91 protein-coding genes, 1 pseudogene and 1 riboswitch (2 of these 93 only partly in view) are annotated in these 115,343 nt (G+C 61.9%); of the genes and pseudogenes, 43 read left to right on the top strand and 49 right to left on the bottom strand.

Annotation, left to right across the window (positions count from 1 at the left end; translation table 11 throughout):
* The 5 genes from parE to QF039_RS31880 form a co-directional block, all read right to left on the bottom strand.
* Positions 1-1,581: the 5' portion of a DNA topoisomerase IV subunit B gene (parE, locus tag QF039_RS31900; protein ID WP_003209518.1), read on the bottom strand. It extends 324 nt beyond the left edge of the window; only the first 1,581 of its 1,905 coding nucleotides appear in the window; it begins with the start codon at positions 1,579-1,581; its stop codon lies beyond the left edge, outside the window.
* A gap of 44 nt (positions 1,582-1,625) precedes the next feature.
* Positions 1,626-2,234: a YqiA/YcfP family alpha/beta fold hydrolase gene (locus QF039_RS31895; RefSeq protein WP_003209516.1), complete on the bottom strand. Its 609-nt coding sequence runs from the start codon at positions 2,232-2,234 to the stop codon at positions 1,626-1,628.
* Between the two features lie 49 nt (positions 2,235-2,283).
* The gene (gene cpdA / locus QF039_RS31890) at positions 2,284-3,099 is read right to left on the bottom strand and encodes a 3',5'-cyclic-AMP phosphodiesterase (RefSeq protein ID WP_087692532.1); all 816 of its coding nucleotides are present in this window, start codon (positions 3,097-3,099) and stop codon (positions 2,284-2,286) included.
* Positions 3,100-3,198: 99 nt separating this feature from the next.
* Positions 3,199-3,648, bottom strand: coding sequence for a DUF1249 domain-containing protein (locus QF039_RS31885; protein ID WP_003209507.1), 450 nt, complete (start codon positions 3,646-3,648; stop codon positions 3,199-3,201).
* The gene (locus QF039_RS31880; RefSeq protein ID WP_003209505.1) at positions 3,639-4,256 is read right to left on the bottom strand and encodes an NUDIX domain-containing protein; all 618 of its coding nucleotides are present in this window, start codon (positions 4,254-4,256) and stop codon (positions 3,639-3,641) included. The genes QF039_RS31885 and QF039_RS31880 overlap by 10 nt, the downstream gene beginning before the upstream one ends.
* A gap of 211 nt (positions 4,257-4,467) precedes the next feature.
* On the opposite strand from QF039_RS31880, the gene QF039_RS31875 reads away from it, so the two are divergent.
* Positions 4,468-5,214: an RsiV family protein gene (locus QF039_RS31875; RefSeq protein WP_087692488.1), complete on the top strand. Its 747-nt coding sequence runs from the start codon at positions 4,468-4,470 to the stop codon at positions 5,212-5,214.
* Here the strand turns inward: QF039_RS31875 and cytX are convergent.
* Together cytX and thiC are read right to left on the bottom strand one after the other, a co-directional pair.
* Positions 5,183-6,472 carry a putative hydroxymethylpyrimidine transporter CytX gene (cytX, locus tag QF039_RS31870; RefSeq protein ID WP_177008312.1) on the bottom strand — a complete coding sequence of 430 codons (1,290 nt, stop codon included), beginning with the start codon at positions 6,470-6,472 and terminating at the stop codon, positions 5,183-5,185. The genes QF039_RS31875 and cytX overlap by 32 nt on opposite strands.
* Before the next feature lie 166 nt (positions 6,473-6,638).
* The gene (gene thiC, locus QF039_RS31865; protein WP_008439122.1) at positions 6,639-8,543 is read right to left on the bottom strand and encodes a phosphomethylpyrimidine synthase ThiC; all 1,905 of its coding nucleotides are present in this window, start codon (positions 8,541-8,543) and stop codon (positions 6,639-6,641) included.
* A gap of 145 nt (positions 8,544-8,688) precedes the next feature.
* Positions 8,689-8,794, bottom strand: a riboswitch (TPP riboswitch).
* Between the two features lie 196 nt (positions 8,795-8,990).
* Here thiC and QF039_RS31860 point away from each other — a divergent pair.
* On the top strand, positions 8,991-10,430 hold the full coding sequence (locus tag QF039_RS31860; RefSeq protein WP_008439123.1) for a TolC family outer membrane protein: 1,440 nt from the start codon (positions 8,991-8,993) through the stop codon (positions 10,428-10,430).
* A 118-nt stretch (positions 10,431-10,548) separates the two neighbouring features.
* On the opposite strand, the gene waaA is transcribed toward QF039_RS31860, so the two are convergent.
* Together waaA and QF039_RS31850 are read right to left on the bottom strand one after the other, a co-directional pair.
* Positions 10,549-11,826 carry a lipid IV(A) 3-deoxy-D-manno-octulosonic acid transferase gene (gene waaA, locus QF039_RS31855; protein WP_307522500.1) on the bottom strand — a complete coding sequence of 426 codons (1,278 nt, stop codon included), beginning with the start codon at positions 11,824-11,826 and terminating at the stop codon, positions 10,549-10,551.
* A gap of 23 nt (positions 11,827-11,849) precedes the next feature.
* Positions 11,850-12,740: a LysR family transcriptional regulator gene (locus QF039_RS31850; protein WP_008439125.1), complete on the bottom strand. Its 891-nt coding sequence runs from the start codon at positions 12,738-12,740 to the stop codon at positions 11,850-11,852.
* A gap of 103 nt (positions 12,741-12,843) precedes the next feature.
* Between QF039_RS31850 and QF039_RS31845 the strand changes: the two genes are divergently transcribed.
* From QF039_RS31845 to QF039_RS31830, 4 genes are all read left to right on the top strand, one after another.
* Positions 12,844-13,179, top strand: a complete 336-nt coding sequence (locus QF039_RS31845; RefSeq protein WP_003209492.1) for a multidrug efflux SMR transporter — start codon at positions 12,844-12,846, stop codon at positions 13,177-13,179.
* 153 nt (positions 13,180-13,332) lie between these two features.
* Complete coding sequence (locus QF039_RS31840) at positions 13,333-14,508, top strand: FAD-binding oxidoreductase (RefSeq protein WP_307522496.1); 1,176 nt, start codon at positions 13,333-13,335, stop codon at positions 14,506-14,508.
* Entirely contained in the window at positions 14,505-15,317 is an 813-nt protein-coding gene (locus tag QF039_RS31835; protein WP_003209490.1) for an aldo/keto reductase, read from the top strand. Before QF039_RS31840 ends, QF039_RS31835 begins: the two co-directional genes overlap by 4 nt.
* Positions 15,318-15,358: 41 nt before the next feature.
* A complete protein-coding gene (locus QF039_RS31830) occupies positions 15,359-16,327 on the top strand; it encodes a hypothetical protein (protein ID WP_003209488.1) in 969 nt (322 codons plus the stop codon).
* Between the two features lie 149 nt (positions 16,328-16,476).
* On the opposite strand, the gene hldE is transcribed toward QF039_RS31830, so the two are convergent.
* A complete protein-coding gene (gene hldE / locus QF039_RS31825) occupies positions 16,477-17,898 on the bottom strand; it encodes a bifunctional D-glycero-beta-D-manno-heptose-7-phosphate kinase/D-glycero-beta-D-manno-heptose 1-phosphate adenylyltransferase HldE (protein ID WP_003209486.1) in 1,422 nt (473 codons plus the stop codon).
* 154 nt (positions 17,899-18,052) lie between these two features.
* On the bottom strand, positions 18,053-19,858 hold the full coding sequence (gene msbA, locus QF039_RS31820) for a lipid A export permease/ATP-binding protein MsbA (protein ID WP_003209481.1): 1,806 nt from the start codon (positions 19,856-19,858) through the stop codon (positions 18,053-18,055).
* A gap of 159 nt (positions 19,859-20,017) precedes the next feature.
* Here msbA and QF039_RS31815 point away from each other — a divergent pair, with 159 nt between their 5' ends.
* Positions 20,018-21,895, top strand: a complete 1,878-nt coding sequence (locus QF039_RS31815) for an O-antigen ligase family protein (protein WP_177036436.1) — start codon at positions 20,018-20,020, stop codon at positions 21,893-21,895.
* A 66-nt stretch (positions 21,896-21,961) separates the two neighbouring features.
* Here QF039_RS31815 and QF039_RS31810 read toward each other — a convergent pair whose 3' ends face one another.
* From QF039_RS31810 to QF039_RS31780, 7 genes are all read right to left on the bottom strand, one after another.
* Positions 21,962-22,846, bottom strand: coding sequence for a glycosyltransferase (locus tag QF039_RS31810; protein WP_003209477.1), 885 nt, complete (start codon positions 22,844-22,846; stop codon positions 21,962-21,964).
* Positions 22,843-23,991 (bottom strand): glycosyltransferase family 4 protein, encoded by a 1,149-nt coding sequence (locus QF039_RS31805; protein WP_008439138.1) that lies wholly within the window; start codon positions 23,989-23,991, stop codon positions 22,843-22,845. Before QF039_RS31805 ends, QF039_RS31810 begins: the two co-directional genes overlap by 4 nt.
* 85 nt (positions 23,992-24,076) lie before the next feature.
* Positions 24,077-25,483, bottom strand: a complete 1,407-nt coding sequence (locus QF039_RS31800; RefSeq protein WP_307522487.1) for a PIG-L deacetylase family protein — start codon at positions 25,481-25,483, stop codon at positions 24,077-24,079.
* Positions 25,480-26,376 (bottom strand): GNAT family N-acetyltransferase, encoded by an 897-nt coding sequence (locus QF039_RS31795; protein ID WP_008439141.1) that lies wholly within the window; start codon positions 26,374-26,376, stop codon positions 25,480-25,482. Before QF039_RS31795 ends, QF039_RS31800 begins: the two co-directional genes overlap by 4 nt.
* Positions 26,377-28,134 (bottom strand): carbamoyltransferase, encoded by a 1,758-nt coding sequence (locus QF039_RS31790; RefSeq protein WP_008439143.1) that lies wholly within the window; start codon positions 28,132-28,134, stop codon positions 26,377-26,379. It abuts the gene before it with no gap.
* A 154-nt stretch (positions 28,135-28,288) separates the two neighbouring features.
* Positions 28,289-28,642 carry a YceK/YidQ family lipoprotein gene (locus tag QF039_RS31785; protein ID WP_008439144.1) on the bottom strand — a complete coding sequence of 118 codons (354 nt, stop codon included), beginning with the start codon at positions 28,640-28,642 and terminating at the stop codon, positions 28,289-28,291.
* Between the two features lie 53 nt (positions 28,643-28,695).
* A complete protein-coding gene (locus tag QF039_RS31780) occupies positions 28,696-29,028 on the bottom strand; it encodes a YceK/YidQ family lipoprotein (RefSeq protein WP_010169294.1) in 333 nt (110 codons plus the stop codon).
* A 157-nt stretch (positions 29,029-29,185) separates the two neighbouring features.
* On the opposite strand from QF039_RS31780, the gene QF039_RS31775 reads away from it, so the two are divergent.
* Positions 29,186-31,276, top strand: a complete 2,091-nt coding sequence (locus QF039_RS31775) for a TonB-dependent receptor (protein ID WP_032899860.1) — start codon at positions 29,186-29,188, stop codon at positions 31,274-31,276.
* A 66-nt stretch (positions 31,277-31,342) separates the two neighbouring features.
* Here QF039_RS31775 and QF039_RS31770 read toward each other — a convergent pair whose 3' ends face one another.
* Genes QF039_RS31770 through glnE form a run of 8 tightly spaced genes read right to left on the bottom strand, consistent with a single transcriptional unit; the run spans position 31,343 to position 41,284 of the window.
* Positions 31,343-32,785, bottom strand: a complete 1,443-nt coding sequence (locus tag QF039_RS31770; protein WP_177008306.1) for a lipopolysaccharide kinase InaA family protein — start codon at positions 32,783-32,785, stop codon at positions 31,343-31,345.
* A complete protein-coding gene (locus QF039_RS31765; RefSeq protein ID WP_307522479.1) occupies positions 32,785-33,537 on the bottom strand; it encodes a lipopolysaccharide kinase InaA family protein in 753 nt (250 codons plus the stop codon). Before QF039_RS31765 ends, QF039_RS31770 begins: the two co-directional genes overlap by 1 nt.
* Entirely contained in the window at positions 33,534-34,268 is a 735-nt protein-coding gene (locus QF039_RS31760) for a lipopolysaccharide kinase InaA family protein (RefSeq protein WP_003209451.1), read from the bottom strand. Before QF039_RS31760 ends, QF039_RS31765 begins: the two co-directional genes overlap by 4 nt.
* On the bottom strand, positions 34,268-35,074 hold the full coding sequence (rfaP, locus tag QF039_RS31755; protein ID WP_134325629.1) for a lipopolysaccharide core heptose(I) kinase RfaP: 807 nt from the start codon (positions 35,072-35,074) through the stop codon (positions 34,268-34,270). The genes QF039_RS31760 and rfaP overlap by 1 nt, the downstream gene beginning before the upstream one ends.
* Complete coding sequence (locus QF039_RS31750) at positions 35,071-36,195, bottom strand: glycosyltransferase family 4 protein (protein ID WP_003209448.1); 1,125 nt, start codon at positions 36,193-36,195, stop codon at positions 35,071-35,073. Before QF039_RS31750 ends, rfaP begins: the two co-directional genes overlap by 4 nt.
* On the bottom strand, positions 36,195-37,253 hold the full coding sequence (waaC, locus tag QF039_RS31745; RefSeq protein ID WP_003209442.1) for a lipopolysaccharide heptosyltransferase I: 1,059 nt from the start codon (positions 37,251-37,253) through the stop codon (positions 36,195-36,197). The genes QF039_RS31750 and waaC overlap by 1 nt, the downstream gene beginning before the upstream one ends.
* Position 37,254: 1 nt before the next feature.
* Positions 37,255-38,289, bottom strand: coding sequence for a lipopolysaccharide heptosyltransferase II (waaF, locus tag QF039_RS31740; RefSeq protein ID WP_102604286.1), 1,035 nt, complete (start codon positions 38,287-38,289; stop codon positions 37,255-37,257).
* 55 nt (positions 38,290-38,344) lie between these two features.
* Positions 38,345-41,284 (bottom strand): bifunctional [glutamate--ammonia ligase]-adenylyl-L-tyrosine phosphorylase/[glutamate--ammonia-ligase] adenylyltransferase, encoded by a 2,940-nt coding sequence (gene glnE / locus QF039_RS31735; RefSeq protein ID WP_032899861.1) that lies wholly within the window; start codon positions 41,282-41,284, stop codon positions 38,345-38,347.
* 383 nt (positions 41,285-41,667) lie between these two features.
* On the opposite strand from glnE, the gene aceE reads away from it, so the two are divergent.
* The 4 genes from aceE (at position 41,668) to msrA (ending at position 49,705) form a co-directional block, all read left to right on the top strand.
* Positions 41,668-44,313, top strand: coding sequence for a pyruvate dehydrogenase (acetyl-transferring), homodimeric type (gene aceE, locus QF039_RS31730; RefSeq protein WP_003209439.1), 2,646 nt, complete (start codon positions 41,668-41,670; stop codon positions 44,311-44,313).
* Between the two features lie 11 nt (positions 44,314-44,324).
* Positions 44,325-45,977 carry a dihydrolipoyllysine-residue acetyltransferase gene (gene aceF, locus QF039_RS31725; RefSeq protein ID WP_087692500.1) on the top strand — a complete coding sequence of 551 codons (1,653 nt, stop codon included), beginning with the start codon at positions 44,325-44,327 and terminating at the stop codon, positions 45,975-45,977.
* A gap of 315 nt (positions 45,978-46,292) precedes the next feature.
* Entirely contained in the window at positions 46,293-48,983 is a 2,691-nt protein-coding gene (locus QF039_RS31720) for a bifunctional diguanylate cyclase/phosphodiesterase (RefSeq protein ID WP_003209437.1), read from the top strand.
* A gap of 74 nt (positions 48,984-49,057) precedes the next feature.
* On the top strand, positions 49,058-49,705 hold the full coding sequence (gene msrA / locus QF039_RS31715) for a peptide-methionine (S)-S-oxide reductase MsrA (protein ID WP_003209436.1): 648 nt from the start codon (positions 49,058-49,060) through the stop codon (positions 49,703-49,705).
* Positions 49,706-49,828: 123 nt separating this feature from the next.
* On the opposite strand, the gene QF039_RS31710 is transcribed toward msrA, so the two are convergent.
* Positions 49,829-50,665 (bottom strand): 23S rRNA (adenine(2030)-N(6))-methyltransferase RlmJ, encoded by an 837-nt coding sequence (locus QF039_RS31710; RefSeq protein WP_003209435.1) that lies wholly within the window; start codon positions 50,663-50,665, stop codon positions 49,829-49,831.
* A gap of 174 nt (positions 50,666-50,839) precedes the next feature.
* On the opposite strand from QF039_RS31710, the gene QF039_RS31705 reads away from it, so the two are divergent.
* Positions 50,840-52,117 (top strand): O-acetylhomoserine aminocarboxypropyltransferase/cysteine synthase family protein, encoded by a 1,278-nt coding sequence (locus QF039_RS31705; protein WP_008439168.1) that lies wholly within the window; start codon positions 50,840-50,842, stop codon positions 52,115-52,117.
* On the opposite strand, the gene QF039_RS31700 is transcribed toward QF039_RS31705, so the two are convergent.
* Both QF039_RS31700 and QF039_RS31695 read right to left on the bottom strand, forming a co-directional pair.
* Positions 52,103-52,816, bottom strand: a complete 714-nt coding sequence (locus tag QF039_RS31700) for a DUF4123 domain-containing protein (RefSeq protein WP_307522468.1) — start codon at positions 52,814-52,816, stop codon at positions 52,103-52,105. The two genes, QF039_RS31705 and QF039_RS31700, sit on opposite strands and share 15 nt — an antisense overlap.
* Positions 52,813-54,846 carry a type VI secretion system tip protein VgrG gene (locus tag QF039_RS31695; protein ID WP_307522467.1) on the bottom strand — a complete coding sequence of 678 codons (2,034 nt, stop codon included), beginning with the start codon at positions 54,844-54,846 and terminating at the stop codon, positions 52,813-52,815. The genes QF039_RS31700 and QF039_RS31695 overlap by 4 nt, the downstream gene beginning before the upstream one ends.
* A gap of 188 nt (positions 54,847-55,034) precedes the next feature.
* Between QF039_RS31695 and QF039_RS31690 the strand changes: the two genes are divergently transcribed.
* Positions 55,035-55,529: a DUF2165 family protein gene (locus tag QF039_RS31690; protein ID WP_008439179.1), complete on the top strand. Its 495-nt coding sequence runs from the start codon at positions 55,035-55,037 to the stop codon at positions 55,527-55,529.
* A 269-nt stretch (positions 55,530-55,798) separates the two neighbouring features.
* Here the strand turns inward: QF039_RS31690 and putP are convergent, their stop codons facing one another.
* Together putP and QF039_RS31680 are read right to left on the bottom strand one after the other, a co-directional pair.
* The gene (gene putP, locus QF039_RS31685; protein WP_003209422.1) at positions 55,799-57,283 is read right to left on the bottom strand and encodes a sodium/proline symporter PutP; all 1,485 of its coding nucleotides are present in this window, start codon (positions 57,281-57,283) and stop codon (positions 55,799-55,801) included.
* 138 nt (positions 57,284-57,421) lie between these two features.
* Positions 57,422-57,712: a hypothetical protein gene (locus QF039_RS31680; RefSeq protein WP_157222894.1), complete on the bottom strand. Its 291-nt coding sequence runs from the start codon at positions 57,710-57,712 to the stop codon at positions 57,422-57,424.
* Positions 57,713-57,741: 29 nt separating this feature from the next.
* On the opposite strand from QF039_RS31680, the gene putA reads away from it, so the two are divergent.
* Together putA and QF039_RS31670 are read left to right on the top strand one after the other, a co-directional pair.
* A complete protein-coding gene (gene putA / locus QF039_RS31675) occupies positions 57,742-61,695 on the top strand; it encodes a trifunctional transcriptional regulator/proline dehydrogenase/L-glutamate gamma-semialdehyde dehydrogenase (RefSeq protein WP_177116707.1) in 3,954 nt (1,317 codons plus the stop codon).
* Positions 61,696-61,921: 226 nt separating this feature from the next.
* Positions 61,922-63,724 carry an acyl-CoA dehydrogenase gene (locus tag QF039_RS31670; protein ID WP_178902877.1) on the top strand — a complete coding sequence of 601 codons (1,803 nt, stop codon included), beginning with the start codon at positions 61,922-61,924 and terminating at the stop codon, positions 63,722-63,724.
* Here QF039_RS31670 and QF039_RS31665 read toward each other — a convergent pair.
* Together QF039_RS31665 and QF039_RS31660 are read right to left on the bottom strand one after the other, a co-directional pair.
* A complete protein-coding gene (locus QF039_RS31665; RefSeq protein ID WP_003209415.1) occupies positions 63,721-64,014 on the bottom strand; it encodes a cell division protein ZapA in 294 nt (97 codons plus the stop codon). The genes QF039_RS31670 and QF039_RS31665 overlap by 4 nt on opposite strands.
* Positions 64,011-64,241 (bottom strand): hypothetical protein, encoded by a 231-nt coding sequence (locus tag QF039_RS31660; protein ID WP_010169256.1) that lies wholly within the window; start codon positions 64,239-64,241, stop codon positions 64,011-64,013. Before QF039_RS31660 ends, QF039_RS31665 begins: the two co-directional genes overlap by 4 nt.
* A gap of 277 nt (positions 64,242-64,518) precedes the next feature.
* Here QF039_RS31660 and QF039_RS31655 point away from each other — a divergent pair, with 277 nt between their 5' ends.
* The 6 genes from QF039_RS31655 to trxC all read left to right on the top strand — a co-directional run bounded on the left by QF039_RS31655 (position 64,519) and on the right by trxC (position 74,865).
* Positions 64,519-66,144 carry a methyl-accepting chemotaxis protein gene (locus tag QF039_RS31655; RefSeq protein WP_307522460.1) on the top strand — a complete coding sequence of 542 codons (1,626 nt, stop codon included), beginning with the start codon at positions 64,519-64,521 and terminating at the stop codon, positions 66,142-66,144.
* A 234-nt stretch (positions 66,145-66,378) separates the two neighbouring features.
* Complete coding sequence (locus QF039_RS31650) at positions 66,379-68,121, top strand: potassium/proton antiporter (RefSeq protein ID WP_003209410.1); 1,743 nt, start codon at positions 66,379-66,381, stop codon at positions 68,119-68,121.
* A 70-nt stretch (positions 68,122-68,191) separates the two neighbouring features.
* Complete coding sequence (mscK, locus tag QF039_RS31645; protein WP_008439184.1) at positions 68,192-71,542, top strand: mechanosensitive channel MscK; 3,351 nt, start codon at positions 68,192-68,194, stop codon at positions 71,540-71,542.
* Between the two features lie 50 nt (positions 71,543-71,592).
* Positions 71,593-73,056 carry a protein adenylyltransferase SelO gene (selO, locus tag QF039_RS31640; RefSeq protein WP_307522456.1) on the top strand — a complete coding sequence of 488 codons (1,464 nt, stop codon included), beginning with the start codon at positions 71,593-71,595 and terminating at the stop codon, positions 73,054-73,056.
* A 131-nt stretch (positions 73,057-73,187) separates the two neighbouring features.
* Positions 73,188-74,354: an MFS transporter gene (locus QF039_RS31635; RefSeq protein ID WP_307522454.1), complete on the top strand. Its 1,167-nt coding sequence runs from the start codon at positions 73,188-73,190 to the stop codon at positions 74,352-74,354.
* A 76-nt stretch (positions 74,355-74,430) separates the two neighbouring features.
* Positions 74,431-74,865, top strand: a complete 435-nt coding sequence (trxC, locus tag QF039_RS31630; RefSeq protein ID WP_003209402.1) for a thioredoxin TrxC — start codon at positions 74,431-74,433, stop codon at positions 74,863-74,865.
* On the opposite strand, the gene QF039_RS31625 is transcribed toward trxC, so the two are convergent.
* Complete coding sequence (locus QF039_RS31625; RefSeq protein WP_177020743.1) at positions 74,853-75,101, bottom strand: DUF6124 family protein; 249 nt, start codon at positions 75,099-75,101, stop codon at positions 74,853-74,855. The two genes, trxC and QF039_RS31625, sit on opposite strands and share 13 nt — an antisense overlap.
* A 454-nt stretch (positions 75,102-75,555) precedes the next feature.
* Positions 75,556-76,326: a ParA family protein gene (locus QF039_RS31620; protein ID WP_003209397.1), complete on the bottom strand. Its 771-nt coding sequence runs from the start codon at positions 76,324-76,326 to the stop codon at positions 75,556-75,558.
* A 348-nt stretch (positions 76,327-76,674) separates the two neighbouring features.
* Between QF039_RS31620 and QF039_RS31615 the strand changes: the two genes are divergently transcribed.
* From QF039_RS31615 to QF039_RS31525, 19 genes and pseudogenes are all read left to right on the top strand, one after another.
* A complete protein-coding gene (locus QF039_RS31615; RefSeq protein ID WP_087692510.1) occupies positions 76,675-77,397 on the top strand; it encodes a beta-ketoacyl synthase chain length factor in 723 nt (240 codons plus the stop codon).
* Complete coding sequence (locus QF039_RS31610; protein ID WP_008439194.1) at positions 77,373-78,185, top strand: 1-acyl-sn-glycerol-3-phosphate acyltransferase; 813 nt, start codon at positions 77,373-77,375, stop codon at positions 78,183-78,185. The genes QF039_RS31615 and QF039_RS31610 overlap by 25 nt, the downstream gene beginning before the upstream one ends.
* Positions 78,163-78,432 carry a phosphopantetheine-binding protein gene (locus tag QF039_RS31605; RefSeq protein ID WP_008439197.1) on the top strand — a complete coding sequence of 90 codons (270 nt, stop codon included), beginning with the start codon at positions 78,163-78,165 and terminating at the stop codon, positions 78,430-78,432. Before QF039_RS31610 ends, QF039_RS31605 begins: the two co-directional genes overlap by 23 nt.
* A 9-nt stretch (positions 78,433-78,441) precedes the next feature.
* Positions 78,442-78,696, top strand: a complete 255-nt coding sequence (locus tag QF039_RS31600; RefSeq protein WP_003209389.1) for an acyl carrier protein — start codon at positions 78,442-78,444, stop codon at positions 78,694-78,696.
* A complete protein-coding gene (locus QF039_RS31595) occupies positions 78,693-79,238 on the top strand; it encodes a membrane protein (protein WP_008439202.1) in 546 nt (181 codons plus the stop codon). The genes QF039_RS31600 and QF039_RS31595 overlap by 4 nt, the downstream gene beginning before the upstream one ends.
* A complete protein-coding gene (locus tag QF039_RS31590) occupies positions 79,235-80,905 on the top strand; it encodes an acyl-CoA synthetase family protein (protein ID WP_307522448.1) in 1,671 nt (556 codons plus the stop codon). The genes QF039_RS31595 and QF039_RS31590 overlap by 4 nt, the downstream gene beginning before the upstream one ends.
* Positions 80,906-81,072: 167 nt before the next feature.
* Entirely contained in the window at positions 81,073-81,807 is a 735-nt protein-coding gene (locus QF039_RS31585) for a glycosyltransferase family 2 protein (RefSeq protein ID WP_307522446.1), read from the top strand.
* Positions 81,804-82,740 (top strand): annotated as a pseudogene (locus tag QF039_RS31580) (glycosyl transferase). The gene QF039_RS31585 and the pseudogene QF039_RS31580 overlap by 4 nt, the downstream one beginning before the upstream one ends.
* Positions 82,724-84,265, top strand: a complete 1,542-nt coding sequence (hutH, locus tag QF039_RS31575; protein WP_003209379.1) for a histidine ammonia-lyase — start codon at positions 82,724-82,726, stop codon at positions 84,263-84,265. The pseudogene QF039_RS31580 and the gene hutH overlap by 17 nt, the downstream one beginning before the upstream one ends.
* On the top strand, positions 84,258-84,683 hold the full coding sequence (locus QF039_RS31570) for a thioesterase family protein (RefSeq protein WP_178902871.1): 426 nt from the start codon (positions 84,258-84,260) through the stop codon (positions 84,681-84,683). The genes hutH and QF039_RS31570 overlap by 8 nt, the downstream gene beginning before the upstream one ends.
* Complete coding sequence (locus tag QF039_RS31565; RefSeq protein WP_307522443.1) at positions 84,680-85,378, top strand: outer membrane lipoprotein carrier protein LolA; 699 nt, start codon at positions 84,680-84,682, stop codon at positions 85,376-85,378. Before QF039_RS31570 ends, QF039_RS31565 begins: the two co-directional genes overlap by 4 nt.
* Positions 85,368-87,686 carry an MMPL family transporter gene (locus QF039_RS31560; RefSeq protein ID WP_307522441.1) on the top strand — a complete coding sequence of 773 codons (2,319 nt, stop codon included), beginning with the start codon at positions 85,368-85,370 and terminating at the stop codon, positions 87,684-87,686. Before QF039_RS31565 ends, QF039_RS31560 begins: the two co-directional genes overlap by 11 nt.
* The gene (locus QF039_RS31555) at positions 87,683-88,417 is read left to right on the top strand and encodes a class I SAM-dependent methyltransferase (protein WP_008439235.1); all 735 of its coding nucleotides are present in this window, start codon (positions 87,683-87,685) and stop codon (positions 88,415-88,417) included. The genes QF039_RS31560 and QF039_RS31555 overlap by 4 nt, the downstream gene beginning before the upstream one ends.
* The gene (locus QF039_RS31550; protein ID WP_032899865.1) at positions 88,414-88,896 is read left to right on the top strand and encodes a hypothetical protein; all 483 of its coding nucleotides are present in this window, start codon (positions 88,414-88,416) and stop codon (positions 88,894-88,896) included. Before QF039_RS31555 ends, QF039_RS31550 begins: the two co-directional genes overlap by 4 nt.
* Positions 88,893-90,059, top strand: a complete 1,167-nt coding sequence (locus QF039_RS31545; RefSeq protein WP_307522438.1) for a beta-ketoacyl-[acyl-carrier-protein] synthase family protein — start codon at positions 88,893-88,895, stop codon at positions 90,057-90,059. Before QF039_RS31550 ends, QF039_RS31545 begins: the two co-directional genes overlap by 4 nt.
* Positions 90,056-90,517 carry a hotdog family protein gene (locus tag QF039_RS31540; RefSeq protein ID WP_307522436.1) on the top strand — a complete coding sequence of 154 codons (462 nt, stop codon included), beginning with the start codon at positions 90,056-90,058 and terminating at the stop codon, positions 90,515-90,517. The genes QF039_RS31545 and QF039_RS31540 overlap by 4 nt, the downstream gene beginning before the upstream one ends.
* Complete coding sequence (gene fabG / locus QF039_RS31535) at positions 90,514-91,242, top strand: 3-oxoacyl-ACP reductase FabG (RefSeq protein WP_087692521.1); 729 nt, start codon at positions 90,514-90,516, stop codon at positions 91,240-91,242. Before QF039_RS31540 ends, fabG begins: the two co-directional genes overlap by 4 nt.
* Entirely contained in the window at positions 91,242-92,468 is a 1,227-nt protein-coding gene (locus QF039_RS31530; RefSeq protein WP_307522433.1) for a beta-ketoacyl-ACP synthase, read from the top strand. The genes fabG and QF039_RS31530 overlap by 1 nt, the downstream gene beginning before the upstream one ends.
* 25 nt (positions 92,469-92,493) lie before the next feature.
* A complete protein-coding gene (locus tag QF039_RS31525) occupies positions 92,494-92,934 on the top strand; it encodes a hypothetical protein (RefSeq protein WP_003209360.1) in 441 nt (146 codons plus the stop codon).
* A 161-nt stretch (positions 92,935-93,095) separates the two neighbouring features.
* Here the strand turns inward: QF039_RS31525 and QF039_RS31520 are convergent, their stop codons facing one another.
* Positions 93,096-93,989, bottom strand: coding sequence for a LysR family transcriptional regulator (locus tag QF039_RS31520; protein WP_003209358.1), 894 nt, complete (start codon positions 93,987-93,989; stop codon positions 93,096-93,098).
* Positions 93,990-94,170: 181 nt separating this feature from the next.
* Here QF039_RS31520 and QF039_RS31515 point away from each other — a divergent pair, with 181 nt between their 5' ends.
* Positions 94,171-95,388, top strand: a complete 1,218-nt coding sequence (locus QF039_RS31515) for an MFS transporter (RefSeq protein ID WP_371132458.1) — start codon at positions 94,171-94,173, stop codon at positions 95,386-95,388.
* Positions 95,389-95,441: 53 nt separating this feature from the next.
* On the opposite strand, the gene hemE is transcribed toward QF039_RS31515, so the two are convergent.
* From hemE to pilM, 10 genes are all read right to left on the bottom strand, one after another.
* Positions 95,442-96,509 carry a uroporphyrinogen decarboxylase gene (hemE, locus tag QF039_RS31510; RefSeq protein ID WP_003209355.1) on the bottom strand — a complete coding sequence of 356 codons (1,068 nt, stop codon included), beginning with the start codon at positions 96,507-96,509 and terminating at the stop codon, positions 95,442-95,444.
* A gap of 242 nt (positions 96,510-96,751) precedes the next feature.
* A complete protein-coding gene (locus QF039_RS31505; RefSeq protein WP_003209353.1) occupies positions 96,752-98,170 on the bottom strand; it encodes an FAD-dependent oxidoreductase in 1,419 nt (472 codons plus the stop codon).
* A gap of 32 nt (positions 98,171-98,202) precedes the next feature.
* Positions 98,203-102,648 carry a glutamate synthase large subunit gene (gene gltB / locus QF039_RS31500; protein WP_307522429.1) on the bottom strand — a complete coding sequence of 1,482 codons (4,446 nt, stop codon included), beginning with the start codon at positions 102,646-102,648 and terminating at the stop codon, positions 98,203-98,205.
* Positions 102,649-102,998: 350 nt separating this feature from the next.
* Positions 102,999-104,558 carry an SPOR domain-containing protein gene (locus QF039_RS31495; protein ID WP_003209350.1) on the bottom strand — a complete coding sequence of 520 codons (1,560 nt, stop codon included), beginning with the start codon at positions 104,556-104,558 and terminating at the stop codon, positions 102,999-103,001.
* A gap of 10 nt (positions 104,559-104,568) precedes the next feature.
* Positions 104,569-105,669, bottom strand: a complete 1,101-nt coding sequence (gene aroB / locus QF039_RS31490) for a 3-dehydroquinate synthase (RefSeq protein ID WP_003209346.1) — start codon at positions 105,667-105,669, stop codon at positions 104,569-104,571.
* Between the two features lie 147 nt (positions 105,670-105,816).
* Positions 105,817-106,335 carry a shikimate kinase AroK gene (aroK, locus tag QF039_RS31485; RefSeq protein WP_003209345.1) on the bottom strand — a complete coding sequence of 173 codons (519 nt, stop codon included), beginning with the start codon at positions 106,333-106,335 and terminating at the stop codon, positions 105,817-105,819.
* Between the two features lie 4 nt (positions 106,336-106,339).
* Positions 106,340-107,677 carry a type IV pilus secretin PilQ gene (locus tag QF039_RS31480; protein ID WP_307523063.1) on the bottom strand — a complete coding sequence of 446 codons (1,338 nt, stop codon included), beginning with the start codon at positions 107,675-107,677 and terminating at the stop codon, positions 106,340-106,342.
* A 69-nt stretch (positions 107,678-107,746) separates the two neighbouring features.
* Entirely contained in the window at positions 107,747-108,772 is a 1,026-nt protein-coding gene (locus tag QF039_RS31475; protein WP_307522425.1) for a pilus assembly protein PilP, read from the bottom strand.
* Positions 108,769-109,320 (bottom strand): PilN domain-containing protein, encoded by a 552-nt coding sequence (locus tag QF039_RS31470; protein WP_003209339.1) that lies wholly within the window; start codon positions 109,318-109,320, stop codon positions 108,769-108,771. Before QF039_RS31470 ends, QF039_RS31475 begins: the two co-directional genes overlap by 4 nt.
* Positions 109,320-109,973, bottom strand: coding sequence for a type IV pilus biogenesis protein PilM (pilM, locus tag QF039_RS31465; protein ID WP_023659347.1), 654 nt, complete (start codon positions 109,971-109,973; stop codon positions 109,320-109,322). Before pilM ends, QF039_RS31470 begins: the two co-directional genes overlap by 1 nt.
* A gap of 220 nt (positions 109,974-110,193) precedes the next feature.
* Here pilM and QF039_RS31460 point away from each other — a divergent pair, with 220 nt between their 5' ends.
* Positions 110,194-112,650 carry a penicillin-binding protein 1A gene (locus QF039_RS31460; protein WP_371321561.1) on the top strand — a complete coding sequence of 819 codons (2,457 nt, stop codon included), beginning with the start codon at positions 110,194-110,196 and terminating at the stop codon, positions 112,648-112,650.
* Positions 112,651-112,845: 195 nt separating this feature from the next.
* Here the strand turns inward: QF039_RS31460 and QF039_RS31455 are convergent, their stop codons facing one another.
* The 3 genes from QF039_RS31455 to rpmE all read right to left on the bottom strand — a co-directional run.
* Positions 112,846-114,114, bottom strand: coding sequence for a malic enzyme-like NAD(P)-binding protein (locus QF039_RS31455; RefSeq protein ID WP_003209334.1), 1,269 nt, complete (start codon positions 114,112-114,114; stop codon positions 112,846-112,848).
* Positions 114,115-114,295: 181 nt separating this feature from the next.
* Positions 114,296-115,084 (bottom strand): thermonuclease family protein, encoded by a 789-nt coding sequence (locus QF039_RS31450; RefSeq protein ID WP_307523061.1) that lies wholly within the window; start codon positions 115,082-115,084, stop codon positions 114,296-114,298.
* A gap of 41 nt (positions 115,085-115,125) precedes the next feature.
* A protein-coding gene (gene rpmE, locus QF039_RS31445; protein WP_003209330.1) for a 50S ribosomal protein L31 crosses the window boundary here: on the bottom strand, positions 115,126-115,343 show its 3' portion. It continues 13 nt past the right edge of the window; the window shows 218 of its 231 coding nt (coding positions 14-231); the start codon falls outside the window, past its right edge; its stop codon occupies positions 115,126-115,128.

Genomic DNA, 115,343 nt, shown 5'->3' with positions numbered 1-115,343 from the left:
CATGGCGACATAGACGTGACCGGCATCCACCAATGGGCGGAAGTGCTGGACGAACAATGCACAGAGCAAGGTCGCAATGTGCAAGCCGTCGGAGTCGGCGTCGGCGAGGATGCAGATCTTGCCGTAGCGCAGCTGACTCATGTCCGCCGCGCCCGGGTCGACACCGATGGCCACGGCGATGTTGTGCACTTCCTGGCTGGCCAGCACTTCGCTGCCATCGACTTCCCAGGTGTTGAGAATCTTGCCCCGCAGCGGCAGGATCGCCTGGAATTCCTTGTCCCGCGCTTGCTTGGCGGAACCGCCGGCAGAATCACCTTCCACCAGGAACAGCTCGGAGCGCATCGGGTCTTGCCCGGCGCAGTCCGCCAGCTTGCCAGGCAGTGCCGGGCCCTGGGTAATGCGCTTGCGTTCGACTTTCTTGCTGGCCTTCAGGCGACGGCCGGCGTTGTTGATCGCCAGTTCCGCCAGGGCCAGGCCCAATTCAGGGTGTTCGTTGAGCCACAGGCTGAAGGCATCCTTGACCACCCCGGAGACAAACGCCGCTGCCTCACGGGACGACAGGCGCTCCTTGGTCTGGCCGGAGAATTGCGGCTCCTGCATTTTCATCGACAGGACGAACGCGATCCGCTCCCAGACGTCTTCCGGCGCCAGCTTCACGCCGCGCGGCAGCAGGCTGCGGTATTCGCAGAATTCGCGCATGGCATCCAGCAAGCCCTGGCGCAAACCGTTGACGTGGGTACCGCCCTGGGCTGTCGGGATCAGGTTGACGTAGCTTTCCTGGACGCTGTCGCCACCTTCCGGCAGCCACAACAAGGCCCAGTCCACGGCTTCTTTATTACCCGCCAGGCTGCCGCAGAACGGCTCGTTCGGCAGGCGCTCGAATTCGCTGACAGAGTCTTCCAGGTAGGAACGCAGGCCGTCTTCGTAATGCCACTCGACCTTTTCGCCGGTGCCTTTGTCTTCAAAGCTGACCAGCAGGCCCGGGCACAGAACAGCCTTGGCCTTGAGCACATGCTTGAGGCGGCTGATGGAGAATTTCGGTGAATCGAAGTATTTCGGGTCCGGCGCGAAGTACACGCTGGTGCCGGTGTTGCGCTTGCCGACGGTGCCGATCACTTCCAGGTCGGTGGCCTTGTAGCCATCGGCGAAAGTCATCTGATACTCGTTGCCGTCGCGCTTGACCTTGACCCGTACGTGGTTCGACAGGGCGTTGACCACGGAAATACCCACACCGTGCAAGCCACCGGAGAACTGGTAGTTCTTGTTGGAGAACTTGCCGCCGGCGTGCAGCTTGGTGAGGATCAGCTCGACGCCCGACACACCCTCTTCCGGGTGAATGTCCACCGGCATGCCACGACCGTCGTCGGACACTTCCAGGGAATGGTCGGCGTGAAGGATGACTTGTACCGACTTGGCGTGCCCGGCCAAGGCTTCGTCGACGCTGTTGTCGATGACTTCCTGGGCAAGGTGGTTCGGCCGACTGGTGTCGGTGTACATGCCGGGGCGTTTGCGCACCGGGTCGAGGCCCGAGAGGACTTCGATGGCGTCGGCGTTATAAGAGCTAGCGCTGGGAGTGGCCATGGGGTCTCGTCGTGAGTCGTTCGATTAAAAAGTAACCTGCGGTTTCACAATGCGGTGAAATCGAAGGATTGGTACTGATCGGAGCCTATGCCGGCAAAACTCAACAGCGCCGGTAACTGTTGGGCGAAGCCCTGGTAACCGTGATCGCCACCGGCCTGGATGCGCAAGGCACAGGCCCGGTAATACTGCTGGGCGAGGCGATAATCCAGTGTTTCATCGCCGGTCTGCAACCACACCTGATAACGCTGGGCGTCCTGGGGCGCCGGCACTTCCAGCTCGGCCAGGGCCGCGACGTGGTCGTGGGTCAGCTCCCAGGTCTCATCGGTGTAGAGGTTCTTCTGGGTGCCCAGGTAACCGTCGAACATCCGATGAGGGCTGACTGCCGGGTTGACCAGCAAGGCGTTGAGGCCATGGCGTTCGGCAAGATGGGTTGCATAGTAGCCGCCGAGTGAGCTGCCTACCAGCAGTGGCCTTCCGAGGTCACGGATAGCCGCCTCCAACTGAGGGATCGCCTGGCGGGGGTGGTGATGCAGGGCCGGCACGCGCAGTTGGTCGGCCAGACCGAGGCTGTCCATCACGGTGATCAACTGGCTGGCCTTGTTGGAGGCTGGTGCGCTGTTGAAACCGTGGATATACAAGATCGATGCGGACATTCCGGGTCCTCTGTGGGTCTGCCAAAGAGGCGCAGTTTACAGGGAAATCTCAGTAGCCGTTGCTACCGTAATCCACCTGAAACGCGAAGCCCTGCACCCGCTCCACACCGGTTTCCAACCGCCCGTCGGCATGCAACCGCAGCCAGCGATACCCGGGTGCCTGCTCACTCACGCTGAAATCCTCACTCCCGGGAGCAAACTGAATGCAGGTAGAAGGCGAAGCCAACAAACGCACCCCATTGCGCTCCCGGTCAATTTCCTGATGCACATGCCCCCAAAGCACCGCCCGCACCTGCGGAAACCGATCCAGCACCGCAAACAACGCCTCAGGATTGCGCAAACCGATGGGCTCCATCCAAGCGCACCCAATCGACACCGGATGATGGTGAAAACACACCAGATGATGCCGAGTCGGCGCCTCACTCAACGATTGCGCCAACAGTTGCAGTTGCTGGTCCTGCAAATACCCCGGCACCGAGCCCGGCACCGCCGAGTCCAGCAGGGTAATCCGCCAGTTACCCACATCCACCACCGGTTCCAGCAACGCACTGTTGATCGCCGCTTGCAGCATCACCTGCGGCTCATCGTGATTCCCCGGGATCCAGCGCGCCGGCGCCTGAATCTGCCGCGTCATGTCACGAAACGCCTGATACGACTCCAGCGTACCGTCCTGGGACAAATCCCCGGTGGCCAGCACCAGATCAATCTGCGGCTGCTGCACCAGCACCGTGTCGATCACCCGTTGCAGGCTCTCGCGGGTATTCATGCCCAGCAGGCCGCCGTCCGCCTCGGCAAACAGGTGACTGTCGGACAACTGCACCAGCAACGCCGAAGCGTCAGGGTTCAAGGCGGATACGCTCGGCAAGGCGTTCTCCCAGGGCGTGATCACAGGAATGGACATTTGAGGCGATTATGCTGGGGCAGGACACAAAGAGGAAACCCGTGAAGCGGACGCAGTTCACATCTATCGAACGACTTCGAACTCGTGGCCCAGGGCCAGGCAGTGACTCAACCATTCACCGAGGAACACATTGAGCTGTGCTTTCTCATCGGGTTGGTGCATGAACACGTTGGGGTAAGGATAGATGCTGCGAAAGCGTCGTGCATGTTCGGCGCTGATCACTTCGGCCATGCGTGCGTCGTGGTACACCTGCACTTCCAGCTGCGGCACCGGCAGCCACGGCAGGCTGTGCTCCTGACGCACCCGCAAAGTGGTGGTGTACGGGCAGTTCACGATCACTTCCAGGGTCAGCACGCCGAGCATCTGGTCGCCGTGGGTCACGGCAATGCGCCGCGCCTCGGGGGTGTGGCGCATGTCCGGCAGCAGCCGCATCAGCCGTGCATAGTTGGCCTCGCAGGCTGCTTGCAGCCCGATCAGGTCAACCCGATATCGCTCCCGTGCCTTTACTGCCATAACCCCCTCACTTCCGCGCGATTAAGCGCAAGCCATTGCAGGGCAATAATGCTCGCTGCGTTGGAAATTTTACCGTCACGTACCGCCTGCAGGGCGTCTTCAAAGGCCCAGACGGTGACGCGGATATCTTCGGCTTCCTCTTCCAGTCCATGGACGCCACCGGCCCCGGCGCTTTCGCAACGGCCCAGGAACAAGTGGACAAATTCGGTGCTGCCACCCGGCGACGGAAAGTACTTGGTGATCGGCCAGAGTGCGGAGAATGTAAGGCCAGCTTCCTCCTCGGCTTCGCGGTGTGCAACCTCCTCCGGTTGCTCATCCTTGTCGATCAGGCCGGCGACCATTTCGATCAGCCACGGGTTGTCGGTACGCCCCATGGCGCCGACGCGAAACTGCTCGATCAGCACCACTTCATCGCGCTGCGGGTCGTAGGGCAGTACACACACGGCGTCATGACGCACAAAGACTTCGCGATTGAGCTCACGGCTCATGCCGCCATCAAACTTCTCGTGCCGCAGTTTCAGCCGATCCAGTTTGTAGAAGCCCTTGTAGGCATTGTCGCGCTGAACAATCTCGACCTTGCTCGGCGTCGATTTCGCTGTGTCCGTCATATCAACCCTCGTTTATTGCCTTGCGGTATCGAGGCGGCCTCGACATCGCGCCATCCTAACGCGCTCGTGCCCCTTGATGCAGCCCCTTTCCGGTTGCCGGGATAGACGGCGGGCGTCAAACTCACTCTAATCAGCTTAGTGGCGAACTGACTGCCTTGTCGGGAGTCGAAGCTCCACATTTTCACCTTTCCTCGATTTATGAAGGACACACATGTCGCTTTTAAAAATCGCCTCCGTGGCCTGTATCGCCTTGACCCTGGGTGCTTGCCAGAGCCTGTTCCAACCGGCCTACCTGAAGCCGCTGGACACCACCGCCGACGCCTCCGAGCAGATCAAACCCGGCTGCAGCAGTCCGGATTGCCCGCTGGTAAATATCGATACCGTGCACTTCCCGTCCGAGCCGCAACTGGACCAGATCATCGAACAGCGCCTGCTGCAGATGGCCCGCACTTCACCTGGCCAGGCCATGCCCGCCACCCTGAACGCCTACCGCGACAAGTTCTTGCGTGAGTCCCCGGACCGCAACAGCATGTACTTGCAGGCCAAGGTACGTGAGCAGCATGACGGACTGGTGATCATCGAAGTGTCCAGCTACCTGGACACCGGCACCGCCCACGGCGAGCCGGGCCGCGGCTTCATCAACTATTCACGCCTGCTGCACAAAGAGCTGAGCCTGACCGACATGCTGTTGCCGGGCCAGGAAGATGCATTCTGGAAGACCGCGAAAGTCGCCCACAACAACTGGCTGATCAACTCGCAGATGGACCGTGACCCGGAGTTCGTGAAGAACTGGCCGTTCCAGAAAACCCCGAATGTGGCGCTGACCAGCAATGGCGTGGTGCTCAAGTACAACGTGACCACCATCGCGCCGTACGCATTGGGGCTGATCGAAATGACCATCCCCTATGCGCGCCTCACCGGCGTGATCAAGCCTGAGCTGGTGCCCGCACGCCACTGAAGGCCCGGCCCAGGATAAAGTGCAACAGCCCTGCCAGCACCAGCGCCGGCAGGGTCGCGCCGACATCCGGGTACAGATTCGCCAACAAGTGATAGGTGCTGATCCCTCCAAGCCACGCCAGCAGTGCCGGCCAGCGCAGGTTGGCGGCAACACCATGGCCACGACGGCGCAGGATGAAGTGATCCACCAGCACCACGCCGAACAGCGGCGCGAACACCGAGCCGATCAGCAGCAGGAAGTTCTGGTACTGCGCCAACGGTGCAAAGCAGGCGATCAGCGTGCAGATAACGCCAATGGCCAATGCCAGGTGCTCGACTTTCAAGCGCAACAGAATCCCGCTGGACACCGCCGCCGAGTGAATATCGGCGAACGCGTTTTCTGATTCATCCAACAGGATCAGCAGCAGAGGAATCCCCAGGCCGGCTCCGGCCAATGCCAGCAGCAACGCATTCACTTCACCGCTCGGCGCAAACGCCAGGGTGTAGGCCACGCCAAGGCTCATCAGCCAGAAGTTACCGATGAAGAAACCCAGTGCCGTGCCGCCGAACACGTTTTTCGCGCGTTTGCCGAAACGTGAGTAGTCGGCAATCAGTGGCAGCCAGGACAGCGGCATGGCAATCGCGATATCGAAGCCAACGGCAAACGGCATCGAACCGTCACCAGCCTGGGCCCAGAGAGTGGCCAGGTCGGCCTTGGCAAACAGGTTCCAGGTCAGCCACAGGCAGGCGGCCAGCAGCAGCCAGATGCCCCACTTGCGCAGGATCTGCCGCACGAAGGTCAGCGGACCGCTGACGGCAAGCAAGGTCGCGAGGGCGCCGAATACCAGGGTCCAGAACAATGGGCTGGTCAGCAGGCTGCCTTCGCTGAACGCGCGGGCGCCCAACAGGCTGGCGGCGTCGCGCATCACGATGATTTCGAATGAGCCCCAGCCGATCAGCTGCAGCAGGTTCAGCAGCGCCGGCAGGCTTGCGCCCTTGGTGCCGAGGCTGAGTTTCAGGGCGGCCATGGATGACAGGCCGGTATCGCTGCCGATCACGCCGACGGCGGCCAGCAACAGCACGCCGACCAAAGTGCCGAGGAAAATTGCCAGTAAGGAACCGGAGAGGCCCAGGCCCGGCGCCAACAGTGCACCGGTTTGCAGGACCATCAGGCCGATGCCCAGGGAGAACCACAGTGAAAAGAGATCGCGGGCGCCGAAGACGCGTTTGTCCAAGGGGACTGCGATGTCTGGGGAATAGGTGCTGGGTTGAATGCTCAAGGGTGTTATCTCAGAGGGACATTTGTTGTTTGGGAGATCGCTATCGCGGGCAAGCCCGGCTCCCACAGGGGACCTGCTGTGAATACAAAACTTATGAACAACTCGATCAACTGTGGGAGCCGGGCTTGCCCGCGATGGCGGCAGTGCAAGCACCGCCGCCTTTAGATCAGACCTTTTTGTACAGCTGGCTACCTTCCTGCTTGAACCGCTCCGCCTGCTCTGCCAGTCCCTTGGCCACGTCCACATCCACCGCTTCAATGCGCTGGTTGGCCGCGTACTCACGCACTTCCTGGGTGATCTTCATCGAGCAGAATTTCGGCCCGCACATCGAGCAGAAATGCGCGACCTTGGCCGAGTCCTTCGGCAAGGTTTCGTCGTGGTACGAACGCGCCGTGTCCGGGTCCAGGCCCAGGTTGAACTGGTCTTCCCAGCGGAATTCAAAGCGCGCCTTACTCAACGCGTTGTCACGAATCTGCGCCCCCGGATGCCCCTTGGCCAAGTCCGCCGCATGGGCCGCGATCTTGTAGGTGATGATCCCGGTCTTCACATCGTCCTTGTTCGGCAGGCCCAAATGCTCCTTCGGCGTGACGTAGCAGAGCATCGCGCAACCGAACCAGCCGATCATCGCCGCCCCGATGCCCGAAGTGATGTGGTCATAACCCGGGGCGATGTCGGTGGTCAGCGGACCGAGGGTGTAGAACGGCGCTTCGTCGCAGCACTCCAGCTGCTTGTCCATGTTCTCCTTGATCAACTGCATCGGCACGTGGCCGGGGCCTTCGATCATGGTTTGCACGTCGTGCTTCCAGGCAATCTTGGTCAACTCGCCGAGGGTTTCCAGCTCGCCGAATTGTGCGGCGTCGTTGGCGTCGGCAATCGAGCCCGGGCGCAGGCCGTCTCCCAGGGAGAAGCTGACGTCGTAGGCCTTCATGATTTCGCAGATTTCGTCGAAATGGGTGTAGGTGAAGTTCTCTTTGTGGTGCGCCAGGCACCACTTGGCCATGATCGAACCACCACGGGACACGATGCCGGTGACGCGCTTGGCGGTCAGCGGTACATAGCGCAGCAATACGCCGGCGTGGATGGTGAAGTAGTCGACGCCCTGCTCGGCCTGTTCGATCAGGGTGTCGCGGAACAGCTCCCAGGTCAGGTCTTCAGCGGCGCCGCCGACTTTTTCCAGGGCCTGGTAGATCGGCACGGTACCGATCGGCACCGGCGAGTTGCGGATGATCCACTCGCGGGTTTCATGGATGTGCTTGCCGGTGGACAGGTCCATCACCGTGTCCGAACCCCAGCGAATGCCCCAGGTCAGTTTCGCCACTTCTTCTTCGATGGACGAACCCAGGGCGCTGTTGCCGATGTTGCCGTTGATCTTCACCAGGAAGTTACGGCCGATGATCATCGGTTCCAGTTCGGTGTGGTTGATGTTGGCCGGGATGATCGCGCGGCCACGGGCGATTTCTTCGCGCACAAATTCCGGGGTGATGATTTTCGGCACGCTGGCGCCGAAGCTGTGGCCGGCGTGTTGCTGGTCCAGCAGACCGGCGGCGCGGGCCTCTTCCAGCTTCATGTTTTCGCGGATGGCGACGTATTCCATCTCGGCGGTGATGATGCCTTTGCGGGCGTAGTGCATCTGGGTGACGTTGGCCCCGGCCTTGGCACGGCGCGGGTTTTTCACGTGGGCAAAACGCAGCGCGGTCAGCTCGGCATCGCTCAGGCGCTGTTGGCCGAAGTGCGAGCTCAAGCCCGACAGGCGCTCAGTGTCACCACGGGATTCGATCCACGGCGAGCGCACATCGCCCAGGCCTTTGCGCACGTCGATGATCACGTTCGGGTCGGTGTAGGGGCCTGAGGTGTCGTAGACCACTACGGGCGCATTGATTTCGCCGCCGAAGTCGGTGGGGGTCACGTCGAGACTGACTTCGCGCATCGGCACGCGGATATCCGGACGGGTGCCCTGGACGTAGATTTTTTGCGAGCGGGTAAACGGCTGCACGGAACCGGAGTCGACCTTGGCCGATTCACTCAAGTGCACGGTGTTTTTTGATTTTTGGCTTTTTAATTCGATGCTCATCACGGGCTCTCCAACTATCCAGGCGGTGGATTTTTGTCGGAGTGAACCTGTGACGGATGGACGCACTGTGACAGTGCTGTGCTTGGCGCACGGGCTGTTCGATTGTCGAACAACATCCCGGACGAAGCACAAGAGGACTCGCCGGGTGACGAGAAATCTTGTTCCCTACGCAGGCGCTAACCTGATCAGGTTCAACGGGATCCGGTATTTACCGATCTCAGCCTTCCAACAAGGCACCCCGACAAGAACGCGGCCAGTCTAGACCATGGAGCAGGCAAATTGCCAACGGCGGTGCATTCATCGTGATGAATGGCGTAATTACAGGATTGTTGTGCCGTGATAGCGCCACTACACTCGGTGACTGCCTGAGGTCTTGACGCCAGGAATGGGCCGCCTTAGCCTTGGGCTCCAAATTATCGCTGTAATATTTATTCTAGGGATCGCCTCATGCTGCGCAAACTTTCACTGGCTCTTGCCGTGTCTTGTGCGACCAACGGACTGGTCTGGGCAGCTGAAGCGCCCCTGACGACCAAAACCGACCTGGTCAGCGTCTACCAGGAAGCGGTGGACAACAACGCCGACCTGGCCGCCGCCCGCGCCCAATACGGCGCGCAGAAAGAAGTGGTGCCCCAGGCCCGCGCCGGGTTGCTGCCGAACCTGTCGGCCGGTGCCGACATCAACAATGTGCGCACCCAGCTTGACCAGCCCGCCGCCACGGTCAACCGCGACGCCCATTCCTGGCGCGCGACCTTGAGCCAGCCGCTGTTCCGCGCTGATCGCTGGTTCCAGCTGCAAGCCGCTGAAGCCGTCAACGAGCAGGCCGCGCTGCAACTCTCGGCCACCGAACAGAACCTGATCCTGCAAAGCGCCGAAAACTACTTCGCCGTGCTGCGAGCCCAGGACAACCTGGCGTCCACCAAGGCCGAAGAAGCCGCGTTCAAGCGCCAGCTGGACCAGTCCAACGAACGCTTTGACGTCGGCCTGTCGGACAAGACCGACGTGCTGCAATCCCAGGCCAGCTACGACACCGCACGGGCCAATCGCATCCTGGCCCAGCGCCAGGTGGACGACGCCTTCGAAGCGCTGATCACCCTGACCAACCGCCAGTACAACTCGATCCAGGGCATCGTCCACACGCTGCCGGTGCTGCCGCCGTCGCCGAACGACGCCAAGGCCTGGGTCGAAACCGCCGGCCGCCAGAACCTGAACCTGCTGGCCAGCAACTATGCCGTCACCGCCGCCGAAGAAACCCTCAAGCAACGCAAGGCCGGCCACGCGCCGACGCTGGATGCCGTGGCGCAATATGAAAAAGGTGACAACGACGCCCTGGGCTTCAGCAACCCGAGCGCCTTTGGCCAGCCGTATCACGGTGACGTGTCGCAACGCACCGTAGGCTTGCAGTTGAGCATCCCGCTGTACAGCGGCGGCCTGACCAGCTCGCAAGTGCGCGAATCCTATTCCCGCCTGGGCCAGACCGAGCAGCAACGCGAAGGCCTGCGTCGCCAGGTGGTGGAAAACACCCGCAACCTGCACCGCGCGGTGAACACCGATGTGGAGCAGGTGCAGGCGCGCCGCCAGTCGATCATCTCCAACCAGAGCGCGGTGGAAGCCACGGAAATCGGTTACCAGGTGGGCACGCGCAATATCGTCGATGTGCTGGACGCCCAGCGCCAGCTGTACACCTCGGTGCGCAACTACAACAACAGCCGCTACGACTACATCCTCGACAACCTGCGCTTGAAGCAGGCGGCGGGCACGTTGAACCCGGGGGATTTGCAGGATCTGGCGCGGTACCTGAAGGCCGACTACAACCCGGACAAGGACTTCCTGCCGCCGGACCTGGCCAAGGCCGCCGCGGCGCAGCTGAAGGCTAACCCGGGTTATTAAAGACAACACATAACCCATGTGGGAGCTGGCTTGCCTGCGATTGCATCACCTCGGTCTGATTGATGTACCGAGGTGCCTGTATCGCCGGCAAGCCAGCTCCCACATTTGATTTGTGTTGTTAGACGTTAAGCAGTCTGCCCAACCCGTCCAGCAAACGCTTCAACGCCCCCTGATTGGCGCGCATCACCGCCAGCCCCGCCTGCCCCATCTTCTGCGCGTCCTGCGGCAGCTCGAACAAACGCTGCACCGCCACCGCCAAACCCTCGGCATCGTCCACTTCCTGCAACGCGCCGGCGTCGCGCATCATTGCGCTGATTTCCAGGAAGTTGAACACGTGGGGCCCGCAGATCACCGGCTTGGCCAAGGCCGCCGGCTCCAACGGGTTATGCCCGCCCGTGGCAACCAGGCTACCGCCGACAAAAGCGCTGTCGGCCAGGGCATACAGAAACAGCAACTCGCCCATGGTGTCGCCCAGCAACACCGAGGTTTGCGCCGTCACCGCCTCGCCGCTGGAGCGACGCACCGTGGCGAAACCCTGTTGCTGGCACAGCTCGAACATCGGGTTGAAGCGCTCCTGATGGCGCGGCACCAGGATCAGCAACGCATTGGGATAACTGGCAAGCAACTGGCGATGGGCAGCGAGCACCACTACGTCTTCGCCTTCGTGGGTGCTGGCGGCGATCCACACCGGGCGTTCACTGGCGTGCCACTGTTCACGCAACGCGGCGGCGCGCGCCAGCAGTTGCGGGTCGATGGTCAGGTCGAACTTGATCGAGCCGGTGACTTCGACAGTCTCGGGCCGTGCACCCAGGCTGCGAAAACGCTCGGCCTCGGTTTCGGTCTGGACCGCGAACAGACTCATTTCCGCCAGCATCGGCGCGGTCAGCCTGGCGAAACGCCCGTAGCCCTTGGCCGAGCGAGCCGACAGCCGCGCGTTGGCCAATGCCACGGGAATCCCGCGTTTGGCGCACTGGTGAATATGGTTGGGCCACAGTTCGGTCTCCATGATCACCGCCAGTTTCGGCTGCACGCGATCGAGAAAACGCTTGGCCGCACAGGGCAAATCGTACGGCAGGTAGCAGTGCTGGATGCGCGGCTCGTTGGCGAACAACGCCTGGATGCGCTCGGAACCGGTGGGCGTCATGCAGGTGACGGTGATCGGCAGCTGTGGATAACGTTCCAGCAGCCCGCGAATCATCGGCGCAGCGGCGATGCTTTCGCCCACCGACACCGCATGCACCCAGATCCCGCCGGGTTGCATCACCGGCAAGCCCCAGGAGAAGCGTTCTCCCACGCGCTTCGCGTAAGCAGGCGCTTTGCGGGCTCGCAGCCACAGACGTAAAGCCACCAACGGCAGCGCCAGGTAAAACAGACAGCTGTAGAGAGTTCTATTCATGGCGGCGGAGTTTATCGGCTTTTTCAGTCGATCGCCTGCAAGCACTCGGCAAAACGTTCGGCGAGGAAACGCGCGGCCGGGCCGAGGGGCTCGTCGCGACGCCAGACCAGCTCCACCACCAGCGCCGGCGGGGTCCATTCGCTGTTCAGTTCGACCATCTGGTTCTGATAGGCCGGATACTGCACCACATGCCGCGGCAACCAGGCCCAACCCAGGCCGCGCGCGAGCCACTCGGCCAGCACGTAGAAACTGTCAGCCCGCCACACTTGCGGGCTGGCGGCCTCGCTGCCGGGATACACGCTGGTCTGGGTCGCCATCAGCAATTGGCGAAACTGCGCCAGGCGCTGGCAATCCACGAACTGTTCCTTGGCCATGGGATGCCCGATACCGCACACGGTCACCATCTCCACACTGCCCAGCACGCGGCGCTCCAACGCTTCGGGAATCTGATCGTGATAGAACAGCAGGCCCAGATCCGCCTTGCGCTCCACCAGCTTGCGCGCGACATCGCCTTGGGCGGCGCTGGACAACTGCACTTCCAGGCTGGGAAATTTTCCCGCCAGCGCTTCGAGGCTATCGAGCACCGGCTGATAGAGCATGGCTTCATCCTGGGCCAGGCGCAGGCGCGCCTCTTCACCGCGCATCAATGACAAGGCACGGCCATTCAGGCGCTCGCACTGGCGCAAGACTTCCCGCGCCTCCTCGAGCAGTGCCGTGCCCGCCTCGGTCAAACGGGGCTGGCGGCCGCTGCTGCGATCAAACAGGGATACGCCCAGGTCCGCCTCCAACAGGGCAATCCCATTGCTGACTGCCGATTGCGCCCGACGCTGGTCCCGCGCCACCGCCGAAAATGAACGCTGCTCGGCGACGCTGACAAACAGGCGCATTTGCTCAAGACTCCACTGCACGCTCATGGCTCAACCCATCTTCAATTCGGATAGGTAATGACTTTACCGCATCTGACAAGTCTCTAAAATGCCAACCTTATCAAGCGACCCTGTACCGAGGATTTACCCCATGAACGCCGCCTACTATTACCTGGCCATTGCCATCTGCTCGGAAGTGATCGCCACCGTTTCCATGAAAGCGATCAAGGGTTTCAGCACGCCAATCCCGTTGTTGCTGGTGATCGTCGGCTACGGCGTGGCCTTCTGGATGCTCACGCTGGTGGTGCGCACCGTGCCGGTGGGTGTCGCGTATGCAGTGTGGGCCGGGATGGGCATCGTGATGGTCAGCATCGCCGCGCTGTTTATCTACGGGCAGAAACTGGATATCCCGGCGATGCTGGGCATGGGCCTGATTGTGCTGGGCGTGGTGGTGATTCAGTTGTTCTCGAAAACGGCCGGGCACTGAGCGTTCACGTGAGATTCAATTGAGGCCGAAACTCGCAGCCTCGTTCCACTCGACAGCTCCTGCGGTGCGTCTGTCATCCGGGAGCGTTGGGGCGAAGATTCACTTCATGAGCCTGTATACTGCGCAGCCTGTCTTGAACACTGAGGTCGCTGCATGCCATCCGTTATTTCCACCGACGTTCTGATTGTCGGCGCCGGGGTTGCCGGCCTCTGGCTCAATGCGCGCCTGCGCCGCCAGGGCTTTTCCACGGTATTGGTGGAAAGCGCCACCCTCGGTGGCGGGCAAAGCGTGAAGTCCCAGGGGATCATCCACGGCGGCGCCAAATACGCACTGCACGGCGCCCTGACCGGTGCCTCCGAAGCCATCGCCGACATGCCCCGCCGCTGGCGCGAAGCCCTGGCGGGCAACGGTGAACTGGATCTCTCCAGTGTGCGCCTGCTGTCCGAAGCCCACTATTTGTGGTCGCCGGGCACCATCGCCGGCAACCTCACCAGTTTCTTCGCGAGCAAGGCCGTGCGTGGCCGCGTGGATCAAGTGAAGGGCGATGACCTGCCACCGGCCCTGCAAGATCGCCGCTTCAAGGGCAAGGTCTATCGCCTGGCCGAACTGGTGATCGACGTCCCAAGCCTTATCGAACGCCTGGCCCAACTGGCCGGCGACGGTTTGCTCGCGGGTAAACAGATCGAACCCTTGCTGGAACAAGGCACACTGGTCGGCCTGAAGGTCGATGGCCGTGAGATCCGCGCCCAGCGTATCGTCGTCAGCGCCGGCGGCGGCACCGCTGACCTGCTCGGCGCCCTGGGCCTGAGCCAGCCCGCCATGCAACGCCGACCGCTGCACATGATCATCGCCAAGGGCCCCGGCCTGAAGCCGCTGTACGCCCACTGCCTGGGGGGCGGCACCAAACCGCGCATCACCGTGACCACGCATCCCGCCGCCGACGGCAATTGGGTGTGGTACCTGGGCGGCGATATCGCCGAAGCCGAAGGTGTGGCCCGTACCCCGGAGCAACAGATCGCCACCGCCCAAAAAGAGCTGGGGCAGTTGCTGCCCTGGATCGACATGAGCCAGACCCAATGGGCCACCTTGCGCGTCGACCGCGCCGAACCATTGCAGTCAGGCCTGACCCGCCCGGACAACGCGTTCCTCGCCGAACAGGATCGCCTGTTGGTGGGCTGGCCGACCAAGCTGGCATTGGCACCGGATTTCGCTGATCGGGTGATCAACGCACTGGAACGTGACGGCATCAAGCCCGGAACTACCGAAAAACTGCCCGAGCTGCCGAAACCCGCCATCGCCCAACCCGCCTGGGAGCAACTGCTGCCATGACCCTGCCGACTCTGCACGACCTCCACCGCCCGCTGGGCAGCACCGGCCTGCTGGTCTCGCCGCTGGGCCTGGGCACCGTCAAGCTGGGCCGCGACCAAGGGGTGAAATACCCCAGTGGCTTCCAGATTCCCGATGACGATGCGGCGCGGATGCTGTTACGCCAGGCCCGGCAATTGGGCATCAACCTGATCGACACTGCGCCCGCCTATGGCCGCAGCGAAGAACGCTTGGGCCCGCTGTTGCGCGGCCAGCGCCAGGAGTGGGTAATTGTCAGCAAGGTGGGCGAAGAGTTTGCCGAAGGCGTATCCCATCACGACTTCAGCGCAGCCCACACCCGACTTTCGGTGGAGCGCAGCCTGAAACGACTGGAAACGGATTTTATCGACCTGGTGCTGGTGCACTCCGACGGCAACGACCTGCATATCCTCAATGATTGCGAGGTTTACCAGACCCTGGAAGACCTCAAGCGCGAGGGCAAGATCCGTGGTTTCGGCTTCTCCGGCAAAACCGTCGAGGGCGGTGTAAAGGCTCTGGAACAAGGTGATTGCGCCATGGTCACCTACAATTTGAACGAACAGGCCGAGAAAGCCGTCATTGATTATGCCGCCGCACACGGCAAGGGCATCCTGGTGAAAAAGGCACTAGCCAGTGGCCATGTCTGCCTGGAATCCGGAGTGGATCCAATTCACGCCAGTTTCATGCTGTTGTTTGCGCAAACTGGCGTTGCCAGTGCTATTGTCGGGACCATTAATCCGCTGCACCTCGCCCACAACGTGGCGACCGCTGCCAAGGTCATTCGCCAACTCTGATGCCGCCGACGCGGCCGACCCCGACGCAAGAAGGAGCCGACATGCCGCGAACGCTCATAAGAAAGAACCCCAGCAACTTCAAGACACTGCCGCTGCACGTCGAAGCAACCCCCGAAGGCTTGAGCTACCAGAGCGTCGGCATGCCGCTCAACTTCGCCCAGACCCTGCAACGGCGCAAGCCGGTGGAGGTGAAAGACACCGAGCGTTTCGTGCTGGAGCTGGCCAACCTTGGGGTCTCGGTGCGCCTGACGCTGCACTGGCAGAACCGCGATTACTGGGTGCTGGTGCGCCAGCGCCGACAAGACCGTGGCGACGTCGTGCTCAAGCTGATCTCCGGCTATGTGCCGGCCCACGAACTGAACCTGCCACTGCACACCGCCATCCAGGAAATCGCCGAGGAATGCCTGCTGGAAACCCCGGAAGGCTGGCTGGGCGGTCGTTTCAATGACACCTGGCTGCCGGCGCCCTACTCGTCGGCCCTGCACTACCGCGAAGCGTTGCCGTTCCGTCTCTCACCGCTGTCCGGGGCCGCGCGCCCGGTGCGCTGCGCCACCATGCAATTGATTGAACGGCCACGCGCCTACGTGCACCTGCCCACGGCTTCGCTGCAGTTGATTTATGACTTGCGCCTGGAAGTGCCCAAGGAGGCGAAGTCCCTGAGCCTGTTTCATGTGGACGAGCGCCTGGAGGGCGACCAATTGGTGGCCCGCCTGGACCGCCAGCGCCCGGACCTGTACCTGATGCCGCTGAAGGACGGGCAGCCGTGTGCGGAGCTGTATACCTTGAAGAAGGATCAGCTGTATCCGGCGAGTACGCGAGGGTTGTATCTGGCTGAAAGCTTTGCCCAGCAGGAAGGCTGGATCGTGCGGGATGAGCGGATCCGCTGGAAGGACTGGCTGCGCCAGCAAGGGCTGAGTGCGCCGGAGAAAGAATCGAAATTGAAGCGCTTGACGGGTAAGGCGCGGCAGATCTTGCGCAAGATCGTGCCGAAGAAAAAAGCCAACCCGTAACCGGACATCAGGTCGCGGCGGTCGAATGTGGGAGCGGGCTTGTGTGGGAGCGGGCTTGCTCGCGAATGCGGTGTATCAGTCACTGCATCAGCCAGCTGACCCACCGCTTTCGCGAGCAAGCCCGCTCCCACACGAGCCCGCTCCCACCATCAGTTATTGCGGATCTTCTCGACAATCGCCGTGGTCGAGCTGTTTTCCACCAACCCCAGCACTTTGACCTTGCCACCGTAGGCACTGACGATATCGGCACCCACCACCTGGTCGACGGAATAATCACCGCCCTTGACCAGCACGTCCGGCTTGACCTGGGCCAGCAGGTTTTCCGGGGTCGCCTCGGCAAAGCTGATCACCCAGTCCACCGCCCCCAAACCTGCCAGCACCGCCATGCGACGGTCGACACTGTTGATCGGCCGGCCTGGCCCCTTGAGGCGGCTGACCGACGCATCATCGTTGACTGCCACGATCAAGCGATCGCCCTGGGCCCGCGCCTGCTCCAGGTAGGTCACGTGACCGGCGTGGAGGATGTCGAAGCAACCGTTGGTGAAGACAATGCTCTCGTTATGGGCACGGGCATCGTCAATCGCCAGCAACAGTTGCTCAAGGCTCAACACACCGCGCTCCGAGCCTTCGGATCGCTGGATGGCGCGGCGCAGCTCAGGTGCACTGATGGCCGCCGTACCGAGCTTGCCGACCACGATACCTGCAGCCAGGTTGGCCAGGGCCACCGCATGGGGCAATTCCTCGCCCGCCGCAATTGCCGCGGCCAGGGTGGAAATCACGGTGTCACCGGCACCGGTCACGTCGAACACTTCACGGGCCCGCGCCGGCAGGTGCATGGCCGGGTGATCAGGACGCAGCAAGGTCATGCCGTGTTCGCCACGGGTCACCAGCAAGGCACCCAGGTCGAGGTCGGCCATGAGTTGGGCGCCCTTGGTCACCAGCTCGTGCTCATCGACGCAACCGCCGACGATGGTTTCAAATTCGCTGAGGTTCGGCGTGATCAGGCTGGCGCCCCGATAAATCGAGAAGTCCTTGCCCTTGGGATCTGCCAGCACCGGAATGCCCCGGGCCTTGGCGGCCTGGATCAGTACCTGATGGTTTTTCAAGGCGCCTTTCCCGTAGTCGGACAGCACCAGCACCTTGATGCCTTCGAGCATCTCGTCGACCTGGGCGCTGAGCACCAGGGCGTCGGTGGCGAAGGGTTCTTCAAAATCGATACGCAGCAATTGCTGGTGCCGACTCATGACCCGCAGCTTGACGATGGTCGGCTGGTGGGGAATACGCTGGAACAGCGCACGCACACCCGCACCCTTCAGGCTGTTGGCCAGGCTGTCGGCAGCCTCGTCGTCGCCGGTCACACCCACGAGGGATGCCGGGGCGCCGAGGGCGGCAATATTGAGGGCAACGTTGGCAGCGCCACCTGGACGGTCTTCGATTTGCTCGACCTTGACTACCGGTACCGGTGCCTCAGGGGAAATCCGTGAGGTACCGCCATGCCAGTAACGGTCGAGCATGACATCGCCGACCACCAAGACAGGGGCTTGATCGAATCGCGGCATGGACAACTTCATGGAGCAACCCACATACAAAATGAACAGGGGCGCGATATTACCACAGGGTTGTCAAAGGCTTGTGCAATGTAGGAGCCGGCTTGCCGGCGATGCGGCCACCGCGGTTTTTCAGTGCAACCACGGTGGCCATCGCCGACAAGCCGGCTCCTGCAGATCAGGTGATGTCGGCCGGGATAGGCGCGTCCAGGCCCATGGCATGCAGCCGGGCGTAGTAACCGTTTTGCGCCAGCAATTCGCCGTGGGTACCGCGCTCGACTATCCGGCCATCGTCCATCACCAGGATCAGGTCGGCTTTCTCGATGGTCGACAGGCGGTGAGCGATCACCAGGGTCGTGCGGCCTTGCATGACCTTGTCCAGGGCGGCCTGGATATGGCGCTCCGATTCGGTGTCCAGCGCCGAGGTGGCCTCGTCGAGGATCAGCAATGGCGCGTTCTTGAGCAAGGCCCGGGCGATTGCCAGGCGCTGGCGCTGGCCGCCGGACAGCAGCACGCCGTTTTCGCCGACCTGGGTGTCGAAGCCCTTGGGCAACTGGTCGATGAAGTCCTTGGCATAGGCATCGGCCGCTGCCGCCTCGACATCGGCCCGCGGTGCGCCGGCCAGGTCACCGTAGGCGATGTTGTTGGTCACCGTGTCGCTGAACAGGGTCACGTGCTGGGTCACCTGGGCGATGTGCCGACGCAGGTTGAGCAGGCGATAGTCTTCGATTTCCACGCCGTCGAGCAGGATCTCACCGCTCTCATGGTGGTAGAAACGCGGGATCAGGCTGGCCAGTGTCGACTTGCCGCTACCCGAACGCCCCACCAGGGCAACCATCTGCCCGGGCTCTGCGGTAAAGGTGATGTCCTTGAGCACATGGCGCTCGGTGCCCGGGTAGGTGAAGTTCAGGTTGCGCACTTCCAGGCGGCCGCTGACCTTGTCGCGCTCGATGGTGCCGCGATCGATTTCCACGTCTTCGTCCAACTGCTCGAAAATACTTTCGGCACCGGCCACGCCTTTCTGGATGGTCGAGCTGACTTCGGACAGCTGGCGGATCGGCTTGGGCAACAGGCCGGCCAACGTGATGTAGGCCACCATGTCACCCGCCGACGCATCACCGCGAAGGTACAGGACCAGGAACATCAACACTGCCATGGCGCTGTAGATCACCAGTTGCAGCGCCGGCGTATAGATCGCGCCGGTGCGGGTCATGCGCAGTTGCTTGTTGGTGTTGCTCAGGCTCGCCTTGAGGAAGCGCTTCTGCTCATACACCTCACCGCCGAAGCTGCGCACCACGCGGTAGCCCTGGATGGTTTCCGAGGCAACGTGGGTGACGTCACCCATCGCAACCTGGATCTTCTTGCTCTGCTTGCGGAATTTCTTGCTTGCGGTGCTGACCATCACGGCAATCAACGGCAGGATGGCGATCATCACCAGGGTCAGCCGCCAGTTCATGAACAGCAGCGAGGCGAACAGGAAGATCACCGTCATGCCTTCGCGAATCACCACCTTGATGGCATCGGTCGCAGCACCGGTGACCATGGTCACGTTGAAGGTGATGCGGGAGATCAGGTGCCCGGAGTTGTGATTGTCGAAATAGCGGTTCGGCAGGGTCAGCAGGTTGTTGAACAACTGCACCCGCAGGTCGTGGACCAGGCCCAGGGAAACCTTGGCCAGCAGGTAGTTGCCCAGGAACGAACCGAGGCCCTGCCACGCGGCGATCAGGATGATCAGCAACGGCACGGCCTGCAGCAGTTGCAGGTCACGCAGGAAAGGCACCGTGGGGAACAACACCGCTTCAGGGTTGGACAGGCCATCGACAAAGTACTTGAGGATGTAGCCCAGCATCGGCTGGGTCGAAGCGAAAATCAGAAAGCCGACGATACTCAACGCGAACAAGCCGGCATAGGGCTTAACGTAGCTGAGCAGGCGGAAGTATATTTTCAAGCTCGAAGGGCTTGCGCTCGGACTGGAGTCGGTCATATCACGCGGCGGTTTTGAAAAAGGAGGCTGACTTTAGCACAGCTTCTCTGTTGTACTTGCACGCGGCACAACCGCAGCCCCGTTGGATCCAACGGACGACATTATATAGCCACTACTTTAGTATGGTCGGCTTTCTTTATTCTGGAACGGCTTTTCTGTATGCACTCCAAGCGCCTTACCTATGGCTCAAATCGCGTTTTCGACTTCCTCTGTTTGTGGATTCTGCCCATCGGCTTGTTGTTGCTCCTGAGTTCGCTGTTCTTCGTCACCAATCGAAACGTGCTGCACAGGTTCTACTACCTGCTGTTCGCAGCGCCGACACTGTTGCTGCTGTGCCTGCGCCCGACGGAATTCAAGCAGGTATTGCGCGAGCCCCTGGCGATTGCCTTCCTGGTTTTCTCGGGCTGGGCGCTCACCAGCCTGCTCTGGAGCCCTGAGGCCACGACAGACTCCGACCTGTTCAAGCGGCCACCGAATACCTTCACGTTGTTTGTCGGCTTAGGACTGTTGCTGCATTACCGCAGCGAACTGTTCAAGCCGATCTTCTTCTGTGCCGCGCTGATTGCGCTGATATCGAGCGCCTGCAGCCTGGTGGCTTTTGCTCCCCACCTCTCGGATGGCTCGCGAATGATCGGCGGGCGTGGCGCTCTTGATAATCCGCTGCTGAGCTCTCACGTATTCGGATTCTTCTGCATTTACTGGCTGTACGTATGCATGACCACCAAGCGTGCGCACGTACTCTGGTTCAGCGTTCCGGCACTGGCAATCATGGGCGCTGCAGTGATGGCCACCGGCTCGAGAACGCCGCTGGTTGCCCTGCTCCTTGCCGTGCTCTGGATGAGTTTCATCACTCGCAATCGGCGCTCGGCCCTGCTGATCGCCTGTATGGCGCTGGCGGCCGCGGCGCTGCTGCTGCTCTATCCCGAACTGATCACCAATCGTGGCAGCTCGTCCCGCTTCGAACTCTGGAGCATGTCGCTTGAGCGTATTGCCGAACACCCCTGGATCGGCCACAGCTACGACTCAGAGTTGTACCTGACACTCGCCGACGGCAATCAACTGCGCGAACCCCACAGCTTTGCCCTCGGCGTGCTCTATTACGTCGGCATCATCGGCTTCATCCCGTGGATATTCATGCTCGGCTGGGGCCTGTACAAAAGCCTCAAGGAACGTGCGCAGCCATTGTTCATCCTGGCCTCCTCCCTGCTGGCCTATGGCATCGGTGCCGGCCTGACCGAAGGCGGCGGCATTCTCTCGCGACCAAAAGAGCACTGGTTCCTGCTGTGGATCCCGCTGGCACTGATCGCCGGCCTGAGCATCGCCCAGCGTCGCCGCAGCCTGCTGCGCATGCCGGTTCAACGCCTGAAATCGCAAGACTTCGAACAGCTGTGCGCCAACGCCCACGTGATCGAAGCCGATGGCCTGGGGCCCAAGGTCCTGCGCCTGGAGGATGGCAGCTTCCTCAAGCTGTTCCGCCCTCGTCGCTGGTACACCTCAGGCAGCTTCAATCCCTATTCGGAGCGCTTTGCCAGCAACAGCGAGCAACTGCGTGCATTGGGGATTCCATCACCGGTCATCCTCAATCTCTATCAGTTAAAGGATGCGAGCAGCGCCGTACGTTATCAGCCGCTGCCCGGCCTGACCCTGCGCCAGGCCCTGCAAAGCCTGGACAGCAGCCTGCGGGAATCGCTGATCGAACGTTTCGGCCGGTTCATGGCCCAGCTCCACGAGCGCGGCGTGTACTTCCGCTCCCTGCACCTGGGCAACGTACTTTTGATGGATGATGGCGAGTTCGGCCTGATTGACGTGGCAGACATGCGCATCTACCCATCGCCGCTGCGTAACGCCCTGCGCCAGCGCAACCTGCGGCACATGCAGCGTTATCCCCAGGACCGCAACTGGTTGTTCGAAACCCACTTTGAACAACTCGCCGCTGGCTACGCTTCGGCAGCATCGCCAAGCGCCACGGCGAAGATCCGTGACCAGGTGTCCAGGCTCAATCGTCCGGTTGCGCAGGTAGCGAACCCGGCCAAGTGATGGTTTGAAGCGCCGGGGTTGCAGGCCCCGGGCCATTGCGGTGAACGCAATGGCCCGGCCGAAGCCCTATGAGCTGCGCTGCGGCGCCAGGTACAGCCGCACCAACCCACGCAAGGTCTTGCGACCCCAGAACTTCAACGGAATCTGCTTGAGGATCTCCCGCGCCAGTGGGCGGTCACGGTCGGCGGTCTTGAGGAACATCGAGTTCAGGAAGTTGTAGCGAACCTGATCGTAGGCGGGATGATCGCTGAACAACCCGTAGGTCTTGAGGATGTTCTGGATCATGTAGCGGTGATTCTTGTAGGTATTGGTCGCGTGCTGGCGATAGCGCGCCATCACCACGCTCAACACGTCGATGGTGTACCCGGCGTGGGTGATCTTCAATTCGATCAGCAAGTCTTCCAGCGGAATCAGCGGATCGAACCCTCCGACCTCTTCCAGCGCCTGCCGACGGATCATCAGCGTCGGTGCCGGCGGAAAGGGCTTGCGATCGAGGAACAGGTCATCGAAATCCAGGCTGCGAAACGGCAAGTCGCGGCGCTGCTTCTTCTCCGGGTATGGCTTGCCGTCCCCATCAATCAACTCGATATTGCCGGCGCAAATACCCACCTTCGGCTTGCCTTCCATGTAGGCAACCTGGGTGGCGATGCGCTCGGGCAGCATGATGTCATCGGAGCCGAATGGCGCGATCAGGCTGCCTTTGGCGCGAGCGATGGCACCGTTCAGGGTATTGGTCAGGCCCTGGTTCTGCTGCACCTGGAAATCAAACCCGTGTTCGGCCTGCAAGCGCTGGATGCGCTCCACGCTGTCATCCCTGGAGCCATCGTCTACCACCAGCAACTCGATGTTGGGGTAGGTCTGGCCGAGCACACTGAGAATGCTCTGCTCGATGTACGGCCCGTGGTTGTAGGAGGCGATGATCACAGTGACCAGGGGTTGCTGCAGACTCATGCTTTACCTACTTCACGCAGACCGGTTTCGATCAGGTTCAAATACTTGTGCCGGAACTCGTCCAGGGTGTGGTTTTCTTCCAGGTAGCGGAACACTTGCTCACCCTTGGCACGCAGCTCTTCGTCGCTCAGCGCCAGGTAAGTGTCCAGTGCTGCCGCCAACTGCTCGACATTGCCCGGATCATGGGAGAGGCCGCCGGCACCTTGCACCAACGGCAGCATCGCCGGGCCATTGGAGGCGATGACCGGCAGATGGCCGCTCATGCCTTCCAGCAGCGCCAGGCCCAGGCCTTCGAACAACGACGGCATGGTCCAGATGTCGAAACCGCGCACATACTTCATGCCATCTTCGCGAAAGCCCAGCAGGTGCGCACGGCCGGTCAGGCCCAGGCGCTCGATATCGGCGCGCAGGTCTGCTTCGGCGCGGCCGGAGCCGATGATCCCCACCTGGGCCTCAGGGTATTTGTCCTTGAGGGTGGCGAACGCTTGCAACAAATGGGTGTGGCCCTTGATCGGCACTAGGCGGCCCAGGGCGCCAATCATCCGTGCATCCAGCGGCAGGCCCAGGGCCTTGCGCGCTTCATCCCGTGGCAACTGCAAGGCTTCGGCCTGGGGGATGTCGATGGCATTGGTGACAAAGGTGGTGTTTTCGCGGGTGAACCCGCAGTTGAGGTCCACCAGGTAATCCCTGACCGCTGCCGACACCCCGACGAATCGCCACGCCGGGCTGACCCACTTCTGCGTCTGGCGCCGGCGGTAGCCCCGGGCGTACTCGCCAAAACCGTGGGAAATGCCGATGCACAGGGGGATCTTCAACCAGCGGTTGAGCGACAGCATCATGTTCACCGACTTGAAGCGGTTACAGATGACCACGTCGAATTTCTGCTCGCGGCAATATTTGTAGATCTGCCACATCGCGCCGAAACGAATGCCCTTGAGGGACTTTTCCGGCAACTCGAAATAATGGGAGTGCTCAGCCACGCTCAGGGGCTGGCCGGGCAGCGGGCGGCCGCTGAGGAACCCGGATGTGACCTCGAAACGTTCAGCCGGCAAGGCCTTGACGATCTGCTCGCCGAGGTCGGCGAAGTCGTGGGTCTTGACGTTGTAGTCCGGCTGTAACTGCAAAACCTTGAAACGAGGTTTCATAACTCTCCATGCTGCAATCTGGCTGCGGGCGCGCAGCCCGGCGAAAAGGGGCGGCAGGCGCTGCAAGCCTGCCTTCAATAAGGTCTCAATCCTGCTTCAACACCCAGAGCAACTCATGACGGCGCACCGCCTTGCGGAAGAACTCATTCCCTCCGTAAGGCGATGGACTACGGCCCGCCAATAATTGCTGCAACCACCTGCGCACGCGGCGCTTGAACGGCGCCCGCGGCTGCAAGTCGTGCATCATGCCCAGGGCCATGGCCTTGTCCTGCTGCTGGCTGAGCGTCAGCGGCAAGCTGCAAGGCACAAGTTCACGGGAGGCATCAAAACGCGGCGGCAAGGCCACGCCAGCGCCCGAATCCCCCATGGGCCAACGATCGTTATCATGCAGGTGGTTGGCGTAGCCGAGCAACGTGCCCGGTTGCCACTCCAGGCCTTGCAAGGCTTCGAGAATCGCGGCGTGGGCGCAGATGTGATCCGGGTGCGGATCCAGCAACGGCGTCGGCAACACGATCACCTGCGGGCGCGCCTTGAGCAGCAATGCCCGCAGGTCGGCAATCAGGTTATTCCAGGTCGGGGCGCCGTCCACATCCCCGGGCAAGGCCAGGGCATTGAACTGGCGAAACAGCCGCGTATCGTCCAACTGGGCTTCCCGGGAGGCCTGGGGCTGATCCGGCGCAGCCTGCATCGCCGGCAGTTGCATGCAGAAGTAGCCCAACTGCACGCACTGCGCCTCGGGTACTCCCGCCCAACGCGGCACGGTGACGCTGTCCCAGGCACGCAGGCGGCCTTTGAGTCGTGCGGCATCGGCCTTGGGCATGCCCATCTGCTGATAGTGATCGGCTTCGATTTCGCCCGCTGTAACGGTGACGATCCAGCTCTCATCGGCCTGGCTGTAAAGGCTGAAGGCAGCCAGTTCGGCATCGTCGGCATGGGGAGCAATGACCATCACGCGCTGGCGACGGTAATCCGGCTGGCGGAACAACCAGAGCGTAGGCTGCCCCTTGATGCGGCAGAAGCGCCCGCGCAAGCGCAGCTTACCGCTGGCCAGCGCTTCGCCCATGCCTGTCAGGTTGAGGTAGCGCCGTCCTGCAACCCCCCGCTCGAAGACTTGCCGGTCGGGTGCATCCAGGCCCGATAACTCCACCGCAGGATCGAGAAAACGCCCGAGCCAAGAGCTTTTGAGTTCAACCCCGACGATCAGGGTTTCATCGCCCACCAGAGGCGTGTCCAACAGCAGGCGCCCGGCTTCAAGACGCAGGCCCGCGCACTCGCTCCCTTCAGGAAACGCGTACTCATAATCGTCTTTCGGCGAGTAGAACAGATGATCGGCAAACCAGGCCTCATGTGCGGCCCACAGCACCACGGCCAGCACCAGTGGCAACCACCAGGCCACCAGCACACCGACAGCCACCAACAGCAACAGGCCCACCAACAGCGCAATACGCTTGTTGCGCCGGTGCTGCTTGAGCAATTGCTGTTTGCGACTCATACGCTGAACACCGGCACCGGGTTGCACCAGCGCTCCTTGTATTCACGGTCGGAACGCCCGAAGGAGAAACGCAGCGGCTTGTCGCTCGCCCGCGCTTGCTCCCAGGCACTTTGGGTATTGAGGAAGCTCAGCACGCTGCCGGGGCTGAACGCCTTGGTTTCAGGGTCGACACCGCCGTTGACGTATTCGGCGCTGACCCACTGCGGCGCCTGCACCTGATACACCAGTTGCACGGCAATCGCAGCATCATTGAGAAACAGCACCGAGCCGAACAGGAATTCCTTGAGCAACTCCAGCACCTCGGCCAAGCGCTCGGCTCCCGCCGCAGGGAAACCCCAACGCCGCTGGAACAGGTCGCAATAAATCGCCGCCAGTTCGCTGCTGGAAAACTCGCCGACCGCCCTTACCACGCCGCCCGCCTCTTCCAGCAAACGCAGTTCGCGGCGCTGGTTGTAGCGAAACTTCTTCGACAGCTCTTCCGGTGTGCGCGCCATGGCCAACTGCTCGGCCTGGGGCTTGAGGGTGCTTACGCGCCCCTCATTCAGTGCAGAGAGATAACGCGCGCGATGGCGCAATGGCACCTGCGCATCGGCGGCAATCGGCAGGATGATCTCGGCATTACCCAGATCAAACAGGCCTTTTTTGCCTTTGCGCTTGAGCACGTCCTTGGACAGGGCCAGGTCACGCCCCCAGGTAGCAATTGCGCCCTTCAGCTCACCGTCCTGCTCCCAGCCCAGGTAGCGCACCGGAATCTGCGCCAGGTGCGCCAGCCGCTCGACGATCTGCGGATGAGTCGCCACGCTGCCGCCAAAACGCTGCCAGGCCTGGGCGTAAACCTCGGCCTCGACAGGCGTCCAGCCACGTTCACGCCAGCCCTGGAAGCGGTTCAGCATTTAGACCACGGCGTCATAAGGGTCCACGCCGTCCTTGACCACGAGGATGTCTTCCATGATCAGGTACTGCAGGTCGGAACCGAAGAACATGTTCAGCGCGTCGGTCGGCGAGCAGATCATCGCTTCGCCACGACGGTTGAGCGAGGTGTTCAGCGACACACCATTGCCGGTCAGTACTTCCAGTTCTTTCATCATGTCGTAGTAGCGCGGGTTGTATTCGCGCTTGAGCACCTGGGCACGGGAGGTACCATCTTCATGGACCACTTCCGGCACGCGGGTTTTCCACTCTTCCGACACTTCAAAGGTGAAGGTCATGAACGGCGCCGGGTGATCGACCTTGATCATCTGTGGCGCAACGGTGTCCAGCATCGACGGGCAGAAAGGCCTCCAGCGCTCGCGGAACTTGATCTGGTGGTTGATCCGGTCAGCCACGCCGGTGGCGCTTGGGCAACCGATGATCGAACGACCGCCCAGGGCACGCGGGCCAAACTCCATGCGGCCCTGGAACCAGGCCACCGGGTTGCCGTCGACCATGATCCTGGCGATGCGCTTGGGCATGTTTTCAATCTTGCGCCAGACCGGCTTGCTCTCGTGCTTGGCGCACGCCGCGATCACGTCTTCGTTGCTGTAGGACGGGCCGAGATAGACGTGTTCCATCTTCTCAACCGGTACGCCACGGGCGTGAGACACGTAGGCGGCTGCACCCACCGCAGTACCGGCATCGCCGGACGCCGGCTGCACGAACAGCTCCTTGACGTCGTCGCGGGCAATGATCTTCTGGTTCAGCTTGACGTTCAGCGCACAGCCGCCGGCAAACGCCAGCTTGCCGGTGTCTTTGAGGATGTCGCCCAGGTAATGGTCGATCATCTGCAACGCCAGCTTCTCGAACAGCGCCTGCATGCTGGCCGCGTAGTGGATGTACGGCTCGTCGGCGATATCGCCTTCGCGCTTCGGACCCAGCCACTCGATCAGTTTTGGCGAGAAGTAGAAACCCTTGCCCTTCTCTTTGTAGCGACGCAGGCCGATGACGTTGGCGTAGTCGGTGTTGATCACCAGCTCGCCGTTTTCAAAGGAGGCCAGGCGCGAGAAATCGTACTTGCTGGCATCGCCATACGGCGCCATGCCCATGACCTTGAACTCACCGTCGAGCATCTCGAAACCGAGGAACTCGGTGATCGCGCCATACAGGCCGCCGAGGGAGTCCGGATCGTAGAATTCCTTGATCTTGTGGATCTTGCCGTTTTCGCCGTAGCCGAAGAAGGTGGTGGCGTACTCACCCTTGCCGTCGATCCCGAGGATCGCGGTCTTCTCCTGGAAGCCCGAGCAGTGATAGGCGCTGGAAGCGTGGGCCAGGTGGTGTTCAACCGGTTCGATCTTGATTTTCTTCGGATCGAAGCCCAGTTGCTCCAGGCACCAGACGATCTTGTTGCGATAGCGCTTGTAGCGACGGTTGCCCATCAGGATCGCGTCGAGGGCGCGGTCCGGGGCATACCAGTAACGCTTGGCATAGTGCCAGCGGGCCTCGCCGAACAGGCTGATGGGGGCGAACGGAATCGCCACCACATCAACGTCGGAAGGCTTGATACCGGCTTGTTCCAGGCAGAACTTCGCCGATTCGTAGGGCATGCGGTTCTTTGCATGTTTGTCGCGCACGAAGCGCTCTTCTTCGGCGGCCGCGATCAGCTTGCCGTCGATGTACAAGGCTGCGGAAGGATCATGGCTAAGGGCGCCGGACAGGCCAAGAATCGTCAATGCCACAGGGGTCTAGCCTCTTTTAGTCTGCATGCAGGCGCGTCACGCCTGAAAAAAGTGTGCTCCCCGCCTGGGCGAGAAACAGCTAAAGGGCGGGATTATAGCGTAAACACGGCGCGGGATGATCTAGGGATTGTGGCGACCGGTTGTCACTGCAGGCCTAGCGGAAAATCTCGATGCTGCCGTCCCTGTTCTGGCGGTAGACCGTGTAGGGCAGCACAAGGGTGTCGAGCAAGCCGGAGGCCACGAGCTCGGCGGCGAAGATCGGCAGGGAGCCGGAGGCATCGCGCGTGTGCTCTTTGGTGGTGTCGGGGGCGCCGTTCAAGGTGCAGAAACCGTAGATCACCCCACTGTAGATACGCGGCACGTTTTCACAATAACTGCGCGATTCCTTGAGGTTCTGGCTGGCAACGGCGTCCGGGCGAAACACCGTGTTGATGGTGCCGCAACCGGTGGTGGATACCAGTACAGCGGCGAGAAGGACTCTGGTTGCAAGACTCACGGACAACTCCATTTGGCATAAGTGTGGGCATTCATCCCTGCCCCATACAACCTTGCCGGATCCGTTTATGAACCCGGGCGCCAATAGATACTGATGTTGCCATCGGTACCTTGCTTGTAGACCGTATAGGGCAGGACCACTGTATCAACAATGCCCGAAACCGTTATATCCAATAGAACGAATGGCATCAGCACGCCAGTGAGGTCCGGCGCGGCGTGCAGCAGGCAGAAATCAAAGGCAACCCCGCTGTAGACACGGGGAATCGACTGGCAGTAGGTTTTTTGCTTCCTGAGTTCACGTGCCGCCGCCGCGTCTTCGCGCAACAGCGTATTGGCCGTTCCACAGCCGCTCAACACAAGGATTCCAATGCTTAGCGCAGCAGTCATTTTTAGCGTCATGGCCAGCCCTCTGAATGGCCAGCAACGCTAACATCGGCCCTGTTGGCGACCCAGACCCCACGCACCGCCGCGCCATGTAAGAAGATTCCGAAATGGCAAAAGCTGGCTGAATCGTTAAACTCGCGCACTTTTATGCGCCATGGATGCTGGTTTACTCATGAAAGTTGTTGTACCCACTCGATTTGCGATGCTGCTTCCCGGACTGCTTGGCCTGTACAGCAGCGCCCAGGCCGATGAAGCGCCACTGGTCCTGGACCCCAGCGTGGTCACCGGTTCGCGCAGTGCCAGCCCGTCGTTTGACCTGCCGTATTCGGTGGACAGCATCAGCCGCGAGCAAATCAGCGATGGCCAACTGGGCATCAATGCTTCAGAGGCACTGTCCCGCGTGCCAGGCCTGGTGGTTCAAAATCGCCAGAACTACGCCCAGGACTTGCAGATTTCCTCCCGTGGCTTCGGTGCCCGCTCGGCATTTGGTGTGCGCGGTATCAAGCTGATCGCCGACGGCATACCCGCCAGCACCCCGGACGGTCAGGGCCAGGCGGCCACGTTCAACCTCGACACCGCCGAGCGCATCGAAGTCCTGCGCGGCCCGGCCGCCACACTGTATGGCAGCAATGCCGGCGGCGTGATCCAGATGTTCTCCCGCAACGGCGAAGGCCCGCCGCGCATCGGTGCCGAGACGCTGGTGGGCAGTGACGGCCTGAGCAAAAACCACCTCACCGCCGAAGGCGCGGCAGACGGCGCAGGCTTCGTGCTGGACGCCTCGCGCATGGACACCGACGGTTATCGCGACCACAGCAGCGCCCGCCGCGACCAGACCTTTGCCAAGCTCAATTTCGAGCCCGATGAAGACAGCAAACTGGCGCTGATCTACAGCAGCCTGGAACAGAACGGCACGCAGGATCCGCTGGGGCAGGCGTGGGATGCGTACAAGGCCGACCCGCGCTCGGTCAGCAGCGCCGCCGAGCTGTACAACACCCGCAAAAGCATCGACCACCAGCAACTGGGGATGAATTACGAGCGGTATTTCGGTGACGCCACACTGCAGGTGAATGCCTATACCGGGCGACGGAGCGTGATTCAGTACCTGTCGATTCCCAAGGGAACGCCCGCCAACGAACGCGGCGGCGGCGTGGTGCAGTTCGACCGCAAGTTCTACGGCGGCTCCGTGCGCTGGATGCAACCGGTCGACAGCGTGCCGGGCGAGCTGATGATCATCACCGGCCTGGATTTCGACCAGAGCGAAGACAGCCGCCACGGCTACCAGAACTACAGCGGCAACACCCTTGGCGTAAAAGGCCAGTTGCGCCGGGATGAAATCGACACCGCCCGCAGCCTCGACCCCTACATCCAGGCCAACTGGGCCATCAATCGCTGGACCCTGCAAGCCGGGGTACGCCACAGCACCATGGAACTGGATGTCGACGACCAGTTCCTGAGCAACGGCGACTCCAGCGGCAACAAGACCTATCAGAAGAACACACCGTCCGTGAGCGTGATGTATGCCTTCACGCCCGACCTGCACGGCTACGTCAGTGCCGGCAAGGGGTTCGAGACGCCAACCCAGGCGGAACTGGCGTACGCGCCGGGCAACATCGAAGGGTTCAACTTCGGCCTGAAGCCGTCGGAAAGCACGCAGTATGAAGTGGGCGTGAAGGCACAGTTGAACGACACCCGGGTCAACGCCGCTGTCTTCCAGATCACCACCGAGGACGAGCTGGTGGTGGACCAATCGATCGGCGGCCGCACCAGCTACCAGAACGCCGGCCGCACCCTGCGCCGCGGCTTCGAGCTGGGCATCGAAAGCCAGCTCAGCGAGCAGTGGAGCACCAACATCGCCTACACCCGCCTGCAAGCCACCTACGACAGCGACTTCATCGGCGGCGGCAAACCGGTGGACAAAGGCAACTACCTCCCCGGTGTGCCACAAACCACACTATTCGCAGAGCTCAACTGGAAACCCCGGGACTGGGTCAGCACCGCCGTGGAAGGCATGTACCGCAGCAAGGTCTACGTCGAAGACACCAACCAGCAACACGCGGCACCGGGCTACAGCGTATTCAACTGGCGCGCGCGGTTTGAGCAGAAGGTGGAGCACTGGACCTTTCACCAGACCTTGCGCCTGGATAACTTGCTGGATCGCCAGTACGTAGGGTCGGTCATCGTCGGAGACGGCAACGGCCGCTATTACGAAGCAGCGCCGGGACGCTCCTGGTACGCCGGCGCAGGCGCCGAGTACACATTTTAGAAACTGACCATCGAACTTGTGGCAAGGGAGCTTGCTCCCGTTGGGCCGCGCAGCGGCCCTAAACCCCTAGCCCACTGCCTTTGGCAACCGCTGATCAATCACCCGATACAACGCACTGCTCTCAGGCCAGTTACGCATAAACCTTGCCCGATCCCTGGCATATGCCGGAGCGAAGCTGCTCAAGGACGTGTGCTGACACATCGAATCCAGGTCGATCAGCGCCCAGCGATCCGTGTGCCAGAACAGGTTATGCCCCTTGAAATCCCCATGGCTGATGCGCTCGCGGATCAACTCTGCGAACAAATTATCCAGGGCCTGCAATTCGGCCTCGGGTGCCTCGCCACTCTCAACATACGGAGCGAACCGCTCGATGATGTCCGGCCCCGGCAGGTACTCGGTCACCAGATACGCGCGGCTGCGCAGCCACAGGAAGCGCTTTTCCAGCAACGCCAGCGGCTTGGGCGTGGCGATGCCGAGGAACGCCAGGCGATTGCCTTCGCGCCACGAATGCCAGGCCCGGCTCGGGCGCCAGAAGCGCTTGAGCCAATGGGCAAAACCCTTGATGTTGTAGCGCTTGATCACGAGTGGTCGACCGGCCACCTCGACCTTGGCGACACTGGCCGCCCCACCGGTTTTATACAGGTGGCCCTGGTCAAGCAGCGCATCGGCCTGCGCCAGCACCGGCAGCATCGCCGCTTCTTCCTCACGACGAGTCGCGCGCAGGGCGAACGGCCCGCGCACGACGCTGAACAGCGTGCACTCCCGGCCAACCTTGCTCAGGAAATCCTTCAAGCGCCAGACGCTGACCTTGCGTACCTGCTTCTGCAACGCTTCGAGCGGCAACGCGTGTTCGCCATTGCTCAGCAGGTAATACACCAGCAACTCTTCGGTAAACGGCTCGAGGTTTTTCGGCAACTGCGCGAAAAACACCCCAAGGTTTTCGAGCACCCGGTTGCGCGACAGCGGTTTGCCCGCCTCTTCGACACAGATCCCGGCGCCGTCGATCAAATACAGTTTGCCGTCCTGACGCAGCAGGTTGTCCAGGTGCAGGTCTTCCTGCCACAGGCCCTTGGCGTGCATCTGCGCAATCGCACCCAGCGCTTCGGCGAGCACCGCTTGCTGCTGGTCAGCCAGCGGCGGCAGGTGCTCAACAGCCTGCCAAGCATCAGCCAGGCTGTCGGCGCCTTCCAGAAACTCGAACAGCAGCCAACCGCCCTCACCCTCTTGCAGACCATCGGCCAGCAACAGCGGCGTGGTCAGGCCTTGCTCGGCCAACAGCCGCACGCCCTTGAGTTCACGCTGAAAATGCCGCGCCGCCTTGCTGCCCACCAACAATTTGGCCAGCACCGGGCGCCCGCGCCACACAGCTGCGCCGACATAACGCTGGCCCGGCAATACCCGCAGCAGGCTCAGCAGTTGCAACTGCCCAGGCCCGGCAGCGTCTGCCAGTTCGATGCTCAGGGGCAGGCTTGGCGTGCGGCCGGCATTTTTCAGTTCGGACAAACGCATCAGCGGTTCTCCTTGTGACTGCGCCGGGCCGCCAGGCGCTGGTGCCAGGCGGCAACCAATGCGCTGTCCTGCGGCTGGTCCAGGTAAGCCGCCAACAGCTGGCGAACCTGATCGTCCGACCACTGCGGCGCACGGCGCAACAGCGGCTCCAGATCCTTGACCCGGTCCCGCCAGCCGAACAGCAGCGGGCGGGTTTTCTCCAGGTCGATCAACTGTGCCGCATACCCGTCGCCGGTGGCTTGCAGGAAAATATGCTTGGGATAAAAACAGCCATGCACCTGGCCCACGCTGTGCAACTGACGAGCAAGCTGACCGCAGGCCAGCAGGATTGCCCGCTGCTGCACGTCGCTCAACTCAGACCATTGCTCCAGCAATGAATCCAGGTCATTCCAACCATCCAGCGCCCGGGTCAGCAACATCGCCCGATGCTCTCCGGCCACTTTGCGCTCACCGAAAAACGCCGCCTGCAATGCCGGAATACCCAACTGCCGATAGCGGCTGATGTTACGAAACTCGCGGGCAAAACTCGGCTCGCCAAACGGGCGGTGCAAGGTGCGCGTCAGGTAGTTGCTCTGGCGCTTGAGGTAGTAGCCCTGGCCTTCGAGTTCGAGGCGAAACACGCTGCTCCAGCCGCCGCGGCTGGTATTGGGCTCGTCCACCGCATCCAGTTGCTTGGCCCATAGCGCGTCGAAAGTGCCGAGGCCGTTGCGCTCAAGCAATGCTCGATCTTCGGCCGCCAGGAAATCACTCATTCTCGCCCCTCGAAAAACTTCACCACGTGGCGAATTCGCTGTTTGTCCGCCGCGCTCAAGTGTTTGCGCTGACGGTATTGCATGTAGAAGCGCAGGCGCTGGGTAGCCGACAAGTGATACTTGGCGACTTTGTCCAGGCAGGCCAGGTCCTTGGTAATGCGGTACTTGAGCCAGAACCCGCGCCAGAAATCGCCATTGGGGCAATCAATCAGGTACAGAGTTTGCTGGTCGTCCACCAACAAGTTGCGCCACTTCAAATCGTTGTGGGTAAACCGGTGGTCGTGCATGGTCCGCGTGTATTCAGCGAGCTGGCGACTGATCTTGTTGACCCACACCGGGTCTGACAGTTGCGGGTCATTGCGCTCGGCCAATGCCGACAAGTCTTCAGTCTTCGGCAGCTCGCGCGTGATCATCGCCCCGCGGTGATACGCCAGGCCCTTACGCTCCAGGCCCCAGGCGATCACATCGGCGGTGGGTATGCCCCACTTGGCGAAGCGCTTGAGGTTCTGCCATTCGGACTTGACTCGTGGCTTGCCCAGATAGCGGCGCAACCCCTTGCCTGCACCGACGTAGCGCTTGACGTAATAGTTGACCCCGCCGCGCTCCACGCGAATCACTTCGGACAACGGATCGCGGGTCAGCCGCTCGCCTTGCAGGGCGAACACGGCTTCCAGGCTACCAAAGTCATCCGCCAGGGCGGCGTAAGCGGGTTCCAGGTTCCAACCCGCCATCAGAGCGCATCCCCGTATCGTTGCTTGCGTGCGTAAAGCTTGGCGGCCATGCGTTCCAGCGCCGACAGCAGCGCGCTTTGCTCGCCCAGGATCTGGCGCAAAGGCTGCTGGAAGTACGCCTTGAGAAACCGCAGTTTGTCGCGCCGGGTCAAACCGATCTCCAGGGCGGAGTAGTAAAGCCCCGCCAGGTCCTTGTCACGCCAGCGCCGGGGAATCTTCGAACGCACCTGGGCACGGTGCAGGTCGATCACCGAGAGCTTGATGTTGTGCACGGTAACCGGTTGGTCGGTGTGCAACAGGAAGTGGCACAGGTAGCAATCACGATGGTTCACGCCCCCCCGGTGCATCGTGCCCAGGGTGCGCGCAAGCTCAACGGTCAAGGCATGCCGAATCGCCGGCACGGGCGGCTGTTTGACCCAGTCCATGGTCAGGTCTTCAAGGCTGACGATAGGCGCCAGCTCTTCAGTGACGATGAACGAGTGCTGGTCGGCCGGGTTGCTGCCCTTTTCACCAAAGGCCACGCCGGTCATGGTGGGCACGCCGAGTTCCTGCAGACGCTGGATCGCGTCCCACTCCTGGCCCGCGCCCAAGACAGGCAACTTGGCCGTGATCAGGTTCTTGAGGATTTCACCCCAGCCAATTCCCCGGTGGATCTTTACAAAATAATGGCGGCCTTCCACTTCCGTACGCAGGGTACGGCGCGCGGCCAGCTCACGAAACACCTGGCCGTCCAGCTTCTCGACTTCGGCGAACGCATCGCGTCCGGCCCACAGGGTCTTGAACGGTTCGGCAAGAATCAACTTCATCGGTTTGGCTCCGCCAGAATCAGGTCCGCAGCGTACTGCGGCATGCTATAGAGGTCGGCCGTCTCAGCGAAGGCCAGACCATTGCGGCTCCAGGCCGCGCGCGCTTGTGGATCGTCGAGCATATCCACCAGGTACTGGTTGAGCTGGGCCTGCTCGAACGGTTCGTCCAACACCCGCCCACTCTGGGCCTTGTCGATGTAAAACGCGTAGCCGCAGACCTTGCTCACCAGCACCGGGAGGCCGGCGACCACCGCTTCGATCAGCACCATGCCGGCCGCCTCGTTGTACGCGGGGTGGATCAACAGGTCGGCGCCCAGCAGAAAGCGCGGGATGTCGCTGCGGCCCTTGAAGAACTGCACCTGGTCGCCCAGTCCCAGCGCAGCACTCTGCAATTGGAATACTTTGGGGTCGTCCTGGCCGATTACAAATAGCCGGGTGCGTTTCTTCAGGCTCGACGGCAGCGCGGCCACGGCCTTGAGGCTGCGATCAACGCCCTTGGTCTTGAAGCCCGAGCCAATCTGCACCAGCAGCAAATCATCGTCGGCCAGGCCGAATTCGCGACGAAACTCGGCGCGGATCTCGGCAGCATTGGGCGGCGCGCGGCGGTCGCGGGCGATGCCCGGCGGCAACAAATGAAAACGCTCGGCCTGGGTCCCGTAATACTGGGTGAACAGCTGCTGCTGGTGTTCGGACAGCACCATGATCTGCGTCTTGGCGTCTTTGTCGAACACTGCACGCTCGTATTCGGCAAAGTGCTTGTACCGGCCGAACCAGCGATACATCGGGTTGCGCAGGTTCTGCGCCTTGTCTTCGAACACGCCGTCGGCGGCGAAGTACAGGTCCAGCCCCGGCATCTTGTTGAAGCCCACCACGCGGTCCACCGGGCGCTTGGCCAGGTCGGCCTGGATCCAGGCGTAGAGCTTTTCATTGCGCCGATGGTTGACCAGCGCCTTGACCGGCGCCACCAGTACTTCAAAGCCCGGCGGCACGTCACCCTCCCAGATCAGCGTATAGACGCGAATCTGATGCCCGCGCTGCTGGCACTCCAGGGCAATGCGCATGAAGTCGCGCTGCAGGCCACCAAAGGGGAAGTATTTGTAGAGGACAAAAGCCAGTTGCATCAGTGTTCCTCAGCCAGTAACAACGTGCTTAAACGAGTTGCGACACGCTCAGGGTTCAGGCGAGTGAAGCACAGGGGCCACTCGCGCTTGAGATCGAACCGACGCTGGTCTTCGGCAGTCGGTTGATAAGTGCATTTCTTTTGCAGGCATGGCGCACACGGGAAGTCGCTGGCCAGGTGAATCTGCGCCTTGCCATAAGCTCCGGTCAGGCCGGGATTGGTAGGGCCGAACAGGGAAATCGTTGGCACATCCAGCGCTGCGGCCAAGTGGCCAAGGCCGGTGTCGACCGCAACACACGCCTTCGCACCCGCCAGCACTCGGGCCACGCCCGCGAGGTTCAGCCTGGGCAGCACTTCGGCGTTTTTCAGGCCCTGGGCCAGGCGTTCAGCCCGAGCTTTTTCGGCGGCATTGCCCCACGGCAACTTCACGTCCACGCCAAAGCGGTCCATGCGTTCGGCCAGGTCGCGCCAGTAGGCTTCCGGCCAGTGCTTGGTGTCCCAGGTGGTGCCGTGCAGCAGCAGTACAAACGGTTTTTTCGGCGGCAGGCCCAGCAACTTGTCGACACTGAGGCCGTAGTCGCCCAGGCCTTTTGGCAGGTCATAACCGAGGGCGACGGCAAACAGCTGGCGCAAGCGCTCCACCGCGTGCTGCCCACGGGCCACGGCCAGACGCCGGGAATAGAAGTGCGCCGCCAATGGCTCGCGAGCCGACTGTTTGTCGAAACCGGCCACCGGGGCACGTACGTAGCGGGTCAGCCAGGCACTTTTCAGCAGGCCCTGGGCGTCGATCACCAGGTCATATTTGGTCGACTGCACGCTCTTCTTGAAGCGCCGCCATTCGCCACTCTTGAAGGTCTGCCAGAGGTTCTTGCGCCAGCGGCGGATCGCCACCGGGATCACCTTGTCCACCGCCGGGTGCCAGGTGGGAATCTCGGCGAAGCCTTCTTCCACCACCCAGTCAAACCGGATGCCCGGGATCGCCCGCGCCGCGTCGGTCAACGCCGGCAAGGCATGAATCACATCGCCCAGGGATGAGGTCTTGATTACCAGAACCCGCAACTTAACGAACCTCGACCACAGTGCCCTGCAACCGCTGCAACGCGTCGCTGACAGGTTGCGGCAGCAACTGGCGCAGGCAGTTGTAGTGGCCGAAGCGGCAGGTGCGATCAAAACACGGGCTGCAATCCAGGCCCAGGCGCACCACTTCGACCTTGTCGGCCAGCGGCGGGGTAAACCCGGGAGACGTCGAGCCATACACTGCCACCAGCGGGCGGTTCAGCGCCGCGGCCACGTGCATCAGGCCGGAGTCGTTGGACACCACCGAGTCGGCACAGGACAGCAAGTCGATAGCCTCGGCCAGGGATGTGTCGCCGCTCAGGTTGACCGCCTCTTCGCGCAGCCCCGGGATCAGGCGCTGGCGAATATCCTCGCCCACCGAATGATCGTTTTTCGAGCCGAACAACCAGACCTGCCAGCCCTCGCGAATCTTCATCTCCGCAACCTTGGCGTAATGCTCCGAAGGCCAGCGCTTGGACTCGCCAAACTCGGCGCCAGGGCACAGCGCCAGCACCGGACGGTCCAGCTCCAGGCCAAACTTGGCCAGGGCGGCGTCGCGGGTGACCGGGTCGATTTGCAGGCTCGGGCGCGGATAAGGCGTCGGCAACTCGGCTCCCGGCGCGTAGGCCAGGGCCATGAAGCGCTCGATCATCAGCGGGTAACGGGCCTTGTCGAGCTTGCGCACATCGTTGAGCAGGCCATAGCGAAACTCGCCACGCCAGCCGGTGCGCTTGGCAATACCGGCGAAGAACGGCACCAGTGCCGACTTCATCGAGTTGGGCAACAGGATCGCCTGATCGTACTGGCCGGCCAGGGACTTGCCGATGCGTCGACGGGTCGCCAGCTCCAGCGCGCCGTGGCCGAGCGGGAAGCTCAAGGCCTGACGCACCTCGGGCATGCGCTCAAGGATCGGCCGGCTCCACTCGGGGGCGAGCACGTCGATTTGGCAGTCGGGATGACGTTGCTTGAGGCACTGGAACAGTGTCTGCGCCATCACCATGTCACCGACCCAACTGGGCCCAACGATCAGAATATTCATGTAGTTTCCACAAACGATACGGGGAGGCTCATGCCTCCCCGCCTTATATAGTGTTTCAGCTTAACCCCAGTTCATGCCAGATTCGCTGCACCTGGCGCCGTTCGTCAGCGAACTGGTCCCCTGCCACCGTACCGGCCTCGTTCTGCAGGGCCTGGCGGTGAGCGGCGGAACGGTAGGCTTTATACACCTCGCGCAGCAAATGGGCATCGGCGGCGGGCATCAGCCCGACCTGCTCCAGGCCTTCCAGAATGCGGATATTGTCGGTGTAGCGCAGCAACGATGGATGTTGCGCAGACCACGCCAGAGCCGCGTATTGCACCATAAATTCAATATCGACGATACCTCCGGCGTCCTGCTTGAGGTCGAACGACGCCGTGGGTTCGAAGGCATTCGCCGCCGTTCCCGCCGCCGTGGACTTGGTACCGAGGTTGTCGCGCATCTTGGCGCGCATCTCGCTGACCTCCTGGCGCAGCTTGTCCAGGTCCTGCGCACGGCCCAGCACTTGCGCCCGTACCTGCTCGAAAGCACGGCCCACATCCTGACTGCCTACCAGCACTCGCGCACGCACCAGCGCCTGGTGCTCCCAGGTCCAGGCTTCGTTTTCCTGATAACGCGCAAATGCCCCCAGGGAACTCACCAGCAAACCGGATGCGCCCGAAGGCCGCAGGCGCATGTCCACTTCATACAACTGGCCCGAGTTGGTCTGGGTGGTCAGCAGGTGAATGATCCGCTGCCCCAGCCGGGTAAAGAACTGCGCGCCATCGATCGGCTTGGCACCGTCGGTTTCGGCCTGGGGGTCACCGTCATGGATAAACACCAGGTCCAGGTCCGAACCATGCCCCAATTCGATGCCGCCGACTTTCCCATAACCGACAATGATGAAGCCAGGATCGCACAAGGTGCCGTCCACCCGTTGCGGCGAGCCGTAGCGGGCAACCGTCTGGCGCCAGGCCAGGGCCAGCACTTGTTCGAGGATGGCTTCGGCGAGCCAGGTCAGGTAGTCGCTGACTTTCATCAACGGCAGGCTGCCGGCGATTTCCGAGGCGGCCACCCGCAGGCGGTGGGCCAGCTTGAAGTGGCGCAGGGCTTCCATCTGCTGCTCAAGGTCGTCTTCGGGAATACGCGTCAGGCGTTCGCGCAATTCGGCGGCCAGTTCCGGCGCCAGCGGCGGCTTGAACAGGCGGCCTTCGTTGAGCAGTTCGTCCAGCAGCAGCGGGAAGCGGGTGATCTGCTCGGCAATCCACGGGCTGGCGGCGCACAGGGTCAGAAGGCGACGCAGGGCGTCGGGGTTTTCCGTCAGCAACACCAGATAAGCGGAACGCCGGGCGACGGCTTCGACCAAGGGCAGGACGCGCTCCAGTACCAGGTCCGGGTTGGCATGTTCGACGGCCTGGGCCAGCAAGCGCGGGATAAATGCATCCAGACGCTCGCGACCCAGGCGCTGCATGGCACGCAATTGCGGACTGCTGCGCAGGCCGGCCAGGGTTTTCAAGGCTTTGGGCGCGTCGGTAAAACCGCCCTCCTGCAACTGACGGCAGGCGGCTTCCTCGTCCTGGGACTCTTCCCACAACGGCAACCACTCACCGCCCACCATCAACTCGCTCTCTTCGCCCTCTTCTTCATCCGGATCGGCAATCACCTGGCGGAAATGCCAGTCCACCCGGCCACGCCAGTACATCAGGCGCTCATGAAACGCGGTCCAGTCCGGAAAGCCCAGCATGAAGGCAATCCGCGCCTGGTCTTCGGTGCCATCCGGGAGCATCTGCGTCTGGCGATCGGCGATCGCCTGGATCGCGTGCTCGGTGTAGCGCAGGAATTCATAGCCATCGCGCAGCTCGGCGACCACCGCCGGCGGCAGGTAACCCTGGCCTTCCAGGGTACCCAGCACTTTTAACAGTGGGCGCTGCTGCAGGCTCAGGTCACGGCCACCGTGGATCAGCTGGAACGCCTGGGCGATAAATTCGACTTCACGGATGCCGCCCGAGCCCAGCTTGATGTTCTCGGCCATGCCCTTGCGCCGCACTTCCTGCTGGATCAACTGCTTCATGGTGCGCAGCGCTTCGATGGCGGAAAAGTCCAGGTAACGCCGGTAGACAAACGGTCGCAGCATGTCGAGCAGTTGCGCACCGGCCACCTGGTCACCGGCCACCACCCGCGCCTTGATCATGGCGTAGCGTTCCCAGTCGCGGCCCTGGTCCTGGTAGTACTGCTCCAGCGCGTTGAAGCTGAGCACCAGCGCCCCGGCCGAGCCGTAAGGTCGCAGGCGCATGTCGACCCGGAACACAAAGCCGTCGACGGTCATCGGGTCCAGGGCCTTGATCAGTTTTTGACCAAGGCGGATGAAGAACTCCTGGTTGTCCAGCGAGCGCTTCACGCCGACCGTATCGCCGCCTTCGGGGTAGGCGAAGATCAGGTCGATGTCGGACGACAGGTTCAGCTCCACTGCGCCGAGCTTGCCCATGCCGAGGATGACCATGTGCTGCGGTTCGCCGCTGCGACGGCCCGTGGGTGTGCCGAACAACACGCAGTGGCGCTGGTACAACCACTGATAGGCCTGGTCGATGCTGGCGTCGGCCATGTCCGACAGGTCGCGGCAGGTTTGCACCAGGTCCGCCTGTCGGGTCAGGTCGCGCCAGATGATCCGCACCTGCTGGCGGGTGCGCTGGCGGCGCAGAACCCGGCCCAGTTCGTCTTCCGTCTCGGCTTGTTGCACGGCCGTCGCAATCTGTCCGCACAGCTCGCCGGGGGCAAAGCTGCGGTCCAGTTCGCCCCAGGCCACCAGCTCGAGCAACATCAAAGGGTCACGAACACTCTGTTCAATGACGAAATCACTGGCGGCGCACACACGGGCGAAGTCAGCCCAACGTTGCGGCGTCCACTCAGAAAGGCCATTATCGCCGTCCAATCCGGCCACGGCGTCACGAAATGACTGCTCGGCCCGCTTGGCAAATGGAAGCAGGATGGCCGGGAGTTCGGCCTGCATTGGAAGGCTCATGGTCTATCCTTGATCGGCGCGTAAAGGGCTTGTAGCTGTGAACGCAAGAACCACGCTCGGTGAAGGACTGTCGAACAAAGGTTAGAAATAGCTGAAAATTTTTCTTTTTTGGCAGTCAACATCAAATCTCTACCCTTTCTTGTTCGCAAAAGATCAACAATAACGATTATGCTCGCCAGCTAGACCGAGCAATCCGCTCAGTCTTGTGTAGTTTTACTACTCGTATATACATTCGAAAGGCTGAAATGGCCGACGATTTGTAGTAAAACTACAGGACGCCGAAGCAACCTTCGGCCATCCAAGAATTTATGTCGTCTGCCCACAAGGCCAGTCGCAAACTTCAGGCAACCGATTCTGGTAGCCTTTCCGCCCTGGAGCAAGCCATGCAAGACCTCGATCCCGTCGAAACCCAGGAATGGCTGGACGCCCTGGAATCGGTTCTCGACAAAGAAGGCGAAGACCGTGCTCACTACCTGATGACCCGTATGGGCGAACTCGCGACCCGCAGCGGCTCGCAACTGCCCTACGCCATCACCACGCCGTATCGCAACACCATCCCGGTAACCCACGAAGCACGCATGCCTGGCGACCTGTTCATGGAACGCCGCATTCGCTCGCTGGTACGCTGGAACGCCATGGCGATGGTAATGCGCACGAACTTGAAAGATTCTGACCTGGGCGGTCACATCTCCAGCTTCGCTTCCAGCGCAACCCTGTATGACATCGGCTTCAACTACTTCTTCCAGGCCCCGACCGAAGAACATGGCGGCGACCTGATCTACTTCCAGGGCCACACCTCGCCAGGCGTCTACGCCCGTGCGTTCATGGAAGGCCGCATCACCGAAGAACAAATGAACAACTTCCGCCAGGAAGTCGACGGCCAGGGCCTCTCGTCCTATCCGCACCCTTGGCTGATGCCTGATTTCTGGCAGTTCCCGACGGTATCCATGGGCCTGGGCCCGATCCAGGCGATCTACCAGGCACGCTTCATGAAGTACCTGGAAGCCCGTGGCTTCATCCCTGAAGGCAAGCAGAAAGTCTGGTGCTTCCTGGGCGACGGCGAGTGTGACGAGCCGGAATCCCTGGGCGCCATCTCCCTGGCCGGCCGCGAGAAGCTGGACAACCTGATCTTCGTCATCAACTGCAACCTGCAGCGCCTCGACGGCCCGGTTCGCGGCAACGGCAAGATCATCCAGGAACTCGAAGGCGTGTTCCGTGGTGCTCAGTGGAACGTGACCAAAGTCATCTGGGGCCGTTTCTGGGACCCACTGCTGGCCAAGGACGTCGACGGCATCCTGCAACGTCGCATGGACGAAGTCATCGACGGCGAGTACCAGAACTACAAAGCCAAAGACGGCGCGTTCGTACGTGAACACTTCTTCAACACGCCTGAACTCAAGGCAATGGTTGCAGACCTGTCCGACGACGAGATCTGGAAACTCAACCGTGGCGGCCACGACCCGTACAAGGTCTACGCGGCATACCACGAAGCGGTCAACCACAAAGAACAACCGACCGTCATCCTGGCCAAGACCATCAAGGGTTATGGCACCGGTGCCGGCGAAGCGAAGAACACTGCGCACAACACCAAGAAAGTCGATGTCGACAGCCTGAAGTTGTTCCGCGACCGCTTCGACATTCCGGTCAAGGACGAAGAGCTGGAGAACCTGCCGTTCTTCAAGCCGGAGCCAAACAGCGCCGAAGCCCGCTACCTCAGCGAGCGTCGCACTGCACTGGGCGGTTTCGTGCCTCAGCGCCGCGCCAAGAGCTTCAACATCCCGACTCCGCCACTGGATACCCTCAAGGCAATCCTGGACGGCTCGGGCGACCGTGAAATCTCCACCACCATGGCCTTCGTGCGGATCCTCGCGCAGCTGGTCAAGGACAAGGAAATCGGCTCGCGTATCGTGCCGATCATCCCGGACGAAGCCCGTACCTTCGGTATGGAAGGCATGTTCCGTCAGTTGGGCATCTACTCCTCCGTCGGCCAGCTCTACGAGCCAGTCGATAAAGACCAGGTGATGTTCTACAAGGAAGACAAGAAGGGCCAGATCCTCGAAGAAGGCATCAACGAAGCGGGCGCCATGAGCTCCTTCATCGCTGCCGGTACTTCGTACTCCAGCCACAACCAGCCGATGCTGCCGTTCTACATCTTCTACTCGATGTTCGGTTTCCAGCGTATTGGCGACCTGGCTTGGGCAGCAGGCGACAGCCGTACCCGTGGCTTCCTGATCGGCGGTACTGCCGGGCGGACCACGCTGAACGGCGAAGGCCTGCAACACGAAGACGGTCACAGCCACATCCTGGCGGGCACCATCCCGAACTGCCGCACCTTTGATCCAACCTACGGCTATGAGCTGGCGGTGATCATCCAGGACGGCATGAAGAAGATGACCGAAGAGCAGCAGGACGTTTTCTACTACATCACCGTGATGAACGAGTCCTACCAGCAGCCAGCCATGCCGGCCGGTGTCGAGGAAGGCATCATCAAGGGCATGTACCTGCTCGAAGAAGACACCAAGGAAGCCGCTCACCACGTGCAACTGATGGGCTCCGGCACCATCCTGCGCGAAGTGCGTGAAGCTGCAAAAATCCTGCGTGAAGAGTTCAACGTCGGTGCTGACGTATGGAGCGTTACCAGCTTCAACGAACTGCGTCGCGACGGCCTGGCCGTAGAGCGCAGCAACCGCCTGCACCCGGGCCAGAAGCCTGCGCGCACCTACGTCGAAGAGTGCCTGGCTGGCCGTAAGGGTCCTGTTATCGCCTCTACCGACTACATGAAGCTGTTTGCTGAACAAATTCGTCAGTGGGTACCGTCCAAGGAATTCAAAGTCCTGGGCACCGACGGTTTCGGCCGTAGTGACAGCCGCAAAAAGCTGCGTCACTTCTTCGAAGTCGACCGTCACTTCGTGGTGTTGGCAGCCCTGGAAGCCTTGGCTGACCGTGGTGAAATCGAACCCAAGGTGGTAGCAGACGCTATCGTCAAGTTCGGGATCAACCCGGAAAAACGCAACCCACTGGACTGCTGAGGAGACTTTCTGTGAGCGAACTCATTCGCGTACCTGACATCGGCAGCGGTGAAGGTGAAGTAATTGAACTGTTTGTGAAGGTCGGCGACACCGTCGAAGCCGACCAGAGCATCCTGACCCTGGAATCGGACAAGGCGAGCATGGAAATCCCTGCTCCCAAGGCCGGCGTGGTCAAAAGCCTGAAAGTGAAGCTGGGCGATCGCCTGAAAGAAGGCGACGAACTGCTTGAGCTGGAAATCGAAGGTGCCGCTGATGCGGCCCCTGCGGCGGCCGCTCCTGCTGCTGCCCCGGCTCCTGCCGCCGAGAAGCCTGCCGCTGCTGCCGAGGCCCCTGCGGCTCCGGCGGCTGCACCTGCCGCCGAAACAGTCCAGGACATTCATGTTCCGGACATCGGTTCGTCGGGCAAGGCCAAGATCATCGAGCTGCTGGTTAAAGTCGGCGACACCGTCGAAGCTGATCAATCGCTGATCACCCTGGAGTCCGACAAGGCCTCCATGGAAATCCCTTCGCCGGCTGCCGGTGTGGTGGAAAGCATTGCCGTGAAGCTGGAAGACGAAGTCGGCACTGGTGACTTCATCCTCAAGCTGAAAGTGGCGGGCGCTGCTGCCCCGGCTGCTGCCGCTCCGGCCGCCGCTGCTCCGGCCGCCAAGGCTGAAGCCGCACCGGCTGCTGCCGCGCCTGCACCTGCGCCTGCTGCAAAAGCCGAGGCCGCACCGGCTCCGGCGGCTGCACCTGCGCCAAGCGGTGCCAAGGTTCATGCCGGCCCTGCCGTGCGCCAACTGGCCCGTGAATTCGGCGTCGAGTTGAGCGCGGTAACTGCCAGCGGTCCTCACGGTCGCGTGCTCAAGGAAGACGTGCAGGTTTACGTCAAATCCATGATGCAGAAGGCCAAGGAAGCTCCGGCTGCCGGCGCTGCTACCGGTGGCTCGGGCATTCCGCCGATCCGCACCGTCGACTTCAGCCGCTTCGGCGAAATCGAAGAAGTGCCGATGACCCGCCTGATGCAAATCGGCGCGGCCGGCCTGCACGCCAGCTGGCTGAACATCCCGCACGTGACCCAGTTCGACCAGGCCGACATCACCGACCTGGAAGCATTCCGCGTTGCGCAGAAAGCCGTAGCCGAGAAGGCCGGCGTGAAGCTGACCGTGCTGCCCCTGCTGCTCAAGGCTTGCGCACATTTGCTCAAGGAACTGCCGGACTTCAACAGTTCGCTGGCGCCAAGCGGCAAGGCGATCATTCGCAAGAAGTACGTGCACATCGGCTTTGCCGTTGACACTCCGGATGGCCTGCTGGTACCGGTCATCAAGAACGTCGACCAGAAGAGCCTGCTGCAGCTTGCCGCTGAGGCTGCTGCACTGGCTGCCAAGGCCCGCGACAAGAAGCTCACCCCGGACGACATGCAGGGCGCGTGCTTCACCATCTCCAGCCTCGGGCACATTGGCGGCACTGGCTTCACGCCAATCGTCAACGCGCCGGAAGTGGCGATCCTGGGTGTTTCCAAGGCCACTATCCAGCCTGTGTGGGACGGTAAAGCGTTCCAGCCGAAGCTGATGCTGCCACTGTCGCTGTCCTACGATCACCGTGTGATCAACGGCGCGGCTGCCGCACGCTTCACCCAGCGCCTGAGCCAGTTGCTGAACGACATCCGCACCATCCTGCTTTAAGCCACAACAGGTCTTCTGCCCATGCAGAAGACCTGGCTTCAACGATTTCCGAGCGCCACGCTCGTACCTCAACCCCGCCAATTAGCGGGGCTTTTTTTGCCTGCTTTCCAGGGAAAACCTGGACACGGAAATCGAGGTTGTACACCGCCCATCACCCCGGTTGCAGAAAACCGCTCGCTGGCCGATAACCCACTTATAGCACTTAGCCTTCATCCTCTCTTGTCAGCCTGTGCTGCATGATGCAACCTTGCCGCAGGCAACAGTAAAGAGGGCGTGAGCCCGGCGCGATGCGCATTTTTCCAAGCGAGTTTCCCCATGAAAAGCCAACCCGATGTCGCCCGTACGGCGGCCGAGGTAGTGACGCAATTACCGGTGCCTTCGCGCCTCGGTATGCTGCGTTTCGAGCGGCTTAATGAGGCTAGCTGGGCCCTGCTGTACCTCGACCCCAATTGCGAACGCCAGTTCGGCCTGCCCGCGATGGAACTGTGCGCCCTGATCGGCTCGCCCTACGCCAGCCTGATGGAGCCCCAGGCGCGCTATCAGCTGCATGATGCGATCCAGGAACAGCTGACCATCAGCCCGCATTACCTGGTGCGCTACACCCTGCACACCAACGACGGCCCGTTGAGCCTGCTGGAACTGGGTGAAGCCTACAAACAACACAATCGTCACCTGCTGCGCGGCTACCTGATGGTGGTCGACGGCCTGTTCAGTGATCTCCCACCGGCCCCTGCGGCAGACCTGGAGAGCCAGAACAGCCGCTTGCAGATTGCCCTGGAACTCAACCAGCGCGCCCAGCAGGAACAACTGCAACACCTTGAGCGGGTACGCGCCCAGCAGGAATTGATCCTGCTGCTGGCCCGCCAGCGCTACAGCACCAACAACTCGCTGCAGGAAGCCGCCGAGCTGATCACCCGCAGTGCCTGCGATATCTACCAGATCGACTGCGCGAGCATCTGGAACCTCGAAAACCAGCATCTGGTGCCGATTTCCGCTTATCACCGCGCCGATCAGCAGCACCACCTGCCAGAGTCTATCGATGCCAGTGGCTTCCCGGATTACCTGGAAGCCCTGCAAACCAGCCGTGCGATCGACGCCACCAACGCCATGCGCGACCCACGCACGCGTGAAATGGCCGAGAGCCTGCGCCCGCGGGACATCCACGCCATGCTCGACGCCAGCATCCGCGTCGATGGCAACGTGGTCGGCGTGTTGTGCCTGGAGCAAAGTGGCAGCACCCGCGTCTGGCAGTCCGACGAGATCGCCTTTGCCGGCGAGCTGGCCGACCAGTTCGCCCAGGTGATCAACAACCACAACCGCCGCACCGCCACCAGTGCCCTGCACTTGTTCCAGCGAGCCGTGGAGCAAAGCGCCAATGCGTTCCTGCTGGTCAATTGCGACGGCGTGGTGGAATACGTCAACCCCAGCTTTACCGCGATCACCCAGTACAGCACCGAAGAAGTCCACGGCCACCAGCTGTCGGAACTGCCGGCACTGGAGAACCTCAGCGAGCTGCTGTTCGACGCGCCTTCAAGCCTGGCCAAGAGCAACAGTTGGCAAGGCGAGTTCAAGAGCCGGCGCAAGAACCTCGAACCCTACTGGGGCCAGTTGTCGATCTCCAAGGTTTATGGCGACAACCGTGAGCTGACCCATTACATCGGCATCTACGAAGACATCACCCAGACCAAGCTGGCCCAGCAGCGCATCGAGCGGCTGGCCTACACCGACAACCTGACCAACCTGGGCAACCGCCCGGCGTTCATCCGCAACCTGGACGAACGCTTTGCCCGGGACAGCGACAGCCCCATCAGCCTGCTGCTGGTGGACATCGACAACTTCAAGCGGATCAACGACAGCCTCGGCCACCAGACCGGCGACAAGCTGCTGATCAGCCTGGCCCGGCGCCTGCGCAACAGCCTGACCGCCAGTGGCAGCCTGGCGCGGTTTGCCAGTAACGAATTTGCCGTGCTGCTGGACGATACCGACCTTGAAACCGGCCAGCAGGTCGCCAGCCAGTTGCTGGCGACCCTCGACAAGCCGATGTTCGTCGACAACCAGCTGATCAGCGTCACCGGCTCCGTGGGCCTCGCCTGCGCGCCGCTGCATGGCCGCGATCCGCAGACCCTGATGCGCAACGCCGGCCTGGCGCTGCACAAGGCCAAGGCCAACGGCAAACACCAGGTGCAGGTATTTACCGAAGCGCTGAATGCCGAAGCCAGCTACAAGCTGTTCGTGGAAAACAATCTGCGCCGCGCCCTGACCCAGAACGAACTGGACGTGTTCTACCAGCCCAAGCTGTGCCTGCGCAGCGGTCGTCTGCTGGGGATGGAAGCGTTGTTACGCTGGAACCATCCGGAAAAGGGCATGATCCGCCCCGATCAATTCATCAGCGTGGCGGAAGAGACCGGGCTGATCATCCCCATCGGCAAATGGATCGCCCGCCAGGCCTGCCGCATGAGCCGACAGCTGACAGCCGCAGGCATGGGCAACCTGCAAGTAGCGATCAACCTGTCGCCCAAGCAGTTTTCCGACCCGGACCTGGTGGCCTCGATTGCCACGATCCTCAAGGAAGAACAGTTGCCGGCCAACCTGCTGGAACTGGAGTTGACCGAAGGCCTGCTGCTGGAAGCCACCGAAGACACGCGCCTGCAACTGGACCAACTGAAGAGTTTCGGCTTGACCCTGGCGATGGATGACTTCGGTACCGGTTACTCGTCGCTGAGCTACCTGAAAAAATTCCCGATCGACATCATCAAGATTGATCGCAGCTTCATCCATGAAATCCCGGACAACCAGGACGACATGGAAATCACCTCGGCGGTGATCGCCATGGCCCACAACCTCAAGCTCAAGGTGGTGGCCGAAGGCATCGAGACTGCCGAGCAGCTGGCGTTCCTGCGCCGCCACCGTTGCGACGTCGGCCAGGGCTACCTGTTCGACCGGCCAATCCCGGGGGCCGAGCTGATGACGATGCTTAAACGCTATCCTCGCGGGCCAATCGCCTGACAGCGCGGTAACACTCGGGCACACTGGCAGTCTGAACTCTTACTTGTAACTCAATCTGACTGAGAGGACTGATCATGGTCTTGCGCTCGGAAATCCTGGTGAATAAAAACGTGCTTCCCACTCAAGAACAAGCTTTGCCTGGCCGTGAAACCCCGATGTCGCTGCCCGAGACGCACTTCGTCAACGGCAACCCGCTGCTGGGCCCCTTTGTCGACAACGTAGAGTTTGCGATCTTCGGCCTGGGTTGCTTCTGGGGTGCAGAGCGTCGTTTCTGGCAGCGCGACGGTGTGGTCAGCACGGTGGTGGGTTATGCCGGCGGCTACACGCCGAACCCGACGTATGAAGAAGTCTGCTCAGGCCTGACCGGCCACAGCGAAGTGGTGTTGGTGGTGTTTGACCAGGACAAGATCAGCTACGAAGAGCTGCTGAAAATGTTCTGGGAACTGCACAACCCGACCCAGGGCATGCGCCAGGGCAATGACATCGGCAGCCAGTATCGTTCGGTGATCTACGCGGTCAAGCCGGAGCACCTGGAGGCGGCGAAGGCCAGCGCAGAGGCTTATCAGGCGGAATTGACCAAGGCCGGCCTGGGCACCATCACCACCGAAATCGAAGAAGCGCCGACGGTGTATTTCGCCGAGGCGTACCACCAGCAGTACCTGGCGAAGAATCCGCAGGGTTACTGCGGAATCGGCGGCACCGGCGTGACCTGCCCGATCTGACTGCACCAGATCGTTCCCACGCTCTGCGTGGGAATGCCGCTCTGGGCGCTCCGCGTCCGCTCTGAAATTCGTGACGCAGAGCGTCACAGGATGCGTTCCCACGCAGAGCGTGGGAACGATCAGTTACTCGGCGATAAGCCAATCCATCTGCCAGCCACCCTGGGTTTGCCCAAGCTGCTTGGACAACCACGGCAGCAGCTCACGCAACTCCTCCTCCAGCCCCCACGGCGGATTGGCAATCGCCAGACCCGAACCGGTCAGGGTGTTGGGCGTGTCCAGCGGATGCACCAGCAATTCCACCCGCAGCAACTTCGGCGCACCGGTACCGGCCAGGTCCTGGTAGAAGCGGCGCAGCATGCGCTGGTCCTTCACCGGGTACCAGATCGCAGCCACCGTCTGGCGCATCCGGCTCACGGCTTCCTTGAGGGACGCGGCGCAGCGCTGCATCTCGTCGAGCTTCTCGAACGGCGGGTCTATCAACATCAACGCACGCTTTTCCGGCACCGGCAGCAATGCCCGTGGCACGTGCCAGCCTTCGCCAAGGTGGACTTTCACCCGACGATCACCCTTCATGTTGTCCTTGAGCAGCAGGCCGTCTTCCGGGTGCTTTTCGTTGAGCAGCACGCGGTCCTGAGGTCGAGTCAGGCGTCGCGCCAGCTCCGGCGAACCCGGGTAGTAGCGCAACTCGCCATCCGGGTTCATCTCGTGCAGCACACGCATGTAATCGGCGGTCAGCGGCGGCAGGTCGGCCTGGCCCCACAGGCGGGCGATGCCTTCCAGGTATTCACCGGTACGGTTCGCCTGGTCGCCCTGCAGGTCGTACAGACCAATGCCGGCGTGGGTGTCGAGATAGGCAAACGGCTGCTCCTTGCGCGACATCAGGGCGATGAGGCGGGTCAAGGTCAGGTGTTTGAAGACATCGGCGTGGTTGCCGGCGTGATAGGCGTGACGATAATTCATGGTTGCTCCTGCGCAGGGGGCGAAGTTTACCTTTTACGCAGGCAAAGGTGCAGGGCTGCGCGTCAGGTGGCGCTTATGCCGCAAACACAGGGGCGCTGCCGAAAATAGTCTAATTGGCGGTGCGAAAGCGGATTTATTGTGGCGAGCAATTATCCATGGAGGTCATAACAACTCATGAAAGACGCTACCATCGCTTTGCACCATGGCTTCAAGTCGGACCCGACTACCAAGGCCGTCGCCGTGCCGATCTACCAGAACGTCGCTTTCGAATTCGATAACGCCCAGCACGGCGCCGACCTGTTCAACCTCGACGTGCCCGGCAATATCTACACGCGCATCATGAACCCCACCAACGACGTGCTGGAGCAACGCATCGCGGCACTGGAAGGCGGCATCGCGGCCCTGGCGGTGTCGGCCGGCAGCGCGGCGATCCACTACGCGATCCAGACCCTGACCCGTGCCGGTGACAACATCGTCACCACCCCGCAACTGTACGGTGGCACCTACACCCTGTTCGCCCACTTACTGCCGAGCTTCGGCGTTGACGTGCGCTTCGCCCGTGACGACTGCGCCGAAGCCATCGCCGAGCTGATCGATGACAACACCAAACTGGTGTACTGCGAGAGCATCGGCAACCCGGCAGGCAATATCATCGATATCGAAGCCCTGGCCAACGTCGCCCACGCCCGTGGCGTGCCGCTGATGGTGGACAACACCGTGGCCACGCCAATCCTGTGCAAGCCGATCCAGTTCGGCGCGGACATCGTCGTGCATTCGGTGACCAAATACGTGGGCGGCCACGGCAACTCGCTGGGTGGCGTGATCGTCGACAGCGGCACCTTTCCCTGGACCCAGTACCCGGAGAAATTCCCCGGACTCAACCAGCCGGAGCCGGCCTATCACGGTGTGGTCTACACCGAAAAATTCGGCCCGGCGGCGTTCATTGCCCGCGCCCGTACCGTGCCGCTGCGCAACACCGGCGCGGCCCTGGCGCCGATGAATGCATTCCTGCTGCTGCAAGGCCTGGAAACCCTGGCCCTGCGCATGGAGCGCCACACCGAAAACGCCTTGAAGATTGCCCACTTCCTGCAAGACCACGCACTGGTGGAGTGGGTCAGCTACGCCGGCCTGCCGGATCACCCCCACCATCACCTGGCGCAGAAATACATGCAGGGCAAACCGTCGGCGATTCTGTCCTTCGGCCTGAAGGGTGGTTATGAGGCGGGCGTGCGTTTCTACGATTCGCTGCAGATCTTCAAGCGCCTGGTGAACATTGGCGATGCCAAGTCCCTGGCCTGCCACCCGGCGTCCACCACCCATCGCCAGATGAATGAACAGGAGCAGGCGAAGGCCGGGGTGAAGCCGGAGATGATTCGCCTGTCGGTGGGCATCGAGGCCATTGAAGACCTGATCGAGGACCTGCAGCAGTCGCTGGCCTCAACCCAGCTCTGAGGCCAGCCAGGCGGCCAGCGCCTGATGGCTGACATCCGGCCGGCGCACGAAGCAGGCGACCTTGTGCTTCAAGGTCGCCGGCACAAAGGCGCTGCACAGGTCCGGGCGCTGTTCTTCCAGCCATTGCAACAGGTTGTCCACCTGCGTAACGCTCGATTGCTCACCCAGGCGCTGGAGAACATGCGGCGGCACTTGCCACCATGGGCCGGGCTTTGCCGCTCCCGCCGCCGTAACCGCTACCTCATGCTGGCGACCATTGATCCAGTAGCGACTGAACACCGGGAGCAACTCCTTTGCCTGTGGCCCCAGCGCCTGCAACACAGGCAGGACATAAGCACCGTCCCAGAAGCGAAAGAACACCGCCGGCCCTTCCGGCAACAGTACCTTGGTCAGGCTGCGCAGATGCTCGACGACGGTGTGCAAGGAACAGGACGATACCGCCAGCCAACCCCAGTCGATACCTTCGCATTCGGCGGCCCATTTCAGAAAAGCGCTGTCCACGGCGACCACCGCGACGTAGGGCATGACCTCATCCCACGCAGCATACTCGCTGCCCGCCCAGATGGGGCTAAGTGCACGTCCGTCGGTACGCCGCCACGCATCGAGCGGCTTGCAGTCGCTGGCATTGCCCATCACCGCAAACAACTGCTCGCCCGCCTGCAACGGCGCAGCCTCAAGCCACTGCCCGGGAGAAATCATGGCGCACCACCGGGCAGTGATGTATTGCGATGCAGGGGCGTATTGCACACGCCATTCCTGCAGCGCTCGCACTCTTCGCAAAAGGGTGCGCTGCGCTTCAGGCTTAACACCTGGACGGCACTCAACGGTGCAGGCATTACCGCCAGCAACTTTTCCTGCAGCCCCGGCGTCAGCGGCGCTCCCGCCGGTGCCGGGGAGCCGCCAAGCTGAATTTGCGTGCTGCTGAAAATCCCGCCCGCCGAAACGTTGATCCACTGCCCACCGGCCTGGAGGGTCACGCTGGCACCCGCATCAATAACGACGTTTTGCCCGGCACCGATGTGAATGGTCAACCCGGCACGTACCTGCTGGGAGCCCGCGACCATCAGGTGATCGTCCTGCTTGAGTTCGGTCAGGCGGTTGCCGTGGGTGGTGCGCTGTTCTTCGCCCTGAAGCTCGTGACGATCAAGGCCTTTGACGATCACGTCGCGCTGGTTGTCGACCTGCACGTGCTGGTCGTGCAGTACATGCTGGGTCCAGTTGCGCTGGGCGCGCAGGTAGATTTCCTCGGCACCCTTGCGGTCCTCGATGCGCAGCTCGTTGTAGCCACCGCCGCCGGGGCTGGTCTGGCTACGGAAGATGCTGCGGGTCTTGTCGGCTGGCAGGTCCAGCGGCACCGGCGTGGCGGCATTGGCCAGGCAACCGACCACCAGCGGCGTGTCGGCGTCGCCGTCGACGAAACCCACCAGCACCTCCATGCCCACCCGCGGGATCAACACCGAGCCGTAGTGCTCATGGGCCCAGCCACTGGCCACCCGCAGCCAGCAACTGGAATGTTCGTCGTGCTCCCCGGCGCGATCCCAGGCCATCTGCACCTTGACCCGGCCATACTCGTCACAATGGATCTCGCTGCCTGCCGGCCCTGTAACCACGGCGTTTTGATAGCCAGACACCGGCGGTCGCGATACCAGCAGCGGTGTTCGAAACGGCACCTCCCATGGCGTTACGACAAAGTGATTGCTGTAGCCCTGAGCCGATTCATCACCTGAGGCGTCGATGGTCGACTCCTCCAGCACCTGAGGCTGGCGCCCTGCATGCGTCACCTGGGTGACCAGCCACAAATCATTCCATTCCTGGCGAGGATGCCCTTCCATCCTCAGGAACTGCCCGCTGACCAGGGACGGCTGGTCGCTATGGCCACTGGCCTGGCGAAAGTCACCGCGATGGCGCTCCAACCTACGTTGCGCCAGGTATTTACCATGAACGCGATCCGTAAAATTCCCGGGATAACACTGTTCCTCCAGCATGGGACGCTGGCCGCCGGACACCGTGCTTTCCAAGCTCAGGCGTGGCTTTCTGAAGTCGTAGTCCCGCAGATTCACATCGGTGGTACGGGTCTGCAACCGCAGGGTAAAACGCTTGATCACCGGCGTGTCGGCAACCATCCCCGAACCCGCCGCGTATTGAGTGGCTTGCTCAGGCTGGGCGAACACGCTCTGGTCATCGCCGAACACCAAAAGGTGGCGCTCGGGGTGATGCTGGAAGTGGTAGTGAATGCCCGACTCGGCGCACAAGCGCTGGATGAACGCCAGATCGGTTTCGCCAAACTGAACGCAGTACTCACGCTCGGGGTACACCCCGCTCAGTTGAAACGAGAAGGCATCCGCCTGGATACCCTGCCCTTCCAGCACCAGTGCAATGATCTGCGGCACCGTCCGGTTCTGGAAAATCCGCTGGTGAGCGCTGTGCTCAAGATAAGCCAACCGCGGAACCAGCGTGATCTGATAACGCGTCAGGCGCTTGCCCGAGTCGCCTTGTGCCACCCGATAGACCTGGCCATGAATACCATGGCCATGCGCATCAAACCCCAGGAACGCCTGGCGATGCATCAAGCTTTCCAGGTCAAGGTCGGGTTGCTCGCTGACCAGTTCAAGGTCAAAACGATAGGGCAGGCTGATGAATTCATCGCCCGTGAACTCACGTACCTTGAGATCACTGGGCACACCGTCGAGGGTCAGGCTAAAGGCACTTTGATTGGCAGGAGCGAACATCCGGTGTTTCTCTGCGAGTAGTGGGTGGCCGATTCTGCACCAGCTGTTTGCCGAGCTGAGTGCGCTGCAGGCAAATCAGTAAATCCCTACATCGCAGGCGCTTTAATCTTCATGTATCAGGCATCGAAGCCCTACCACCAGCGTGCTAGCGTATTCGTCCCCCGTCGCCCCATGACAATGGAAAAAACATGGCCACCCGCTACGCAAAAATCGTCCTGACCCTTGCCCTGGCAGCCTTCGCCACACTCGTGGCCTTCAGCAACATCACCGACTACGGCTCCAACTTTGCCTTCGTCAAACATGTGCTGAGCATGGACACCACCTTCCCCGGCAACGCCGCGATGTATCGCGCCATCACCACCCCATGGCTGTGGCACGGTGCATATTGGCTGATCATCGCCGGTGAAGCCCTGACGGCCGTGCTGCTGGCGCGTGGAGCACTGGCCTTGTGGCGGGCTCGTCGTGCCACAGGTATCGACTTCAATCGCGCCAAGAAAAGCGCAATCGTCGGGCTGACCCTGGGTTTCGTGGTGTGGTTCTTCGGCTTTATGGTGATCGGCGGCGAGTGGTTCCTGATGTGGCAATCCCATCAGTGGAACGGCCAGGAAGCGGCGTTCAAGTTTTATATGGCGATCCTGGGTGTGCTGATTTTTCTCAACCAGCCGGACACTGACCACGACTGAAAAACCACGAATTCAAAACCGGTGGATGCCCTTTCACAAACTACTGTCAGATAGCTGACGGTAGTTTGTAGCCCTTTTCCCAAAGTATAAAAACCGCCTCACATTCAACGCTCACAGCCACCAGGCGAGCGCTTACATTGGCCGTTTACTTCAGTGATCATCTGAACCTGTGAAAACAACACTGCGAAATCTGGAAGGCAAAAAAAACGGCCCGTCATCCAAAAGATGCGGGCCGTTTTCACTTCAGCGGGCATTCAAGCCCCCGCCGATTACTTGTTGAGGTTGTAATCCGCCTCGGCTGCGTCAAACCGCTGAAGCATGCCAGCCGTCGGAGCGCCCAGCTTGCTCACGAAGTAGATCGCCAGGCTGGCGAAGATGAAGCCCGGGATGATTTCGTACAGGCCAAACAGGCTGAAGTGCTTCCACACGATCACGGTGATCGCACCCACCAGGATGCCGGCCAATGCGCCATTACGCGTCATGCCTTTCCACAGTACGGAGATCAGTACCACAGGACCGAACGCAGCACCGAAACCGGCCCAGGCGTAGCTCACCAGGCCCAGTACGCGGTTTTCCGGGTTGGCGGCCATGGCGATGGCAATCAGCGCCACCAACAGCACCATGGCGCGACCGACCCATACCAGCTCGACCTGGGAGGCGTTTTTACGCAGGAAGGTTTTGTAGAAGTCTTCGGTGAGGGCACTGGAGCACACCAGCAACTGGCAGCTCAGGGTGCTCATTACCGCCGCCAGGATGGCCGACAGCAGCACACCGGCAATCCATGGGTTGAAGAGCAGCTTGGCCAACTCGATGAACACACGCTCGTGGTTCTCGGTCACGGGACCGGCGACTTCCGGGTGCGCCGAGAAGTAGGCGATACCGAAGAAGCCCACCGCCACGGTGCCGCCCAGGCACAGGATCATCCAGGTCATGGAGATGCGACGTGCGTTGGCAATCGATTTCACCGAATCCGCCGCCATGAAACGCGCGAGGATGTGCGGCTGGCCGAAGTAACCCAGGCCCCAGCCCATCAGCGAAATGATGCCGATGAAGGTGGTGTTTTTCAGCATGTTGAAGTTGTCAGGGTTCTGCGCTTCGATCGCCAGGAAGGTGGTGTCGACGCCACCGGTGGCCAGCAGCACGATGATCGGGGTCAGCAACAAGGCGAAGATCATCAGCGTGGCTTGCACGGTGTCGGTCCAGCTCACGGCCAGGAAACCACCGACGAAGGTGTAGGCAATGGTCGCGGCAGCACCGGCCCACAGCGCGGTCTCGTAGGACATGCCGAAGGTGCTTTCAAACAGACGGGCGCCAGCCACGATGCCGGAAGCGCAGTAGATGGTGAAGAACACCAGGATCACCACCGCAGAGATGATTCGCAGCAGGCCGCTTTTATCTTCGAAACGGCTGGAGAAGTAATCCGGCAGGGTCAGGGCGTCGCCGTTGTGCTCGGTCTGCACCCGCAGGCGGCCGGCTACAAACAGCCAGTTCAGGTAGGCACCGACGATCAGGCCGATGGCGATCCAGCTTTCCGACAGGCCAGACATGTAGATCGCTCCGGGCAAGCCCATCAGCAACCAGCCGCTCATGTCCGAGGCACCGGCCGAGAGCGCGGTAACCACGCTGCCGAGGCTGCGACCGCCGAGGATGTAGTCGGAAAGGTTGTTGGTGGAGCGATAGGCCATAAAGCCGATCAGCACCATGGCAGCGATATAGATCACAAATGTGATCAGGGTAGGATTACTTACGCTCATTGAGTTACGCCCTGGCTTTGTTTTTATGTAGCGGCGGTCTGTCCGGACGGCCATCCACTTTGCTAGTGGATAGACGAAGCCTGGCGCCGCGCATTTATGACTGACGTTTCCCCAGGAAAGCCATCAGCCGATGAACCGTCAGTAAGAGGTTGCACCTTGGGCGCGAATGCTATTCAACAAAGCAAATAAGGTGCAACCAGTTTCTTGAGAATAAGTTGCACCTCGATGTTTTTTGTGGAAAACACCGTGTTTTTGCTCCTTTTCGGAGCAAGAGCAGCCAAAGTCATAAGCAAATGCACCAAGGCGCAGCCGATTCGGCTGCGGCGATAATTTTTCCCGATCAGCATCAAAAAATTCATGGATAAAAAGGGTTGCACCCGGTTGCACCTCTCTCGGCGCAAAGCTAATCTTGCCGCCAGCTGATGCCACGCAGTAGTGGCACCCATGAGGATAAAAAGATGGCTACGACCACCCTTGGGGTCAAACTTGACGACCCGACCCGCGAGCGCCTGAAGGCGGCCGCGACCTCCATTGATCGCACGCCGCACTGGCTGATCAAGCAGGCGATTTTCAATTACCTGGAGAAACTCGAGGGTGGTGCAACCCTGGCCGAGCTCAACGGCCTGGGCAGCAAGGACGCGGAAGAAGCCGGCGAGGTCCAGACCGACCACGCCCACCAGTGCTTCCTGGAATTTGCCGAAAGCATCCTGCCGCAATCCGTACTGCGCGCCTCGATCACCGCCGCCTACCGTCGCCCGGAGCCGGAAGTGGTGCCGATGCTGATCGAGCAGGCTCGCCTGCCCGCGGCAATGGCCGAGGCCACCAACAAGCTCGCCTCTTCGATCGCCGAGAAACTGCGCAATCAGAAAAGCGCCGGCGGCCGTGCAGGCATCGTCCAGGGCCTGCTGCAGGAATTCTCCCTGTCGTCCCAGGAAGGCGTAGCGCTGATGTGCCTCGCCGAAGCGCTGCTGCGCATCCCCGACAAGGGCACCCGCGACGCACTGATCCGCGACAAGATCAGCACCGGCAACTGGCACCCGCACCTGGGCAACAGCCCGTCGCTGTTCGTCAACGCCGCCACCTGGGGCCTGTTGCTGACCGGCAAACTGGTCGCGACCCACAACGAAGCCGGCCTGACCTCATCCCTGAGCCGCATCATCGGCAAGAGCGGCGAGCCGATGATCCGCAAGGGCGTCGACATGGCCATGCGCCTGATGGGCGAGCAGTTCGTCACCGGCGAAACCATCGCCGAAGCCCTGGCCAATGCGAGCAAGTTCGAAGCCAAGGGCTTCCGCTATTCCTACGACATGCTCGGTGAAGCCGCACTCACCGAACATGACGCCCAGAAGTACCTGGCCTCGTACGAACAAGCCATCCACTCGATCGGCAAGGCGTCCCACGGTCGCGGGATTTATGAAGGCCCGGGCATTTCCATCAAGCTCTCGGCGCTGCACCCGCGTTACAGCCGTGCGCAGTACGAGCGGGTGATGGACGAGTTGTACCCGCGCCTGCTGTCGCTGACCCTGCTGGCCAAGCAGTACGACATCGGCCTGAACATCGACGCCGAAGAAGCCGACCGCCTGGAGCTGTCCCTCGACCTGCTGGAACGCCTGTGCTTCGAGCCGCAACTGACCGGCTGGAACGGCATCGGTTTCGTGATCCAGGCTTACCAGAAGCGTTGCCCGTATGTGATCGACTACGTGATCGACCTGGCACGCCGCAGCCGCCATCGCCTGATGATCCGCCTGGTAAAAGGCGCGTACTGGGACAGCGAAATCAAGCGCGCCCAGGTCGAAGGCCTGGAAGGCTATCCGGTGTACACCCGCAAGGTGTACACCGACGTTTCCTACATTGCCTGTGCACGCAAACTGCTTTCGGTACCGGAAGTTATCTACCCGCAGTTCGCTACCCATAACGCCCACACCCTGTCGGCGATCTACCACATCGCCGGCCAGAACTATTACCCCGGCCAGTACGAGTTCCAATGCCTGCACGGCATGGGCGAACCGCTGTACGAGCAGGTTGTAGGCAAGGTCTCCGAAGGCAAGCTGAACCGTCCGTGCCGCGTGTACGCACCCGTCGGCACCCACGAAACACTGCTGGCTTACCTGGTGCGTCGCCTGCTGGAAAACGGCGCCAACACCTCATTCGTCAACCGTATTGCCGACCAATCCATCTCGATCCAGGAGCTGGTGGCCGATCCAGTGGCCAGCATCGAGCAGATGGCGACGCTGGAAGGCGGCTTCGGCCTGCCGCACCCGCGTATCCCGCTGCCGCGTGACCTGTATGGTGCCGAGCGCGCCAACTCCGCCGGTATCGACCTGGCCAACGAACACCGCCTGGCGTCGCTGTCCTGCGCCTTGCTGGCTACCGCGCATAACAACTGGAAAGCCGCGCCGATGCTCGGTTGCGCTTCCAGCAATGAAGCGGCTGCACCGGTGTTGAACCCGTCGGATCTGCGTGACGTCGTCGGCCACGTACAGGAAGCAACTGTCGAAGACGTCGACAACGCCATCCAGTGCGCCCTGAACGCTGCGCCAATCTGGCAGGCCACCCCGCCCGCCGAACGCGCCGCGATCCTGGAACGTGCCGCCGATTTGATGGAAGGCGAGATCCAGCCGCTGATGGGCCTGCTGGCCCGCGAAGCCGGCAAGACCTTCGCCAACGCCATCGCCGAAGTGCGTGAAGCCGTGGACTTCCTGCGTTACTACGCGGTGCAGGCTCGCAACGATTTCACCAACGACGCTCACCGCCCGCTGGGTCCGGTGGTGTGCATCAGCCCGTGGAACTTCCCGCTGGCGATCTTCAGTGGCCAGGTCGCCGCTGCACTGGCCGCCGGCAACCCGGTACTGGCCAAGCCTGCCGAGCAAACACCGCTGGTGGCCGCACAAGCCGTGCGCCTGCTGCTGGAAGCCGGGATTCCGGAAGGCGTGCTGCAACTGCTGCCGGGCCAGGGCGAAACCGTCGGTGCGCGCCTGGTGGGTGATGATCGCGTCAAGGGCGTGATGTTCACCGGTTCCACCGAGGTTGCGCGCTTGCTGCAACGCAGTGTCGCCGGCCGTCTGGATGCACAGGGTCGTCCGATTCCGCTGATCGCCGAAACCGGTGGCCAGAACGCAATGATCGTCGACTCCTCGGCACTCACCGAACAAGTGGTGATCGACGTAGTGTCGTCGGCCTTCGACAGTGCCGGCCAACGTTGCTCGGCCCTGCGCGTACTGTGCTTGCAGGAAGATTCCGCTGACCGCGTCATCGAAATGCTGAAAGGTGCCATGGCTGAATGCCGCCTCGGCAACCCGGAGCGCCTGTCGGTGGATATCGGCCCGGTGATCGACGCCGAAGCCAAGGCGGGTATCGAGAAACATATCCAGGCCATGCGCGACAAAGGCCGCAACGTTTACCAGGTCGCGATTGCCGATAGCGAAGAGATCAAGCGCGGCACCTTCGTGATGCCAACCCTGATCGAACTGGAAAGCTTCGACGAACTGCAACGGGAGATCTTCGGCCCGGTGCTGCACGTGGTGCGCTACAAGCGCAAAGAGATCGACCAGCTTATCGGCCAGATCAATGCCTCCGGCTATGGCCTGACCCTGGGCGTGCACACCCGCATCGACGAGACCATCGCCAAGGTGATCGACAACGTCCATGCCGGTAACGTCTACGTTAACCGCAACATCGTGGGTGCCGTGGTCGGTGTGCAGCCGTTCGGTGGCGAAGGCTTGTCGGGCACTGGCCCGAAAGCTGGCGGCCCGCTGTATCTGTACCGTCTGCTGTCGACCCGTCCTACGGACGCCATCGAGCAATCCTTCGTCCGTGGTGATGCACTGGCCGCACCGGATGTTCGCCTGCGGGATGCCATGAGCAAGCCGCTGACCGCCCTGAAAGCCTGGGCCGACAGCAACAAGCTGAGCGACTTGAGCGCCCTGTGCGTGCAGTTCGCCGCGCAATCCCAAAGCGGTATCACCCGCCAACTGGCCGGCCCGACCGGCGAGCGCAACAGCTATGCCATCCTGCCCCGCGAGCACGTGTTGTGCCTGGCGGAAGTGGAAGGCGACCTGCTGACGCAACTGGCGGCCGTGCTGGCAGTCGGCGGCTCGGCGGTATGGCCGGAAACTGAATTGACCAAGGCCGTGTTCGCACGCTTGCCGAAGGATATTCAGGCGAAGATCACGCGGGTGGCTGACTGGACCAAGGATGAAACCGTGTTTGATGCCGTGCTGCATCACGGTGATTCCGACCAACTGCGCGGGGTTTGCCAGCAAGTGGCCAAGCGTGGCGGGGCGATTGTCGGGGTTCACGGTTTGTCTTCGGGCGAAACCGGGATTGCCCTGGAGCGCCTGGTGATCGAGCGGGCGTTGAGCGTCAACACTGCTGCGGCGGGCGGTAACGCCAGCCTGATGACCATCGGCTAACTGAAGAAACGCGGTAAAACTGTGGGAGCGGGCTTGCTCGCGAATGCGGAGTGTCAGTCACCGGAGGTACTGACTGATCCACCGCATTCGCGAGCAAGCCCGCTCCCACATTGACCGCGTTCCACCTTCGAGCCGCGTTTTGCTCCTCCATCACCCAGATCAATCTTGCTATCCAGCCTCTATTTGCGCACTTAGACTCGGCCCATTCCCACACAGGTAAGCCGCCATGTCCGAGACGCTGCTCAGTTCCCGCAATCTGGCTTTCGAGCTGTACGAAGTCCTCGATGCCGAGGGCCTGACCCAGCGCGAGCGGTTTGCCGAACACAACCGTGAAACCTTCGACGCCGCCATCGGCACCGCCCGCAGCATTGCCGAGAAGTTTTTCGCCCCGCATAACCGCAAGGGCGACGAGAACGAACCCCGCTACGAGAACGGTCAGGCGATTCTGATTCCTGAAGTGAAACCGGCGGTGGATGCCTTCCTTGAAGCCGGTTTTCTCAACGCCGCCCGCAGTTTCGAAGCCGGTGGCATGCAACTGCCCACCCTGCTCTCCCAGGCGTGTTTCGCCCACTTCCAGTCGGCCAACGCCGCATCCACGTCCTACCCGTTCCTGACCATGGGCGCCGCCAACCTGATCGAGAGCTTCGGCACCGAGGAGCAGAAACAACGCTTCCTGCAACCGATGATCGAAGGTCGTTTTTTCGGCACCATGGCGCTGACCGAGCCCCATGCGGGCTCATCGCTGTCGGATATTCGTACCCGCGCAGAGCCGGCGGCTGACGGCAGCTATCGCCTCAAGGGCAACAAGATCTTCATCTCCGGCGGCGATCACCCGTTGTCGGAGAACATCGTGCACATGGTGCTGGCCAAGCTGCCGGACGCACCTGCCGGGGTGAAGGGCATTTCGCTGTTTATCGTGCCCAAGTTCCTGGTCAACGACGACGGCAGCCTGGGCAAGCGCAACGATGTGCTGCTGGCCGGGCTGTTTCACAAGATGGGCTGGCGTGGCACCACCTCGACCGCGTTGAATTTCGGCGATAACGGCGAGTGCGTCGGCTACCTGGTGGGCCAGCCGCATCAGGGCCTGAGTTGCATGTTCCAGATGATGAACGAAGCGCGGATCGGCGTGGGCATGGGCGCGGTGATGCTGGGTTACGCCGGCTACCTGTATTCCCTGGAATATGCCCGTGAACGTCCCCAAGGCCGCTTGCCCGACAGCAAGGATCCCAACACCGCGCCGGTGTCGATCATCCAGCACGCTGATATCAAACGCATGCTGTTGACCCAAAAAGCCTACGTGGAAGGCGCCTTCGACCTTGGCTTGTACGCCGCGCGCCTGTTCGACGACACCACCACCCTGGAAACCGAAGCTGCGCGCAAACAGGCCCACGAACTGCTGGACCTGCTGACGCCGATCGTCAAATCCTGGCCATCGGAGTTTTGCCTGAAGGCCAACGAACTGGCGATCCAGATACTCGGCGGCCACGGCTATACCCGCGAATACCCGGTGGAGCAGTACTACCGCGACAACCGTCTGAACCCGATCCATGAAGGCACCCACGGCATTCAGTCGCTGGACTTGCTCGGGCGCAAGCTGGCGCAGAACGGCGGTGCGGGCTTGAAGCAACTGATCCGCCTGATCGCCGAGACCGGCGCACGGGCACAGGAGTATCCGTCGCTGAATGCCTTGCGGGAACCGCTGGAACAACTGGTGGCGCGCCTGCAAGAGGTCACCCTCGGCCTGTTGACGGATCTCGCCCAGGGCAAGGTCAACAGCAGCCTGGCGAATTCGGCGCTGTACCTGAAGGTGTTCGGGCATACGGTGATCGGCTGGCGCTGGCTGGAACAGGCAATTCGCGCCGAGGAAGGGCTGGCCAGGGGCAATGCTGCCGATGTCGCCTTCTATAAGGGCAAGCTCCAGGCCGCCCGGTACTTCCTGACGTGGGAAATACCGGGCTGCCATCATGAACTGGCGATTCTCGAGGCACGCGATGACACGTGCCTGGGGATGCAGGATGAGTGGTTCTAAGGCGTTCCGATTGCCTTGGAAATCACCTCGACCGTGGCGCTGACTTGCTCTTGGTAACGGTCGAGTTCCTGCTGGTGGTGCTTTTGCATTTCGATCTGCTCGGCGCACAGGTTCAGCGCCGCCAGCACCAATAGCTTGTCACCGATCAGCGTCGGGTACTTTTTCTTGGTGGTGGCCAGGGATGCCTTGAGCATCGTCACGGCGCTCATCAGGGTGTTGTCTTCCCCTTCCGGTGCCTTGATCGAGTAATCCTCACCGAGAATCGAAACGACCTTTATCCCTTCATTCATGCGCCGACAGGACCTGCGCTCACACGCTCAACCAACGCCTGGATACGGGCAGCAGTGGCGCCCTGCTTTTCTTCCTGTTCCATCAGGTTCAGCTGCAAGCTGTCGTTTTCATCCTTGGCGCGAGCCAGTTCGGCCTTGAGGGATTCGTTGGTGCCCAGTAGATCCTGGTTCTGCTGTACCAGGTCGCTGACCAGTTGTTCCAATTGGCTGAGGGATGCTTCTAACATTTTGATTTCTCGGGCTTTTTCAAAGGGCGGTGACGATAAAGAAAATTCACCTCGGATGCCAGGGTTATCCCTGGCGCGGGGCCTTGATTTTACAGGGCAGGCCACGCTTTCGAGCCTTAGTGACTGCATTTATGGCATCTGGTTCCTGAATCCCGTCGGCCCGCCCCGATCTGCGACAAAAGCGCGCACCCCCTCAAGACTTTAGTCGTATGACCGATAGGTCATGGACACCCCGCTCAAACCCCGCATGGATCGCGCTTCTCCCCAGGATCACAACATGTCTCTTCGTAATATGAATATCGCGCCGCGGGCCTTTCTCGGCTTCGCGTTGATTGGCGCGCTGATGTTGTTTCTCGGTGTGTTCGCCCTGAACCAGATGAGCAAGATCCGTGCGGCGACGGAAGACATCACCCTTAGCAGCGTGCCGAGCATTCGCGCCCTGGACGAGTTCACTCAACTGACCCTGCGCCTGCGGGTGCTGTCGTATCGCCTGCTGACCAACCGCGAGCCTGACGTCCAGCAAAAGACCCTTGAGTCTTTTGACGTGCGCAATCAGCAGATTCGTACGGCCCAGGCGGTCTACGAGAAGTTGATCGACAGCAGCGAAGAACGTGCTGCCTACGATGAATACGTGCGTCTGCTGGCCCAGTACCATCAGATTGAAGAGCGCATGAAGAGCCTGTCACGGGCCAATCAGGTGGAAGAGCTGCGCACGCTGCTGAATACCGAGCTGCTGAACAACTCGGATCAGGTCAACGCCGTACTGAACCGCCTGCTGGACATCAACAACAAGATGGCGCTGGCCACCAACCAGCAAGCCGCCGACCAGTACGACCTGGCGTTTGAGCTGGTGGTGATCCTGCTGATCCTGGCCACTGCATTGACCATGCTGTTCGCCTGGCTGCTGACCCGCAGCATTACCCAGCCGATCGCCCAGGCCCTGGATGCCGCCGAGGAAATCGCCGAAGGCAACCTGACGCGCCCGATCAAGGTGGAAGGCAACGACGAAGCCGGCCGACTACTGTTGGCAATGGCCAAGATGCAGGACAAATTGAAGGACACCTTGCAGCGCATTTCCGGCTCGGCCACCCAGTTGGCCTCCGCCGCGGAAGAGCTGAATGCCGTGACCGACGAAAGCGCCCGTGGCCTGACCCAGCAAAACAACGAAATCGAACAGGCCGCCACGGCGGTGAACGAGATGACCAGCGCGGTTGAAGAAGTGGCCCGCAACGCGGTCAGCACTTCCGAAGCCTCGAAGAACGCCACGTCGTCTGCGGGCGATGGACGTGATTTGGTGCAGGAAACCGTCAGCGCCATTGAACGCATGAGCAGCGACGTGCAAGCCACTGCCACCTTGATCGGCAACCTGGCGGAAGAGTCCCGGGACATCGGCAAGGTGCTGGACGTGATTCGTGGCTTGGCTGACCAGACCAACCTGCTGGCCCTGAACGCCGCGATTGAAGCGGCGCGTGCCGGTGAAGCCGGGCGTGGTTTTGCGGTGGTGGCGGATGAGGTGCGGGCCCTGGCCCATCGCACCCAGCAGTCCACCAGCGAAATCGAGCGGATGATCGGCAGCATTCAGACCGGTACCGAGCATGCAGTGGATTCGATGCGCAACAGCACCGAGCGGGCGGAATCGACGTTGAACATCGCCAAGGGTGCGGGGATGTCGCTGGACACCATCAACACTGCCATCGTTGAAATCAACGAGCGCAACCTGGTGATCGCCAGTGCCGCTGAAGAGCAGGCGCAGGTGGCGCGGGAAGTGGATCGCAACCTGGTGAATATTCGTGACTTGTCGGTGCAGTCGGCGACCGGCGCCAGCCAGACCAGTGCGGCGAGCAGTGAGCTGTCGCGGTTGGCGGTGGATTTGAACGGGATGGTGGGGCGGTTCAGGCTTTAACGGATACCGCAGGGCTAAAAATGTGGGAGCGGGCTTGCTCGCGAATGCGGTGGATCAGCTACGCATAACGCGACTGACACACCGCTTTCGCGAGCAAGCCCGCTCCCACATTGAATATGCGCCAGCCATTCAAAACCTTTTTGACAGCACAGCAATTCAACAGGTTAGAATCGCTGGCACGCAGACTGCATGGTCAGTTTGCGCCTCGTCTTTCCTGCTCATGGAGTACTGCCTTTGAATGCGACGACCATCAACAGCCTGTTCTTGATCGGCGCGTTGCTGGTAGGTGCGAGCATTCTGGTGAGTTCTCTTTCGTCCCGCCTGGGGATTCCGATCCTGGTGATCATCCTGGCCGTGGGCATGATCGCCGGCGTCGACGGCGGCGGCATCATCTTCGATAACTACCCGACTGCCTACCTCGTGGGCAACCTCGCCCTGGCCGTGATCCTGCTCGACGGCGGACTGCGAACGCGGGTAGCCAGTTTCCGTGTAGCCCTCTGGCCTGCGTTGTCCCTGGCGACGGTCGGGGTGCTGATCACCACCGGCCTCACCGGCATGGCAGCCGCCTGGCTGTTCAACCTCAACATCATTCAAGGCCTGCTGATCGGCGCCATCGTCGGCTCCACGGACGCCGCAGCGGTGTTCTCGCTGCTGGGCGGCAAAGGCCTGAACGAACGGGTCACCGCCAGCCTGGAAATCGAATCCGGCAGCAACGACCCGATGGCGGTGTTCCTCACCGTCACCCTGATCGACATGCTCGCCAGCGGCCAGACCGGCCTGCACTGGAGCCTGCTGGGCCACTTGATCCGTGAGTTTGGCATCGGCGGCATCATCGGTCTGGGCGGCGGCTGGTTGATGCTGCAGATGGTCAACCGGATCAACCTGGCCAACGGCCTTTACCCGATCCTGGTGATTTCCGGCGGCCTTTTCGTGTTCGCCCTGACCAACGCCCTGCACGGCAGCGGCTTCCTCGCCGTTTACCTGTGCGGCCTGGTGATCGGCAACCGCCCGGTGCGCAGCCGGCACGGCATTTTGCATATGCTCGACGGCATGGCCTGGCTGGCACAGATCGGCATGTTCCTGGTGCTGGGCCTGCTGGTCACGCCCCATGATTTGCTGCCCATCGCGCTGCCGGCCCTGGGCCTGGCGCTGTGGATGATTCTCTTCGCACGGCCGCTGTCGGTGATCGTCGGCCTGTTGCCGTTCAAGGCCTTCCATGGCCGAGAGAAAGCCTTTATCGCCTGGGTCGGCCTGCGCGGTGCGGTACCGATCATTCTGGCGGTGTTCCCGCTGATGGCCGGCCTGCCCCACGCGCAGCTGTACTTCAACCTGGCGTTCTTTATCGTGCTGGTGTCGTTGCTGGTGCAGGGTACGAGCCTGCCGTGGGTCGCCAAACTGTTGAAAGTGACGGTACCGCCAGAGCCGGCGCCGATTTCCCGGGCGGCCCTGGAAGTGCACGTCACCAGCGAGTGGGAGCTGTTCGTCTACCGCCTGGGCGCCGAAAAATGGTGCATCGGCGCCGCCCTGCGGGAGCTGAAAATGCCCGAAGGCACACGGATCGCCGCGCTGTTTCGTGGCCAGCAACTGCTCCATCCGTCGGGTAGTACGGTGCTCGAAGTCGACGATCTGCTATGCGTAATCGGCCATGAACACAACTTGCCGGCCCTCGGCAAACTGTTCAGCCAGGCACCACAACGGGGCCTCGACCTGCGCTTCTTCGGTGACTTCGTCCTGGAAGGCGACGCCCAGCTGGGCGCGGTTTCGGCCCTGTACGGGCTCAAGCTCGAGGGCATCGACCCGGACATGCCACTGAGTCGTTTCATCACCCAGAAAGTCGGCGGGGCACCCGTGGTCGGCGACCAGGTGGAATGGAACAACACCATTTGGACCGTCGCGGTCATGGACGGGAACAAGATCGGCAAAGTCGGCGTCAGATTCCCCGAAGGAAGTCGCCCGGGCCCCGGACTCTTCCTCTAAACTGCGGGGCGACGGCGCGCCAGTCGATGTCGGGACGCCCCCTATTTTTCACCTTGCTCGACCGGTCTCTATGACAACCCTGCGCACTTTTCTCGCCACTGCCCTGCTGGGCCTGACTCTCTGCGTCGGCACCGTACACGCGGCCGACCCGCCCAGCATCGATTCCGTCCAGCAAACCCTGGACAAGCTGCCGGACCGCAAACTGCCCGACGCCGACATGAAGGCGCTGCAAAGCATCCTGCAGCAAACGCTCACCTTCCTGGGCAACCAGCAGGACTACCAGCAGCGCCTGGTGGACCTCAAGCGCCAGCTCGAAGACGCGCCGCGCCAGACCGTCGACAACCAGCGCGAACTGACCCGCCTCAAGGCCACCAAGGTCATTCCCGTCGCCCAGCGCTACGCCACCTTGCCCGTGCCACAGCTTGAACAACTACTGGTGCAGCGCACCACCCAGCAAGGCGACCTGCAAAAGGAACTGGCCGACGCCAACAGCCTGACCATCGCGGCCCAAACCCGTCCCGAGCGCGCCCAGACCGAAATCAGCAGCAGCCAGACACGTATCCAGCAGATCAACGCGACCCTCAAGGCAGGCAAGGACAACGGCAAGACCCTCAGCGGCGACCAGCGCAACCAGCTGAATGCCGAGTTGGCCGCACTCAACGCCCTGATTCCCCTGCGCCGCCAGGAACTGGCCGGCAACAGCCAACTGCAAGACCTGGGCAACAGCCAGCACGACCTGGTGCTGGAAAAGACCGCGCGTCTGGAGCAGGAAATCCAGGACCTGCAAACCCTGATCAACCAGAAACGCCTGGCCCAGTCCCAGGAAACCGTGACCCAGCAGTCCATCGAAGCCCAGAAGGCCGGTGGCAGCAGCCTGCTCGCCACGGAAAGCGCGGCCAACCTGAAACTGTCCGACTACCTGCTCAAAAGCACTGACCGGCTCAACGAGCTGACCCAGAAAAACCTGCAAACCAAGCAACAACTGGACAGCGTGACCCAAAGCGACTCGGCGCTGGACGAGCAGATCAACGTGCTCAAGGGCAGCCTGTTGCTGTCCAAGATCCTCTACAAACAGAAGCAGGCCCTCCCGCGCCTGACCGTGGACCGCGACCTGGCAGATGACATCGCCAACATTCGCCTGTACCAGTTCGAGGTCAACCAGCAGCGCGAACTGATCAGCACCCCGAGCACCTACGTCGACAGCTTGCTGGCCAACCAGCCGGCCGACCAGGTGACGCCACAACTGCGGCGCACCCTGCTGGAACTGGCGATCACCCGCAGCGACCTGCTGGAACGCTTGAGCCGGGAACTGAGCGCACTGCTCAACGAATCCATCACCCTGCAACTGAACCAGAAACAACTGCTGAGCACCGCCACCACCTTGCGGGCGACCCTCGACGAACAGATGTTCTGGATTCCCAGCAACAAGCCGCTGGATACCGAATGGCTGGAAACCGTACCGGCGCACCTGAGCAAACAGGTCAATACCCTGCCGTGGGCCTCCAGCGTCAGCGAGCTGTATGACGGCCTGACCCAGCGCCCGCTGCTGTTCCTGCCCCTGCTGTTGTTGATCGGCGCGCTGCTGTGGCGTCGCAGCTACCTGTATGCCCGGCTGAAAAAAATCCATATGGACATCGGCCACTTCAAACGCGACAGCCAGTGGCACACGCCGGTGGCGATCCTGGTGAATATCGCGCTGGCGATGCCGGTGGCCCTGGGCCTGGCACTCTGCGGCTATGCGCTGCAGATCGACGCCCGCGGGCAAAACGCCAACCTCGGCGCCGCCCTGCTGCAGATCGCCCAGGCGTGGCTGGTGTTCTACACCGCGTATCGGATCCTCGCGCCCGGCGGCGTCGCCGAGTTGCACTTCCGCTGGGAAAAACCCCAGGTCGAATTCCTCCAGGGCTGGGTACGCAAGCTCGGGCTCGTGGTACTGGCGTTGGTGGCCGTGGTGGCCATCGCCGAGCATCAGCCGGCAGCGCTGGCCGACGATGTGCTGGGCATCGGCGTGGTACTGACCTGCTACGCACTGATGGCGTGGCTGCTCGGGCGCCTGCTGCTCAACAGCCCGACTCATGAAAAAGCCTCGCTGTTTCGCAAGGCCGTGGGCCTGGTGTTTACGGCACTGCCGGTGGCGCTGTTTATCGCCGTATGTTTTGGCTACTACTACACCGCCCTCAAGCTCAGCGACCGGCTGATCAACACCTTGTACCTGCTGATGTTCTGGCTGGTGATCGAAGCCACCTTCGTACGTGGCCTGGGCGTTGCGGCACGGCGCCTGGCCTATGCGCGGGCCCTGGCCAAACGCCAGGCCGCCAAGGAAGCCGGTGAGGGTGAAGCAGTGATCGAAGAGCCGACCCTGGACATCGAACAGGTCAACGAACAGTCGATGCGACTGATTCGCCTGGCGCTGCTGGGCGGCTTTATCGCTGCGTTGTACTGGGTGTGGTCCGACTTGATCTCGGTGTTTTCCTACCTGGACAACGTCACCCTCTACGAATACACCAGCGGCACCGGCGCCAATATCAGCATGGTGCCCATCAGCATCGGCGACTTGCTCGGCGCCCTGATCATCATCGGCATCACCTTCGCCCTGGCGCGCAACCTGCCCGGCCTGCTGGAAGTGTTGGTGCTGTCCAAGCTCGACCTGGCCCAGGGCAGCGCCTACGCCACCACCACCTTGCTGTCCTATGTGATTGCCGGCGTCGGGTTTGTCTCCACCCTGTCGACCCTCGGCGTGAGCTGGGACAAGCTGCAATGGCTGGTGGCCGCGCTGTCGGTGGGGTTGGGGTTCGGGATGCAGGAAATCTTCGCCAACTTCATCTCCGGCATCATGATCCTGTTCGAGCGCCCGGTACGGATCGGCGACACCATCACCATCGGCAACCTGTCGGGCACGGTGAGCAAGATCCGCATCCGTGCCACCACCATCACTGACTTCGACCGCAAGGACATCATTGTCCCGAACAAGACGTTCATCACCGGGCAACTGATCAACTGGTCGCTGACCGACACCATCACCCGGGTTACCCTGAAACTGGGCGTGGACTACGGCTCGGACCTGGACCTGGTGAAGGAATTGCTGCTCAAGGCCGCCGCAGAAAACCCACGCGTGCTGAAAGACCCGGCGCCCCACGTGTACTTCCTCAACTTCGGTGAAAGCACCCTCGATCACGAACTGCGCATGCATGTACGGGACCTGGGCGACCGCAACCCGGTGATCGATGAGGTCAACCGCTTCATCAACCGCGAGTTCAAGAACCACCACATCAACATCTCGTTCCGGCAGATGGAGGTTTACCTGAAGAACCTGCATGGCCAGGAATACAAGCTGGTGCCGGTGGAAGAAGAAAACCGGACCATCCTGCCGCCCGCCCAGGACCAGGACCTGCCCGAGCCGCCGCCCGCCAAACTCGACTAAACGCGCTATCCCCAGCAGAATGGTCGGACATTCTGCTCAGGAGATGGCCGTTGAAAGCCCTCGACGAACTGACCTTCGACAACCGCTTCGCCCGCCTGGGCGACGGCTTCTCAACCCATGTGCTGCCCGAGCCCATCGACGAACCGCGTTTAGTGGTGGCGAGCGAGGCAGCCATGGCGCTGCTGGATCTCGACCCTGGCGTGGCCGAAACGCCGGTGTTTGCCGAGCTGTTCGGCGGGCACAAGCTGTGGGCCGAGGCCGAGCCGCGGGCGATGATCTATTCCGGGCATCAGTTTGGCTCGTACAACCCGCAACTGGGGGATGGCCGCGGATTGTTGCTGGGCGAGGTGTACAACCAGGCCGGCGAGCATTGGGACCTGCACCTCAAGGGTGCCGGGCAAACCCCGTACTCGCGCATGGGCGATGGTCGTGCGGTGTTGCGCTCGTCGATCCGGGAGTTTCTGGCGTCGGAAGCACTGCATGCGCTGGGCATTCCCAGCAGTCGTGCACTGTGTGTGATCGGTTCCACCACGCCGGTGTGGCGCGAGAAACAGGAGCGCGCCGCCATGGTGCTGCGCCTGGCCCACAGCCACGTGCGCTTTGGGCATTTCGAATATTTCTACTACACCAAGAAGCCTGAATTGCAGAAGCAATTGGCGGAGCACGTGCTGTCCCTGCACTTCCCGGAATGCATGGAACAGCCCGAGCCGTACCTGGCGATGTTCCGCGAAATCGTCGAGCGTAATGCCGAGTTGATCGCCAAGTGGCAGGCCTATGGGTTCTGCCATGGAGTGATGAACACCGACAACATGTCGATCCTCGGCATCACCTTCGACTTCGGGCCGTTTGCATTTTTGGACGATTTCGACGCGCAGTTCGTCTGCAACCACTCCGACCATGAAGGGCGTTATTCCTTCAGCAACCAGGTGCCGATCGGGCAGTGGAACCTGAGCGCACTGGCCCAGGCGTTGACGCCGTTTATCAGCGTCGAGGCGCTGCGGGAAACGCTGGGGCTGTATCTGCCGTTGTTCCAGGCCCACTACCTGGACCTGATGCGCCGCCGACTGGGCCTCACCACCGCCGAAGATGACGATCAAAAACTGGTGGAGCGCCTGCTGCAACTGATGCAGAACAGCGGCGTCGATTACACCCTGTTCTTCCGCCGGCTGGGGGATGAATCCGCCGCATTGGCCGTGGCGCGGTTGCGCGACGACTTTGTCGACCTCAAGGGGTTTGATGAGTGGGCGGACCTGTACAAGGCGCGCGTGGAGCGCGACGCCAGCGGCACAGAAGAACAGCGACGTGAGCGGATGCATGGGGTGAATCCGCTTTATATCCTGCGCAACTATTTGGCGCAGAACGCCATCCAGGCGGCGGAGCTTGGGGATTACAGCGAAGTGCGCCGGCTGCATGAAGTGCTGACCAAACCGTTTGAAGAGCAGCCGGGGATGGAACAATACGCCCAGCGGCCGCCGGATTGGGGGAAGCATTTGGAGATTAGTTGTTCGTCGTAGGAGCGAGCCAATGTGGCGAGGGAGCAAGCTCCCTCACCACAACACGGATATATCCAGAAATAAGTATCGGACGCGCCTGACATCCCCAAATACACATCCGGCTTAGGGTTTAGCGGATGTGGAAATCAAATTTGAAACATAAAACCGTGACCCCAGGCCTTAGGGTCGTGGTGGCCAGGACGCTGGTCAGTGCGGTTGTTTTCGACGCTCTTGTTCCTCTTTCTCCGTTAATCGCTCAGGACTTGAGTGTTTCTCCGGCATTCTTTCAAGGCATGCTCGGCTTGTGCCTGATGGCTTTCGCATTCAGCCAGTTGTTTTCAACGCCGCTGGTCAACCGACTGGGAACCAGCGTCAGCCTGGCCGGTGCATCGGTGCTGATCGCGCTGCTATGTGTCGCAGTGGCGTTATCAACAAGCGCCCTCATGCTATCGATCATCTTTACTTTCATGTTCATCGCCAACGCGGTGGCAGCAACCTCTTCACGCCTTTGGCTACGTCAACGACTCAGGCAAACAACCTTCCAAAGCGCAACAGCTTATCTCTTGAGTGCTATTAGCGTCCTTACGGTAATAAGCCCGCCGACTCTGCTGGCGACAGCCTCGTTTTGGGGGTGGAGATGGGTTTTTGGCGTACTCGGTTGCCTGCTTTTTATAATCGGCCTGGGACTTCTGGCCACTCATCACGGCAAGGCAACCGACCAAGGCCAACAGGCTGCAACTGAAACCCAATCTTTACTAGGGAAACACCCGAAATTCATCTGCGGTTTACTGCTTGCACTCCTGATACAGAGCGCCTTCACACAGCTGAACCTCAGCAAGGCGTTTGCCCTGCAGGGAGTTTTTCATCTCTCACCACAAGCAACAGGCATGATCCTTTCAGGTTGGGCGGCGCTGGTAGCGGCAGGTTTTTTCTTTTCAGGGAAAGCCGTCACACGATTCAGTGACGCCCAACGCCTAAATGCAGGATCCGCCTCTCAGTGCCTCGCCGCACTGTTGATGGTAGCGGCATGGCTACATGTCAATATCTACCTTTACCTGGCAGCTGCAGCAGCAACCAGTATTGCCTTCTGCATTTTGTTGCCCCTTGCGACCGGCTGGGCACTGGATATCGACGCGTCTCACCAAGCCAAAGCTTCTGCGGTTTTCGGATGCATCACTGTGGCCGGGGCAGGATTATTAACCTGGCTAGGGTCTCAATGGAATGCACCACTGCTTTTCACTCTGATGCTGGTGATTGGGGGTTGTGCTGTGGGCAACGTGTTTGCCTGCCAACTGGCACGAAAGAAGATTGCACGCTGATGGCTTGTGTTGTTCCTTGATAAACCCCGACGGCGGCTCCAAATAGAACCCATTGGCCACTTTCACGGAGCCCAGCATGTCCGACTCTCTAGTAATTCCCTGCCCCCACTGCAACGGTCTCAACCGCATCCCCAATGAACGCCTGGGCGATGCGCCGAAGTGCGGGCGCTGCAAGCAACCGGTGCTGCTGAGCAAACCCTTTGAGCTGAAACAGGGCGATTACGCCAGCCAGATCAAAGGCGACCTGCCGTTGCTGGTGGACGTGTGGGCCGAATGGTGCGGGCCGTGCAAGTCGTTTGCGCCGGTGTTTGAGCAGGCCGCCGGACAGTTGGCCGGGAAGTGTCGATTGGCCAAGCTCGATAGCGAGGCCAATCAGCAGTTATCCGCTCAGTTGGGGATTCGCTCGATTCCCAGCCTGATCCTGTTCAAGAATGGCCGGGAAGTGGCGCGTCAGAGCGGTGCGTTTCCGTTACCGCAGTTGATGAGCTGGCTGCGCAGTCAGGGCGTTTGAGGTAGCGGGACGCCCCGGTCCATCACATGCCCCATCAGCAATACGCCCAATTCGCTCAATTGATGAATGGCCAACGCGACATCGCGCTGCTTGCCGGTGAGGTCGTCGGAAAGGTCGAGCAAGAGGGTGGTGACTGAGGAGAAGGTTTCGTAGGTATTGAGGATCAGGGTTTCGGTGGCTTGGCCGGGGCTGACTGTAAAAAGGTACGACGGGGGATTTGGAGTAGCTTTAAACATGGTCGACATTCCTGATTGGAGCCGCCATCTGATCGCTACTAAACGAATTAGGGTGGCAGCTGTACGCAGGTTAGTAGACCGGGAAATGTCGAAGCCGGCGCGCCCGAAGACGCCCTACGCACAGCTACCATCAAGCACAGACTCAGCGCCTGAAAGATGAAGCTTATGCACTTAACGACAAACACTCGGGCTACTAAACCCGATCACTGAGAATTCAGCGACCGAGCAACCTTAGAGACGCCCATCCAGACGCACAAGCCGGCGGATTCTGGCGTAACTGTAGGCAACGGCGCAAGACGACGATTTCCCTGTAGGAACAGAGACCAATGTGGGAGCTGGCTTGCCTGCGATAGCATCACCTCGGTGTAACTGACAAACCGAGTTGACTGCATCGCGGGCAAGCCCGGCTCCCACACAAGCAGGCTCCCACATGGGTGATGTGTTGCCTGCTAAATCACGCGTTTTCCAGCAGGTTATGCAACTCCACAAACTGCTGTGTCAGCTTGTGCCGTGGGTCCAGGTGGATCAGCGGCATGTTCGCCTGGTGCGATTCACGCATGCGCACCGAGCTGGTGAGGTACACCGGCAGTACCGGCAACCCTTCGGCAATCAATTCATCCAGCATCTGCTGCGGCAGGCTCGCCCGGGCCTGGAACTGGTTGACCACGATGCCTTCCACTTCCAGCCCTTCGTTGTGGTCTTCCTTCAATTCTTCAATCTCTGCCAGCAGGCCATACAGCGCCTGGCGGGAGAAGCTGTCGCAATCGAAGGGGATCAGCACGCGATCAGCGGCAATCAGCGCTGAAACGGCATAGAAGTTCAGCGCCGGCGGCGTATCCAGGTAGATCCGGTCGTAGTCCTCGCTCAATTCATCCAGCAGCTTTCGCAGCTTGTTGATCTTGTGCTTGGCCTCGAGCTTGGGCTGCAGGTCTGCCAGTTCCGCGGTGGCGGTGATGACGTGCAGGTTGTCGAACGGGGTTTCGTAGATATCCACCTGGTTCTTCTTCGAAAACGGCCCGGAAGACAGGGTTTGCTTGAAGAAGTCGGCGATTCCCATGGGGATATCGTCGCCGGTCAGCCCGGTGAGGTACTGGGTAGAGTTAGCCTGGGCATCGAGGTCCACCAACAGGGTTCGATAGCCTTCGCTGGCGCTGACCGCCGCCAGGTTGCAGGCAATGCTGGACTTGCCAACACCGCCTTTTTGGTTGAACACCACGCGCCGCATGGAAAAACCTCCGTGTATCAATGAATGACCCGAGTGTAGAGGGCAAAAGCGCCCGTTAGCTACCTCGTTTGTTCCTGTACTACAGCATCAGAGGCTCTATCTCGCATAACAATTTCCCGTCTGTCCGACAAAGCAGGAATTGCCTGACACCTGCTGCCCTACCTGCATGATGGACAATCGGTAATTCTTTCCAGCGAATTTGTAATCATCCGTGAACAATTCTTTACCAAAGTTTGCTAGAACCCCGCAGCACCGGGATAATGCGCGCCATTCGGCGATTGCACCCTGTCCCGGTATTCGGGGCCAATGGCCGCACAAGGAAGCCCGCAGGGGCGGGATAACTTCTCAGTGATCAATTTCAACATCGCCCAATGGCGCGCCTGGGCTCCCGGGCTCGAAAGCGCGGACGACTGGCGTACCTGGTGCCGGCAGCCGATGTTGCTCGCCCGCAGCGACGCGGCACCCGACGTGTCCTTCCTGCCGGCCATGCAGCGCCGGCGCCTGAGCCGCCTGGCGCGCATGGCCTTCAGTGTGGGCTGGCCCCTGGCCGAAGGCTTGCAACAGCTGCCATTGGTGTTTGTTTCCCGTCACGGCGAAACCCCACGCACCCTCGATATTCTCAGCGACCTGGCCAACGACGAGCCCCTGTCGCCGACCCAGTTCAGCCTGTCGGTGCATAACGCGGTGATTGGCCTGTGGTCGATCCTGCGCAATGAAACCAGTGAAATGACCGCCCTCGCCGCCGCCGGCGATGGCCTGGAGCACGGCATGCTCGAAGCCGCTGCCCTGCTCAATGAAGGCGCACCGGCTGTATTGCTGATCATTACCGAGGAACAGCCCCCCGAAGCCTATGCGCGCTGGATCGAGGACGTGCCCTTCCCCTACGCCCTCGGCCTGCTGCTGACACCGGGCGACGAGTGGCAGCTGGAACTGAATACAGCCGCTGTCCAACCCACCACCAAAGCCCAGTGGCCCCACGCCCTGAACCTGCTGCGCACCCTGCTGAACGAACAGGGCGCCTGCCAACATGCCTGGAAGAACCGAGTATGGAACTGGCAACGCAAGTCCTGACCGAAAAGCCCCGGAAGGCCTACTACTGGCGCCTGTTCGCCACTGCCACCGCCTTCGCCCTGTTTGGCCTCGGCGGCCTGTGCCTGCGTGTGTTGGTGTTTCCGCTGCTCAGTTGCCTGCCGGGTGATGCCAAACAGCATCAGCGACGCGCCCGCCACACCATCAGCTGCCTGTTCTGGTTGTTTATCCGCATGATGATGCGCCTGGGGATCCTGACCTACAGCGTCGAAGGCGCGGAAAAGCTCGGCCGCCCGGGCCAGATGATCATTGCCAACCACCCGTCGCTGGTGGACGTGGTGTTCCTGATCGCCCAGATGCGCCAGACCAACTGCGTGGTCAAGCAGAGCCTGTGGCAGAACCCGTTCACCCGGGGCCCGGTGCGCGACGCCGGCTACATCAGCAACGATGGCAGCGCCGACATGCTCGATGCCGCTGCCGATGCCCTGCGAGACGGCCAGACCCTGATCATTTTCCCGGAAGGCACCCGCACCTCACCGGGCCAGGCACCGACCTTTCATCGCGGCGCCGCCGCCATTGCCCTGCGTGGTGCGAGCATCATTACGCCGGTGGTGATCAAGGTCAGCCCCACCACCCTGACCAAGGCCGAACCCTGGTATCGCATCCCGAATCGTCGCTTTCACTTCAGTTTGCGCGTGGGTGCCGATATAGAACCACAGGCGTTTGCCGCACAAGGGCCCGCGCCCCAGGCATCACGCAAGCTCAACGATTACCTGCACCAGTATTTTATTAAGGAGCTCGCCGAAGATGAGCGACCAACACCGCCTTGAGCACGACATAAAAACGCTGATCATCGAGGCCCTGGGCCTGGAAGACATCAGCGAGAGCGACATCGGCAACGAGCAAACCCTGTTCGGCGAAGGCCTTGGCCTGGATTCAGTCGACGCCCTGGAATTGGGCCTGGCGATCCAGAAAAAGTACGGCATCAAGATCGATGCCGACGCCAAGGACACCCGCAATCACTTCACCAACGTGGCCAGCCTCGCGGCGTTCGTCACGGCCCGACAGGCAGCTTGAGACCGTACCATGCAAACTCGTGACGATATTTTCAACACCTTGCGCGACGCCCTGGTGGAACTGTTTGAACTGGAACCGGAACGCGTCACGCTCGACGCCAACCTGTACCAGGACCTGGAAATCGACAGCATTGATGCAGTGGACCTGATCGACCACATCAAGCGCCAGACCGGCAAGAAAATCGCCGCCGAAGAGTTCAAGGCCGTGCGTACCGTGAATGACGTGGTCGAGGCGGTCTACCGTCTGGTTCAACCGGCCGCATGAGCCGGCTGATCGGCCTTGGCCTGTTGCTGGCGGGGCTGCTGTACCCTTTTGCGGTGTATTACGGCACTGAGCATTTTGCCCCGTGGCAATTTGGCCTGCTGCTGGGCAGCCTGTGGCTGTTGCGCGCCCTGACCGGCGCCAGGCGCCCGGGCAGCCGCTGGATGGCGGCGGCGATCATTGTCTTTTGCCTGCTGCTCGCCTGGTTCGACAACCCGCAGATGCTGCGCTGGTACCCGAGCCTGGTCAGCGCGTTCATGCTGGCACTGTTCGGCCTGAGCCTGAAATACGGGCCGCCGATGGTCGAGCGCCTGGCGCGCATGAGCGAGCCGCAACTGCCCGAAGAAGCGATTGTGTATACCCGCCAGGTCACCGTGGTGTGGAGTGTATTTTTCCTGTGTAACGGCCTGCTCGCCGCCGCCCTCACCCTGTGGGCGCCGCTGAGCTGGTGGACGTTGTACAACGGCATGATCGCCTACGGGCTGATGGGGCTGTTGTTTGCCGTGGAATGGCTGGTACGACAAAGGGTTCGAGGCCGCGTATGAATTGGTTGAATCTTGAACACTTGCTGCTTGAGCCTGTGGAGCAGCGTTTGGTGACCACCGAACCTGCCCTGGATCACCCACACCTGTGGGAGAAGTCCCTGAGCCTGGCCGCCGGGTTGCAAGCCCGGGGCATCCAGCGCCTGGCGGTGTACCTGGAAGATGCCGGCTTGCTGGCGATCGCCCTGCTGGGTGCGTGGCGCGCAGGCGTCAGCGTGTTGTTGCCCGCCGACCTGCAACCACAGACGCGCCAGCGCTGGGACGATGCCGTCGACGCCTGGCTGACCGAGGCCGGCGACCTGGACGCGCTGTATCAAGCGCCATCAAGCGCCGCAGCCCTGGACCTGGATGCCTGCTGCCTGAGCCTGTGCACCTCCGGCTCCAGCGGCGAGCCCAAGCGCATCGACAAAACCCTGCGGCAGATGGCCAATGAAGTCCAGGCGCTGGAAACCTTGTGGGGCGCCGACCTCGGCGAGGCGTGCATCATCGGCAGCGTCGCCACCCAGCATATCTATGGCTTGCTGTTCCGGGTGCTGTGGCCGTTGTGTGCCGGGCGCACCTTTGTGCGCCAACAGTTGGCATTTCCCGAGGACTTGCAGCGCGCCAGCCGCGAGCATGCGCAATTTGCCTGGATCGCCAGCCCGGCGCTCCTCAAGCGCATGGGTGACAACCTCGACTGGCCAGCGCTTACACCGGTCAAACGGGTGTTTTCCTCCGGCGGCGCCTTGCCCCTTGAAGCCGCCGGCAGCCTGCATCAGCGCCTGCAGCAATGGCCGACGGAAATCCTCGGCAGCTCGGAAACCGGTGGTATCGCCTGGCGCCAGGGCGAACAACCGTGGCAGCCGTTTGCCGACGTGCAGTTGAGCCAGGACGCCGACGGCGCCTTGCGCATCGCCTCGCCATACCTGCCCGCCGGCCATGTCGAACAGACCGCCGACGCCGCCACCATCCACGCCGACGGCCGCTTCGAATTGCTCGGCCGCCTGGACCGCATCGTCAAGCTGGAAGAAAAACGCATCTCCCTGCCGATGCTGGAACAGGCGCTGATGGACCATGCCTGGGTCGCTGAAACGCGCCTGGGCGTGGTGCAGGAAAACCGCGCCTCACTCGGCGCCCTCGTGGTGCTCAGCGCAGACGGCTTGCATGCCCTGCGTAACCAGGGCCGACGCACCGTCACCCAAACCCTGCGCCAGCACTTGAGCCAACACTGCGAAGCCCTGGCCCTGCCCCGCCGCTGGCGCCTGTTGCGCCAATTGCCGCTGAACACCCAAGGCAAGCTGCCCCAGGCCGACGTCGAAGCCCTGCTGCTGGCACCGCGCCCGAAAGCCCCGGAAGTGCTGGAACAAGTCGAAGCCAACGGTGAATGGACCCTGCAACTGGCGATCCCGCCGGACCTCGCCTACTTCAGCGGCCACTTCCCGCAAACCCCGGTGCTACCGGGTGTGGTGCAAGTGGATTGGGCGCTGAGCCTGGGCCAGCAACTGCTCAAGCTGCCGGGGAAGTTCGCCGGGATGGAAGTGCTCAAGTTCCAGCAACTGGTACGCCCGGATGACCGGATCGAACTGCACCTGCGGTTCGACCAGGAGCGCGGCAAGTTGTACTTCGCCTACCGCAATGAGGCGGCCGCCTGCTCCAGTGGGCGGATCGTGCTGGGGAGGGTCAGTGATTAAGCTTTTGTGGCGAGGGAGCTTGCTCCCGCTGGAGTGCGCAGCACTCCCAACCCAGGCACTGTGGTTTATCAGGCAGGTCTCGGTCGCCTGTGTTGGGGCTGCTTCGCAGCCCAGCGGGAGCAAGCTCCCTCGCCACACGAAGTGCTTGTGCCAATGGGGTACCTGTTATGCATAAGCCCTGCGCCTTGATCCCGGTCTATAACCACGAAGCCGCCGTGCCCGCCGTGGTTCATAGCGTGCTGTCCAGCGGCCTGCCATGCCTGCTGGTAGACGATGGCAGCAGCGCCGCCTGCGCCGCCGTGCTGGCGCAACTGGCAACCCTCGACAACGTGTCCCTGCTGACCCTGCCCGCCAACCAGGGCAAAGGCGCCGCCGTCATGGCCGGCTTTCGCGAAGCCGCACGCCTGGGTTTCACCCACGCCCTGCAAGTGGACGCCGACGGCCAGCACGACCTGCGGGAAGTCGGTACCTTCCTCGACGCCTCCCGCGCCCACCCGAATGCGGTGATCTGCGGCTACCCGGAATACGACGAAAGCGTGCCCAAGGGCCGCCTTTACGCGCGCTACCTGACCCACGTTTGGGTGTGGATCAATACCTTGTCGCTGCAGATCCGCGATTCCATGTGCGGCTTTCGCGTGTACCCACTGCCACCGACCCTGGCCTTGATGGACTCGGCCAACATCGGCAAACGCATGGATTTCGACTCCGACATCCTGGTGCGCCTGGCCTGGCGCAACCAGCCGATGCGCTGGCTGCCGACCAAGGTGCACTACCCCGCCGACGGCCTGTCGCACTTTCGCCTGTTCCACGACAACGCGCTGATTTCCTCGATGCACACCCGGCTGTTCTTCGGCATGTTGGTGCGCGCGCCGATGATCCTCTGGCGCCGGTGGCAGGCATGAGCCAGGACACCAAGCACTGGGCCGACCGCGAGGAGCGCGGCAGCTTCTGGCTGATGAAATTCACCGCCTTCGCCGCCAAGGTCCTCGGGCGCCGGCTGCTGAGCCCGCTGCTCTACGGCATCGTTTTCTACTTCTTTCTGTTCGGCCGCACGGCCCGCCAAAGCGCCTGGCAATACCAGCAGCGCCTGGCCGACTGGAGCCGGCGCGACGACCTGCGCCCTACCCACAGAAGCGTCTTCGGCCAGTTCATGGCGTTCGCCGACGCCCTGCTGGACAAGCTCGACGTATGGAACGGCAAGCTGCGCCTGGAGCAGATCGAAATCATCGACCCGGGCCCAACTGCGCGGCCAGCTGCGCAGCGAACGCGGGCAGATGCTGGTGGGCGCGCACCTGGGCAATCTTGAGGTGTGCCGCGCCCTCGCCGAGCTTGGCGAAAAGGTCACCATGAACGTGCTGGTGCACACCAAGCACGCTGAACGTTTCAACCGGATTCTGGGCGAAGCCGGGGCGACCAATCTGCACCTGATCCAGGTCAGCGAACTTGACCCGGCGGTGATGATGCTGCTCAGCCAGCGCCTCGACGACGGCGAGTGGCTGGCGATTGCCGGCGACCGCGTACCGCTGCATGGCGGGCGTACGGTGCGCGTGGATTTCCTCGGCCATGACGCCGCCTTCCCCCAAGGCCCGTGGCTGTTGGCCGGTTTGCTGAAATGCCCGGTCAACCTGCTGATGTGCTTGAAGCATCAAGGCCGTTATCGCCTGATCATCGAGCCGTTTGCCCGGTTGATCGAATGGAAACGCAGCGACCGCCAGCAGGTGATCGCACAATGGACCGCCCGCTACGCCGAGCGCCTGGGCCAGTTCTGCCTGGAAGCGCCCCAACAATGGTTCAACTTTTACCCTTTCTGGAAGACCGATGACGACGCATCTTGAGCCGGTAACCTTCGGCGAAATTCCCCTGCGCATCGAAGACGTGCTGGCCCTGGCCAACCGTCAGGCGCCGACTCAACTGCAAGCCGATGCCAAGTACCGCCAGCGCATCGCCAAGGGCGCGCAGTTCCTGGATTCGTTGCTGGACAAGGAAGGCGTGATCTACGGCGTGACCACCGGCTACGGCGACTCGTGCGTGGTGGCGGTGCCGCTGGAGCACGTCGAAGCGCTGCCCCGCCACCTCTACACGTTCCACGGCTGCGGCCTGGGCAAGTTGCTGGATGCGCAAGCCACCCGCGCGGTGCTGGCGGCGCGGTTGCAGTCGCTGTGCCATGGCGTGTCGGGCGTGCGCGTGGAGTTGCTGGAGCGCCTGCACGCGTTCCTGGAATTCGACGTGCTGCCGCTGATTCCGGAAGAAGGCTCGGTGGGCGCCAGCGGTGACTTGACGCCGCTGTCCTACGTGGCCGCAACCTTGTCTGGTGAGCGCGAAGTGATGTTCCGTGGCGAACGCCGCCAGGCGTCGGAGGTGCACCGCGAGCTGGGCTGGGACCCGCTGGTACTGCGCCCGAAAGAGGCCCTGGCACTGATGAACGGCACCGCCGTGATGACCGGCCTCGCCTGCCTGGCCTTCGCCCGCGCCGACTACCTGCTGCAACTGGCCACGCGCATCACCGCGCTGAACGTGGTGGCGCTGCAAGGCAACCCGGAGCATTTCGACGAGCGCCTGTTCGCCGCCAAGCCGCACCCGGGGCAGATGCAAGTCGCCGCCTGGCTGCGCAAGGATCTGGCCATTGACGCGCCGACCGCGCCGCTGCATCGCCTGCAAGACCGTTACTCCCTGCGCTGCGCGCCCCACGTCCTGGGCGTGCTGGCCGACAGCCTGAACTGGTTGCGCTCGTTCATCGAGATCGAACTCAACAGCGCCAACGACAACCCGATCATCGACGCCGAAGAAGAACGCGTGCTTCACGGCGGCCACTTCTACGGCGGCCACATCGCGTTCGCCATGGACAGCCTCAAGACCCTGGTGGCCAACGTCGCCGACCTGCTGGACCGCCAGCTCGCGCTGCTGGTGGACGTGCGTTACAACCACGGCTTGCCGAGCAATTTGTCGGGTGCGCCAGCCGAGCGGGCGATGATCAACCACGGCTTCAAGGCTGTGCAGATCGGCACCAGCGCCTGGACCGCCGAAGCGCTGAAAAACACCATGCCGGCCAGCGTGTTCTCGCGCTCCACCGAGTGCCACAACCAGGACAAGGTGAGCATGGGCACCATCGCCGCCCGCGATGCGATTCGTGTGCTGGAACTGACCGAACAAGTCGCCGCCGCCACCTTGCTCGCCGCCAACCAGGGCGTATGGCTGCGGGCCCAGGCTGAAGATGCGCGCCCGCTGCCGCCGGCGCTGGCCGCCATGCACGACGAGCTGGCCAAAGACTTCCCGCCGGTCATCGAAGACCGCGCCCTGGAAGGCGAATTGCGCCTGTGCCTGAAACGCATCGCCGAGCAACACTGGAGGCTGCATGCGTAGCCCCGGCGTGTTGCACTGCGACACTGAAATCCTCGTGCCGTTTTTCGACATCGACACCATGAACGTGGTGTGGCACGGGCACTACGTAAAGTACCTGGAAGTCGCCCGCTGCGCCTTGCTGGACAAGCTCGGCCACAACTACACAGCGATGCTGCAAGCGGGTTACGCCTGGCCGGTGATCGACATGCAACTGCGCTATGTGCGCGGTGCAACCTTCGGCCAGACCATCAACGTGCGCGCCAGCCTGGTGGAGTGGGAGAACCGCTTGAAGGTCAATTACCTGATCAGCGACAAGGCCACCGGTGAGCGTCTGACCCGCGCCAGCACCGTGCAAGTGGCGGTGGAAATTGCCAGCCGCGAAATGCAGTTGGCATCGCCGAAGGTATTTGTCGACGCAGTCGAGAGGGCGCTGTCATGACACACAACCCTGTGGGAGCGGGCTTGCCCGCGATGGTCGTCAACGATAACGCGAGACGCCTGACACTTCTCGGCGCCCTCAGGTTCTTCGCGAGCAAGCTCGCTCCCACAAGGACCGCGCTAATCCTGTTGTTAAGCATTCCAGGCCTGGCCCATGCTTTCGACCTGCAGCAACTCAGCGATCAGCTGGCAAAACCGTCGGTGATCCACGGAAACTTCATCCAGGAAAAACACCTGCGCGCGCTGCCGCAGCCGCTGACCAGCAAGGGCACCTTCGTCCTGGCCAAGGACCACGGCCTGCTGTGGCTGCTGAAAACCCCGCTGCAACAGGACTACCGCATCAGCGCCAACGGCATCGCCCGGCGTGACGCCAACGGCTGGCAATTGCTGCCGAACAAGAGCGCCGGCGCCGAGCAGAACCGTTTGTTCCTCGCCGTGTTACAGGGCGACAGCAGCGGCTTGCAGCGTGACTTCGAACTGCAGCTGCAAGGCGAAGCCACGCAGTGGAAACTCACGTTGATCCCGCGCTCGCTGCTGCTCAAGCAGGTGTTCACCCAAATCAATATCGACGGCGGCGAACTGGTGCAGAAGATCGAGCTGCTGGAAACCCAGGGCGACAGCACCGTACTGCGCATGCAGGACAGCACCAGCAGCCAGCCCTTGAGCGACGCGGAGCAACACGACTTTGCCGAGTGAACGCTGGTTGCCGCGCCTGTTCCTGATCCTGCTGGTGGCCGTGTTGGCCCTGGCGGGTTGGCAATGGCGCCATGGCGCGCCGTTGTCGGCGAATTTGATGGAACTGGTGCCCGGCACCGCGCCGGATGCGCTGGAGCTGCGGGCCGAACAGCGCATGCAGGAACCGCTGAACCGCGAAATGCTGGTGCTGGTGGGGCATGCCGATCGACAAAAAGCCGTGGCCATGGCGACGCAATTGGGCGAAGCCTGGCAAGCCAGCGGCCTGTTTGAGAAAGTTCAGTGGAACCTCCAAGCCGACCTGCCGGCCCTGCGTCAGCAGTTGCTGCAAGGCCGGCTGGCGATGCTCTCGGCCAAGGATCGCGAGCAACTGATCGACGAGCCCCAGGCGTTTATTCAGCAGCGGGTTCAGGCGCTGTTCGACCCGTTCACCGGCTTCAGCCTGGTGCCCAGCCAGGACGATTGGCTGGGCCTCACCGGGCGCATCCAGAACAGCCAGCCGCAACACGGTTCGGTGCAGCTGGATATCGGCAGCGGCGCGCTGATCGCCGATGCCGACGGCAAAAGCTGGGTACTGCTGCGGGCCCGCACCACCGGCAATGCCTTCGACATGAAACTGCCGCTGCAAGTGGCTGACCTGCTCAAGGCCAGCCGCGAGCAGGCCGACCAGCAAGGCGCGCAATTGCTCGCCGCCAGCGGCCTGCTGTATGCAGCCAATGGTCAGCAGCAGGCCACCCGGGAAATCACTTGGGTCGGCGGCGGCGCGACGGTAGGCATCCTGTTATTGCTGCTGCTTGCGTTCCGCCGCTGGCGGGTGTTGCTGGCGTTCGTGCCGGTGCTGGTGGGCATGCTGTTTGGTGCGGTGGCCTGTGTGGCGCTGTTCGGGCATATGCATGTGATCACGCTGGTGCTGGGCTCGAGCCTGATCGGCGTGGCGGTGGATTACCCGCTGCATTACCTGTCCAAGAGCTGGAGCATGAGCCCTTGGCGCAGTTGGCCGGCCTTGCGCCTGACCTTGCCGGGCCTGAGCCTGAGCCTGGCCACCAGTTGCATCGGTTACCTGGCCCTGGCGTGGACGCCGTTCCCGGCGCTGACGCAAATCGCGGTGTTCTCCGCTGCCGGTCTGGTAGGTGCTTACCTGTCGGCCGTGTGCCTGTTGCCGGCCTTGCTCAAAGGCGTCGAGCTGCGCCCGGCGCAGTGGCCGCTGCGCATTGCCGAGTTCCTGCTGAGCGTGCGCGAGTCGCTGCTCAAGCGCCTGCCAAGCCCGGTGTTGTTGATACTGGTGTTGGTGTTTTGCGCCGGTGGGCTGTGGCACCTGAACAGCAAAAACGATATCCGCCAGTGGATCGGTGCGCCGCCGCAGTTGCTGCAGGAAGCCCAGGCCGTTGCGCGGATTACCGGGTTCCAGCCCACCAGCCAGTTCTTCCTCGTACGGGCGGACAACCAGCAGCAGTTGCTGGAACGCCAGGCCGCGCTGAGCCAGCGCCTGGATCAGTTGGTGAACATGGACAAGCTCCAGGGTTACCTGGCGCTCAATCAGTTGGTCAGCGCGCCGGCGGAGCAACAGCAACTGCGTGAAGCCCTGAACCAACTGCCGCAGTACTGGCAGCCATTGCTGGACCTCGGCGTACCGGCCGCCGCCCTGCAAGCCGAGTTGGCCCAGTTGCAGTCACTGCCCACCGAAGACATCGACGCGGCGCTGATCGGCCCACTGGCGGAGCCGTGGCGCACACTGTGGCTGGGGAATGTCGACGGTGGCGTGGCGGCGATGGTGAGCCTGCAAGGGTTGAACAACCCAGCCTTGCTGCGGGTGCAGGCCCTGGATCTGCCCGGCGTGCAGTTGGTGGACCGCCTGGGCGACTTGAACCAGGTGTTCGCCGCCACACAGATCAGCGCGGCGGAATTGAAATTGATGTCCTGCGTGTTGATCGTACTGCTGCTGATCCTGCCGTTCGGCTTCGGCGGCGCCTTGCGCATCGTCGCCCTGCCGTTGCTGGCGGCGCTGTGCAGCCTGGCCAGCCTGGGTTGGCTGGGGCAGCCGTTGACGTTGTTCAGCCTGTTCGGCCTGCTGCTGGTGACCGCCATCAGCGTCGACTACGCGATCCTGATGCGTGAACAAATTGGCGGCGCCGCCGTGAGCCTGTTGGGCACACTGTTGGCGGCCGTGACTACTTGGCTATCGTTCGGCCTGCTGGCTATTTCCAGCACACCGGCGGTGAGTAATTTTGGGCTGTCGGTGAGCCTGGGGCTGGCGTTCAGCTTCATGCTGGCGCCGTGGGCCAGCCCGTCCGGGACAAGGAAGATGAGATGAGCAGCCAATACCTGAGTAAAAACTACGTCGAAGAAACCAAATTCGGCTTCTGGTTCCTGCGCAGCCACACCTGGCAGCACCATGTGCTGCGCGTGGCCATCAACGACCTGCGCAGCTTGTTCAGCGACCCGCTGCCGGTTGCTCCGGTGCTGCTGGACGCCGGCTGCGGCCAGGGCAAGTCGTTCCAGTACCTGCAGCAGGTGTTCGCCCCCGACCGCCTGATCGGCCTCGACGCCGACCCCCACAGCCTCGACCTGAGCCGCGCCGAAGCCGCGCGCCAGGGTATCGCCATCGAGTTGATCGGCAGCGACTGCGCGACCCTCGACGTGGCCGACGCCAGTGTCGACGTGCTGTTCTGTCACCAGACCTTCCATCATCTGGTGGAACAACATCGCGCCCTGAAAGAGTTCTATCGGGTGCTCAAGCCGGGCGGCTACCTGCTGTTTGCCGAATCCACCGAGGCCTATATCGACACCTGGGTCATTCGCTGGCTGTTTCGTCACCCGATGCATGTGCAGAAAAGCGCCGAGGAGTACCTTGAGATGATTCGCGAGCAGGGCTTTGAGTTCGGCCCGCAGAACGTCTCGTACCCGTACCTGTGGTGGAGCCGCGCCACCGACTTCGGCCTGCTTGAGCGCTGGGGCCTGCGCCAGCCAAAACCGGCCGGCCAGCGCGAAGAAACCCTGGTCAACGTGGTCGCCCGCAAACCTCTGGCGAGCGCTGAAACATGATCCGAATGCTGTTGATCGGCTGCCTGTTGCTGCTGGGCGCGTGCGCCAGCCAGCCGCCGTTGCCGTCGAAAACCCCGGTGCTGAGCCTGCCGTTGCAACTGCATGTGCAGCGCGAACAGGATGGCCAACGCCAGGACTGGTTGCTGGTGATGCAGCGCGAAGGCGGCGGGATCCGCTGGTCGATGATGGACCCGCTGGGCATTCCCCAGGCTCGGCAGATGCTGATCAATGGCGCCTGGCAGGCCGACGGTCTGCTGCCGCCCAATCCCCAGGCGCGTGAATTGTTTGCCGCGCTGTTGTTCGCCCTGACCTCGGCGGATGAAGTTTCCAGGCTGTACCCCGGCACCCAGGAAATGGACCTGATCCGCACCCTGCCGTCCCACTGGAAGATCACCTATCACTCCTCCCTGGTGTTTCGCGTGGACGTGATCGGGCAACACCTGACCTACCACATCTCGCCGCTAGGGGCTGCCCGATGAGCGCCTACCTCAATGCCCTCGGCGTGATCTGCGCCCTGGGCCGCGACAAGCGCGAAGTCAGCCGCAGCCTGTTTGCCGGCGACTGCTCCGGCATGCGCGCCGAAAGCGGCTGGGTGCCGGAGCGTGTGTTGCCGGTGGCCTCTGTGCACGGTGAACTGGCGGCGATACCGCCCGGGCTGGAATCCCATCGCAGCCGCAATAACCAGTTGCTGCTGGAAGCCGCGTTGCAGATTGACGACGAGATCCGGCAAGCGATCCAGACGTTCGGCGCGTCGCGCATTGGCATCGTGCTCGGCACCAGCACCTCGGGCATCGATGAAGCCAGCCGTGGCATCGCCCACTATCTGCGGGAAAACCAGTTCCCCGCCGACTACGACTATCAGCAACAGGCGCTTGGCGCCCCGGCCGATTTCCTCGCCGACTGGCTGCAACTGAGCGGCCCGGCCTACGTGATTTCCACCGCCTGCACCTCCAGCGCACGAGCGCTGATGAGTGCCCAACGCCTGTTGGACCTGGGCGTGTGCGATGCGGTGATCTGCGGTGGCGTCGACACGCTGTGCAAGCTGACCCTCAATGGTTTTTCGTCGCTGGAAGCGGTTTCGGCAGAGCGCTGCAATCCGTTTTCGCTGAACCGCAACGGCATCAATATCGGCGAAGCCGCCGTGCTGTTCCTGATGAGCAAAACCCCGGCGCCGGTCGCACTGCTGGGCAGTGGCGCCAGTTGCGACGCCCACCATATTTCCGCCCCCGAGCCTACCGGCAAGGGTGCGTTGCAAGCGATGCGCAAGGCCCTGGCCAGCGCACAACTGGCGCCCGGACAAATCGGTTACCTGAACCTGCACGGCACCGCTACCCAACATAACGATGCCATGGAAAGCCTGGCGGTCGCGGCCCTGTTCCCGGACGGCGTAGCCTGCTCCTCGACCAAACCCATGACCGGCCACACCCTGGGCGCCGCAGGCGCGCTGGAAGCGGCGTTCTGCTGGCTGAGCCTGGCAGAAGGCGTAGTGCCGCCGCATGTCTGGGATGGCCAGGCGGACCCCGACCTGCCCGTACTGAAGTGGGCGTCGCCCGGCGACGCCCTGGAAAAACGCTGCCTGATGAGCAACTCGTTTGCCTTCGGCGGCAACAACGTCAGCCTGATTATCGGAGACGCCCCATGACTGATTGGCCGCTCGCCGAACTGCTGCCCCACGCCGGTGACATGATCCTGATCGATCAGGTCCTGAGCTTTGATGAAGAACAGATCCAGACCCGCCTGACGGTCAAGCCCGGCGGTCTTTTCAACCGCGCCGACGGCAGCCTGCCTGCGTGGGTCGGCATTGAGTTGATGGCGCAAAGCGTCGCCGCCTACGCCGGTTGCCGTGCGCGCCAGAAAGGTGAAACCGTGGAGTTGGGCTTCCTGCTGGGCACGCGCAAGTTCGAGTGCAACGTCGAGCACTTTCCCGCAGGCACCGAGCTGACCATCCACGGCCTGCGCTCCCTGGAAGACGACAACGGCATGGGTGTGTTCGAATGCCACCTCACCGGTCACGGCATCCAGGCCAGCGCGCGCTTGAACGTATTTCGACCGCCCCAGGCGGCCAACTATTTAGATGAATCGAAGGACACCACGCCATGACTGAATCCGTATTGGTGACCGGCTCCAGCCGTGGCATCGGCCGCGCTATCGCTGTGCGCCTGGCCCAGGCCGGGCACGACATCGTGCTGCATTGCCGCAGCGGGCGTGCCGAGGCGGATGCGGTGCAGGTCGAAATCGAAGCGCTGGGGCGCAAGGCCCGGGTGTTGCAATTCGATGTGGCGGACCGCGCCAGCTGCAAGGAGATCCTTGAAGCCGACGTGGAAGCCCATGGCGCGTATTACGGCGTGGTGCTCAATGCGGGCCTGACGCGCGACGGCGCGTTTCCAGCGCTGTCGGAAGACGATTGGGACGTGGTGATGCGCACCAACCTCGACGGTTTCTACAACGTGCTGCACCCGGTGATGATGCCGATGATTCGTCGTCGCGCCGCCGGGCGGATCGTGTGCATCACCTCGGTATCCGGGCTGATCGGCAACCGCGGCCAGGTCAACTACAGCGCGTCCAAGGCCGGCCTGATCGGCGCCGCCAAGGCCCTGGCCATCGAGCTGGGCAAGCGCAAGATCACCGTCAACTGCGTGGCCCCCGGGCTGATCGACACCGCGATGCTCGATGAAAACGTACCGGTGGAAGAGCTGATGAAAATGATCCCGGCCCAGCGCATGGGCACCCCGGAAGAAGTCGCCGGGGCGGTAAATTTCCTGATGTCGGCAGAGGCCGGCTACATCACCCGCCAAGTGCTGGCCGTGAATGGAGGCCTGTGCTGATGAAACGCGTGGTGGTCACCGGCATGGCCGGCGTTACGTCCCTGGGCAGCGATTGGGCAACCATCGCCGCCAACTTCGGCGCCAACCGCAGCGGCATCCGGCGCATGGATGAGTGGGACCGTTTCACCGAACTGAACACACGGCTGGCCGGGCCGATCGATGATTTCGTGGTACCCGCCCACTGGACCCGCAAGCAACTGCGCAGCATGGGCCGGGTTTCCCGGCTGGCGGTATGGGCAGCGGAGCAGGCGCTGAAAGATGCCGGCTTGCTGGGCGACGAGTCGATCAAGGACGGGCGCATGGGCGTGGCCTGTGGCTCGTCCACCGGCAGCACCGACGAGATCAAGGCCTTCGGCAATATGCTGCTGAACTCGGTGGCCGAGGGGCTGAACGCCAACTCCTACGTGCGGATGATGCCCCACACCACGGCAGCGAATATCAGCATTTTCTTCGGCCTCACCGGCCGGCTGATACCCACCTCCAGCGCGTGCACCAGCGGCAGCCAGGGCATCGGCTACGCCTATGAGGCCATCAAGTTCGGCCGCCTGCCGCTGATGTTGGCAGGTGGCGCCGAAGAGCTGTGCCCTACCGAAGCCATGGTGTTCGATGCGCTGTACGCCACCAGCCTGAAAAATGATGCACCACAAACCAGCCCGCGTCCCTACGACAGTGGGCGCGACGGCCTGGTGATCGGCGAAGGCGGCGGCATCCTGGTACTCGAAGAACTGGAACATGCACTGGCCCGTGGCGCGCATATCCACGCCGAAATCGTCGGCTTCGGCAGCAACGCCGACGGCCAGCACACCACCCGCCCGGAACAGGCCACCATGCGCCGCGCCATGGAACTGGCATTGGAAGATGCGGGGCTTGCGCCCGACGCGATCGGCTATGTGAACGGCCATGGCACCGCCACCGACCAGGGCGACATCGCCGAAACCCTGGCCACCAGCAGCCTGTTCGGCAGCCGCATGCCCATCAGCTCGCAGAAGAGTTTCCTCGGCCACACCCTGGGCGCATGCGGCGCGCTGGAGTCGTGGTTCAGCATCGAGATGATGAACCGCAACCAATACGTGCACACCTTCAACCTCGACGAAGTCGACCCGCGCTGCGGCGAGCTGGACTACCTGCAAGGTGAGTTCCGCGAGCTGCACAGCGACTATGTGATGAACAACAATTTTGCCTTTGGCGGCGTCAACACTTCGCTGATCTTCCGCCGCTGGGTCTAAGTTTTTTACTGACTGGAGAAATGGAATGTCTTCCCTGCTACGCGCAACACTGGTCGCTTTGGCCCTGCTCACCACCGCTGGCTGCACCAACAAACCGGTGCTCAACACCCAGCATGACTTGCCGGCGAACCCGCAGGTCAACGAAGAAAAAATGAAGCAGACCATTATCGCGGCCTTGAACAAACGCCAATGGGTGGTGCAGCGCCTGAGCCCGCAACTGGTGCAGGCCGAGATCAACGTGCGCAACCAGTTCCACGCTGAAATCGACATTCGCTACACCGCCACCAGCTACGCCATCACCTACCGCGACAGCCGCGACCTGGGCTACAAGGACGGCAAGATTCACCGCAACTACAACCGCTGGGTGAGCATGCTGGACCGTGACATCCTGGCGGCGTTGCGCACCAATGGTGTGAGTGACACGGCACAGTTGCTCCAGCAGACCGGGACGTCGAAGCAGAACTGAAACACCCGCTTCCCTGTGGCGAGGGAGCTTGCTCCCGTTGGGGCGCGAAGCGCCCCTGAAACCTGCGATTGAAGGTTGTCTGGTAAAACTCAGTCGTCGGGTTTCGGGGCTGCTGCGCAGCCCAGCGGGAGCAAGCTCCCTCGCCACAGGTTATGCGTCGGTCATACCAATGCCTTGCGGGTCAGCAGCTCGACAAACGCCTTGGCCATCGGCGTCTGCTGGCCCTTGCGCTGCACCAGCCACACCGCCGTCACCGCCTCCTGATCCAGCAACGTGCGATACACCACGCCATCAATGCGGATCCGCTGATACGACGCCGGTAACACCGAGACACCCAACCCCGCCGCCACCAGGCCAATGATGGTCATTGCCTCCCCGGCCTCCTGGGCGAAATGCGGGCTGAAGCCGGCATCACGCGCCAGGCTCATCAATTGGGCATACAACCCGCTGCCGTAAGTCCGCGGGAAAAACACAAACGGCTCTTCGGCCAATTGCGCCAGGTGCAAACCACGCTCACTGCCCTCCACCAGCGGATGCCCGGCGTTCAGCACGGCCACCAAGGGCTCGCGCATCAGTTCCACGACGCTCAAGGAATCGGGCAACGGCAACGGTCGCATCAACCCCACCTGAATCGACTCATCCACCAGCGACTCGGCCACCTCCGTGCTGCTCATCTCCTGCAGATTCAAATGCACCGCCGGGAATGCCTGGCGAAACGCGAAGATCGCCTGTGGGATGCTGGAGTTGAACGGCGCAGAAGAGGTGAAGCCAATCTTCAACTCCCCCAGTTCCCCCAACTGCGCCCGACGCGCCACGTCCGCCGCTTTATCCACCTGCGCCAGCACCAACCGCGCCTCTTGCAGGAACAACCTGCCGGCCTCGCTCAGCTCGACCCGACGATTGGTACGCTCAAACAACCGCGCACCTATCTCCTGCTCCAGCGCCTGGATCTGCTGGCTCAGGGGCGGCTGGGAGATCCCCAGCACCTGCGCGGCGCGGCCAAAATGCAGCTCTTCAGCCACGGCGATGAAGTAACGCAGGTGGCGCAGCTCCATGAAAACCTCATTAGGTCGTAAAAGCTCTTAAACAGGTCGAACAATATATTGGAAAGAATCAATAGGGAGCTATATTCTTTTTTGCATTGCCAGCCCTGGCAGCCTTTCCTCCCCGAGGTCCCGCGTGAAATCTGCTGTCGCTCCGCTTGCTCAAGAAGTACCGCCCACCGCCCTCGATGAAGTGGTGGCACAGCTCAACGAGCAGTACATCGAAAAAGGCACCCCGATGTTCATGCGCACGGTGCTGGCGCTGTTCTCCGGCGGTTTCGCCACTTTCGCCCTGCTCTACTGCGTACAGCCGATGATGCCGGCGCTGTCCCACGAGTTTTCCATCAATGCCGCGCAAAGCAGCCTGATTCTCTCGGTGGCCACCGGCATGCTTGCCATTGGCCTGCTGATCACCGGGCCGATTTCCGACACCCTGGGGCGCAAGCCGGTGATGGTTGCCGCACTGTTCTGCGCCGCGCTGTGCACCATCGCCAGCGGCCTGATGCCAAGCTGGGAAGGCATCCTGCTGATGCGTGCACTGGTGGGCCTGTCCCTCAGCGGCCTGGCAGCGGTGGCCATGACCTACCTGAGTGAAGAGATCCACCCGCAACACATCGGCTTGGCCATGGGCCTGTATATCGGCGGTAACGCCATTGGCGGGATGAGCGGGCGCTTGATCATCGGTGTGCTGATCGACTTCGTCAGCTGGCACACCGCGATGCTGATCATCGGCGCCCTGGCGCTGATCGCGGCCACGGTGTTCTGGAAGATCCTCCCCGAATCGCGCAACTTCCGCGCCAGCACCCTGCACCCGCGCAGCCTGGTGGACGGCTTCACCATGCACTTCAAGGACGCCGGCCTGCCGTGGCTGTTCCTCGAAGCCTTCGTGCTGATGGGCGCCTTTGTGACGATGTTCAACTACATCGGCTACCGCTTGCTGGCGGACCCGTACGATTTGAGCCAGGCCGTGGTAGGCCTGCTGTCGCTGGTCTACCTCTCGGGTATCTACAGCTCGGCGAAAATCGGCTCCCTGGCCGACCGCCTGGGCCGTCGTCGCGTGCTCTGGGGCACCATCGTGCTGATGCTCGGCGGCATCGCCCTGACGCTGTTTACCCCGCTGTGGCTGGTAGTGCCCGGCATGCTGATCTTCACCTTCGGCTTCTTCGGCGCCCACTCGGTGGCCAGCAGCTGGATCGGCCGCCGCGCACTGAAAGCCAAGGGCCAGGCGTCGTCGCTGTACCTGTTCAGTTACTACGTGGGGTCGAGTATTGCGGGGACGGCGGGCGGTTTTTTCTGGCACTACGCCGGGTGGAACGGGATTGGCGGGTTTATCGTCGCGCTGTTGATCGTCGCGTTGCTGGTGGCGTTGAAGCTGGCGAAGTTGCCACCGTTGCAGGAAGCCAAGGCTTAACCAGCGCTTACAAAAAAGCCCGGCATCTGCCGGGCTTTTTCATTGCCGCGCGATCACTCGTGATACTGCGCCGATAACTCGTGCACCGCCCGCAGGAACGCGCCTGCGTGCTCCGGATCAACTTCCGGAGTAATGCCGTGGCCAAGGTTGAACACGTGACCACTGCCTTTTCCGTAGCTGGCGAGGATGCGGCCGACTTCAGCGCGGATCGCTTCCGGCTTGGCGTACAGCACGGTCGGGTCCATGTTGCCTTGCAGCGCAACCTTGTTGCCCACGCGGCGACGGGCTTCGCCGAGGTCGCAGGTCCAGTCCAGGCCCAGCGCGTCGGCGCCGGCGTCGGCGATGCTTTCCAGCCACAGGCCGCCGCCCTTGGTGAACATGATCACCGGCACCTTGCGGCCTTCGTGTTCGCGGATCAGGCCGCTGACGATCTTGCGCATGTAGGCCAGGGAGAACTCCTGGTACGCCGCCGCCGACAGGTTGCCACCCCAGGTGTCGAAAATCTGCACCGCCTGGGCGCCGGCCATGATCTGGCCGTTGAGGTAGGAGGTGACCGACTGCGCCAGCTTGTCCAGCAGCAGGTGCATGGCTTGCGGGTTGTCGTAGAGCATGGCCTTGGTCTTGCGGAAGTCTTTCGACGAGCCGCCTTCGACCATGTAGGTGGCCAGGGTCCACGGGCTGCCGGAGAAGCCGATCAGCGGCACGCGGCCGTTCAGCTCGCGGCGGATGGTGCTGACCGCATCCATGACGTAGCCCAGGTCCTTGTGGGGGTCGGGGATCGGCAGGGCTTCGATGTCGGCCAGGGTGCTGACGACTTTCTTGAAACGCGGGCCTTCGCCGGTTTCGAAGTACAGGCCCTGGCCCATGGCGTCAGGGATGGTCAGGATATCGGAGAACAGGATGGCCGCATCCAGCTGTGGATAGCGGTCCAGCGGTTGCATGGTGACTTCGCAGGCGAACTCCGGGTTCATGCACAGGCTCATGAAGTCGCCGGCGTGGGCGCGACTGGCGCGGTATTCCGGCAGGTAGCGACCGGCCTGGCGCATCATCCACACAGGGGTGACGTCCACGGGTTGCTTGAGCAGGGCACGAAGGAAACGGTCGTTCTTGAGGGCAGTCATGTCGGCATCCGCAAAAAAAGTGCGGGCATTTTCTCAGAGCGCGACGCAAAAGGCACGGCAAGAGCCGTGCCTTTTGTCTATCGGGTCAATTTGTCGCGGATATGAAAGCGCCACAAAACAAATGTGGGAGCGGGCTTGCTCGCGAAAGCGGTGGGTCAGCCAACACATCTGGTGACTGATATACCGCATTCGCGAGCAAGCCCGCTCCCACATTTTGATCCCATTTCAATCCGGGATCGGGGTCAGACCTGCAGGTAATCCAGGATCCCTTCGGCGGCGTTGCGGCCTTCGAAGATGGCCGTCACTACCAGGTCAGACCCGCGCACCATGTCGCCACCGGCGAAGATTTTCGGGTTGCTGGTCTGGTGTTTGTACTGGCCTTGTTCCGGGGCTACAACGCGGCCCTGGCTGTCGGTCTGGATTTCGAACTGCTCGAACCACGGCGCCGGGCTTGGGCGGAAACCGAAGGCGATGACCACGGCGTCTGCCGGGATGATCTCTTCGGAACCCGGGATCGGCTCAGGGCTGCGACGGCCACGGGCATCCGGTTCGCCGAGACGGGTCTCGACCACTTTCACGCCTTCGACACGGTCTTCACCGACGATAGCGATCGGCTGGCGGTTGTAGAGGAATTTCACGCCTTCTTCCTTGGCGTTCTTCACCTCTTTGCGCGAACCCGGCATGTTGGCTTCGTCACGACGGTAGGCACAGGTCACCGACTTGGCGCCCTGGCGAATCGAAGTGCGGTTGCAGTCCATCGCGGTATCACCACCGCCCAGCACCACGACCTTCTTGCCTTTCATGTCGACGAAATCTTCCGGCGACTTTTCAAAGCCCAGGTTGCGGTTGACGTTGGCGATCAGGAAGTCCAGAGCGTCGTACACGCCCGGCAGGTCTTCACCGGCGAAGCCACCCTTCATGTAGGTGTAGGTGCCCATGCCCATGAACACGGCATCGTATTCTTCGAGCAGTTGCTCCATGGTCACGTCCTTGCCGATTTCGGTATTGAGGCGGAACTCGATACCCATGCCGGTGAAGACTTCGCGACGATGGCTCAGTACGGTTTTTTCCAGCTTGAACTCGGGGATGCCGAAGGTCAGCAGGCCACCGATTTCCGGGTTCTTGTCGAACACCACCGGGGTCACGCCGCCACGCACCAGCACGTCGGCACAGCCCAGGCCCGCCGGGCCCGCGCCGATGATCGCGACGCGCTTGCCGGTCGGCTTGACCTTGGACATGTCCGGGCGCCAGCCCATGGCGAACGCGGTGTCGGTGATGTACTTCTCCACCGAACCGATGGTCACCGCGCCGAAGCCGTCGTTGAGGGTGCACGCACCCTCGCACAGACGGTCCTGCGGGCACACCCGGCCGCACACTTCCGGCAGGGTGTTGGTCTGGTGCGACAACTCGGCGGCGGCGAGGATGTTGCCCTCGGCCACCAGCTTCAGCCAGTTCGGAATGAAGTTGTGCACCGGGCACTTCCATTCGCAATACGGGTTACCGCAACCCAGGCAGCGGTGGGCCTGGTCGGCCGAGTGCTGGGGTTTGAAGGGCTCGTAGATTTCCACGAACTCTTTCTTGCGTTGACGCAACAGTTTCTTCTTCGGATCTTTGCGCCCGACATCGATGAACTGGAAGTCGTTATTCAGACGTTCAGCCATGTTAAAACCTCATCAAACTCTTCAGGCGCATATCACTGCGGGTTGGCACGGATGCTGGAAAGCAACGATTTCAGGTTGGCAGCCTTGGGCTTGACCAGCCAGAAACGGCGCAGGTAGTCATCGAGGTTTTCAGCGAGGTTGCGACCCCATTCGCTGTTGGTTTCCTCGACATATTCGTCCAGCACATGCTGCAAGTGGTTGCGATAGGATTCCATCGCTTCGCCGCTGATCCGCTGGATCTCCACCAACTCGTGGTTCACCTTGTCGACGAAGGTGTTGTCCTGGTCGAGCACGTAGGCGAAACCGCCGGTCATGCCCGAACCGAAGTTGTAGCCGGTCTTGCCCAGCACCGCGACAAAACCCCCGGTCATGTACTCGCAGCAGTGATCGCCCGTGCCTTCAACCACGGTGTGGGCACCGGAGTTACGCACTGCGAAACGCTCACCGGCCGTGCCCGCAGCAAACAGCTTGCCGCCGGTTGCGCCGTACAGGCAGGTGTTGCCGATGATGGCACTGTCTTGAGTCTTGTAGACGCTGCCCACTGGCGGGACGATCACCAGCTTGCCGCCGGTCATGCCCTTGCCCACGTAGTCGTTGGCGTCGCCTTCGAGGTACATGTTCAAGCCACCGGCGTTCCATACGCCGAAGCTCTGGCCAGCGGTGCCCTTGAAGCGGAAGGTGATCGGCGCCTTGGCCATGCCCTGGTTGCCGTGCTTGCGCGCGATTTCGCCGGAGATGCGTGCGCCGATGGAACGGTCGCAGTTGCAGATATCCAGGGCGAATTCGCCGCCGCTTGCGTCGTTGATCGACGAAGTGGCCATCTCGACCATCTTCTCGGCCAGCAGGCCCTTGTCGAACGGCGGGTTGCGGTCAACCTGGCAGAACTGTGGCTTGTCGGCCGGGATGTGATCGCTGCCCAACAACGGCGTCAGGTCCAGGTGCTGTTGCTTGGCGGTCTGGCCTTCGAGGATGTCCAGCAGGTCGGTACGGCCGATCAGCTCTTCCAGGGAACGCACGCCCAGCTTGGCCAGCCACTCACGGGTTTCCTCGGCGACGTAGGTGAAGAAATTCACCACCATGTCGACGGTACCGATGTAGTGATCCTTGCGCAGCTTCTCGTTCTGAGTGGCCACGCCGGTGGCGCAGTTGTTCAGGTGGCAGATGCGCAGGTATTTGCAGCCCAGGGCGATCATTGGCGCGGTGCCGAAGCCGAAGCTTTCGGCGCCGAGGATTGCAGCCTTGATCACGTCGAGGCCGGTTTTCAGGCCACCGTCGGTCTGCACCCGGACTTTGCCGCGCAGGTCGTTGCCGCGCAGGGTCTGGTGGGTTTCAGCCAGGCCCAGTTCCCACGGTGCGCCGGCGTACTTGATGGAGGTCAGCGGCGAAGCGCCGGTGCCGCCGTCGTAGCCGGAGATAGTGATCAGGTCGGCATAGGCCTTGGCCACACCGGCGGCGATGGTGCCCACGCCGGCTTCTGCGACCAGTTTCACCGAGACCAGGGCCTGCGGGTTGACTTGTTTCAGGTCGAAAATCAGCTGCGACAAATCCTCGATCGAGTAGATGTCGTGGTGCGGCGGCGGTGAAATCAACGTCACGCCCGGCACTGCATAACGCAGCTTGGCGATCAGGCCGTTGACCTTGCCGCCTGGCAGTTGCCCGCCTTCGCCCGGCTTGGCGCCCTGGGCAACCTTGATCTGCAGCACTTCGGCGTTGACCAGGTATTCCGGGGTCACACCAAAGCGGCCAGTGGCGACCTGCTTGATTTTCGAGCTCTTGATGGTGCCGTAGCGCGCCGGGTCTTCACCGCCTTCGCCGGAGTTTGAACGCGCACCCAGGCGGTTCATGGCTTCGGCCAGGGCTTCGTGAGCCTCAGGCGACAAGGCGCCCAGGGAAATACCGGCGGAGTCGAAACGCTTGAGGATCGATTCCAGTGGCTCGATCTCGCTGATGGCCAGCGGCGTGTCCAGGGTTTTCACCTTGAACAGGTCGCGGATCATCGACACCGGGCGGTTATCCACCAGCGCGGTGTATTCCTTGAACTTGGCGTAGTCGCCTTGCTGCACGGCGGCTTGCAGGGTGTTGACCACGTCCGGGTTGTAGGCGTGGTATTCGCCACCGTGCACGAACTTCAGCAGGCCGCCTTGCTGGATCGGCTTGCGCGCGCTCCAGGCTTCGGCGGCCAGGGCTTTCTGCTCGGCTTCGATGTCGACGAAACGCGCACCCTTGATGCGGCTCGGCACACCACGGAAGCTCATCTCGCAAACTTCTTCCGACAGGCCGATGGCTTCGAACAATTGCGCGCCGCGGTAGGACGTGACGGTGGAGATGCCCATCTTCGACAGGATCTTCAGCAGGCCCTTCGTGATGCCTTTCCGGTAGTTCTTGAACACCTCGTAGAGGTCGCCCAGCACTTCGCCGGTACGGATCAGGTCGCCGAGTACTTCGTAAGCCAGGAACGGATACACCGCCGAGGCGCCGAAGCCGATCAACACCGCAAAGTGATGCGGGTCGCGGGCGGTGGCGGTTTCAACCAGGATGTTGGAATCGCAACGCAGGCCCTTTTCGGTCAGGCGGTGGTGTACCGCGCCGGTGGCCAGGGAAGCGTGGATCGGCAGCTTGCCCGGGGCGATATGGCGGTCGGTCAGCACGATCTGGGTACGGCCGGCACGCACGGCTTCTTCCGCCTGATCGGCGACATTGCGCACCGCGGCTTCAAGGCCGAGGCTCTCGTCGTAGTTCAGGTCGATGATCTGCCGGTCGAAGCCCGGGCGGTCCAGGGTCATCAACGAACGCCATTTGGCCGGGGAAATCACCGGCGAGCTGAGGATCACGCGGGAAGCGTGCTCAGGCGATTCCTGGAAAATGTTGCGCTCGGCACCGAGGCACACTTCCAGGGACATCACGATGGCTTCGCGCAGCGGGTCGATCGGCGGGTTGGTCACCTGGGCGAACTGCTGGCGGAAATAGTCGTACGGCGTGCGCACGCGCTGGGACAGCACGGCCATTGGCGTGTCATCGCCCATGGAGCCGACGGCTTCGTAGCCCTGCTCGCCCAGTGGGCGCAGCACCTGGTCACGTTCTTCGAAGGTGACCTGGTACATCTTCATGTACTGCTTGAGCTGGTCGACGTCGTAGAAGGCAGAACCGTGGTCGTTGTCTTCCATGGTTGCCTGGATGCGCAGGGCATTCTTGCGCAGCCATTGCTTGTACGGATGACGGGACTTCAAGCGGTTGTCGATGGCATCGGTGTCGAGAATCTGACCGGTCTCGGTGTCCACGGCGAGGATCTGGCCCGGGCCGACACGGCCCTTGGCGATCACGTCTTCCGGCTTGTAGTTCCACACGCCGATTTCCGACGCCAGGGTGATGAAGCCGTTGGTGGTGGTCACCCAACGCGCCGGGCGCAGTCCGTTACGGTCGAGCAGGCACACGGCGTAGCGACCGTCGGTCATTACCACGCCGGCCGGGCCGTCCCACGGTTCCATGTGCATCGAGTTGTACTCATAGAACGCCCGCAGGTCGGGGTCCATGGTCTCGACGTTCTGCCACGCTGGCGGAATGATCATGCGCACGCCACGGAACAGGTCGATGCCGCCAGTGACCATCAGTTCGAGCATGTTGTCCATGCTGGAGGAGTCGGAACCCACGCGGTTGACCAGCGGGCCGAGCTCTTCCAGGTCCATCAGGTCGTTGGCGAACTTGGTGCGACGGGCCACGGCCCAGTTGCGGTTGCCGGTGATGGTGTTGATCTCGCCGTTGTGGGCGAGGAAGCGGAATGGCTGGGCCAGCGGCCATTTCGGCAGGGTATTGGTGGAGAAGCGCTGGTGGAACACGCAGATTGCGGTTTGCAGGCGCTCATCGCTCAGGTCTGGATAGAAGGCGGTCAAGTCCGCCGGCATCATCAGGCCTTTATAAATGATGGTCTTGTGGGAAAAGCTGCAGATGTAGTGGTCGGTGTCGGCGGCATTGGCCACGGACGAGCGACGACGAGAGGTGAACAGCTTGATCGCCATGTCCTGGTCGCTCAGGCCGTCGCCTGCGATGAACACTTGTTCGATCTGCGGCAGGCGCTCCAGGGCCAGGCGGCCCAGTACGCTGGTGTCGATCGGCACTTTGCGCCAGCCGACGAGCTGCAGGCCAGCGGCCAGGATCTCGCGGTTCATGTTCTCGCGAGCAGCTTCGGCTTTTACCGAGTCCTGGTTGAAGAACACCATGCCCACAGCGTACTGCTTGGGCAAATCGGCGCCGAAATGTTCCTTGGCGACTGCGCGCAGGAACTGGTCGGGCTTTTGAATCAGCAAGCCGCAACCGTCACCGGTCTTGCCGTCGGCGTTGATCCCACCGCGGTGGGTCATGCAGGTCAGGGCCTCGATGGCCGTTTGCAAAAGGGTATGACTGGGCTCGCCCTGCATGTGGGCTATCAGGCCGAAACCGCAGTTATCCTTGAATTCATCGGGTTGGTACAGACCTGCTTTCATAGACACTTTCTCACCAGGCTGCCTCTTATTCCGAGGCAAATTTCTTTTCAATTCAACCGGTTACCTTCCACGCCGAACGTACGCCGGCTTAGCGGGGGCAAAAGGGAGGTCATTGTACACACCGACACAGACGCTCACAAATTTAGCGACGAAATGTCGCAAATCTATGTCGCATTTATGAAAGGTTTAAAGCGATATGCTGTGCTAGTCAAAACTTTTTTAATTTTGACCGCTACGACTCAAAAGCCACTGTGACGCAGACACCACAAAGCGCGCGGCCTTCAGGGCTGCACGCTGTGTTGTTTTTTTTGAGGTGCCGAGAGGGCGGCCTGGGTAAGGCCGCCGGATCTTCAGCGAGTTGTTGCCAGTTCTTGTTGAACGCTGGCGACAGTGCGAGGCCAAGGTTTACCAGCCTGAACCTTCGCTGGCAAGGCCTTGATAGCGGATTCCGCTGCTGTACGGCTGGAGAAGTTGCCGTAAGTGATCACGTAGAGAGGCTTGCCGTTGAGCACTTTCTTGAAATAACGGTACTCGCCGCCCTGCTCTTTCACGAACGCCTGGGCGTTGGCTTCGGAGCTGGTGCCGAGGATCTGCACCACGAAGTTACCGGTAGGCTGGCTGGCATACCAGCTGCTGCCGGCAGCGCCAGTCGCGGCCTTGGCCACGACGGCCGGTTTTTCGGCAGGCTTGGCGGCTGGAGCCGGCTTGGCCGCAGGCGCCGGGGCGACCGGCTTGGCCACAGGCGCAGGCTTGGCGGTGGCGACCTGGGCTGGCGCTGGCGTCGGCTTGGCCGCTGGCTGACCGGCTGGCACGCCCGCAGGTGGCGCGGTGGTGGTCACGGTCGGCGGCGTGGCGCTGGAGCCTTCCACGGGCACCCCATCGTCGCCTTCGGAGATGCCGCCAGCTTCTTCGGCGAGCGGGCCGCGCATCACCGGTTGGCCGACCATTGGCAGGTTGGTGGGTTGGCCGGAGTTGGCAAACTCAACGTTCGGTGTTGGCTTGCCCAGTGGCAACTGCGCCTGTTCGGTTGGCGCGCCAGCGGTGGTCGGTGCCTTGTTGCGACCTGGAATCAACCAGGCGGCGGCGACGGCAACCACGACAACGGCAGAAATTGCCAATACGTGCTTCTTCGGCATAGTAAACCCCATCTTTGGACGCTTTACCGCTGAGCGGCTGGCAATCATGGCTTCGATCATGGCATCCCGGGCAACCTGGTTGATGGTGCCAGGCCAGCCGTCGGAGCTTTCGTGAATATCAGAGATCTGCGAAGCGGAGAAAAGTTCGATGCCCTGCCCTGCGCCTTCCAGCCGCTGGGCCAGGTATTCGCGGGTTTCTTCTTCTTCGTAAGGCTGCAGTTCGATGACGTGGAACAGCTCCTGCTCGCCGCTGATCTGTTCAAGTTCGGCGATCAGCGAAGACTCGCCAAACAGGAACACATGCGGGCGCCCTTCAGGCGTACCGGCCGCCAGGGCCAGCAACGCTTCCAGGGCAGATTCGTCGAGCTGCTCGGCGTCATCCACCAGCAGGTAGACTTCCTGGCCGGTCAGGCCCAGTTGCACCACTTGCTTGAGGATCGCATTCGGCTCGGCAGTGGACACGTCGAGGGCCTGGGCCACTTGACGCAACACGCCTGCCGCATCACCGGCACCACGGGCGGAAACCACCACGCTCTGTACCGATTGCTTGTTGGTGCTGGCCACCAGTGCCTGGCGCAGCAAGGTCTTGCCGCTGCCCAATGGGCCGGTGACCACCAGCAGCAACTGGCTGTAGCGCGCCAGGTGGTGCAGTTGCCCCAGCACCGGCTTGCGTTGCGCAGGGAAAAACTTGAAACCAGGCACCCGAGGAGCAAAAGGGTCGTGGCTTAACTGGTAATGGCCGAGGAACGCCTCGTCGGCATGCAAACTAGTCATCGGGATCTTATTAACCTTTAAGCTGGGCCAGGGCGCGGTAATCCGCTCCCAGCGTGGCCTGTAAAATCTCTTTCGGATAATCGTCGGTCACTACCGCTTCGCCCATTCGGCGCAACAGCACCAGTCGCAGTCGACCGTCGATCACTTTCTTGTCTATTGCCATATGTTCGAGAAAATCTGCCTCGGTCATCTCCTCGGGAGGAATGACCGGCAACCCGGCGCGCTGGAACAGGCGGATCCCGCGATCACGCTCCTGGGCGCTGATCCAGCCCAGGCGTTGCGACATCTCCAATGCCATCACTGTGCCAGCCGCTACAGCCTCTCCATGCAACCACACACCATAGCCCATGTGGGTCTCGATCGCATGGCCGAAGGTGTGGCCGAGGTTCAAGGTGGCGCGCACGCCGGACTCACGTTCGTCGGCATTCACCACCAGCGCCTTGGCGGCGCAGGAGCGGGAAATCGCTTCGGTGAGTGCCACCTGGTCGAGGGCGCGCAGGGCGTCGACGTGTTCTTCCAGCCAGGTCAGGAACGGCTCGTCGCAGATCAGCCCGTACTTGATGACTTCCGCCAGGCCCGCCGACAGCTCGCGGGGTGGCAGGGTATTGAGGGTGGCAGTGTCGATCAGCACCACATTCGGCTGATAGAACGCGCCGACCATGTTCTTGCCCAGCGGGTGGTTGATGCCGGTCTTGCCGCCCACCGACGAATCGACCTGGGACAGCAAGGTGGTCGGTACCTGGATAAAGTCCACGCCGCGCTGATAGCAGGCGGCTGCAAAGCCGGCCATGTCGCCGATCACACCGCCACCCAGGGCCACCACCGTGGTGCGCCGGTCATGACGGGCCGTCAGCAGGCCATCAAAGATCAGTTGCAGGGTTTCCCAGGTCTTGAAGGCCTCGCCGTCCGGCAGCACCACCGAGATCACCGAGTACGCCGCCAGGCTGCGGCTCAGACGCTCAAGATACAGCGGCGCGACCGTTTCATTGGAGATGATCGCCACTTGCCGCCCGGCAATATGCGGTGCGAGCAACTCGGGTTGGTCCAACAAACCTTCGCCAATATGGATCGGGTAGCTGCGCTCGCCAAGATCGACCTTAAGTGTCTGCATGTGTCCCCGCGTTGAAGATGAAAGCAGGCGTCCTGCCCTACATTAACGTTGTCGGCAACGTCGGGATCTGACGCTGCCTGATGGCTCTACGCCACAACTCGGACGGTCATGACGCGCCGCCGAGGATAGCGCATTTCGGCCCTGGCTTTAACGGGGTGGCAACTGTGCCAGGCGCTCGAGAATGTCGAGAACCACCATTCGTGGCGGCCGCTCATCGGTTTCCACCACCAGATCGGCGATTTCCCGATAAAGCGGGTCGCGCAGCGTCAGCAGGTCCCGCAGGGTTTTTGCCGGGTCTGCGGTGCGCAGCAATGGGCGATTGCGATCGCGAGCGGTGCGGCCCACCTGCTGCTCGACAGACGCGTGCAGATAAACCACGCGACCGCCGGCGTGCAGCGCCCGGCGGTTCTCGTCGCGCATCACTGCGCCACCGCCGGTGGCCAATACCACGCCATCGCAGCCGCACAGTTCGGCAATCATCGCCTGCTCGCGGTCGCGAAAGCCCAGTTCGCCTTCCTTATCGAAAATCCACGGGATATTGGCGCCCGTGCGCAATTCAATTTCCTTATCGGAGTCTTTGAATGGCAGGCGCAGCTCTTTGGCCAGCAAACGGCCGATGGTGCTTTTTCCAGCCCCCATCGGTCCTACAAGAATCAAATTTCGCACAGAATCAACGACTCACAGCAATCGCCTGGTTATTCATAATACGCGGAGTCAGGAATACCAGCAGCTCGGATTTTTTCTCCGAAACCACATCCCGCCGGAAAAGGCGGCCAAGATACGGCACATCGCCCAAAAATGGCACTTTATCTACCACTTTGCTTTGAGTATTGGAGAAAACCCCGCCGATCACGATGGTCTCCCCGTCCTTGACCAGCACCTTGGCATTGACCTCGTTTTTCTTGATCGGCGGCACATCGTTGAGCCTGTTCAGGTAGTCGGGCTCGTCCTTGGTGACCTTGACCTCCATGATCACCCAGCCGTCCGGGGTGATTTGCGGGGTCACTTCCAATGACAAGGAGGCCTCCTTGAACGACACCGAGGTCGCGCCGGTGGAGCTGGACTCCTGATAGGGAATCTCGGTGCCCTTGAGGATTCGCGCGGTTTCCTTGTCGGAGGTGACGACCTTGGGCTGCGAAACGATTTCACCATTGCCGGTTTTTTCCATGGCGGTCAGTTCCAGGTCCAGCAGCAGGTTGTCGGTGATAAACGCGACACCCAGGCCGGCGCTGCCGTTGACCGCCCCCAGGTCCACAAACGGCGAGCTGGGCGGGGTTTCAGGCGGCTCGGCCCCCTCCGCCAGCTGCTTCCTGATCCCGCCAGCTCCCCAGTTACCCCGATTCAGTTGCCCGCCCCAGCGCACGCCAAGGCTTTTGTCGTAATCCACATTGGCCTCGACGATCCGCGCCTCGATCATCACCTGCCTTACCGGAATATCCAGTTGCGCCACAATCGTGCGCAGCTCCTCCAGCCGCTCCCGGGTCTGGTAGGCGATGATGTTGTTGGTGCGGTCATCCACCGCCACCGAGCCGCGCTCATCGGTGGCGCCTTCCAGGCCCACGGCCGACTGGAAGAGCTTGGCCAGGTCCGACGCCTTGGCGTAATTGACCTGCAGCAACTCGCGGCGCAGCGGTGCCAAGTCAGTCATTTGCTTGCGCGACTCCATCGCCAGCAACTCGCGGGCGGCCAACTCCTCGGCCGGCGCGACCAGCAGCACATTGGCCGTCACACGCTTGTCCAGCCCCTTGGTTTGCAGCACCAGGTCCAGGGCCTGGTCCCAGGGCACGTCCTTGAGGCGCAGGGTGATCGAACCCTGCACGTCGTCGCTGGCCACCAGATTGAGGCCGGCAACGTCAGCAATCTGCTGCAGCACCGCGCGCAACTCGATGTTCTGGAAGTTGAGGGACAGCTTGTCCCCGGTGAATGCCACGCGTCCGGTACTCAGGGGCGCATTGCCAGGTGGCGGCAGGTGAATCAAGTCGATTCGATTGGGCACAGCCATGACCATCGGTGCCGTGAACGCTATCCATAGCGCCACACCGAAGGACGAAAAAGTCCTTTTCATTGTTTGTTTCCGTTATGAGTTCACGTTCAGGGCAAGGGTTTGCGAGCGTTCCAGCCACGCGCCCTGGCCATCCGGGAAAAGCTCGGCCAGTTCGACATGGGAGTCGTGGATTGCCGTGATGCGCCCGTGGTCCGGGCCCAGGTAATCGCCGATTGCCAGCCGATGGACAGACGACGCTCCGCGCAGCAGGGCGAAGGTTTGAGCCCCCAGGGACAAGGTCCCGACCATTTCGAACTGCTCCACGGCGAAGCCTTCGAGGATTCCGCGAGGCCTGGCGAGATCAGGTCCGGCAGCCGGTCGCCCGGCGGGTCGAACCAGTTGGCGAGAGGGCGGCTGGAAAGGGTCGCGCAAGGCTGCAAAATCGTACGCCACTTGCTGCGGCCCGGGCTCGGCGACAGCCTGTGCCGGCGGGTGCAAATCAACCTCCAGGTCATCGCCCGCCTGGCGGTTGTGACGATAGGTCCTGGCTACCAGGCTGAGATGCAACACCGAGGGATCGACAGGACTGAATGCCAAGTCATGCACCGTGACAATTCCCGGCAAGCTGGCCATGCCGTTGATGAACGCCGCCAGGTCGTGAAAAGTCCCGGTGACGCCAATCTGCATGGGCGATTCGATGTACAGGGCGCGAGGCTGGTCATCCCGAAGTTCGATGGCCTCCAGCACCAAGCCATTGGCGGCACTCAGGCGGCCAATATCTTCAAGCAGGCCGGGTACCTGGGGGTCGGCAGGCAGCCGCCGTAACAGGTTGGCGAAATGGCCTCGCATTGTTTCGAGTTCGCGGACCAGGGACTCCAGGCCGGCAGCCTGGCTGGTTTTCAGCGCGACCTGCTGTTCAAGCGCCACTTCCTGCGCCTCAAGCTGGCGCAGTTGCTCCCGCGCTCCACTCAAGTAGAAGGTATTGCCCACTGCCCACAGCAGGCAAACCACCGCGCCAGCCAGCAACGCCTTGCCCGGCAAGGGCCAGTTGGCGGCGTTCTGGCAGAGCTGGGTTATATCGGATTCCGTCAGCCCTGGCAGGCCTGACGCCCCGCTCATTGGCGCACCTCATCCGAGTGACCATGGCGAACCGTCAACTGGAAGCCATTGTCGTCGCCCTCCTGCGCGCCGCGAACCCGTTGAAGCCGGGGCGCTTCCAAGTCTTCGGCAGCTTCGAGGCCTCGCATGAACTGAGCAATGTCCCGGTTCGATCCGGCCGTGCCGCTGATGGAAACAGAACCGCCGTCGACGCTCACTTCGCGCAACTGCACCCCCTCCGGCACGGCACGGGCCAACTGGTCCAGCAACTGAGCACCCGCCGCACGATCGTCCTGCAAACCCTGCACAACTTTCATCCGTTCCATCAACTGCTGGCGCTGCTCATGCAGTTCGTCGATGGCCTTGATCCGCGAGTCGAGCCCAGTGACACCCTGGCTCAACTGGTTATTGCGGGCCAACTGCCGATCGATTGCACGGTCGATCACCTGGTCTGCCAGCCAAACCGCAGCCAGCGCCACCGCTGCAGCCCCCGCCAAAAACACCAGAAAATATTTGCGCCGCCGCTCATTCCGTTCTGCGCGCCACGGCAACAGGTTGATTCGTGTCATCAGTCGAAACTCCTCAGGGCCAGCCCGCAGGCCACTCCCATTCCCTGGGCATCCACGGCCCATTGCGCGCCATCGACACGACGGCCCGGCGTGATGCTGTCCGAAGCCTGCCTGCCCGCGCGAGCCAATGCAAATGCTTCGACATCCACTATCCGCGTCGCCAGCCCCGCAAGGGCCAAAACTGCCTCACGGGCCTCCACCTGTTCCTTGAGGCAGGCAACCAGCAGCACATCGACGCTTTGCGGGTCATGGGCCGACGGGCCCTGCACCTGGAAGTCGATAGCCACATCCTCCAGCGGATAAGGAATGTACTGGTCTGCTTCCCCATGGATTCGACGCACCATTTCAGCATCCGTCAGCCCCGTGTCCATCTCCAGCACGCGGGTAATCACCGAGGGCCCTGCCACGGCCACGGCGGCATGCCTGAGTGATGTATGCGCCTGTACCAGCGCCCGGGAAAGTGCCTGCGCGACGGCATCGAAATCAACCACGCTGCTGTCGACCACCGCATGGGCCGGCAACTGCTGCATGGCGTAGCCCCGCACGCTGTAGCCAGTGCCTGAAGCCTCCAACTCCACCAACCTGACGCCGGTGTCATTGATGTCGATACCCAGGACGGCATCGGCTTTTCGCCTGAAAAATCCCTTTCTCATAAAACTCCCCAAAACTTTCCCTGTCTTACGGACTGATTGCTGCCAGGCTTCCTGCATTCGGTCGGCTTGTATGAGCGGCGCGAATGACGCCCGAAGCCGAAAAATGCTTTAATGCCCAGCGTTTTTTCCCGCGTTTATCTGCTGGCCGGGTCGATCCACCACTTGCCGTGCATGCCCCGACGCCTAACCCATTCTTTTCCTTGGAAATCCAAAAGCCTTGATTCGTCTGCTGAAGTTTTTCGGGTACTCCATTGTCGCGATCGTCTGCGGGCTGATGCTCGTGCTCAGCGGGGCCTATCTCTACCTTAGTCCGGGTTTGCCCTCCGTAGAGGCCCTGAGAAGTATCCAGTTGCAGATTCCTTTGCGGGTCTACAGCAGCGATGAAAAACTGATCGCGGAGTTCGGCGAAATGCGCCGCACACCGATCCGTTTCGCCGACATTCCACCCAATTTCATCAACGCCCTGCTGTCGGCTGAAGACGATAACTTCGCCAATCACTATGGCGTCGACCCAAGCAGCCTGGTGCGGGCGGCCACGCAATTGGTCAAAAGCGGACACATTCAATCCGGTGGCAGCACCATCACCATGCAGGTGGCGAAGAACTTCTTCCTCACCAGCGAACGCAGCTTTTCCCGCAAAGCCACGGAAATCCTCCTGGCGTTGCAGATCGAACGTCAGCTGACCAAGGACGAGATCCTTGAGCTGTACGTCAACAAGATCTATCTGGGCAACCGCGCCTACGGCATCGAGGCGGCTTCGCAGGTTTACTACGGCAAGTCGATTCGTGACGCCAGCCTGGCGCAGATGGCGATGATTGCCGGCCTGCCCAAGGCGCCTTCGCGCTTCAACCCGCTGGCCAACCCGGCGCGCAGCAAAGAGCGCCGCGACTGGATCCTGGGCCGCATGTACAAGCTGGGCAAGATCGACCAGGCCGCGTACGAAAGTGCGGTGGCCGAGCCGCTGAACGCCAGCTATCACGTGCCGACACCGGAAGTGAATGCCCCGTATATCGCCGAAATGGCCCGTGCCGAGATGGTCGGCCGCTATGGCAGCGAGGCGTACACCGAAGGTTTCCGCGTGACCACGACGATTCCGAGCAACCTGCAGGAAATCGCCAACAAGTCGGTACACGATGGCCTGGTCGCCTATGACCAGCGCCATGGCTACCGCGGCCCTGAATCGCGCCTGCCGGGCAAGACCCTGAGCGCCTGGACCGTCGAGCTGGGCAAACAGCGCCCGATCAGCGGCCTTGAACCCGCCATCGTCACCCAGGTGAAGAAAGATGGCGTGCAGGTACTGACGCGCACCGGCGAAGAGCATGTGTCGTGGGACAGCATGAAATGGGCCCGCCCTTTCCTGAACACCAACAGCATGGGTGCGATGCCCAAGCAGCCGTCGGACGTGGCCCAGGTCGGCGACCTGATTCGTGTGCAGCGCCAGAAGGACGACAGCCTGAAATTCAGCCAGGTGCCGGTGGCACAGGGCGCCCTGGTGTCGCTTGACCCGCAGAACGGTGCAATCCGTGCCCTGGTCGGCGGCTTTGCCTTCGAGCAGAGCAACTACAACCGCGCCACCCAGGCCAAGCGCCAGCCGGGTTCCAGCTTCAAGCCGTTCATCTACAGCGCTGCACTGGATAACGGCTACACCGCCGCCAGCCTGGTCAACGATGCACCGATCGTGTTCGTCGACGAGTACCTGGACAAAGTCTGGCGCCCGAAGAACGACACCAACACCTTCCTCGGCCCGATCCGCGTCCGCGAGGCGCTGTACAAGTCGCGTAACCTGGTGTCGATCCGCCTGCTGCAGGCGATGGGCGTAGGCAAGACCATCGACTACATCACCCGCTTCGGCTTCAACAAGTCGGACCTGCCGCCCAACCTGTCCCTGGCACTGGGTACCGCCACGCTGACACCGATGGAAATCGCCACCGGCTGGAGCACCTTTGCCAACGGCGGCTACAAGATCACCCCGTACCTGATCGACAAGATCGAAAGCCGTAGCGGCGAAACCCTGTTCACCGCCAACCCGCCACGGGTCCCGGGCGACGTGGTCAATGGCGTCGCGGCCACTGACGGCCAGGCAGCACCGGCCAACGGCGGCATCACCATCGAGCCGACGCCAGGCGAAGCGCCGGCAGCTGGTGCACCCGCCGCACCACAGGCGCCAGCCGTGGCCGAGCGTGTGGTGGATGGCCGTACCACTTACATCCTCAACAGCATCCTGGAAGACGTGATCAAGAAGGGTACTGGGCGTCGCGCCCTGGCCCTGGGCCGTGCCGATATCGCCGGCAAAACCGGTACCACCAACGACTCCAAGGATGCCTGGTTCTCCGGCTACAACGCCGACTACGTGACCACCGTATGGACCGGTTACGACCAGCCGGAAAGCCTCGGTCGCCGGGAGTTCGGCGGCACTGTCGCGCTGCCGATCTGGATGAGCTACATGGGCGCCGCGCTGAAGGATATGCCGCTGCATACCCAGCCGGAACCGGAAGGCATCCTGAGCCTGCGGATCGACCCGGTCAGCGGCCGTGCAGCAGCGCCGAGCACGCCGAATGCGTACTTCGAGCTGTTCAAGAGCGAGGACACGCCGCCGTCGGTCAACGAGCTGGGCAATGGTGTTGCACCGGGCAGCCCGCTGCCGGCGGACGAGGCGGCGCCGATCGATTTGTTCTAACACAAGTCCCCTGTGGGAGCCGGGCTTGCCCGCGATAGCGGAGGGTCAGTCACAGTTGTGTTAACTGTCCTGCCCTCATCGCGGGCAAGCCCGGCTCCCACATTTGGATCGTCGCAAGCCTTGAACTGATCAACAGGCAATAAAAAAGCCCCGACTCGCAAGAGCCGGGGCTTTTTGGTGGTGCGCTACAACGGCTTAGCCGTTGAACACATCATCCACGCTTTGCAGCGGGTAGTTCTTCGGATACGGCAGGGTGGCCACACCCGTCTCGATTGCGGCTTTGGCCACGGCATCGGAGATCAGGGTGATCAGGCGCTTGTCCATTGGTTTCGGGATGATGTACTCACGACCGAATTCCAGCTTGATGCCGCCGTAGGCGTCGCACACTTCCTGAGGAACCGGCAGCTTGGCCAGTTCGCGCAGGGCGTTGGCGGCCGCGACTTTCATCTCTTCGTTGATGCGCTTGGCGCGAACGTCCAGGGCACCACGGAAGATGAACGGGAAGCCCAGTACGTTGTTGACCTGGTTCGGGTAGTCCGAACGGCCGGTGGCCATGATCACGTCGCTACGGGTGGCGTGGGCCAGCTCCGGGGAGATTTCCGGATCCGGGTTGGAGCACGCGAACACGATCGGGTTGGCCGCCATGGACTTGAGGCCTTCGGCGCTCAGCAGGTTCGGGCCGGACAGGCCAACGAACACGTCTGCACCGTCCAGGGCATCAGCCAGGGTACGCTTGGAGGACGGATGCGCGAACATCGCCTTGTACTGGTTCAGGTCGGTACGCTCGGACTGCACAACGCCCTTGCTGTCGACCATGTAGATGTTTTCCAGCTTGGCGCCCATGCTCACCAGCAACTTCATGCAGGAGATGGCCGCGGCGCCGGCGCCCAGGCAAACGATCTTGGCTTCGCCAAGGGTTTTGCCGGCGATTTCCAGGGCATTGATCATGCCGGCCGCGGTAACGATCGCGGTGCCGTGCTGGTCATCGTGGAATACCGGGATGTCGCACTGTTCGATCAGGGCCTTTTCGATCTCGAAGCACTCAGGTGCCTTGATGTCTTCCAGGTTGATGCCACCGAAGGTGATGGAGATGCGCTTGACGGTGTCGATGAAAGCCTGCGGGCTCTCGGAATCGACTTCGATATCGAATACGTCAATGCCGGCGAAGCGCTTGAACAGCACGCCTTTACCTTCCATGACTGGCTTGGAAGCCAATGGGCCGAGGTTACCCAGGCCGAGGATCGCGGTGCCATCAGAGATCACTGCAACCAGGTTGCCTTTGCCGGTGTACTTGTAGGCCAGTTCAGGATCGCGGGCGATTTCACGTACGGGCTCGGCAACGCCAGGGCTGTAGGCCAGCGACAGGTCGCGGGCGGTGGCAGTGGCTTTGGTGAGCTCTACACTCAGCTTTCCTGGACGAGGATGGGCATGATATTCGAGAGCGGCAGTTTTCAAATCAGACATATCGGCATTCCGCTTTTACTGTTGGTCGACGGACCGCCGAGGATACGCGTGTCGCAAAGTCCCCACAAGACTGGGCAGTCACAGGTGTCAAGGGCCCTGCCCTACGACTTTTGGCCAAGAGCCACGGGATACAAGGGCTCAACTGTTCACAATCGACCTGAAAAATGTCTACAATTTTTTCTTACAGCGCCTGCTCGAGCATGCCGGGATCGGTCAGTGGCAACAGCCAGCGTGCCTGGCCCTTTTCCAGGCCGCCGCGTCGGGAGCGGTCCAGCACCCAGCCGCGGGCTTCGATGGACTGGCCCTGCAAACCTTTCAACAGCGCACTGTCGAATCGGCCCACCAGATTGGGTGCAATGCGCAGTACCAGTGAGCCCTGCAACTCAATCCAGACTCCGCCGCGATTGCGTTCGATTTTGCTCACTCGGCCGTGGACCACGGCAAAGCCCGAGCGCCGGATGTTCGCCGCATCGACCACCGGTGACCGGCGCCACACCCCCAGCCGGGCCTGCCGGGCGCTGCGTTCGGCGGCTTGCTGGCAGGCCACCAGTGCCACATTCGGCGCGACCGCCACCTGGAAGCCAAGGCCTTCGGCGAGCAACTGCGCTTCCAGATTTGCTCCATTGGCACCGTAGAGATGGGCCAGGGTGCGGCCGTAACGGTCCTTGCTCTCCCGTCCGGGCACCACGCCAACGCGCCCACCGCTCGCATCCACCAGACTTTGCAGGCGCTCGCGAGCGGCCACGGCGAAGGGCTCGTCAGTGCGCCCCTGCTTGCCGGTTTCCGGGGCATTGACGCCGATCATGCGTATGCTGCGGCCGTCCTTGAGGCGCACGGTGTCGCCATCCACTACCCGCTGCACGTCGAAGGTCGCGACATCGCCGGGCGCCGGGCAGAACACCTCGGCCTGGGCGGGCGCCAGCCAAATCGCAGACACAAAAAAGGCGCCCACGAGGGACGCCTTTTTCATCAGCGAGGACAAGCCATACAGGCCATCCAAGCGAACCAGCCTTACTCGGCTTTAGGAGCAGCTTTAGCGCCGAAAGCACCGAAGCGGGTCTTGAAGCGGTCAACACGGCCGCCAACATCCAGAGTCTTCTGCTTACCGGTGTAGAACGGGTGGCACTCGTTGCACACGTCGATTGGCAGAGCTTTGCCGAAAGTCGAACGGGTTTCGAACTTGTTACCGCAGCTGCAGGTAACGTCGATGGCAACATAGTTTGGATGGA

Source organism: Pseudomonas sp. W2I6, from assembly GCF_030815935.1.
Lineage (GTDB): Bacteria > Pseudomonadota > Gammaproteobacteria > Pseudomonadales > Pseudomonadaceae > Aquipseudomonas.
The sequence above is the reverse complement of the archived record's forward strand: the minus strand, read 5'-3'. Positions and strand labels throughout refer to the sequence as shown.

Bases quoted from the DNA above. Each gene is read 5' to 3' on its own strand.
- gltB (WP_307522429.1), bottom strand. From the start codon at position 102,648: ATGAAAGCAGGTCTGTACCAACCCGATGAATTCAAGGATAACTGCGGT.
- QF039_RS31795 (WP_008439141.1), bottom strand. From the start codon at position 26,376: ATGCTGAACCGCTTCCAGGGCTGGCGTGAACGTGGCTGGACGCCTGTC.
- hldE (WP_003209486.1), bottom strand. From the start codon at position 17,898: ATGAAGTTGTCCATGCCGCGATTCGATCAAGCCCCTGTCTTGGTGGTC.
- QF039_RS31530 (WP_307522433.1), top strand. From the start codon at position 91,242: ATGAAACGCGTGGTGGTCACCGGCATGGCCGGCGTTACGTCCCTGGGC.
- QF039_RS31555 (WP_008439235.1), top strand. From the start codon at position 87,683: ATGAGCAGCCAATACCTGAGTAAAAACTACGTCGAAGAAACCAAATTC.
- QF039_RS31605 (WP_008439197.1), top strand. From the start codon at position 78,163: ATGAGCGACCAACACCGCCTTGAGCACGACATAAAAACGCTGATCATC.
- QF039_RS31850 (WP_008439125.1), bottom strand. From the start codon at position 12,740: ATGAGCGTGCAGTGGAGTCTTGAGCAAATGCGCCTGTTTGTCAGCGTC.
- QF039_RS31840 (WP_307522496.1), top strand. From the start codon at position 13,333: ATGCCATCCGTTATTTCCACCGACGTTCTGATTGTCGGCGCCGGGGTT.
- QF039_RS31505 (WP_003209353.1), bottom strand. From the start codon at position 98,170: ATGGCTGAACGTCTGAATAACGACTTCCAGTTCATCGATGTCGGGCGC.
- QF039_RS31495 (WP_003209350.1), bottom strand. From the start codon at position 104,558: ATGACTAGTTTGCATGCCGACGAGGCGTTCCTCGGCCATTACCAGTTA.
- QF039_RS31475 (WP_307522425.1), bottom strand. From the start codon at position 108,772: ATGAGCGGGGCGTCAGGCCTGCCAGGGCTGACGGAATCCGATATAACC.
- msbA (WP_003209481.1), bottom strand. From the start codon at position 19,858: ATGACCGACTCCAGTCCGAGCGCAAGCCCTTCGAGCTTGAAAATATAC.
- QF039_RS31885 (WP_003209507.1), bottom strand. From the start codon at position 3,648: ATGGCAGTAAAGGCACGGGAGCGATATCGGGTTGACCTGATCGGGCTG.
- QF039_RS31810 (WP_003209477.1), bottom strand. From the start codon at position 22,846: ATGAGTCTGCAGCAACCCCTGGTCACTGTGATCATCGCCTCCTACAAC.
- QF039_RS31665 (WP_003209415.1), bottom strand. From the start codon at position 64,014: ATGAATGAAGGGATAAAGGTCGTTTCGATTCTCGGTGAGGATTACTCG.
- QF039_RS31660 (WP_010169256.1), bottom strand. From the start codon at position 64,241: ATGTTAGAAGCATCCCTCAGCCAATTGGAACAACTGGTCAGCGACCTG.
- QF039_RS31830 (WP_003209488.1), top strand. From the start codon at position 15,359: ATGCCGCGAACGCTCATAAGAAAGAACCCCAGCAACTTCAAGACACTG.
- putA (WP_177116707.1), top strand. From the start codon at position 57,742: ATGGCTACGACCACCCTTGGGGTCAAACTTGACGACCCGACCCGCGAG.
- QF039_RS31750 (WP_003209448.1), bottom strand. From the start codon at position 36,195: ATGCAACTGGCTTTTGTCCTCTACAAATACTTCCCCTTTGGTGGCCTG.
- hemE (WP_003209355.1), bottom strand. From the start codon at position 96,509: ATGACTGCCCTCAAGAACGACCGTTTCCTTCGTGCCCTGCTCAAGCAA.
- QF039_RS31655 (WP_307522460.1), top strand. From the start codon at position 64,519: ATGTCTCTTCGTAATATGAATATCGCGCCGCGGGCCTTTCTCGGCTTC.
- QF039_RS31570 (WP_178902871.1), top strand. From the start codon at position 84,258: ATGCGTAGCCCCGGCGTGTTGCACTGCGACACTGAAATCCTCGTGCCG.
- QF039_RS31620 (WP_003209397.1), bottom strand. From the start codon at position 76,326: ATGCGGCGCGTGGTGTTCAACCAAAAAGGCGGTGTTGGCAAGTCCAGC.
- QF039_RS31705 (WP_008439168.1), top strand. From the start codon at position 50,840: ATGAAAGACGCTACCATCGCTTTGCACCATGGCTTCAAGTCGGACCCG.
- fabG (WP_087692521.1), top strand. From the start codon at position 90,514: ATGACTGAATCCGTATTGGTGACCGGCTCCAGCCGTGGCATCGGCCGC.
- QF039_RS31610 (WP_008439194.1), top strand. From the start codon at position 77,373: ATGGAACTGGCAACGCAAGTCCTGACCGAAAAGCCCCGGAAGGCCTAC.
- glnE (WP_032899861.1), bottom strand. From the start codon at position 41,284: ATGAGCCTTCCAATGCAGGCCGAACTCCCGGCCATCCTGCTTCCATTT.
- QF039_RS31600 (WP_003209389.1), top strand. From the start codon at position 78,442: ATGCAAACTCGTGACGATATTTTCAACACCTTGCGCGACGCCCTGGTG.
- QF039_RS31765 (WP_307522479.1), bottom strand. From the start codon at position 33,537: ATGAGTGATTTCCTGGCGGCCGAAGATCGAGCATTGCTTGAGCGCAAC.
- waaA (WP_307522500.1), bottom strand. From the start codon at position 11,826: ATGAATAGAACTCTCTACAGCTGTCTGTTTTACCTGGCGCTGCCGTTG.
- QF039_RS31480 (WP_307523063.1), bottom strand. From the start codon at position 107,677: ATGGTCATGGCTGTGCCCAATCGAATCGACTTGATTCACCTGCCGCCA.
- QF039_RS31520 (WP_003209358.1), bottom strand. From the start codon at position 93,989: ATGGAGCTGCGCCACCTGCGTTACTTCATCGCCGTGGCTGAAGAGCTG.
- QF039_RS31780 (WP_010169294.1), bottom strand. From the start codon at position 29,028: ATGACGCTAAAAATGACTGCTGCGCTAAGCATTGGAATCCTTGTGTTG.
- QF039_RS31785 (WP_008439144.1), bottom strand. From the start codon at position 28,642: ATGGAGTTGTCCGTGAGTCTTGCAACCAGAGTCCTTCTCGCCGCTGTA.
- QF039_RS31545 (WP_307522438.1), top strand. From the start codon at position 88,893: ATGAGCGCCTACCTCAATGCCCTCGGCGTGATCTGCGCCCTGGGCCGC.
- QF039_RS31720 (WP_003209437.1), top strand. From the start codon at position 46,293: ATGAAAAGCCAACCCGATGTCGCCCGTACGGCGGCCGAGGTAGTGACG.
- rfaP (WP_134325629.1), bottom strand. From the start codon at position 35,074: ATGAAGTTGATTCTTGCCGAACCGTTCAAGACCCTGTGGGCCGGACGC.
- QF039_RS31590 (WP_307522448.1), top strand. From the start codon at position 79,235: ATGAATTGGTTGAATCTTGAACACTTGCTGCTTGAGCCTGTGGAGCAG.
- mscK (WP_008439184.1), top strand. From the start codon at position 68,192: ATGACAACCCTGCGCACTTTTCTCGCCACTGCCCTGCTGGGCCTGACT.
- QF039_RS31690 (WP_008439179.1), top strand. From the start codon at position 55,035: ATGGCCACCCGCTACGCAAAAATCGTCCTGACCCTTGCCCTGGCAGCC.
- QF039_RS31710 (WP_003209435.1), bottom strand. From the start codon at position 50,665: ATGAATTATCGTCACGCCTATCACGCCGGCAACCACGCCGATGTCTTC.
- QF039_RS31625 (WP_177020743.1), bottom strand. From the start codon at position 75,101: ATGTTTAAAGCTACTCCAAATCCCCCGTCGTACCTTTTTACAGTCAGC.
- QF039_RS31450 (WP_307523061.1), bottom strand. From the start codon at position 115,084: ATGAAAAAGGCGTCCCTCGTGGGCGCCTTTTTTGTGTCTGCGATTTGG.
- QF039_RS31670 (WP_178902877.1), top strand. From the start codon at position 61,922: ATGTCCGAGACGCTGCTCAGTTCCCGCAATCTGGCTTTCGAGCTGTAC.
- hutH (WP_003209379.1), top strand. From the start codon at position 82,724: ATGACGACGCATCTTGAGCCGGTAACCTTCGGCGAAATTCCCCTGCGC.
- QF039_RS31895 (WP_003209516.1), bottom strand. From the start codon at position 2,234: ATGTCCGCATCGATCTTGTATATCCACGGTTTCAACAGCGCACCAGCC.
- QF039_RS31540 (WP_307522436.1), top strand. From the start codon at position 90,056: ATGACTGATTGGCCGCTCGCCGAACTGCTGCCCCACGCCGGTGACATG.
- QF039_RS31585 (WP_307522446.1), top strand. From the start codon at position 81,073: ATGCATAAGCCCTGCGCCTTGATCCCGGTCTATAACCACGAAGCCGCC.
- pilM (WP_023659347.1), bottom strand. From the start codon at position 109,973: ATGAGAAAGGGATTTTTCAGGCGAAAAGCCGATGCCGTCCTGGGTATC.
- QF039_RS31565 (WP_307522443.1), top strand. From the start codon at position 84,680: ATGACACACAACCCTGTGGGAGCGGGCTTGCCCGCGATGGTCGTCAAC.
- aroB (WP_003209346.1), bottom strand. From the start codon at position 105,669: ATGCAGACACTTAAGGTCGATCTTGGCGAGCGCAGCTACCCGATCCAT.
- QF039_RS31695 (WP_307522467.1), bottom strand. From the start codon at position 54,846: ATGTTCGCTCCTGCCAATCAAAGTGCCTTTAGCCTGACCCTCGACGGT.
- thiC (WP_008439122.1), bottom strand. From the start codon at position 8,543: ATGAGCATCGAATTAAAAAGCCAAAAATCAAAAAACACCGTGCACTTG.
- aceE (WP_003209439.1), top strand. From the start codon at position 41,668: ATGCAAGACCTCGATCCCGTCGAAACCCAGGAATGGCTGGACGCCCTG.
- QF039_RS31800 (WP_307522487.1), bottom strand. From the start codon at position 25,483: ATGAGTCGCAAACAGCAATTGCTCAAGCAGCACCGGCGCAACAAGCGT.
- QF039_RS31525 (WP_003209360.1), top strand. From the start codon at position 92,494: ATGTCTTCCCTGCTACGCGCAACACTGGTCGCTTTGGCCCTGCTCACC.
- msrA (WP_003209436.1), top strand. From the start codon at position 49,058: ATGGTCTTGCGCTCGGAAATCCTGGTGAATAAAAACGTGCTTCCCACT.
- QF039_RS31760 (WP_003209451.1), bottom strand. From the start codon at position 34,268: ATGGCGGGTTGGAACCTGGAACCCGCTTACGCCGCCCTGGCGGATGAC.
- QF039_RS31815 (WP_177036436.1), top strand. From the start codon at position 20,018: ATGCACTCCAAGCGCCTTACCTATGGCTCAAATCGCGTTTTCGACTTC.
- QF039_RS31550 (WP_032899865.1), top strand. From the start codon at position 88,414: ATGATCCGAATGCTGTTGATCGGCTGCCTGTTGCTGCTGGGCGCGTGC.
- QF039_RS31880 (WP_003209505.1), bottom strand. From the start codon at position 4,256: ATGACGGACACAGCGAAATCGACGCCGAGCAAGGTCGAGATTGTTCAG.
- waaF (WP_102604286.1), bottom strand. From the start codon at position 38,289: ATGAATATTCTGATCGTTGGGCCCAGTTGGGTCGGTGACATGGTGATG.
- QF039_RS31595 (WP_008439202.1), top strand. From the start codon at position 78,693: ATGAGCCGGCTGATCGGCCTTGGCCTGTTGCTGGCGGGGCTGCTGTAC.
- QF039_RS31770 (WP_177008306.1), bottom strand. From the start codon at position 32,785: ATGCGTTTGTCCGAACTGAAAAATGCCGGCCGCACGCCAAGCCTGCCC.
- QF039_RS31835 (WP_003209490.1), top strand. From the start codon at position 14,505: ATGACCCTGCCGACTCTGCACGACCTCCACCGCCCGCTGGGCAGCACC.
- QF039_RS31455 (WP_003209334.1), bottom strand. From the start codon at position 114,114: ATGTCTGATTTGAAAACTGCCGCTCTCGAATATCATGCCCATCCTCGT.
- putP (WP_003209422.1), bottom strand. From the start codon at position 57,283: ATGAGCGTAAGTAATCCTACCCTGATCACATTTGTGATCTATATCGCT.
- QF039_RS31700 (WP_307522468.1), bottom strand. From the start codon at position 52,816: ATGATTTCTCCCGGGCAGTGGCTTGAGGCTGCGCCGTTGCAGGCGGGC.
- QF039_RS31805 (WP_008439138.1), bottom strand. From the start codon at position 23,991: ATGAAACCTCGTTTCAAGGTTTTGCAGTTACAGCCGGACTACAACGTC.
- QF039_RS31470 (WP_003209339.1), bottom strand. From the start codon at position 109,320: ATGACACGAATCAACCTGTTGCCGTGGCGCGCAGAACGGAATGAGCGG.
- QF039_RS31775 (WP_032899860.1), top strand. From the start codon at position 29,186: ATGAAAGTTGTTGTACCCACTCGATTTGCGATGCTGCTTCCCGGACTG.
- trxC (WP_003209402.1), top strand. From the start codon at position 74,431: ATGTCCGACTCTCTAGTAATTCCCTGCCCCCACTGCAACGGTCTCAAC.
- QF039_RS31875 (WP_087692488.1), top strand. From the start codon at position 4,468: ATGTCGCTTTTAAAAATCGCCTCCGTGGCCTGTATCGCCTTGACCCTG.
- QF039_RS31860 (WP_008439123.1), top strand. From the start codon at position 8,991: ATGCTGCGCAAACTTTCACTGGCTCTTGCCGTGTCTTGTGCGACCAAC.
- QF039_RS31845 (WP_003209492.1), top strand. From the start codon at position 12,844: ATGAACGCCGCCTACTATTACCTGGCCATTGCCATCTGCTCGGAAGTG.